The 114,322-nt window shown below is 64.3% G+C and carries 102 protein-coding genes, 3 tRNA genes and 1 rRNA gene (1 of these 106 cut by a window edge); 63 read left to right on the top strand and 43 right to left on the bottom strand.

Going from position 1 to position 114,322, the window contains the following annotated elements:
* Both recO and parC read left to right on the top strand, forming a co-directional pair.
* Nucleotides 1-394, top strand: the 3' portion of a protein-coding gene (gene recO, locus HLH29_RS00530; RefSeq protein ID WP_182964055.1) for a DNA repair protein RecO. The gene continues 356 nt to the left of window position 1, outside the view; only the last 394 of its 750 coding nucleotides appear in the window; the start codon falls outside the window, past its left edge; the stop codon is at nt 392-394.
* A 79-nt stretch (nt 395-473) separates the two neighbouring features.
* Nucleotides 474-2,693, top strand: a complete 2,220-nt coding sequence (gene parC, locus HLH29_RS00525) for a DNA topoisomerase IV subunit A (protein WP_182964053.1) — start codon at nt 474-476, stop codon at nt 2,691-2,693.
* Nucleotides 2,694-2,713: 20 nt separating this feature from the next.
* Here the strand turns inward: parC and HLH29_RS00520 are convergent, their stop codons facing one another.
* The 3 genes from HLH29_RS00520 to HLH29_RS00510 form a co-directional block, all read right to left on the bottom strand.
* Nucleotides 2,714-3,493, bottom strand: a complete 780-nt coding sequence (locus HLH29_RS00520; RefSeq protein ID WP_182964052.1) for an arginyltransferase — start codon at nt 3,491-3,493, stop codon at nt 2,714-2,716.
* 193 nt (nt 3,494-3,686) lie between these two features.
* Nucleotides 3,687-4,682, bottom strand: a complete 996-nt coding sequence (gene hemB, locus HLH29_RS00515) for a porphobilinogen synthase (protein WP_182964051.1) — start codon at nt 4,680-4,682, stop codon at nt 3,687-3,689.
* Between the two features lie 99 nt (nt 4,683-4,781).
* The gene (locus tag HLH29_RS00510) at nt 4,782-6,242 is read right to left on the bottom strand and encodes an APC family permease (RefSeq protein WP_182964050.1); all 1,461 of its coding nucleotides are present in this window, start codon (nt 6,240-6,242) and stop codon (nt 4,782-4,784) included.
* A gap of 223 nt (nt 6,243-6,465) precedes the next feature.
* On the opposite strand from HLH29_RS00510, the gene glyA reads away from it, so the two are divergent.
* Nucleotides 6,466-7,764: a serine hydroxymethyltransferase gene (glyA, locus tag HLH29_RS00505; protein ID WP_408871927.1), complete on the top strand. Its 1,299-nt coding sequence runs from the start codon at nt 6,466-6,468 to the stop codon at nt 7,762-7,764.
* Between the two features lie 138 nt (nt 7,765-7,902).
* Here glyA and HLH29_RS00500 read toward each other — a convergent pair whose 3' ends face one another.
* From HLH29_RS00500 to HLH29_RS00490, 3 genes are read right to left on the bottom strand one after another with little or no spacing between them, the layout of a single operon-like run.
* Nucleotides 7,903-9,234, bottom strand: a complete 1,332-nt coding sequence (locus tag HLH29_RS00500; RefSeq protein WP_408871926.1) for a c-type cytochrome — start codon at nt 9,232-9,234, stop codon at nt 7,903-7,905.
* Nucleotides 9,231-11,009 (bottom strand): GMC family oxidoreductase, encoded by a 1,779-nt coding sequence (locus HLH29_RS00495; RefSeq protein WP_182964049.1) that lies wholly within the window; start codon nt 11,007-11,009, stop codon nt 9,231-9,233. The genes HLH29_RS00500 and HLH29_RS00495 overlap by 4 nt, the downstream gene beginning before the upstream one ends.
* 13 nt (nt 11,010-11,022) lie before the next feature.
* Complete coding sequence (locus HLH29_RS00490) at nt 11,023-11,721, bottom strand: gluconate 2-dehydrogenase subunit 3 family protein (RefSeq protein ID WP_182964048.1); 699 nt, start codon at nt 11,719-11,721, stop codon at nt 11,023-11,025.
* 47 nt (nt 11,722-11,768) lie between these two features.
* Between HLH29_RS00490 and HLH29_RS00485 the strand changes: the two genes are divergently transcribed.
* Nucleotides 11,769-11,960 carry a hypothetical protein gene (locus HLH29_RS00485; protein WP_182964046.1) on the top strand — a complete coding sequence of 64 codons (192 nt, stop codon included), beginning with the start codon at nt 11,769-11,771 and terminating at the stop codon, nt 11,958-11,960.
* Nucleotides 11,961-12,038: 78 nt separating this feature from the next.
* Nucleotides 12,039-13,064: a substrate-binding domain-containing protein gene (locus HLH29_RS00480; RefSeq protein ID WP_182964045.1), complete on the top strand. Its 1,026-nt coding sequence runs from the start codon at nt 12,039-12,041 to the stop codon at nt 13,062-13,064.
* Between the two features lie 99 nt (nt 13,065-13,163).
* On the opposite strand, the gene HLH29_RS00475 is transcribed toward HLH29_RS00480, so the two are convergent.
* Nucleotides 13,164-14,768, bottom strand: coding sequence for a carbohydrate porin (locus tag HLH29_RS00475; protein ID WP_246373535.1), 1,605 nt, complete (start codon nt 14,766-14,768; stop codon nt 13,164-13,166).
* 414 nt (nt 14,769-15,182) lie between these two features.
* On the opposite strand from HLH29_RS00475, the gene HLH29_RS00470 reads away from it, so the two are divergent.
* The 5 genes from HLH29_RS00470 (at nt 15,183) to HLH29_RS00450 (ending at nt 20,765) form a co-directional block, all read left to right on the top strand.
* Nucleotides 15,183-15,698, top strand: coding sequence for a GlcG/HbpS family heme-binding protein (locus tag HLH29_RS00470; RefSeq protein WP_246373533.1), 516 nt, complete (start codon nt 15,183-15,185; stop codon nt 15,696-15,698).
* Between the two features lie 113 nt (nt 15,699-15,811).
* Nucleotides 15,812-16,486, top strand: coding sequence for a sugar dehydrogenase complex small subunit (locus HLH29_RS00465; protein ID WP_182964044.1), 675 nt, complete (start codon nt 15,812-15,814; stop codon nt 16,484-16,486).
* 3 nt (nt 16,487-16,489) lie between these two features.
* Nucleotides 16,490-18,148: a GMC oxidoreductase gene (locus HLH29_RS00460; protein WP_182964043.1), complete on the top strand. Its 1,659-nt coding sequence runs from the start codon at nt 16,490-16,492 to the stop codon at nt 18,146-18,148.
* Nucleotides 18,145-19,572, top strand: a complete 1,428-nt coding sequence (locus tag HLH29_RS00455) for a c-type cytochrome (RefSeq protein ID WP_182964042.1) — start codon at nt 18,145-18,147, stop codon at nt 19,570-19,572. Before HLH29_RS00460 ends, HLH29_RS00455 begins: the two co-directional genes overlap by 4 nt.
* Nucleotides 19,573-19,613: 41 nt before the next feature.
* Complete coding sequence (locus HLH29_RS00450) at nt 19,614-20,765, top strand: YncE family protein (RefSeq protein ID WP_182964041.1); 1,152 nt, start codon at nt 19,614-19,616, stop codon at nt 20,763-20,765.
* A 45-nt stretch (nt 20,766-20,810) separates the two neighbouring features.
* Here the strand turns inward: HLH29_RS00450 and HLH29_RS00445 are convergent, their stop codons facing one another.
* Nucleotides 20,811-21,875 (bottom strand): M14 family metallopeptidase, encoded by a 1,065-nt coding sequence (locus tag HLH29_RS00445; protein WP_182964040.1) that lies wholly within the window; start codon nt 21,873-21,875, stop codon nt 20,811-20,813.
* A 148-nt stretch (nt 21,876-22,023) separates the two neighbouring features.
* Complete coding sequence (locus HLH29_RS00440) at nt 22,024-23,220, bottom strand: DEAD/DEAH box helicase (protein ID WP_182964039.1); 1,197 nt, start codon at nt 23,218-23,220, stop codon at nt 22,024-22,026.
* 104 nt (nt 23,221-23,324) lie between these two features.
* Between HLH29_RS00440 and HLH29_RS00435 the strand changes: the two genes are divergently transcribed.
* From HLH29_RS00435 to HLH29_RS00425, 3 genes are all read left to right on the top strand, one after another.
* Complete coding sequence (locus HLH29_RS00435) at nt 23,325-24,299, top strand: mitochondrial fission ELM1 family protein (RefSeq protein WP_246373531.1); 975 nt, start codon at nt 23,325-23,327, stop codon at nt 24,297-24,299.
* Nucleotides 24,300-24,356: 57 nt separating this feature from the next.
* A complete protein-coding gene (locus HLH29_RS00430) occupies nt 24,357-26,261 on the top strand; it encodes a hypothetical protein (RefSeq protein WP_182964038.1) in 1,905 nt (634 codons plus the stop codon).
* Between the two features lie 68 nt (nt 26,262-26,329).
* Nucleotides 26,330-26,404, top strand: a tRNA-Val gene (locus tag HLH29_RS00425).
* 112 nt (nt 26,405-26,516) lie between these two features.
* On the opposite strand, the gene HLH29_RS00420 is transcribed toward HLH29_RS00425, so the two are convergent.
* The gene (locus tag HLH29_RS00420; RefSeq protein ID WP_182964037.1) at nt 26,517-26,681 is read right to left on the bottom strand and encodes a hypothetical protein; all 165 of its coding nucleotides are present in this window, start codon (nt 26,679-26,681) and stop codon (nt 26,517-26,519) included.
* A gap of 12 nt (nt 26,682-26,693) precedes the next feature.
* Here HLH29_RS00420 and HLH29_RS00415 point away from each other — a divergent pair, with 12 nt between their 5' ends.
* Nucleotides 26,694-27,050: a YidB family protein gene (locus HLH29_RS00415; protein WP_182964036.1), complete on the top strand. Its 357-nt coding sequence runs from the start codon at nt 26,694-26,696 to the stop codon at nt 27,048-27,050.
* A gap of 55 nt (nt 27,051-27,105) precedes the next feature.
* On the opposite strand, the gene HLH29_RS00410 is transcribed toward HLH29_RS00415, so the two are convergent.
* Nucleotides 27,106-27,924 (bottom strand): N-formylglutamate amidohydrolase, encoded by an 819-nt coding sequence (locus HLH29_RS00410; RefSeq protein ID WP_338030141.1) that lies wholly within the window; start codon nt 27,922-27,924, stop codon nt 27,106-27,108.
* A gap of 249 nt (nt 27,925-28,173) precedes the next feature.
* Here HLH29_RS00410 and HLH29_RS00405 point away from each other — a divergent pair.
* Nucleotides 28,174-28,248 (top strand) — tRNA-Val (locus HLH29_RS00405).
* A gap of 99 nt (nt 28,249-28,347) precedes the next feature.
* On the opposite strand, the gene ruvX is transcribed toward HLH29_RS00405, so the two are convergent.
* A complete protein-coding gene (ruvX, locus tag HLH29_RS00400; protein ID WP_182964035.1) occupies nt 28,348-28,827 on the bottom strand; it encodes a Holliday junction resolvase RuvX in 480 nt (159 codons plus the stop codon).
* A 76-nt stretch (nt 28,828-28,903) separates the two neighbouring features.
* On the opposite strand from ruvX, the gene gatC reads away from it, so the two are divergent.
* The 13 genes from gatC (at nt 28,904) to HLH29_RS00335 (ending at nt 42,513) form a co-directional block, all read left to right on the top strand.
* The gene (gene gatC / locus HLH29_RS00395; protein WP_182964034.1) at nt 28,904-29,191 is read left to right on the top strand and encodes an Asp-tRNA(Asn)/Glu-tRNA(Gln) amidotransferase subunit GatC; all 288 of its coding nucleotides are present in this window, start codon (nt 28,904-28,906) and stop codon (nt 29,189-29,191) included.
* A complete protein-coding gene (gene gatA, locus HLH29_RS00390; protein ID WP_182964207.1) occupies nt 29,191-30,675 on the top strand; it encodes an Asp-tRNA(Asn)/Glu-tRNA(Gln) amidotransferase subunit GatA in 1,485 nt (494 codons plus the stop codon). Before gatC ends, gatA begins: the two co-directional genes overlap by 1 nt.
* A complete protein-coding gene (gatB, locus tag HLH29_RS00385; protein WP_182964033.1) occupies nt 30,675-32,123 on the top strand; it encodes an Asp-tRNA(Asn)/Glu-tRNA(Gln) amidotransferase subunit GatB in 1,449 nt (482 codons plus the stop codon). Before gatA ends, gatB begins: the two co-directional genes overlap by 1 nt.
* A gap of 95 nt (nt 32,124-32,218) precedes the next feature.
* Nucleotides 32,219-32,311 (top strand) — tRNA-Ser (locus HLH29_RS00380).
* 137 nt (nt 32,312-32,448) lie between these two features.
* Complete coding sequence (locus HLH29_RS00375; RefSeq protein WP_182964032.1) at nt 32,449-33,660, top strand: tyrosine-type recombinase/integrase; 1,212 nt, start codon at nt 32,449-32,451, stop codon at nt 33,658-33,660.
* Nucleotides 33,626-34,573, top strand: coding sequence for a hypothetical protein (locus tag HLH29_RS00370; RefSeq protein ID WP_246373529.1), 948 nt, complete (start codon nt 33,626-33,628; stop codon nt 34,571-34,573). The genes HLH29_RS00375 and HLH29_RS00370 overlap by 35 nt, the downstream gene beginning before the upstream one ends.
* 100 nt (nt 34,574-34,673) lie before the next feature.
* Nucleotides 34,674-34,880 (top strand): helix-turn-helix transcriptional regulator, encoded by a 207-nt coding sequence (locus tag HLH29_RS00365; RefSeq protein WP_182964031.1) that lies wholly within the window; start codon nt 34,674-34,676, stop codon nt 34,878-34,880.
* Between the two features lie 116 nt (nt 34,881-34,996).
* The gene (locus HLH29_RS00360) at nt 34,997-35,506 is read left to right on the top strand and encodes a hypothetical protein (RefSeq protein WP_182964030.1); all 510 of its coding nucleotides are present in this window, start codon (nt 34,997-34,999) and stop codon (nt 35,504-35,506) included.
* A gap of 207 nt (nt 35,507-35,713) precedes the next feature.
* Entirely contained in the window at nt 35,714-36,079 is a 366-nt protein-coding gene (locus HLH29_RS19515; RefSeq protein ID WP_246373527.1) for a hypothetical protein, read from the top strand.
* Nucleotides 36,076-37,965 (top strand): type IV secretion system DNA-binding domain-containing protein, encoded by a 1,890-nt coding sequence (locus HLH29_RS00350; RefSeq protein WP_182964028.1) that lies wholly within the window; start codon nt 36,076-36,078, stop codon nt 37,963-37,965. The genes HLH29_RS19515 and HLH29_RS00350 overlap by 4 nt, the downstream gene beginning before the upstream one ends.
* Nucleotides 37,965-40,724 carry a MobF family relaxase gene (gene mobF, locus HLH29_RS00345; protein WP_182964027.1) on the top strand — a complete coding sequence of 920 codons (2,760 nt, stop codon included), beginning with the start codon at nt 37,965-37,967 and terminating at the stop codon, nt 40,722-40,724. Before HLH29_RS00350 ends, mobF begins: the two co-directional genes overlap by 1 nt.
* 275 nt (nt 40,725-40,999) lie before the next feature.
* The gene (locus tag HLH29_RS00340; RefSeq protein ID WP_182964026.1) at nt 41,000-41,578 is read left to right on the top strand and encodes a DUF6932 family protein; all 579 of its coding nucleotides are present in this window, start codon (nt 41,000-41,002) and stop codon (nt 41,576-41,578) included.
* Nucleotides 41,572-42,513, top strand: a complete 942-nt coding sequence (locus tag HLH29_RS00335; protein ID WP_182964025.1) for a hypothetical protein — start codon at nt 41,572-41,574, stop codon at nt 42,511-42,513. Before HLH29_RS00340 ends, HLH29_RS00335 begins: the two co-directional genes overlap by 7 nt.
* 184 nt (nt 42,514-42,697) lie before the next feature.
* Here HLH29_RS00335 and HLH29_RS00330 read toward each other — a convergent pair whose 3' ends face one another.
* Genes HLH29_RS00330 through HLH29_RS00320 form a run of 3 tightly spaced genes read right to left on the bottom strand, consistent with a single transcriptional unit; the run spans nt 42,698 to nt 50,847 of the window.
* Nucleotides 42,698-44,764: a 3'-5' exonuclease gene (locus HLH29_RS00330; protein WP_182964024.1), complete on the bottom strand. Its 2,067-nt coding sequence runs from the start codon at nt 44,762-44,764 to the stop codon at nt 42,698-42,700.
* On the bottom strand, nt 44,761-47,781 hold the full coding sequence (locus tag HLH29_RS00325) for a site-specific DNA-methyltransferase (RefSeq protein ID WP_220791309.1): 3,021 nt from the start codon (nt 47,779-47,781) through the stop codon (nt 44,761-44,763). Before HLH29_RS00325 ends, HLH29_RS00330 begins: the two co-directional genes overlap by 4 nt.
* Nucleotides 47,782-47,793: 12 nt before the next feature.
* Entirely contained in the window at nt 47,794-50,847 is a 3,054-nt protein-coding gene (locus HLH29_RS00320; protein WP_182964023.1) for a BPTD_3080 family restriction endonuclease, read from the bottom strand.
* A gap of 247 nt (nt 50,848-51,094) precedes the next feature.
* Here HLH29_RS00320 and HLH29_RS00315 point away from each other — a divergent pair, with 247 nt between their 5' ends.
* From HLH29_RS00315 to HLH29_RS00300, 4 genes are all read left to right on the top strand, one after another.
* Nucleotides 51,095-51,904, top strand: a complete 810-nt coding sequence (locus HLH29_RS00315; protein WP_246373525.1) for a type IV toxin-antitoxin system AbiEi family antitoxin — start codon at nt 51,095-51,097, stop codon at nt 51,902-51,904.
* Between the two features lie 5 nt (nt 51,905-51,909).
* On the top strand, nt 51,910-52,827 hold the full coding sequence (locus HLH29_RS00310) for a nucleotidyl transferase AbiEii/AbiGii toxin family protein (protein ID WP_220791308.1): 918 nt from the start codon (nt 51,910-51,912) through the stop codon (nt 52,825-52,827).
* A 1,288-nt stretch (nt 52,828-54,115) separates the two neighbouring features.
* Nucleotides 54,116-54,967 carry a hypothetical protein gene (locus HLH29_RS00305; protein ID WP_246373523.1) on the top strand — a complete coding sequence of 284 codons (852 nt, stop codon included), beginning with the start codon at nt 54,116-54,118 and terminating at the stop codon, nt 54,965-54,967.
* A 219-nt stretch (nt 54,968-55,186) separates the two neighbouring features.
* Entirely contained in the window at nt 55,187-56,479 is a 1,293-nt protein-coding gene (locus HLH29_RS00300; protein ID WP_182964021.1) for an O-antigen ligase family protein, read from the top strand.
* Nucleotides 56,480-56,514: 35 nt separating this feature from the next.
* Here HLH29_RS00300 and HLH29_RS00295 read toward each other — a convergent pair whose 3' ends face one another.
* The gene (locus tag HLH29_RS00295) at nt 56,515-56,919 is read right to left on the bottom strand and encodes a cytidine deaminase (protein ID WP_220791307.1); all 405 of its coding nucleotides are present in this window, start codon (nt 56,917-56,919) and stop codon (nt 56,515-56,517) included.
* A 118-nt stretch (nt 56,920-57,037) separates the two neighbouring features.
* Here HLH29_RS00295 and lysA point away from each other — a divergent pair, with 118 nt between their 5' ends.
* Both lysA and HLH29_RS00285 read left to right on the top strand, forming a co-directional pair.
* Nucleotides 57,038-58,396 (top strand): diaminopimelate decarboxylase, encoded by a 1,359-nt coding sequence (gene lysA, locus HLH29_RS00290; protein ID WP_182964019.1) that lies wholly within the window; start codon nt 57,038-57,040, stop codon nt 58,394-58,396.
* Nucleotides 58,397-58,403: 7 nt separating this feature from the next.
* Nucleotides 58,404-61,244 carry a DUF4175 domain-containing protein gene (locus HLH29_RS00285; protein WP_182964018.1) on the top strand — a complete coding sequence of 947 codons (2,841 nt, stop codon included), beginning with the start codon at nt 58,404-58,406 and terminating at the stop codon, nt 61,242-61,244.
* A gap of 248 nt (nt 61,245-61,492) precedes the next feature.
* Here the strand turns inward: HLH29_RS00285 and HLH29_RS00280 are convergent, their stop codons facing one another.
* Nucleotides 61,493-61,633, bottom strand: a complete 141-nt coding sequence (locus HLH29_RS00280; protein WP_182964017.1) for a hypothetical protein — start codon at nt 61,631-61,633, stop codon at nt 61,493-61,495.
* A gap of 8 nt (nt 61,634-61,641) precedes the next feature.
* Nucleotides 61,642-63,072, bottom strand: coding sequence for an argininosuccinate lyase (gene argH, locus HLH29_RS00275; protein WP_182964016.1), 1,431 nt, complete (start codon nt 63,070-63,072; stop codon nt 61,642-61,644).
* Between the two features lie 3 nt (nt 63,073-63,075).
* Between argH and HLH29_RS00270 the strand changes: the two genes are divergently transcribed.
* From HLH29_RS00270 to HLH29_RS00225, 10 genes are all read left to right on the top strand, one after another.
* Nucleotides 63,076-63,666 carry a TlpA family protein disulfide reductase gene (locus HLH29_RS00270; RefSeq protein ID WP_182964015.1) on the top strand — a complete coding sequence of 197 codons (591 nt, stop codon included), beginning with the start codon at nt 63,076-63,078 and terminating at the stop codon, nt 63,664-63,666.
* 74 nt (nt 63,667-63,740) lie between these two features.
* Complete coding sequence (locus HLH29_RS00265; RefSeq protein WP_182964014.1) at nt 63,741-64,517, top strand: N-formylglutamate amidohydrolase; 777 nt, start codon at nt 63,741-63,743, stop codon at nt 64,515-64,517.
* A gap of 7 nt (nt 64,518-64,524) precedes the next feature.
* The gene (locus tag HLH29_RS00260; protein ID WP_182964013.1) at nt 64,525-65,433 is read left to right on the top strand and encodes a shikimate dehydrogenase; all 909 of its coding nucleotides are present in this window, start codon (nt 64,525-64,527) and stop codon (nt 65,431-65,433) included.
* Nucleotides 65,434-65,435: 2 nt separating this feature from the next.
* The gene (gene coaE / locus HLH29_RS00255; RefSeq protein ID WP_182964012.1) at nt 65,436-66,062 is read left to right on the top strand and encodes a dephospho-CoA kinase; all 627 of its coding nucleotides are present in this window, start codon (nt 65,436-65,438) and stop codon (nt 66,060-66,062) included.
* Complete coding sequence (gene dnaQ, locus HLH29_RS00250; protein WP_182964011.1) at nt 66,059-66,742, top strand: DNA polymerase III subunit epsilon; 684 nt, start codon at nt 66,059-66,061, stop codon at nt 66,740-66,742. The genes coaE and dnaQ overlap by 4 nt, the downstream gene beginning before the upstream one ends.
* Nucleotides 66,743-66,850: 108 nt before the next feature.
* Nucleotides 66,851-69,172: an adenylate/guanylate cyclase domain-containing protein gene (locus HLH29_RS00245; protein ID WP_182964010.1), complete on the top strand. Its 2,322-nt coding sequence runs from the start codon at nt 66,851-66,853 to the stop codon at nt 69,170-69,172.
* On the top strand, nt 69,169-70,038 hold the full coding sequence (locus HLH29_RS00240; RefSeq protein WP_182964009.1) for an MlaE family ABC transporter permease: 870 nt from the start codon (nt 69,169-69,171) through the stop codon (nt 70,036-70,038). Before HLH29_RS00245 ends, HLH29_RS00240 begins: the two co-directional genes overlap by 4 nt.
* Before the next feature lie 3 nt (nt 70,039-70,041).
* Nucleotides 70,042-70,737 carry an ABC transporter ATP-binding protein gene (locus HLH29_RS00235; protein ID WP_182964008.1) on the top strand — a complete coding sequence of 232 codons (696 nt, stop codon included), beginning with the start codon at nt 70,042-70,044 and terminating at the stop codon, nt 70,735-70,737.
* Nucleotides 70,737-71,693, top strand: coding sequence for an MlaD family protein (locus HLH29_RS00230; protein WP_182964007.1), 957 nt, complete (start codon nt 70,737-70,739; stop codon nt 71,691-71,693). Before HLH29_RS00235 ends, HLH29_RS00230 begins: the two co-directional genes overlap by 1 nt.
* Entirely contained in the window at nt 71,690-72,538 is an 849-nt protein-coding gene (locus tag HLH29_RS00225) for a hypothetical protein (RefSeq protein WP_246373521.1), read from the top strand. The genes HLH29_RS00230 and HLH29_RS00225 overlap by 4 nt, the downstream gene beginning before the upstream one ends.
* Before the next feature lie 81 nt (nt 72,539-72,619).
* On the opposite strand, the gene HLH29_RS00220 is transcribed toward HLH29_RS00225, so the two are convergent.
* Genes HLH29_RS00220 through queE form a run of 4 tightly spaced genes read right to left on the bottom strand, consistent with a single transcriptional unit; the run spans nt 72,620 to nt 76,003 of the window.
* Nucleotides 72,620-74,116 carry a SulP family inorganic anion transporter gene (locus tag HLH29_RS00220; protein WP_408871925.1) on the bottom strand — a complete coding sequence of 499 codons (1,497 nt, stop codon included), beginning with the start codon at nt 74,114-74,116 and terminating at the stop codon, nt 72,620-72,622.
* Nucleotides 74,109-74,636 carry a 6-pyruvoyl trahydropterin synthase family protein gene (locus tag HLH29_RS00215; protein WP_182964006.1) on the bottom strand — a complete coding sequence of 176 codons (528 nt, stop codon included), beginning with the start codon at nt 74,634-74,636 and terminating at the stop codon, nt 74,109-74,111. The genes HLH29_RS00220 and HLH29_RS00215 overlap by 8 nt, the downstream gene beginning before the upstream one ends.
* A complete protein-coding gene (gene queC, locus HLH29_RS00210; RefSeq protein ID WP_182964005.1) occupies nt 74,629-75,366 on the bottom strand; it encodes a 7-cyano-7-deazaguanine synthase QueC in 738 nt (245 codons plus the stop codon). Before queC ends, HLH29_RS00215 begins: the two co-directional genes overlap by 8 nt.
* 1 nt (nt 75,367) lies before the next feature.
* Nucleotides 75,368-76,003, bottom strand: a complete 636-nt coding sequence (gene queE, locus HLH29_RS00205) for a 7-carboxy-7-deazaguanine synthase (RefSeq protein ID WP_182964004.1) — start codon at nt 76,001-76,003, stop codon at nt 75,368-75,370.
* A 187-nt stretch (nt 76,004-76,190) separates the two neighbouring features.
* On the opposite strand from queE, the gene HLH29_RS00200 reads away from it, so the two are divergent.
* Complete coding sequence (locus HLH29_RS00200) at nt 76,191-76,679, top strand: OsmC family protein (RefSeq protein WP_182964003.1); 489 nt, start codon at nt 76,191-76,193, stop codon at nt 76,677-76,679.
* 19 nt (nt 76,680-76,698) lie between these two features.
* Here HLH29_RS00200 and bioB read toward each other — a convergent pair whose 3' ends face one another.
* Nucleotides 76,699-77,709: a biotin synthase BioB gene (gene bioB, locus HLH29_RS00195; RefSeq protein ID WP_182964002.1), complete on the bottom strand. Its 1,011-nt coding sequence runs from the start codon at nt 77,707-77,709 to the stop codon at nt 76,699-76,701.
* A 474-nt stretch (nt 77,710-78,183) separates the two neighbouring features.
* On the opposite strand from bioB, the gene HLH29_RS19795 reads away from it, so the two are divergent.
* The gene (locus HLH29_RS19795) at nt 78,184-78,750 is read left to right on the top strand and encodes a TetR/AcrR family transcriptional regulator (protein ID WP_182964001.1); all 567 of its coding nucleotides are present in this window, start codon (nt 78,184-78,186) and stop codon (nt 78,748-78,750) included.
* Nucleotides 78,751-78,917: 167 nt separating this feature from the next.
* On the opposite strand, the gene HLH29_RS00185 is transcribed toward HLH29_RS19795, so the two are convergent.
* The 4 genes from HLH29_RS00185 to ybaK are packed head-to-tail and all read right to left on the bottom strand — an operon-like array spanning nt 78,918 to nt 81,375.
* Nucleotides 78,918-79,334, bottom strand: coding sequence for a ketosteroid isomerase-related protein (locus HLH29_RS00185; protein ID WP_182964000.1), 417 nt, complete (start codon nt 79,332-79,334; stop codon nt 78,918-78,920).
* Nucleotides 79,335-79,342: 8 nt separating this feature from the next.
* Complete coding sequence (locus HLH29_RS00180; RefSeq protein WP_182963999.1) at nt 79,343-80,221, bottom strand: carbon-nitrogen hydrolase family protein; 879 nt, start codon at nt 80,219-80,221, stop codon at nt 79,343-79,345.
* A complete protein-coding gene (locus tag HLH29_RS00175; protein WP_182963998.1) occupies nt 80,218-80,856 on the bottom strand; it encodes a GNAT family N-acetyltransferase in 639 nt (212 codons plus the stop codon). Before HLH29_RS00175 ends, HLH29_RS00180 begins: the two co-directional genes overlap by 4 nt.
* A gap of 15 nt (nt 80,857-80,871) precedes the next feature.
* The gene (ybaK, locus tag HLH29_RS00170) at nt 80,872-81,375 is read right to left on the bottom strand and encodes a Cys-tRNA(Pro) deacylase (protein ID WP_182963997.1); all 504 of its coding nucleotides are present in this window, start codon (nt 81,373-81,375) and stop codon (nt 80,872-80,874) included.
* A 69-nt stretch (nt 81,376-81,444) separates the two neighbouring features.
* On the opposite strand from ybaK, the gene HLH29_RS00165 reads away from it, so the two are divergent.
* Complete coding sequence (locus HLH29_RS00165) at nt 81,445-82,200, top strand: hypothetical protein (protein WP_182963996.1); 756 nt, start codon at nt 81,445-81,447, stop codon at nt 82,198-82,200.
* Nucleotides 82,201-82,674: 474 nt separating this feature from the next.
* Nucleotides 82,675-83,142 carry a hypothetical protein gene (locus tag HLH29_RS00160; protein ID WP_220791306.1) on the top strand — a complete coding sequence of 156 codons (468 nt, stop codon included), beginning with the start codon at nt 82,675-82,677 and terminating at the stop codon, nt 83,140-83,142.
* 35 nt (nt 83,143-83,177) lie between these two features.
* Here HLH29_RS00160 and sucD read toward each other — a convergent pair whose 3' ends face one another.
* Entirely contained in the window at nt 83,178-84,059 is an 882-nt protein-coding gene (gene sucD / locus HLH29_RS00155) for a succinate--CoA ligase subunit alpha (RefSeq protein WP_182963994.1), read from the bottom strand.
* Nucleotides 84,059-85,261: an ADP-forming succinate--CoA ligase subunit beta gene (gene sucC / locus HLH29_RS00150; protein ID WP_182963993.1), complete on the bottom strand. Its 1,203-nt coding sequence runs from the start codon at nt 85,259-85,261 to the stop codon at nt 84,059-84,061. The genes sucD and sucC overlap by 1 nt, the downstream gene beginning before the upstream one ends.
* A 214-nt stretch (nt 85,262-85,475) precedes the next feature.
* On the opposite strand from sucC, the gene HLH29_RS00145 reads away from it, so the two are divergent.
* The 11 genes from HLH29_RS00145 (at nt 85,476) to mltG (ending at nt 96,187) form a co-directional block, all read left to right on the top strand.
* Nucleotides 85,476-86,300: an acyl-ACP desaturase gene (locus HLH29_RS00145; protein ID WP_182963992.1), complete on the top strand. Its 825-nt coding sequence runs from the start codon at nt 85,476-85,478 to the stop codon at nt 86,298-86,300.
* A 28-nt stretch (nt 86,301-86,328) separates the two neighbouring features.
* Nucleotides 86,329-86,949, top strand: coding sequence for a Dabb family protein (locus HLH29_RS00140; RefSeq protein ID WP_246373519.1), 621 nt, complete (start codon nt 86,329-86,331; stop codon nt 86,947-86,949).
* Between the two features lie 45 nt (nt 86,950-86,994).
* A complete protein-coding gene (locus HLH29_RS00135; RefSeq protein WP_182963991.1) occupies nt 86,995-89,112 on the top strand; it encodes a M13 family metallopeptidase in 2,118 nt (705 codons plus the stop codon).
* Nucleotides 89,113-89,232: 120 nt separating this feature from the next.
* On the top strand, nt 89,233-89,991 hold the full coding sequence (locus tag HLH29_RS00130) for a glycine betaine ABC transporter substrate-binding protein (protein WP_182963990.1): 759 nt from the start codon (nt 89,233-89,235) through the stop codon (nt 89,989-89,991).
* A gap of 4 nt (nt 89,992-89,995) precedes the next feature.
* Nucleotides 89,996-90,880, top strand: coding sequence for a hypothetical protein (locus tag HLH29_RS00125; RefSeq protein ID WP_182963989.1), 885 nt, complete (start codon nt 89,996-89,998; stop codon nt 90,878-90,880).
* On the top strand, nt 90,877-91,407 hold the full coding sequence (locus HLH29_RS00120) for an ElyC/SanA/YdcF family protein (RefSeq protein WP_182963988.1): 531 nt from the start codon (nt 90,877-90,879) through the stop codon (nt 91,405-91,407). The genes HLH29_RS00125 and HLH29_RS00120 overlap by 4 nt, the downstream gene beginning before the upstream one ends.
* Nucleotides 91,408-91,475: 68 nt before the next feature.
* Entirely contained in the window at nt 91,476-92,447 is a 972-nt protein-coding gene (gene fabD / locus HLH29_RS00115; protein ID WP_182963987.1) for an ACP S-malonyltransferase, read from the top strand.
* Nucleotides 92,448-92,490: 43 nt separating this feature from the next.
* A complete protein-coding gene (fabG, locus tag HLH29_RS00110) occupies nt 92,491-93,240 on the top strand; it encodes a 3-oxoacyl-[acyl-carrier-protein] reductase (RefSeq protein ID WP_182963986.1) in 750 nt (249 codons plus the stop codon).
* Nucleotides 93,241-93,516: 276 nt separating this feature from the next.
* On the top strand, nt 93,517-93,756 hold the full coding sequence (locus HLH29_RS00105; protein ID WP_012227163.1) for an acyl carrier protein: 240 nt from the start codon (nt 93,517-93,519) through the stop codon (nt 93,754-93,756).
* Nucleotides 93,757-93,804: 48 nt separating this feature from the next.
* Nucleotides 93,805-95,091, top strand: coding sequence for a beta-ketoacyl-ACP synthase II (fabF, locus tag HLH29_RS00100; protein ID WP_182963985.1), 1,287 nt, complete (start codon nt 93,805-93,807; stop codon nt 95,089-95,091).
* A gap of 103 nt (nt 95,092-95,194) precedes the next feature.
* On the top strand, nt 95,195-96,187 hold the full coding sequence (gene mltG, locus HLH29_RS00095; protein ID WP_182963984.1) for an endolytic transglycosylase MltG: 993 nt from the start codon (nt 95,195-95,197) through the stop codon (nt 96,185-96,187).
* 2 nt (nt 96,188-96,189) lie between these two features.
* Here mltG and HLH29_RS00090 read toward each other — a convergent pair whose 3' ends face one another.
* The 3 genes from HLH29_RS00090 to HLH29_RS00080 all read right to left on the bottom strand — a co-directional run bounded on the left by HLH29_RS00090 (nt 96,190) and on the right by HLH29_RS00080 (nt 98,438).
* A complete protein-coding gene (locus HLH29_RS00090) occupies nt 96,190-97,014 on the bottom strand; it encodes a lipid-binding SYLF domain-containing protein (protein ID WP_182963983.1) in 825 nt (274 codons plus the stop codon).
* Between the two features lie 93 nt (nt 97,015-97,107).
* Nucleotides 97,108-97,899, bottom strand: a complete 792-nt coding sequence (locus HLH29_RS00085) for an inositol monophosphatase family protein (RefSeq protein WP_182963982.1) — start codon at nt 97,897-97,899, stop codon at nt 97,108-97,110.
* A 41-nt stretch (nt 97,900-97,940) separates the two neighbouring features.
* A complete protein-coding gene (locus HLH29_RS00080; protein WP_182963981.1) occupies nt 97,941-98,438 on the bottom strand; it encodes an MmcB family DNA repair protein in 498 nt (165 codons plus the stop codon).
* A 120-nt stretch (nt 98,439-98,558) separates the two neighbouring features.
* Between HLH29_RS00080 and HLH29_RS00075 the strand changes: the two genes are divergently transcribed.
* Nucleotides 98,559-99,470, top strand: a complete 912-nt coding sequence (locus tag HLH29_RS00075; protein WP_182963980.1) for a glucosamine inositolphosphorylceramide transferase family protein — start codon at nt 98,559-98,561, stop codon at nt 99,468-99,470.
* A 6-nt stretch (nt 99,471-99,476) separates the two neighbouring features.
* Here the strand turns inward: HLH29_RS00075 and HLH29_RS00070 are convergent, their stop codons facing one another.
* The 6 genes from HLH29_RS00070 to HLH29_RS00045 form a co-directional block, all read right to left on the bottom strand.
* Nucleotides 99,477-100,562, bottom strand: a complete 1,086-nt coding sequence (locus tag HLH29_RS00070; protein ID WP_182963979.1) for a glycosyltransferase family 4 protein — start codon at nt 100,560-100,562, stop codon at nt 99,477-99,479.
* A 159-nt stretch (nt 100,563-100,721) separates the two neighbouring features.
* Nucleotides 100,722-101,432: an NTP transferase domain-containing protein gene (locus tag HLH29_RS00065; protein ID WP_182964199.1), complete on the bottom strand. Its 711-nt coding sequence runs from the start codon at nt 101,430-101,432 to the stop codon at nt 100,722-100,724.
* A gap of 74 nt (nt 101,433-101,506) precedes the next feature.
* Nucleotides 101,507-102,289, bottom strand: a complete 783-nt coding sequence (locus HLH29_RS00060) for a sterol desaturase family protein (protein WP_182963978.1) — start codon at nt 102,287-102,289, stop codon at nt 101,507-101,509.
* The gene (locus tag HLH29_RS00055; RefSeq protein ID WP_182963977.1) at nt 102,286-103,395 is read right to left on the bottom strand and encodes an LptF/LptG family permease; all 1,110 of its coding nucleotides are present in this window, start codon (nt 103,393-103,395) and stop codon (nt 102,286-102,288) included. The genes HLH29_RS00060 and HLH29_RS00055 overlap by 4 nt, the downstream gene beginning before the upstream one ends.
* Nucleotides 103,392-104,588: an LptF/LptG family permease gene (locus HLH29_RS00050; protein WP_182963976.1), complete on the bottom strand. Its 1,197-nt coding sequence runs from the start codon at nt 104,586-104,588 to the stop codon at nt 103,392-103,394. The genes HLH29_RS00055 and HLH29_RS00050 overlap by 4 nt, the downstream gene beginning before the upstream one ends.
* 25 nt (nt 104,589-104,613) lie before the next feature.
* A complete protein-coding gene (locus HLH29_RS00045; RefSeq protein ID WP_246373515.1) occupies nt 104,614-105,510 on the bottom strand; it encodes a metallophosphoesterase family protein in 897 nt (298 codons plus the stop codon).
* Between the two features lie 120 nt (nt 105,511-105,630).
* On the opposite strand from HLH29_RS00045, the gene HLH29_RS00040 reads away from it, so the two are divergent.
* Together HLH29_RS00040 and HLH29_RS00035 are read left to right on the top strand one after the other, a co-directional pair.
* The gene (locus HLH29_RS00040) at nt 105,631-106,602 is read left to right on the top strand and encodes a diacylglycerol kinase family protein (protein ID WP_182963974.1); all 972 of its coding nucleotides are present in this window, start codon (nt 105,631-105,633) and stop codon (nt 106,600-106,602) included.
* A 5-nt stretch (nt 106,603-106,607) separates the two neighbouring features.
* On the top strand, nt 106,608-107,567 hold the full coding sequence (locus HLH29_RS00035) for a hypothetical protein (protein ID WP_182963973.1): 960 nt from the start codon (nt 106,608-106,610) through the stop codon (nt 107,565-107,567).
* A 54-nt stretch (nt 107,568-107,621) separates the two neighbouring features.
* On the opposite strand, the gene spt is transcribed toward HLH29_RS00035, so the two are convergent.
* The 5 genes from spt to HLH29_RS19955 form a co-directional block, all read right to left on the bottom strand.
* On the bottom strand, nt 107,622-108,818 hold the full coding sequence (gene spt, locus HLH29_RS00030; protein ID WP_182963972.1) for a serine palmitoyltransferase: 1,197 nt from the start codon (nt 108,816-108,818) through the stop codon (nt 107,622-107,624).
* Nucleotides 108,819-108,822: 4 nt separating this feature from the next.
* Nucleotides 108,823-109,074 carry an acyl carrier protein gene (locus tag HLH29_RS00025; RefSeq protein WP_182950899.1) on the bottom strand — a complete coding sequence of 84 codons (252 nt, stop codon included), beginning with the start codon at nt 109,072-109,074 and terminating at the stop codon, nt 108,823-108,825.
* Between the two features lie 190 nt (nt 109,075-109,264).
* The gene (locus HLH29_RS00020) at nt 109,265-111,001 is read right to left on the bottom strand and encodes a fatty acyl-AMP ligase (protein ID WP_182963971.1); all 1,737 of its coding nucleotides are present in this window, start codon (nt 110,999-111,001) and stop codon (nt 109,265-109,267) included.
* 66 nt (nt 111,002-111,067) lie between these two features.
* Nucleotides 111,068-112,201 (bottom strand): sensor domain-containing protein, encoded by a 1,134-nt coding sequence (locus HLH29_RS00015; protein ID WP_182963970.1) that lies wholly within the window; start codon nt 112,199-112,201, stop codon nt 111,068-111,070.
* A 5-nt stretch (nt 112,202-112,206) separates the two neighbouring features.
* On the bottom strand, nt 112,207-113,604 hold the full coding sequence (locus HLH29_RS19955) for a polysaccharide biosynthesis protein (protein ID WP_182963969.1): 1,398 nt from the start codon (nt 113,602-113,604) through the stop codon (nt 112,207-112,209).
* Nucleotides 113,605-114,225: 621 nt separating this feature from the next.
* Between HLH29_RS19955 and HLH29_RS00005 the strand changes: the two genes are divergently transcribed.
* Nucleotides 114,226-114,322: ribosomal RNA gene (locus tag HLH29_RS00005) — 16S ribosomal RNA — on the top strand; the annotation flags it as partial.

Genomic DNA, 114,322 nt, shown 5'->3' with positions numbered 1-114,322 from the left:
TGCCCTGATCAGCCTGGACCCGGAGATGGCGGCGTGGAACGGCATGGCCGCCCTGCTGCGGTGGGAGGCCTGCCTGCTGGGCGATCTGGGCTATGGGCTCGATCTGTCGGCCTGCGCGGTGACGGGGGCGACGGACGGGCTGGCCTGGGTGTCGCCCCGCACCGGGCGGGCCGTCAGCGACGCAGGGGCCGGTACGTGGCGGCCACGGCTGCTGCGCCTGCCGCCTCTGTTTCTGGACGAGGCCGATCCCGGCACCAGCGCCGACTGGCAGGATGGGTTGCGGCTGACGGGGCATTTCCTGGCGCGCGATGCCTTCGGCCAGCATCACCGGCCGCTGCCCGCCGCGCGGTTGCGGCTGGCGGACATGATCGGGGCGATGGCGGCGCTGGGCTGAGCGCCCATTTGCCGTCCATCCGCCCGATGGACAAATCCTGCGTTTTCTCTATCTGTTCCTCCGGACAGGAGGAGTGCGCATGTCAGTGGAAACCAGTGGCCATATCGAGGAAACCCCCCTCGCGGAAGCGTTGAGCGAGCGCTACCTGGCCTATGCGATGTCCACCATCATGTCGCGGTCGCTGCCCGACGTGCGCGACGGGCTGAAGCCGGTGCATCGGCGGATGATCTACGCGATGCGGCAATTGCGGCTGGACCCGACTGCCGGGTTCAAGAAATGCGCCCGCGTGGTCGGCGATGTGATCGGTAAATACCATCCGCATGGCGATGCCTCGGTCTATGAGGCGCTGGTGCGGCTGGCGCAGGATTTTGCCGTGCGGTACCCGCTGGTCGAAGGGCAGGGGAATTTCGGTTCGATCGACGGCGATAACGCGGCGGCCATGCGGTACACCGAGGCCCGGATGACCGAGGTCGCCCGCGCGCTGTTGCAGGGAATCGACGAGGATTCGGTCGATTTCCGCCCGACCTATGATGGCGAGGAAGAGGAACCGGTCGTCATGCCGGCGGCCTTTCCGAACCTGCTGGCCAATGGCGCGGCGGGAATCGCGGTGGGCATGGCCACCAATATTCCGCCCCATAATGTCGGCGAGATCTGTGACGCGGCGATGCTGCTGGTCCGCAAGCCCGACTCCAGCGTGGCCGACCTGATGGAGTTGATGCCGGGCCCCGATTTCCCGACCGGCGGTGTGATCGTCGAGGATCGGGCGACGCTGTTGCAGGCCTATGAGACCGGGCGCGGCAGCATCCGCATCCGTGCCCGCTGGGGGGTGGAGCAGGGGCGGTTCGGCACCTGGCAGATCGTGGTGACGGAAATTCCGTACCAGGTGCAGAAATCGCGCCTGATCGAGCTGATCGCCGATCTGATGGAACAGAAGAAGCTGCCGCTTCTGGGCGATATCCGCGACGAGAGCACCACCGACATCCGCCTGGTGCTGGAGCCGAAATCGCGCGGCGTCGAGCCCGAAGTGCTGATGGAGACGCTGTTCCGTGCCACGCCGCTGGAAAGCCGGTTCGGCCTGAACATGAACGTGCTGGGGGCCGACCGGGTGCCGGGCGTGCGCGATCTGCGCGAGGTGCTGCAGGCGTGGCTGGACCATCGGCACGAGGTGTTGCAGCGGCGCAGCCGCCACCGGTTGCAGGCGGTGGACCGCCGGCTGGAGATCCTGGACGGTTTCCTGGCGGTCTATCTGAACCTCGATGAGGTGATTCGCATCATTCGCGAGGAGGATGACGCCAAGGCCGGGCTGATGGCGACGTTCTCGCTGACCGAATTGCAGGCGGATTCGATCCTGAACATGCGGTTGCGCAGCCTGCGCCGGCTGGAAGAGATCGAGATCCGCAAGGAACATGCCGACCTGACCGCCGAGCGTGCGGGCCTGAATGCCCTGCTGGAGAGCGAGACCCTGCGCTGGAAGACGATTGCCGGGGAAATCAAGGAGATCCGCAAGGCGTTCGGCAGTGGCAAGCTGGGCGCGCGGCGCACCGAGCTGGCGGCCCCGCCGCGCGCCATCGACGTGTCGGTGGTCGAAGCCGTGGAGCGCGAGCCGCTGACCCTGATCATGTCGGCCAACGGGTGGGTCAAGACCGTCAAGGGTCATGCGGTCGATCCGGCGGCGCAGAAATTCAAGGAGGGGGACAAGTTCCGCCTGGCGGTGGAATGCCAGTCCACCGACCGGCTGTGTTTCTTCGCCACCGATGGCCGGGCCTTTACGGTGCGGGCTGCCGACCTGCCGCGTGGGCGGGGCGACGGCCAGCCGATCCGCCTGCTGGCCGATCTGTCGAACGATGAGGACGTGATCGCGGTGTTCCCGGTGCGCGAGGGCGGGCGGCATCTGCTGGCGTCCAGCGCCGGGCGCGGCCTTGTGGTCCGCGACGAGGACATGGTGGCGGAAAAGCGCACCGGGCGGCAGGTGCTGAACCTGAAGGACGACGAGAGCGCGCGCATCTGCCTGCCGGTCGACGGCGACCATGTGGTGGTGCTGGGCCAGAATCACCGCATGCTGGTCTTCCCGGTGGCGCAATTGCCGGAAATGGCGCGCGGCCTGGGCGTGGCGCTGCAGAAATACAAGGATGGCGGGCTGCTGGATGCGTGCATCCTGTCATCGACCGATGGCGTGGCGTGGCCCGATCCGGCACGGGTGCGCGCCTTTGCCGATTTCCGCGATTATCTGGGCAAGCGGGCCGATGTCGGGCGCGCGGCGCCCGCCTGGGCGACGCGTAAACCTCGTCCGAAGGCATAAGGCCGGGGGTAGGCGTCCCGCTATTCCGGCAGGCCGATCGGGAAGCGGGTCGTGCTGCCGCCATTGGCGGGCAGGTTGGCGGGGTCGAGCGCCGTCCAGCTGCCGTGATGCAGGATTTCCGCCGGGCGGAAGCGGGATTTATAGGCCATCTTGGCGCTGTCGCGAATCCAGTAGCCCAGATAGAGATAGGGCAGGCCCAGGCGCCCGGCATACGTGATCAGGTGCATGATGGCGTATGATCCCAGTGAATGCTCTTCCATGCCGGGGTCGTAGAAGCTGTAGACCGCCGACAGCCCGTCATCCAGCCGGTCGATCAGGCTGACGCAGACGAGCTGGTCTTCCGGGGTGCGGAATTCGACCATCGCCGTATCGACGGGCGTGTCCTCGATCATCGCGCGGTAATCGTAGAAATTCATCGCCGCCATGTCGCCTTCCGCATGGCGGGCGAACTGGTAGCGCTGGAACAGCACGAACTGCTCGGTCGTAGCGTGGGCCGGGACTTCGAACCCTTCGATCGTCGCGTTGCGGCGCAGGGTGCGGCGTTGCGTCCGGTCGGGGCTGAACGTGGCGACCGGGACCCGGATGGGTACGCAGGCATTGCACGACGGACAGACCGGGGCATAGGCGATGGTGTGGCTGCGCCGGAACCCGGCGCGCGACAGGCGGTTGTGCAGCCGTTCGGCGTCCGGGCCGCCGATATCGGTCACGACCTTGCGTTCCATGCGACCGGAAACATAGGGGCATGGCATGGGAGCGGTCGTGTAGAAAAGCTGCGGGCGACGCGGCGATGTATAGGTCATACGCCTCCTCGACTGGCTTCAGCGCCCCATACGGGCCGGGGATGACAACGCGCCCCGTACATAACCTGAAGCGTCGCGAGGCAGCGGTCCGACCGATGGTAACGGCAAAGGAACCGGCTTGCATCACAAACCGCCATGAGAATGACGATTTGTGACGTGCGCATGACGGGGGGCTGCTGGCGGCTCCGGCGGATCAGCCGTCGCGCAGGCGGCGGGCGGCCTCGACCGCGAAATAGGTCAGCACGCCGCTGGCACCCGCGCGGCGGAAGGCCAGCAGGCTTTCCAGCATCGTGCGCTCCGGGTCCAGCCAACCATTTTCCATGGCGGCGGTCAGCATCGCATATTCGCCCGACACCTGATAGGCGAAGGTGGGCACGGCGAAGCGGTCGTGGACGCGGCGGATGACGTCCAGATAGGGCATGCCCGGCTTGACCATCACCATGTCCGCGCCTTCGGCCAGGTCCAGCGCCACTTCGCGCAGGGCCTCGTCGCTGTTGGCCGGGTCCATCTGGTAGGTCTTCTTGTCGCCTTTCAGCAGGCCGCCCGAGCCCAGGGCGTCGCGGAACGGGCCGTAGAAGGCGCTGGCATATTTGGCGGCGTAGGACATGATCCGTGTGCCGACCAGGCCCTGGGCGTCCAGGTCGCGCCGGATGGCGCCGATGCGGCCGTCCATCATGTCGGAGGGGGCGATGATGTCGATTCCCGCCGCCGCCTGGTTGACGGCCTGCCGCGACAGCACATCGACGGATTCGTCATTGACCACGTAGCCGTCGCGGATCAGCCCGTCATGGCCGTGGTCGGTATAGGGGTCCAGCGCCACGTCACCGATCAGGCCCATTTCGGGGAATTCGCGCTTCAGCAGGCGGGCGGCGCGGCACATCAGATTGTCCGGATTGACGGCCTCGGACCCTTTTTCGTCGCGCTGGCTGGTGGGGGTGATGGGGAACAGGGCGAGGGCCGGAATGTCCAGCTTCGCCGCCGGTTCGACATGGGCGGCCAGCCGGTCCAGCGTCACGCGGCGCACGCCGGGCATCGATGCCACGTCGGTCTGGCTGTCGGTGCCTTCCATGACGAAGATCGGCCAGATCAGGTTGTCGACCGTCAGTTTCGTCTCGGCGACCAGGCGGCGGGTAAACGGGTCCTGGCGGTTGCGGCGCAGGCGGGTGGTGGGAAACTGGCCGAGCGTCATGATGCGGTCTCCGGAAATGACCGGCATATTATGGAACGCGTTCACCAGCGTGGCCAGACGCGCGGGGCGGGAGCCGATATGCCCCGCGCCCGCCGCCGGTCAGCTATTCTGGGCCAGGTGGCTGTTGCGCCGGCTGTAGCCGAAATAGATCGCCATGCCGATGACCAGCCAGACCGCCAGCCGGATCCAGGTCAGCCCGTCCAGCGACAGCATGACCGCCATACAGCAGACGATGCCGAGGATGGGGATGGTCGGGCCGCCGGGCACACGGAAGCGGCGTTCCATGTCCGGGGCGCTGCGGCGCAGGAACATGACGCCGATACAGACGATGACGAAGGCCAGCAGGGTGCCGATCGAGGTCATGTGGGCGAGCTGGTCGATGGGCAGGAACGCTGCCAGCGCGCCGGTCAGGACCATGAACAGCAGGTTGGAATACCACGGCGTGCGCCATGTGGGGTGGATGGAGGCGAACAGGCGCGGCAGCAGCCCGTCACGCGACATGGCGTAGAAGACGCGGCTCTGGCCCAGCAGCAGGACCAGCAGGACCGAGGTGAAGCCGCAGATGATGCCGAACTTCACCGCCAGCTTCAGCCAGGCGAAGGGGGTCTGGTCGATCGCGGTGGCGACTGGTGCCGCGTCACCCAGCATGTCCTTGTAGTTCACCAGTCCTGTCAGCACGAGCGAGAACAGGACATAGGCGACTGTGCAGATCAGCAGGCTGCCCAGGATGCCGATCGGCATGTCGCGCCCGGGATTGCGGGCTTCCTGCGCCGCCGTGGAGACGGCGTCGAAGCCTACATAGGCAAAGAAGATGGTGCCGGCCGCGCGCATGATGCCCGAGAGGCCGAAATGGCCGAAGGTGCCGGTATTGTCCGGAATGAAGGGGACGTAGTTCGCGGTCTTGATATAGGGCACGCCGAAGGCGACGACGGCGATGATGATCGCCAGCTTCACCACCACGATGACGGCATTGACCCGCGCCGATTCGGACACGCCCCGGATCAGGAGCGCCGAGACGACGCAGATGATGAAGGCCGCCGGCAGGTTCATCAGCCCCGCCACGTGGCTGCCGTCGGGTAGCGCGACCGTCTCGAAGGGGGAAGCGAGCAGCCTGGGTGGAAGCGAAATCCCCCAACTGCCCAACAACGACGCGACGTAGCGTGACCAGCTGACCGACACGGCGGCGGCGCCGACGGCATATTCCAGCACCAGGTCCCAGCCGATGATCCAGGCCACGACCTCGCCCAGCGCCATGTAGGCATAGCTGTAGGCGCTGCCGGCGATGGGGATCATGCTGGCCAGTTCGCTGTAGCACAGCCCGGCGAAGCCGCAGGCGATGGCGGCGACGATATAGGACAGCACCACGGCGGGGCCCGCATTCTCCGACGCGGCGATGCCGGTGAGCGAGAACAGGCCGGCACCGATGGTGCAGCCGATTCCCAGCGCGATCAGGCTGGCCGGGCCGAGGACCCGCCGCAGGCCCTGCGTATCGGACGGAATTTCGATTCGTTTGCGGCGTAGCAGGCTCGAGCTGGAACGAGTGACGGGCGGCTGCGCCATGCAGGGCGTCTCCTGATAAGGGAATGTCGGACGGGAACAAACCGGGTCGCGGCGCGACCGGCAGGCGGATATCGGCTATTCGGCGTGTGGCCTCTCCGGCGTGGAGACGCTAGAATGCGCGAAATTGCAATGACGCGCGGATCAAGGACGTGCGGACAGGGGCCACTGGAACTCTTCTGGGGGACGGGCTGAAGCGTTGCATGAAAGTTTGGAGATTATAACGATGCCGGACCAGATGAGCCAGAGCGGGTTGCAGTCCTATTTCCGCGCCCCCCTTTCCGAACGCGATCCGGCGGTGGCCGGGATGATCACGGGCGAGCTGGAGCGGCAGCGTGACGGGATCGAGCTGATCGCCAGCGAGAACATGGTCTCGCTGGCCGTTCTGGAGGCCCAGGGCAGCGTCCTGACCAACAAATATGCCGAGGGTTATCCGGGCCGCCGCTATTATGGCGGCTGTGTCGAGGTGGACAAGGTCGAGTCCCTGGCGATCGAGCGGGTGAAGACGCTGTTCGGGGCCGGGTTCGCCAATGTGCAGCCGCATTCCGGCGCCAATGCCAATCAGGCGGCCTTCATGGCACTGGTCAGCCCCGGCGACACCATCCTGGGCATGAGCCTGGCGGCCGGTGGCCATCTGACGCACGGGGCGGCGCCGAACTATTCCGGCAAGTGGTTCAATGCTGTGCAGTACGGCGTCCGGCAGGAGGATGGGCTGCTCGATTACGAGGGGATGGAGCGCCTGGCCCGCGCCGAGCGGCCGAAGCTGATCGTGGCGGGTGGCTCGGCCTATCCGCGCGTGATCGACTTCGCGCGCTTCCGCGCCATCGCGGACGAGGTCGGGGCCTTCCTGATGGTCGACATGGCCCATTTCGCGGGGCTGGTGGCGGCTGGCCTGTATCCTTCGCCGGTGCCGCATGCCCATATCGTGACCAGCACCACGCACAAGACACTGCGCGGTCCGCGCGGCGGGCTGATCCTGACCAACGATGCCGACCTGGCGAAGAAGATCAATTCGGCGGTGTTCCCCGGCCTGCAGGGTGGACCGCTGATGCATGTCATCGCGGCCAAGGCGGTGGCGTTCGGCGAGGCCCTGCAGCCGGAATTCCGCACCTATCAGGAAGCGGTGGCGGCGAATGCCAACGTGCTGGCCGAGACGCTGCTGGCGCGCGGCTTCGACATCGTGACCGGCGGCACCGACAGCCATCTGCTGCTGGTCGATCTGCGCCCCAAGAAGGTGACCGGCCGCGCCGCCGAGCGCGCCCTGGAGCGCGCCGGGATCACGGCGAACAAGAACGCGGTGCCGTTCGACCCGGAGAAGCCGGCGGTGACGTCTGGCATTCGTCTCGGCAGCCCGGCCGCCACCGCACGCGGATTCGGTGTCGAGGAATTCCGCGCGATCGGCGTGATGATCGACGAGGTTCTGACCGCCGTGGCCGAGAAGGGCGATGAAGGATGCGCCGCGACCGAGCAGGCGGTGCATGAGCGGGTGAAGGCACTCTGTGCCCGCTTCCCCATCTATCGCTGAATTTCGCCTGATTTAGAAAAAAAGAACGGGCGCCGGAGAGGATCCGGCGCCCGTTTTTTTTTGGGGGAGCGTTTGCCGCCGCCTTTTGGTGCCCGGAGAGTATGTCGGGCACCTTGGTCGAGAAGCGTTTCCGCTGGTTCAGTTCAGCGGAACGGGCTTTTCCTCCAGGACCCGGGGTGGGGCGGATTTCTGCAGGCTCGTGACCGTCGCGGCATCGACGGGGGAGGCATTGTTGCCCCAGGCGCCACGGATGAACGTCACCACATCCGCAATCTGCTGCGCGCTGAGCATCTGGCTGTAGGACGGCATGACGAATGCCGATGGCGCCTTGCTCATGCCCGGAAGGGTCGCGCCGCTTTGCACGATATGAACCAGGGAGTCCGGCTGGTCGCTCATGACGACGGGATTGCCGGCGAGCGGAGGGAAGGCCGGTGCGTAGCCGTGGCCGTCCGTGCGGTGGCAGGCGGCGCAATGATCGACATACACCTTGGCGCCACGGGCCGAGGCATCGCCGTGCTGCAAGGCCGCCGCTGCTGCGGAGTCGTAATGCCATGCCGGCGCGTTCGGGCTGTTGGGCTGGAGAGAGCGGAGATATTGCGCCATGGCGCGCAGGTCTTCCGGGCTGAGATGCTGCGTGCCGTGATAGACGGCATCGGTCATGCCGCCGAAGGCTTCACCTTTCTGGTTCCGCCCTGTCGACAGGAACGCAACGATGTCATCCTCGGACCAGGCCGCCAGGCCGCTGCGCTGATCCTGGCGCAGGCTGGTCGGCACGAAACCGTCGATCGGCGCGCCGCCTGACAGGAAGACCGTTCCCGTGCTGGCGGACAGGGCTTTCTCCTGCAAGGCGATACCGCGCGGGGAATGGCAGGCGCCGCAATGGCCGGGGCCTTCCACCAGATAGGCGCCACGGGCGATGGCGGGGGTGGGGAAGGTGCGATTGACGTCTTTCTGCGCCGAGGCGACGGAGGGCGCGAAGACCGCGCGCCAGAACATCATCGGCCAGCGCATCGACATCGGCCAGGGAATGCCGTTGGCAGGGGCAGCCTGGGCGACCGGCTGAACGCCTTTCATGAAATAGACGTAGAGCGCGTGAATGTCGCTGTCGCTCATGCGGGCATAGGACGGGAACGGCATGGCGGGGTAGAGGCTCGCCCCGTCGCGACGGACACCTTCACGCACGGCGCGGGCGAACTCGGCCTCGGAATAGGCGCCGATGCCATGCGCCGGGTCGGGCGAGATATTGGAGGAATAGATCGATCCAATGGGGAGCTTGAATTCCATCCTGCCCGCGAAGGGGCGGCCGCCCTTGATGGTGTGGCAGGCGCTGCAATCGGAGGCTTCCGCGACATATCGCCCCTTGGCGACCAGATCCTCAGCAGAGTCCGCGCGCGCCTGCGGCATGTGGGCAAGCACGAGAAGGGCAGCGGCGCCAAGAGCGGTCGTGAACGAGAATGTGCAGTGTTTCATGCTTGCACCATGGGGCCGGGGTTTTTCAGATAGGTCGTGCGGATGTGATAGGCTGCCCAATAGGCGAGCGCGGCCACCATGCCGGTCGGATTGTATCCCATGCCCTGCGGGAACGCGCTGGCGCCGATGACGAAGACGTTCGAGACGTCCCAGCTTTGCAGGTAGCGGTTGATGGCGCTCGTCTTCGGGTCGGCCCCCATGACGGCGCCGCCGCCCAGATGGGTCGTCTGATAGCGGCGGGTATCGAAGACGTCGTTGGCGTGGAGTTGGCCCAGCGCGTACCGTGTCGCCCCCATTTCCTTCATGATGGGCTCGATCTTGCTCACCACATACTGGTTCATCCGGATATCGTTGTCTTTCCAGGTGAACGTCATTCTGAGCAGGGGCTGCCCGTAGGCGTTCTTGTATGTCGGGTCGAGGTCCAGATAGATGTCCCGATACGCCATGTTGCTGCCGTGGGCGTCGATCGTGAGCGAATGGCGGTAGGTCTCCACCATGGCGTCCTTGTAGCCTTCGCCCCAGGTCGGGGCTTTTCCGCCCGGCCCGCCGATGGCGGCGGCGATCGGCTTGACGCCGGCCTGATTGACCCACACGGGCGAGCCCCCCACGAAGCCGAGGGGGCCGTGATCGAAATTCATGCTGTTGAAATCATCGATGGCGACACCCGCGCCACCGGCACCGACGAACAGGTTGGTGTACTGCTTGGAGGGAAGCCAGGCGCGGGAGGTCGTGATCGTCTGGTAAACGAAATTCCGTCCGATCGTTCCCGTGTTCTTGACCGGGTCATACGGCTCGCCGATTCCGGAAAGCAGCATGAGATGAACGTTGTGGAACTGAAAGGCGCTGATGATGACGAGGTCGGCCTGCAATTGGACCTGCTGGTTGGTGCGCAGATCCAGATAGGTGACGCCCGTCGCCTTCTTGCCGTCGCTGTCGAGATCGACTTTCAGGACATGGGCTTTGGTGATCAGCGTGAATTTCGGATCCTGGCGCAGGGCGGGCAGGATGTTCACGTTGGGGGAGGCCTTGGAGTACATGTAGCAATCGTAGCCGCTGCAATATCCGCAGAAATTGCACGGCCCCATCTGCACGCCATAGGGGTTCGTATATTGGGCCGAGGCATTGGCCGCCGGCAGGGAATAGGGGTGATAGCCCACATTGGCGGCCGCCTTCTTGAAGAGGCTGGCGGAGTAGACGTCTCTCATCGCCGGCAGGGGAAAGGCGTCGGAGCGATCCGGGGCGAAGGGATTGCCGGTGCCGGCGACCTTGCCCTTGATGGTGTAGGGCTCGCCCGACGTGCCGAAGACTTTCTCCGCCTTGTCGAAGAAGGGCTCCAGTTCCTCATAGGTCACGTCGTAATCCTGAAGGTTCATGCCTTCGGGAATGAAGCTCTTGCCGTATCTGGCCACGACGTTGGTGCGGAGCGCCAGATCGTCCGGCGCGACGCGGAAATGGACGCCCGACCAGTGAAGCCCGGCACCGCCGACGCCTTCGCCGGGCAGGAAGGCCGCAAGGCGCCGATAGGGCACCGCGGTCTGGTCGATCGTGTTGCGAATGGTGACCGTCGACTGGGACAGGTTCTGGAAAAGCCGGTGGCGGATGGCGCCGCGGAGTTCGTCGATGGAGGTGGGGTAATCGCCTTCCACGGCCGTCGCACGGTCTTCTCCCCGTTCCAGAATGGTGACCGAGAGGCCGGCCTCGGTCAGTTCCTTGGCAAGAATCGATCCCGCCCAGCCTGCACCGATCACGATGGCGTCGGTCTTCTTCGTGGTCATGATATGAAAATCCTTAGGCTGTTTCGCCGGAGATCGAGACGGGGCCGAACGGATAGGCGGCCCCTTCCTGGTTGACCCAGTCCATGAAATCGGCGCGGGCTCCGGGGAAGCCGAGCAGCGTCCAGCCGGCGAGACCTTTGTTGCCGCCGTAGAGAGGATCGGAAAAAACGCCTTCGAGCGTGTTCTGACGCAGTTGCTCGAAGAGCAGGTGTGCCGGAACGGCACCCAGTGCCATGTCGCTGTGCTCGAACTCTTTCAGGACGGCCGTCTGCTCGGTCGCCTCGAGATCGGCAAAGCTGAGACCGTCATGGTGCGCACGGGTATAGGCGTCGGCGGCTGCGATACCCTGCCGGTAGACGTCGCGCGGTGGGAGGGAAAGCTGGTAGCCGAGATTGGCCGGCGCGGTCACGAAGGGCCCGGACATGTACCATAATTCGCCACGCCCATAGGCGGTATCCATCTGGCGGTCGATGAACTCCGGGGCGCCGAGGCCGCGCGCGCCGGGTCCGTGGGCGTCGGTGGGGTAGATCCGCTCGCAGGCCGCGTTCAGGAAGCGCCATTCCTCCTGGTTGAAAAAGCGCGGTGCATAGGGGCTTGCATTGCCTGCGACGAGCGCATCGGCCCAGACCTTATGGTCGCTGTAAAGCCAGAATGACGCCGACCCCAGAAGACCGCCTATAAAGCGGCGTCGGGTCGATGAGGGCATTTTCATTGTAAACTCCAATATAATAAAAATACGCATGGTGGGGATGGGGGCGCTTGACAGAAGCCGCGCTGTACAGGTCGCAAGGATTGCAAAATTTTTATGCGTCGATCGATATTTTTCTCCTTTCCATTGTTCTGCTTTTTGTTTTTCTCTTCCTGTGGGTTCGTTCTGATGGTGATCAACAGTTTCGGTATCTCCTGGGGGAGGTGCGTGCCCCTTTGCGGATGACCGGAGCTATGGGATGATCGCCGGACGAAGAAGTGACTGTCTGAAATGCATTGCCTGAATGCTCATGGCCTGTCGCAATCAGAGGAGAGAGGCTGGTGAGCACACGTGGCAATCAGAAAAAGGTGAACCTGCAAGCCGTTGCCGATGAAGCCGGAGTCTCGCGGGCGACCGCTTCGCTGGTGCTGCGGGAAAGCCCCCTTGTGTCGGCTGAAACGCGAAAGCGCGTGATCGCGGCCATCCATACGCTTGGCTACATCTACAATCGCGGCGCGGCCAATCTCAGACGGCAGAAAACCGGTACGATCGGTGTGGTGCTCAGCAATATCGGCAGCCCGTTCTTCAGCAAGCTGCTGCTTGGCATCGATGAGGTTCTCGTCGATGCCAGCATCGTGGCGCTTCTGGTCAATAGCGCCGATAATCCCGAACGACAGATGCGCCAGATCTGGCGCCTGCGGGAACATAGTGTGGATGGCCTGATCATCTGCCCCGCGGCAGGAAGTGACGAAACGCTCCTTTCCGGAATCGAAAAAACGGGGCTGCCTTACGTGCAGGTCTTGCGCCATGTGTCCCAGACGGCCGGCGATTATGTAGGGCCCGATTATGCTGGCGGTACCGACCTCGCGGTTACGCATCTGGTTCGGCATGGGCGGAAGAGAATCGTCTTTCTGGGCGGCTATCCCGTAAACTCGGCGGCCTGCGAGCGCCTTGATGGATTCCAGCGGGCTCTCAGGCGCCATCGCCTGGAAAGCGACCTGATCATACCGACGGATCTCGACAATCTCTCCGATTTCGGTGCGCTGGAAAGTATGATGGCGTCCTCCTCCCCTCCGGATGCCGCGATCTGCTACAACGACATGGTCGCGCTGTCCTTCATGGGGAAGCTGCTCTCGGAGGGCGCGTTGCCCGGTCGCGATTTCGCTGTGATCGGGGCCGACAACCTGCCGCAGGCCGCGACGTCGTTTCCCGCCCTGACGACGATCGTGACGGATCCCGCAGGCGTGGGGCGCAATGCGGCGCGGCTGCTTCTGGACCGGATCGCGGAGCCGCGTGTTTCCAACATGCGGATTCTCGTATCCGGCCAGTTGATGGTTCGAGAAAGCTGCGGCGGGCCTCTGCCGTAAGGTCGGGCGCCGGTATGATTCCTCCTGGCGGGGAAGCGCCGTGCCGAAACGATCAGATACAGACGGAATCATCATGCGCGAACGTCCGCTTGGACCGATCTAAAAAAAGGAGACATAAGATTTGAAGCCCAGCATCGCGGCATTGCGCAATCCCTTCTGGCCGTTCGGGTTCATATAATACTGAAAGTCAGGGGTAAAGGTTACGCCGCGCATGACGCTGATGGAATAATCAAGTTCCAGCACCTGGGCATTCGTCTGCGCGCCCGTGGCATGGTTGGGCATGCCGGTATATTTCCCGGCCTCCACCATGGCAATGGAGGTATCTCTCGTGCCTGGTGCGATGCTGACATAGGAGAATGCGGCGCCCAATACGTCCAGAGGGCGGCCGGCGATCAGGCCCTGACTCATGAACGCGCCATACACTTCGAAATCGCGAACTGACGTGTGAGGAGAATTGTAGATGTACCCGCCCATGAAGGTCAGGCCGCTGGTTTCGGGACGGTGGGCATAGGACATGAGCTTCTGGTCAAACATGAAATATGTCTGCCATGAGGATTTCCGCATGAGCTGTTTGCCGCCATAGACATAGTAGGATTGCCCGGCGGTGTTGTAGAAATTGTCAGCCCTCTGAACATCGTCGAAAACGAAACCGAGTTTGTAATGGCCGGGGAGATCGTGGTTGGTGCCGAATTTCGGTTCCCACTGTGTTTCGACGGGGATTTCGTAGCCTACGATATTCGCGCCATTCCATTTGAAGCCGGTGCGGTGCTGATAGTTCATGTAAATGCCGTTTTCCGCGAAATAGACGGCTGTCTGAATGTACAGGTCCTTGCGTGGGCGGCCCTTCATGCGAAAGGCCCATGTGGCTGCCGGATAGCTGCCGTAATATGTGCTGTCTGCCGCGGCTTTGGGGCGTCCGCAGAACGAATTGTTCTGGAAGCTGCAGAAAAGCGGGCTGGAGGCGAAATCCGACATCTGGGACATGCGGCCGCCGGCGATCAGCAGCCTTCCATGGAAGACGCTCTGTTCCCCGTAGAGAGAGACCAGATGCACGGCCACGTTGCCGCCGCCACCGTAAATTTCCGAGCTATGGGCCAGCCAGTCGCCGAACATCCGGTTGGCGGTGGTTCCGTAGCGGCCGACGGTGGTCATGTGTGTCATGAACCCCTTGATTCCGGCGAGCTGTTCCCAATCCACGTTCAGGTTGGCTGAATATTGGCCGGCATTGCTCGATCCCTGACGGTAGTTCCCATAATGGGGGCCGCGCGTGGGGGCCTGGAGCGCGCCTGCATATTCGTTGGTATTGTCGAAATGAAAGCCGATGCCGCGCCGCCGGAGCCAGGACGTGACGCCGAAAAGATCGGGAAACAGGGCGGGCGGCCCCCTGGTGATGGCTGCCGGCTGCCCGCCCTGAGGTGAAATGGGAGGGGACGGGTACGTCGTCAGAATGCCCGGCGGAATGGATGCCTGAGGGGGCGCATTCTGTTGGACCGAGTTAAGTGGAGATGAGGCATTCTGGCGCGGACCGAGAATCTGGTTCTGGTCGGATGCACTGGGGGCAGCTTGCACACTCTGCGCGAGAGATGGGTTGGTGTTGATAGATAACTTTAAAATAAAAACTGTAATGAACACAAAATTCCTGCGTTTCATTGGAATAAAATAGAAGACATGCAGAGGGTTTTGTTTGTATACAGAGCCTGCCATCTGGGATCCGGTGACTTTATTTGTATTGTATGCTTTATATTCTATCCGAATTTTGTGGGGGCTCGGATAAAATACTCAATATCGTTAAGAGAGCGAGATGCCATATAATCATCATACTTCACAGGGCATCCCTGATCACGAAAACCGTGATCGAGGACGTGAGGCGGGAAAACCGTGAAAATCATTTTAGACCGATATAAAAACCCGGCGCGTGGCTTCATAAAAAAAAGGACATATTCTCATAAGGATGGCTGATTTCGTAGCGCTTTCCAGCATAGTATGAAGGGCTCTGCGAAGGCGATGATAGTTCCATGTTCACAATATAGTGATTTAGATCGATCTAGTGGAACTGCAGTGGCGCGTGGCAGAGGGGCGCTCAGGACATTACGAAACACGACCCGAAAGGCGTGCCGGATGCTGCGACTCAAGAGTGCATCGACCAAGACCGATTTCCGCTTTTCGTGCCGGCTGGCGTGCGGGTTTGTCATGGGCCTGAGCCTCCTGTCGGGCACGGCCTTCGCCGAGGCCCGGTCTTCCGGCGTGATCGCGCTTTCTCAGGCACGCGCCATGGCACAGGCGGCAGAAAGCAAAGCGGTGTCGAATGGCACGGCCATTGTGGTGAACGTGGTCGATGCAGGTGGACGCACGATCCTTGTCGAACGCATGGCAGACGCACAGATCGCGAGCCTGGATCTGGCGGAACGCAAGGCGATCAGCGCGGTCTTTTACAAACGCCCTTCCGCAGCATTCGAAACGGCTTTGACCGGCGGGAAAATGGCTGTGCTGGCATTGCCGCATGCCATGCCGGCTGCTGGCGGAATCCCGATTTTTCATGATGGACATCTGATCGGCGCAATCGGGGTGAGCGGGGGAAACAACGCTCAGGACGAACAGGCGGCGGAAGCCGGCCTGGCAGCGATGAAAGAGTGAGCGGGCATAGCGATGGTTTGCCACAGGGCGGGAATCATGGATCGCCCGTCATTCCGTTGCGGAGCCGTTTTGTCCTCTGCCGCCCCGATGTGTGTTCTGGAGAAAAGTGAGGCATGAACAGAAATAGTGACGTGAACGGCGACAGGCCCGCCCGGAAAGCCGGAGTGAGTCGCCGCTCGCTCATGCTGGGAACGGTCGTGACCGGCTTTTCGGCAGCTTTCGGCGAGTTCGGCCTCTCTGGCGGTGTCGCGCGCGCCGCGACGGTCGATGATGCGACGTTCCTGTCGGTATCCCGCGTCATCACCGGGCATTCGGAACTGCATCCGGTCATCGCACGCCGCCTGTTCGCTGCAATGCAGAAGACGTTTCCGGATTATGCCTCAAAGATACAGGCTCTTTCCGGTCTGGTCGCACAGGGCGGCACGCCCCGGGAAATCCTGGACCGCGCCGGCGACCTGAAGGACGACCTGCTGGCCCTGAACGCCGCCTGGTATACCGGTTCGGTGCAGGACAAGACGAATGCGCCGACGGTCGCGTATTACGATGCGCTGATGTACCAGCCGACGCGCGACGGCCTGCCGGTTCCCACCTATTGTTTCGATCGGCCGGGCTGGTGGACCGAAACGCCGCCGCCGCTGGGTATTGCCGTTCATGCGCCGCTGCCGGCAACGCCGCCTGCTCCGGTGCCGCAGGGTATCGAAAGCAAGGCGCCCCCGCAGACGGCGCCGTTGGGGACCATTCCCCCTTCATCTCCCCCTCACTCTCCGTTGCCGCACAGGGAGCTATAAATCGTGGCCACACCAGAATTTTCCCAGTCGGGCGACGTGTCGGCTGACGTCGTTGTCGTCGGCTCAGGGGTCGTGGGCGGCATGATCGCGAACGAACTGGCAGCGGCGGGCCGTTCGGTTGTCATTCTCGAAGCAGGCCTGCGCCTCAAGCGCGAGGCGTATGTCGAGAACTGGCGGAACATGTCGTTCCATAACCGCCTTCATTCCGATTTCCAGGGGCTTTATCCGCAGTCTCCGCTCGCCCAGGCGCCGCTGTATTTTCCCCCGAACGATTATGTCGGACTGTCCGGCCCCAATGGTTCGGCGTTCAAGCAGGGGTATCTTCGGACGGTCGGCGGCACGACGTGGCATTGGGCGGCCTCCTGCTGGCGGCATCTGCCCGTCGATTTCGAGATGAAGTCGCGTTATGGCGTCGGCCGGGATTGGGCGATTTCCTATAACGAACTCGAGCCCTATTATTGCCGGGCGGAAGAAGAGATGGGCGTTTCGGGCCCGCACGACGTCTCTCTTCAGTCCCCTCCGGAGCGGAGCCGCCCTTATCCCCGCGACATGATTCCCTTCGGCTATGGCGATCGCCGGGTGGCGGAGATCGTGAATCCGCACGGTTTTCATCTTGTGCCGATTCCGCAGGGGCGCAGCATGGAGCCTTTCGGGGACCGTCCGGCCTGCTGTGGCAATAACAACTGCCAGCCGATCTGCCCGATCGGCGCCATGTATAACGGCATCCAGCACATCGATCGGGCGGAAGCCAACGGGGCCGTGACGGTTGCCGAAGCTGTCGTCTATAAAATGGATACGGACGAGAACAACCGGATCACGGCCGTTTACTGGTATGATGCGCACCGTCAGTCGCACAAGGCGACCGGCAAGGCGTTCGTGCTGGCGTGCAACGGCATCGAAACGCCGAGGCTGCTGCTGCTGGCCGCCAATGCCCGCAACCCGAACGGGATCGCCAATTCGTCCGACCAGGTTGGTCGGAACATGATGGATCATTCCGGCGTTCATGCGTCCTTCCTGGCCAACGAGCCGCTCTGGTTCGGGCGCGGGCCGGCGCAGAGCAGCTGTATCGTCGGGCCTCGGGACGGCGGTTTCCGCAGCGAGTATTCCGCGAACAAGATGATCCTGAACAATATCAGCCGTGTCGCGCCGGCGACCCAGCAGGCGCTGGCACTCGGGCTGGTTGGCCAGGAACTGGATGATGAAATCCGCCGTCGCGCGGCGTGCGGGGTCGATCTGTCGATCAGCCTCGAGCCGTTGCCGGACCCCAATAACCGGCTGACCCTGAGCAAGACCCGACAGGATCCGCTCGGCCTGGCGTGCCCGGACATTCATTATGATGTCGGCGATTATGTGCGCAAGGGACTCGAATCCGTCAACGAGCAGGTCAAGCAGATCGCGGGCCTTCTGGGCGGCACCGAGCTGCGCATCACGACTGACTATAATGCGAACAATCACATCATGGGCGGCACGATCATGGGAAAGAATCCCAAGGATTCGGTCGTCGACGGTGATTGCCGGGCCCATGACCACGCCAATCTCTGGTTGCCTGGCGGTGGCGCGATGCCGTCGGCCAGCGTGGTGAACACGACGCTGAGCATGGCGGCCCTCGGCCTGAAGGCGGCCGATTCCATAAAAGCTGATTTCGAAAAGGGACGGGCATGAGAAAGAGTTCCAGAAAGGTGCTGGAACTGGCCGGTCATGTTGGGCTGGCCGCCGCAGCGCTGGTATTGTCCTGCACCGTCGTTCGTGCGCAGGCGCCGGAAGCGAATGAGGCTGTTGCCCAGCGCGGGCATTATCTTGCCGTAGCGGCGGATTGCGCCGCCTGTCACACGGCGCCCGGTGGCGGAAAGCCGTTTGCCGGTGGGTATGGAATCGCCTCTCCACTGGGCTCGATCTATTCCACCAACATCACGCCTTCGAAGACATATGGCATCGGTACCTATACCGAGGCGCAGTTTGCCCGTGCGTTGCGTGAAGGCATTCGTGGAGACGGCGCGCATCTTTATCCCGCGATGCCTTATACGTCGTACACGAAGCTGACCGACGACGATATTCACGCACTCTACGTCTATTTCATGCATGACGTGAAGCCGGTCGAGGCGAAGGGGCCGGAGACGGCGCTGCCGTTCCCGTACAACATCCGCGCCAGCATGGCGTTCTGGAACCTGCTTTTCCTGGACGATACGCGCTTCAAGCCGGAGCCGGGCAAATCGGCCGAAGTCAATCGCGGACATTATCTGTCTTACGCGCTGGCGCATTGCGATACCTGCCACACGCCACGTAATGCGATGATGGCGGAGATCGGCAGCAAGGCGCTGGGCGGTGCATCGCTGGCATCGTGGGATGCGCCCAATATCACGTCGGACCCGAAAAGCGGTGTCGGTTCCTGGAGCGATGACGATCTTGCCCGCTATCTGAAGACCGGAGACGTTCCTGGCAAGGCCCAGGCCGGCGGCCCGATGGCGGAAGCGGTGGAGCATAGTTTCCAATATCTGAGCGATGGCGATATTCGGGCGATCGTCGCCTATATCAGGCAGGTTCCTGCCATTTCGGACAGCAGGGACACTGCGCCGCGCGATGCGTACGGCAAGGCATCCGACCGCGAGGACGCCTATCGCGGTGTTGCGGAAAGCGGGATGAGCCGTGGGGAGCGCCTGTTTAGCGGCGAATGCGCGGCCTGCCATCGCCCGACGGGCAAGGGGAGCCCGGACGGGTATTATCCGCAGCTCTTCCACAATACGGCCGTCGGCGCACCGATCGCCGATAACCTGATTTCGACGATCCTGATGGGCGTCAGGCGTGAAGTGGGTGGCCATACGGTGTACATGCCGGGATTTGGCGAGGGATCGTACGTCGACGCGCTGTCCGATCAGGATATTGCGGATATCAGCAACTATGTGGAGCAGACGTTCGGCAATCCGGCTGTGAAGGTCACGGCGGATGAGGTGAAGCTGACCCGCTCGGGTGGTCCCAAGCCGCTGATTGCGAAGCTCGGGGCATTTGCCGTGCCGGGCATGATCGTCGGGGTGCTGGTTCTGGCCGGTGCTGTCGTGCTGGTGATGCGGCGGGGCCGGAAGAAACATTGAAGCGTGGCCCGGTTTCAGGGGCGGATGGGGTGATATCGAAGATGCGCAACAAACTGACGGTTGCCTTTGCGGCATTGCTGGCCATGTCCTCGCCGGTCTGCGCGCAGACTGTCGTTTCGGCCAATGACGGGCACTCCATTCTTCGGAATGGGGTGCAGGTTCTGCCGACGCCGCTGGTTCCGGACACGGTATCCGTTCTGGCAAGGGCCGCAAACGGCGTGTGGGGTGTGCGGACGAGCCTCACTGTTCCGGTCAGCGTGATCGGGCCGCCCACGGCCCTTGAATTCACGCATGACGGCAAGACCGTTCTGGTGTCCTCGGCGTCGAAGCCGGGCGTGAAGACGAACAAGATCGTCCCCGATGATCGCATCAGTGTCGTGGACCTGTCCGGAGCGAAGCCCCGGCTGGTCCAGCAGGTGGCCTCCGCCGCCGGGGCGACCACGATGCGGTTTACCCCGGATGGCCAGCATCTGCTGGTCGCCAATGGCAAGTCGGGCGTGCTGACATGGTTTCGCTTCGACGGCCACAAGCTCGGCGAGCGCAAGATCATCACGCTGCCGGTTGCAGGCTTTCCTGCCGGCGTTGCGATTCTGCCGGATGGAAAGCGGGCGCTTGTAAGCCTGTGGCAGGCGGACCGTGTGTATGTGCTGCATATCGAGGGCGACGATGTGTCCGTCGATCCGGCGCCACTGAACATCGCACCCGGCCCATGGAACATCCGGATGACGAAGGACGGGCATTATGCAGTGATGGGCATGCTCGGGCATGGTGAAGGTCTGCCGGGCGCCCTCGCGGTGCTGGACCTTGCGGCATCGCCGATCAAGGAGATTCAGCGCGTTACGGTGCCCAATGCGCCCGAGGGGCTCGATATCTCTCCTGACGGTCAGTATGTCGCCGTGGTGTCGCAGAATGGATCGGCGGTGCCGCCGACCTCGCCGTGCTATAATCCCCGTGGTGTGGTGACGGTCCTTTCGCTGAAGAATGGGGAGTTGCATACGCTCGCCCAGGCGCCGGGAACATTGTGGCCGCAGGGACTGGTCTTTGCGCCCGATGGGAAGGAGATTCTCGTTCAGGGTGTCATGGATCGCAGCCTGCTGACTCTGGGCTGGAATGGCGAGACGCTGGAACGGATTGGCGAAGCCCCCCTGCCGGGTGGTGGTGCGGATCTGGAAAGATCCCCGGCGGCAGAGTGACGATTGGGCTGTTTCTGGCCGTCAGATGGGTCGCAAGCTGAACGATCACACGGGTTGCCGGCCGATTCTTTCGGTGGCCTGCGGCCGTTCGGACAATGTTCGGGCCAACCGGACGGCGGTTTGGCCGCGGCCGGGGCGCAGGTTGGGCATGACCAGCATGCAGTCGGGGTAGGGAGTACGGATCTCGTCCGGGCCGTCCTGGGCCAGAAGGGTGCCCCGGCGGCGGATCACCTCGCCCCCCTGGAAGGGCCTGACGAAGCGGAAGCAAGGTGTCTGGGCCGTCACGATGTCGGTCACGACGAGTTGGTGGCAGGGGGTGGCCGGCGGTTCGGCCTCGGCGGTCAGCAATCCGCAATGCCGCAGCAGCGCGCGCACCGCGCTGTCCGTCGTCTCGACCGTGTGGGCCGCCCAGTGGGCGCCGGCTTCCAGCAGGCAGGCGGCGTACGGGCTGGCGGGGTCGGAAAAACGTTCATAGTCGATCAGGCGCGGGCCGGCCTGGTGGCCATGGTCCGAGACCACCAGGGACGGGTCGCCGATCATTGTCGACAGGCGGCGGCCGCTTTCGGTTGCGCCGGCCAGGATCAGTGGTGCGCCGGGCCAGAGCATCGAATGCAGGTCCATCAGGATATCGGCGGTTTCGATCACCGGCTGGATCGCGCGCGCGCGGTCCAGTTCCACCGAATGGCGCGGGCTGGAGAGGATCTGCCGGTTCCAGACCCGGTTCATGTCCTCCTCGACGAAGCGCGAGGCGACCGGGTTGTCGGGCGTGAAGCGGGCGAAGGCTTCCAGGTTCGCGAAGACCAGGGACAGGCGGCCGCATGCCGGCCGGACCTGCTCGCGTAGCAACCGGTCCAGCACGATGGCGCCCGCGAACTCGTTGCCGTGGACCAGCGCCGTCAGCACGACATGGGGGCCGGGGCGGGTGGCCTCGTGATGCACCACGCCGGGAATGCCGCAATGATCGGTCAGCCATGGCGACAGGTCGGGTGGAGCGATTTCCTGCGCGAAAGTGGGCAGGGCCTGGGGTGGCGGCGGCAGGGTCTCGAGAAATTTCGGGCGCGCACGCACACGTGGCGAAGAGCCCGGGCGGGAGCCTGTGCCGCAGCTCATCGCATCAGCCTCCGCGCGGCGCCGACCCGCATCGCGCGTCCGGGGGGAGGGTGCCGGACAGGCCATCGTCATGCACCATGGGAGCGGTCGGACAGGTCATGGACACGATTTTATAGCGTCGCGCCGGACCTGCAATGCCGTGGGGCGCTCAGGAGGGGTCGATAGCCGTGATCCTGGCGCTGGTCTGCCGTTCAATTTCGCGCAGCAACTGCCGTTCCTCCGGCGCGCACAGCGACAGGGCGGTGCCGCGCCGCCCGGCGCGGGCCGTGCGGCCGATCCGGTGGATATAGGTCTCGGGCTGCTCGGGAATATCGAAATTCACCACCAGCGTCACATCTTCGATATCGATGCCGCGTGCCATCACGTCGGTCGCGACCAGCACCTGCAGCGTGCCGCGCCGGAAGGTGGCGAGCGTGCGGTCGCGCCGGGCCTGGCTATGGTCGCCATGCAGGGCGGCCGCCGACAGGCCGGCGGATTCCAGCGCGCGGGCCACGCTGTCGCTGGCCTGTTTGGTGCGGGTGAACACCATGACCCTGTCCGGCGTGTCGCGCTTCAGCAGCGCGATCAGCGTGGCATTCTTGCGTGCGGCCGCGACGAAGGCGACCTGCTGCCGGATGCGGGGCGGGGGGGATGTGGCCTCCGGCGGGGCGACGTGCAGCGGCCGGTGCAGCAGTCGGCGGGCCAGGGTGGCGACGGCGGGCGGCATGGTTGCGGAAAACAGCAGGGTCTGGTGCCGGGTCGGCAGGCGTTCGGCGATGGTCTGGATATCCTCGACGAAGCCCAGTTCCAGCATTCTGTCCGCTTCGTCCAGGACCAGGCACGTGGTTTCGTCCAGGGCGATCGTGCCGTCGGCCAGGTGATCCAGCAGGCGGCCTGGGGTGGCGACCAGGATGTCGGCGCCTCCGCGCAGGGCGCGGGTCTGGCGGTCCTTGGGCACGCCGCCGATCGCCAGCCCGATCATCAGCTGGCAGCCATGGGCGCAGGTGCGGATGGCATTCGCGGTCTGGCTGGCCAGTTCGCGGGTGGGCGAGAGGATCAGCGTTCGTACCGCGCCCGGTACCCCTTCCTGCGGTGCCTTTTGGTCGGCCGTCGCGGGGCGGGGGGCAGCGAGCAGCCTCTGGACCAGCGGCAGGGCGAATGCGGCGGTCTTGCCGCTGCCGGTGCGGGACAGGGCCTCTACGTCCTTTCCGGCCAGGATCGGCGGGATCGCCAGGGCCTGGATCGGCGAGGGGGTGGCGTAGCCGGCGCGGGCGACATTGGCCAGGATACGCGGCTGCAGGCCCAGCTGCGCGAAAGAGGGGGCGTCAGGGCTGGGCGTGTCGGCAGGGGGTGGAACGTTGGTCATCGTATGAGGGGATACCGTGTGTGGCGGCCCGGGGGAAGAAAGCGAATTTCCGGCAGCCGGGCGGTGGCATTGACGGTCGGCGGGGATGGACGGCAGATGGCGCGATGAGCATGCGCGATACCCCATCTGTTCTGCCTCATGGAGATCGCGCGGTGGCGGTCGTGGCGGAAGATCTGGCTGGGATGCGGTCGCAGGCTTTCGGGCTGGCGGCGCGTGCGGGGATGGACCCGTTCTTCTGCCCGGTGCGGGCACGGGGGCTGTGGGGCCAGGTGCCCGCCGCCTGGTGGCCGGCGCCGTTGCGTGCCATCGATCCGCTTCCGCTCGATGCCGGGGCGGCGGGGCTGGTCTTCAGCGTCGGCGGAACCGGAGGGGCGGTGGGCGCTGCGTTGCGGGACAGTGCGCGGCGGGTGGTGCAGATCCAGAATCCGCGCATGCGGCTGGATCGCTTCGATCTGGTGGTTGCCAATCGGCATGATGAAATCAGCGGCCCCAATGTGTTGCTGTCGCGTACCGCGCTGCATGGCGTCTCGCCCGAGCGGCTGGCGGCGGCGCGGGCGGAATGGCAGCCGCGTCTGGCGCATCTGCCGCGCCCGCTGGTGGCCGTGCTGTTGGGGGGATCGAACGGGCGGTTCCGGCTGGACGAAGCGGTGGCGGCGCGTCTGGCCGGGCAACTGGCGGAGATGATGCGCACGGATGGGGTCGGGGTGGCGGTGACGCCGTCTCGGCGGACGGGTGACGGTGTGTGCCGGATTGTCCGTGAGGCGCTGTCGCCTCTGGGCGGGTGGGTGTGGGACATGCAGGGTGACAATCCCTATCTGGGGTTGCTGGCCTGTGCCGATGCCGTGGTGGTGACGCAGGACAGTGTCTCGATGGTGTCCGAGGCCGTGGCAGGCACGGCGCCGGTGATGGTTGTTGATCTGCCGGGACGTTCGCGGCGGATCGGGCTATTCCTGCGCGAACTGGCTGCTGCCGGGCGCATTCGCCGCTTCGCGGGGCGGATGGAGGACTGGCCGGTGACGCCGCTGGACGACACGATCGAGGTGGCGGAGAGCATGTGTCGCCGGCTGGGGCTGCACTGACACTTTCTGCCAAACGGCATGATTTCTGGGCGCGGGATTATGCGGTATGGAATCCCTATGCTGGACATCCATACCTATGACGCCCAGGCGGGCGGCAATGTTCTCTACAAGGCGCTGGCCCATCCGCTGGCGGCTGAGGCGCTGGCGGGGCTGGCGGCTTCGGTCCGTGCCGCCGGGCCGGTGGCGGTCTATGACCCCGAGGGCATGTTCGCCATGGTGTTGGCGCTGTGCCCCGGCGGTGCGGGCGGCGTATCCGGACTGGGTGCGATCGAAGGTGTGTATGTCCATGATACGCAGCATGTCGGCCAGCCCACGGCGGCCGGTCCGGCGCGGGCGCTGGTGGATCTGCCGCGTGCATCGGTGGGGGCGGTGCTGGCCGTGAGTTTCGACGGTGCGCGCGTGCGCGACCGGATCGCGCATCTGCTGCCTGACGGCGCGCGGGTCTTCGTGCTGGATGGCGTGCGGTTGCCCGATACGCTGCTGACCGTGCCGGGGCGGTATCTCGACCGGCTGAATTTCGCGACCAACCATGCCTTCTTCCGCGACGCGGAAGGATTGTCGACCCGTCTGGTCACGGCGAATTACTGGGCGCGCTATGGCGCGTCGGCGGTGTGGCTGTGGCTGCGGCTGTTCGGCGCCGGGGGTGAGGTGCTGGCCAGTTGGGAAGAGCGTGTGCCCGACGGCGAGAGTGCCATCGTGATCGACAGCCGCGAGGTGCGTGAGCGTTTTGGCCTGCCGCCCTTTGTCGGGCAGCTGTTTGTGCATGCGATCGGCGTGGCCGGGCATGATGTGGTGAAATATGCGCTGGATACCTATGGCACTGGCGATAATCGGAGCCTGTCGGTCACGCATGATGCCAATGCCTGGCCGTCGGACCGGTATGCCAACCTGCCGGCGCCGGATGAGGGCGAGGAGGTCGTGCTGTGGGTACAGAACAGTCACGCCGTGCCGATCCCGCCCGGTGCGATGTCGCTCAATCGCATGGGGGATGAGCGGCAGGTGCCGATTCCGCGTGGGATTGGCCCCTATGAGACCGTGGCGATCCCTGTTGCCGGCTGCCTGCCCGAGTTGCGCTGGCCGGCGCAGATCGAGTTGCGGTCGGGGCGGTATCTGGTGCGTCCGCGCTATGAGGTGACGCATGCCGCGCGGACGCGCATTGCCCATCTGAACGTGGAGCGTGCGGACCTGCGCCCCGATCCGGGAATCGCGGACCTGCCGGCCAGCCTGGGGCGGGGCTATCTGCTGCCGTTCCCGATTCTGGACCCCGAGCGCTTTCGTACCGTCGTCCAGCCGTCGCCGATGGCCGAATCGCAGGTGACATTACCGCTGCGTCTGGATTGTTTCGACGCCCAAGGACGGCTGACCGGTCGGAAATTCCTGGGCTGCCTGCCGCGCGACCATGATCTGGCGCAGGATGTGGCGGAACTGGGCGTGTCCGAGGGGCATGGCGAACTGGTCTATGATTTCCGCGATGGGGGGGAGGCCGATGGCTGGCTGCATGCGCTGATCCGATTTACGGCGCGGCAGGGCGGGCATGCGGCCGAGACCAGTTTCGGGGCCCATATCTTCAATACCGTGATGACCTATCGGGGCGAGCCGCAATCCTATTCCGGACCGCCGCCGGGGCTGACCACGCGGCTGTTCCTGAAGGGCGGGAACGGGCTGGGCGAGGCGTTCTGCTGCCTGATCTATCCGGCGTCGGCCGCCTGGCGCCCGTGGTCGCAGACCATGCTCAGCCTGCATGACGGGCAGGGGCGGATGGTGGCGAAGGTGGACCTGGAAATCGCCTGTTCGGGATCGACGATGGTCTGGCCGCATCGGCTGTTCGGCGCGGCGGCCATCGAGCGCGCCGGCATGGGCGGATATGTCATGATCCGCGACGTCACGTGCCGGCTGTTCGGCTATCACGGTGTCATGCGGGCCGATGGCGCCTTCTCGCTGGACCATATGTTCGGCTTTTGAAGAATGTGTGACGGGGTATCTTGCAGCCCGGAGGGAGATCGATTAAGAGGTCCCCACCGGGCACGGATGGGTGCGTAGCTCAGCGGTAGAGCATCGCCTTCACACGGCGGGGGTCACAGGTTCAATCCCTGTCGCACCCACCATCCGACCGGGAAAATCCCGTTTAAATCCCGTCTTTTTTGTCGGATGCCGTTGGGCCGTTGCAGCGCAACCGGTCTCGGTTCGCGCGTGTTCGGTCGCGATTTTCCTTGACACTTAAAAGTGATTTGAGCCATCAGAATCACGTTGCAGCATTTCGTTTGAACGGCTGCTTCTTGGACGTTTCCTCCCTAAACTTGGCGGTGCTTCGGCACCGTCTTTTTTTTGTCCGAGCACCTTGGCCGATCCCTCGCGATCGGCGCTTACTGAAGCAATCAGCATTGAAGGTGGATCATGGCGGGATTCTTTGACGGACTGGTGAACAAGCTGACGGAGCTGGCGGACAGCACGGGCCTGACCGACACGGTACATCAGCATCTGGCCGACCTGACCTCGCCCAGCGGCATTTCGACCTTGCTCGCCCAGGCCGAGCAGGCAGGGCTGGGGGACAAGGTCCGGTCGTGGATCGGCAATGGTCAGAACCTGCCGGTTTCTCCGGACGAGCTGCGTTCGATTCTCTCGAACCAGCAGGTGCAGGCTCTGGTCGACAAGACGGGGCTGCCGGCGGCGACGATCCTGCCGGCACTGGCGCAGTTTCTGCCGGCGGCGGTGGACCATCAGACGCCGGGCGGTGCATCTCCGGCAGCCTGATAAAGGAGCGCCTGAAAAGTCGTTCTGCCGGGCATGCGGACGCGCATTTGCCGTGTCAGCATGCCCGGATTCCGGAGGGGCGGGCCAGGTTGGTGGCAATGTCGGCCAGCGCGCGCAGCAGGGCGGTCATGACGGTGCGGATATCGCCGAATCCGGCGTTCGGCGTCAGCTTGTTCTCATCCATATAGAGTGCGCGGCTGATTTCGATCTGCAACGCGTGCCGTCCCGTGGCCGGCCTGCCGTAATGGCGGGTGACATATCCCCCGGCATAGGGGGCGTTGCGGTTGGTCCTGAACCCATAGGATCGCAGACAGGCCTCGGCCGCCTCGGTGATGTCAGGCGCGCAGGACGATCCCCACGCATCTCCCAGCACGAAATCGGGCATGTCGTAGGCCCGCAATCCGGCACCGGGCATTGAATGGCAATCGATCAGCACGCAGACCCCGTGTGCTGCGATCTGGGATTCGATCAGTGCCGACAGGGCGTTGTGATAGGGGCGCCAGAAGCGGGCGATTCGGTCCGTGGCCTCGCGGAGCGGCAGGCGGGTGCGGTAGATCGGGGTGCCTGATGCCGAAATGCGGGGAATGACGCCCAGGCCGGCACGCACCCTTGGGGTGATGCTCGTAAGGTCTGCGGGCGGGGACTCGGTGAACATCGTGGGGTCGAGTTCGTCCGAATCGCGATTCGCGTCGCAATAGATGCGCGGAAAGGTGGCGTGGAGCATATGCGCGCCCACTACCGGTGCACCGGTCAGCAGGGCATCGACGCAAAAATCCTCGCTACGGCGCAGGGCCGGGCGGTCCAGCCGCGACAGTGCGAGGAATTCCTGCGGGTATTCATGTCCCGAATGGGGCGAGGCGACGACCAGCGGCACGTCGGCAACCGTGGGCGGCACCACCCTGAATGGGAGAGGTGTGGCCGTGGGTGGGTCCGATCCAGGATTTGACCCGGGGGCCACCCGCGATTCCATTTGCATCACGTAGGGTTATCCGGCGCGAAGGGAAGGATATTATCCTTGTTTTTTAGCGTATTGCTGGAAACGGTCACCGGCTCGTCATTTTTTCCGTACGGATGGGTTGCGCAATGCCGGTTGCCCGGCTAGAAGCCTGTTCACCGAACGGATGGGCGCATAGCTCAGCGGTAGAGCACTACCTTGACATGGTAGGGGTCACAGGTTCAATCCCTGTTGCGCCCACCATCCTTCGGGCTCCCTTTCTTGCAATCGCTAAAGACGATTTGAAAAAACGATCCGCCGGGCGAGCGTGCCGTGAAGCGGCCCGCCAGGCAGGCCGATTGTTCAGACGGTTTCCGGCCGTGTGGCCGAGGCGTCCAGCGCTGCCTGGAGCATGTAGGCAGCGGCCAGCTTGTCCACCAGTTCGGCACGGCGTTGTCGGGTGAGGTCGGCATCCTGGATCAGCATGCGGTTGACGGCGCTGGAGGACAGGCGTTCGTCCCACATCGCGGCGGGCAGGCCGACCAGTTCCGACAGGTTCAGCATCCAGTCATGGGCCGCCTGTGCGGCCGGACCGAAGCTGCCATCCATCGATAGCGGCAGGCCGCAGACCAGACCCCCGACCTCCTCGCGTGCTGCGATCCGGCCGATTTCGGCGGCGATGGCGGACAGTTTGCCGCGTTTCAGCGCGCCGTAGGACGAGGCCAGCATCAATAGCGGGTCCGACAGGGCGAGGCCGATCGTCTTCTGGCCGGGATCGATGCCCAGCAGGCGTTGGCCGCGACCCAGATGGGTACGGATCTGGTGCATGTTGAACAGGGGCATGGTCTGGGTCTATGGTCCGCGCGGTATCCTGACCGGCAGGATATTCCCCCCAGATGATAATGGAAAGTTGTGCTTCATGTCGCTTGACCCCGCGACGGTCCGACGTATCGCCAGATTGGCACGGATCGGTATCGACGAATCCGACCTGCCCGCCCTTCAGCGGGAACTGAACGGCATTCTCGGCTGGATCGAGCAATTGAACGAAGTCGATATCGACAATGTCGAACCGATGGTCGGCACCGGGCATGCCGCGCTGCGCATGCGCGAGGATGTGGTGACCGATGGCGACGCGCGCGAGGCCGTGCTGTCGAATGCCCCCGATACGGCGGGGCCGTACTATACCGTGCCGAAGGTGGTGGAATGATGCTGACCGAACTCACGATCGCCGCGGCCCAGGGGGGGCTGCGTCGCCGCGAATTCTCCGCCGAGGAACTGGTGGGCGCCCATGTTGCCGCCATCGACCGGCTGAATGGCCGGCTGAATGCCTTTATCACCGTGACGTCGGAGCAGGCGCTGGACGCCGCACGGCGTGCCGATGCGATTCTGGCCGGTGGCGGGGATGTGCCGGCGCTGACCGGGATTCCGCTGGGGATCAAGGATCTGTTCTGCACCGACGGCGTGCGGACCACGGCTGCCAGCCGGATGCTGGAAGATTTCGTCCCGCCCTATGAAAGCACGGTGACGGCGAACCTGCTGGCCGACGGCGCGGTTTTTGTCGGCAAGACCAATCTGGACGAGTTCGCCATGGGCTCGGCCAACATCACCTCGGCCTTCGGTTCGGTGGAAAATCCGTGGAAGCGGGCTGGGGATGCGGAGACCGTGCTGGTTCCCGGCGGGTCGTCCGGCGGATCGGCGGCGGCGGTGGCCGCGCGGCTGGCCATGGGCGCGACCGGTACCGACACGGGCGGGTCGATCCGCCAGCCTGCCTCCTATTGCGGTATCGCGGGGATCAAGCCGACCTATGGGCGGTGCAGCCGCTGGGGGACGATTGCCTTCGCCAGCTCGCTGGATCAGGCCGGGCCGATGGCGCGCACGGTCGAGGATTGTGCCATCCTGCTGCAATCGATGGCGGGCTTCGACACGCGCGACAGCACCAGCGTGGATATCGCGGTGCCGGATTACCGCGCCGCCTGCGGCCGGTCGCTGAAGGGCATGAAGGTGGGTATTCCCGCCGAATACCGGGTAGCCGGCATGCCCGCTGAAATCGAGGCGGCGTGGGAGCAGGGTATTGCCTGGCTGCGCGACGCGGGATGCGAGATTGTCGAGGTTTCGCTGCCCTACACGAAATATGGTCTGGCGACCTATTATATCGTCGCGCCTGCGGAATGTTCGTCGAACCTCGCGCGCTATGACGGCGTGCGCTTCGGCCGCCGGGTTCCCGGTGCGTCGCTGGACGAGCTGTATGAAGCGACCCGGCGGGAAGGGTTCGGGGCCGAGGTTCGGCGCCGTATCCTGATGGGGACCTATGTGCTGTCGGCCGGCTATTACGACGCTTATTACCTGCGGGCGCAGAAGGTGCGGAACCTGATCCGCAAGGATTTCGAGAACGCGTTCCAGACGGTAGACGTGCTGCTGACGCCGACCGCGCCGTCGCCCGCCTTCGCGCAGGGCGAGAAGATGGATGATCCGGTGCAGATGTATCTGAACGACGTGTTTACCGTGCCGGCCAGCATGGCCGGCGTGCCTGCCATGTCGGTTCCCGCCGGGCTGAGCCAGTCGGGCCTGCCGTTGGGCCTGCAGGTGATCGGCCGTTCGTTCGACGAGGAATCGGTTTTCGCGGCGGCCAGTGCCCTGGAGCGGGCGGCGGGCTTCACGCATCGTCCGGCCGTGCGCGCGGAGGTGGTGTGATGACCTATCTGATCGAAGGGCGCGACGGCCCGTGGGAACTGGTGGTGGGGCTGGAAGTCCATGCCCAGGTCATCAGCCAGTCCAAGCTGTTCTCCGGTGCCTCGGCTTCCTATGGTGGTGAGCCGAACACGCATGTCAGCCTGGTCGATGCCGGGTTTCCGGGCATGCTGCCGGTCATCAACCGTGAATGCGTGGCGCAGGCCGTGCGTACCGGTCTGGGGCTGAAGGCGCGGGTGAATCTGGAAAGCCGGTTCGACCGCAAGAATTATTTCTACGCGGATCTGCCGACGGGCTACCAGATCAGCCAGTTCACGCATCCGATTATCGGCGAGGGCGCGATTGAGATCGAACTGGCCGATGGTTCGACCCGCATGATCGGCATCACCCGCCTGCATCTGGAACAGGATGCCGGCAAGTCGATGCATGATCAGGACCCGGCGCGCTCGTTCATCGACCTGAACCGGGCGGGTGTGGCGCTGATGGAAATCGTCAGTGAGCCGGATATCCGCACGCCGGAGGAAGCCGGAGCCTATCTGCGCAAGCTGCGCATGATCCTGCGCTATCTGGGCACCTGTGACGGCAATATGGAAGAAGGCTCGATGCGTGCCGACGTGAACGTGTCGGTCCGCAAGGCCGGCGAGCCGTTCCGTACGCGCTGCGAGATCAAGAACGTCAATTCGATCCGCTATGTCATGCAGGCGATCGAGGTCGAGGCCGTGCGGCAGGTGGAGATCTGGGAAGGCGGTGGCTCGGTCGATCAGGAAACGCGCCTGTTCGACCCGGCGCGTTCCGAGACCCGGTCGTTGCGCAGCAAGGAAGATGCGCATGATTACCGCTATTTCCCCGATCCGGACCTGCTGCCGCTGGTGATCGAGGAGGCGTGGGTGCAGGATCTGGCCGCGCATCTGCCGGAACTGCCGGATGCGAAGTGCCAGCGTTTCCAGGACGAGTATGGCATCCCGCGCTATGATGCCGGCGTGCTGGTGGCCGAACAGGCGACCGCCGATTTCTATGAGACGGTGGCGCGCGGCCGCGATCCGCGCCTGGCGGCGAACTGGGTGATCGGCGATTTCTTCGCGGCGCTCAACCGTACCGGCCGCACGATCCAGGACAGCCCGATCAGCGCTGACGCGCTGGGCGGCATGCTGGACCTGATCACCGACGGCACGATCAATGGCAAGATCGCCAAGGACGTGTTCGAGGAAATGCTGGAGAGCGGCGAATCGGCGGCGGAGATCGTCGAGCGCAAGGGGCTGCGGCAGGTGACCGACACCGGTGCGATCGACGCCGCCGTGCAGGCGGTGCTGGACAAGAACCCTGACAAGCTTGCGGAGTATCGCAGCGGCAAGGACAAGCTGTTCGGCTTCTTCGTCGGTCAGGTCATGAAGGCGATGGCTGGCAAGGGCAATCCGGCGCTGGTGAACGAAGCCCTGAAGAAAGTGCTGTAATCGCTGGAGAGGTAGCGGTTTGGGGTTTGACGGCGCTGCGGTGACGGTCTACAAGCAGCGCTGCAAACGCCGTGTTAACAAACACGCTCCTCGGCGGAGGGGTGGCCGAGTGGCTGAAGGCGGCGGTTTGCTAAACCGTTGTACGGTGTCAAGCCGTACCGTGGGTTCGAATCCCATCCCCTCCGCCAATTCCCCTTTTTATTCAATGTTATAGCCTGCCAAAAATGGCGGAATTCTGCGGGATTCACGCCATTTCGTGTTGCATGCCGATGCACGGAATTGCATCCTATCCCACATCTCGCGTGGTAAGAAGTGTGGGATAAAAATGGGGCGTCTTTCCGCAACAACCGTGAAGGCCATCAGGGAGCCGGGTCGCTATGGCGACGGCGACGGGCTCTATCTCGTCATCAGCCCACGGGGTGGCAAATCCTGGGTCTGCCGGGTCCAGAAAAACGGCAAGCGGCGTGACATCGGCCTCGGCAGCGCCAAGAAGGTGTCCTTGGCTGTGGCTCGCGAGCGGGCCGCCAAGGCGCGGATGCAGGTCGAGGTCGGCCTCGATCCCGTGGCCGAGCGCCGCAAGGAGGCGGGCATCCCGTCCTTCCGTGAGGCCGCCCTTGAGGTCTATGGCCAGAACAAAGCGACCTGGAAGAACAAGAAGCACCGAGCCCAATGGCTGAAGACCCTTGAGACCTATGCGTTCCCGCTGATCGGTGACGTCTCGATCGCTGACCTCGACGGCCATCATGTTCGCGAAGCGATCGCCCCGATCTGGCTCAACAAGCCCGAGACCGCCCGCCGGGTTCGGCAGCGGATCAGCAGCGTCACGGACTGGGCGATCGGCAAAGGCTATCGCGCGCTTCCCCTGCCGCTGGCGGCAATGGACAAATCCCTTCCCAAGACGAAGAGCAAGGCCGTCCATCACACAGCGTTGCCCTACGCCGAGGTGCCGGCTTTCCTCACTTATCTCCGATCCGGCGATTCGATCGGGCGCCTCGCTCTGACGGCTCTTATCCTGACTGCCGCACGCTCGGGGGAGATCAGGAGCGCCTCATGGGATGAAATCGACTTCGAGAACAAGCTCTGGACGATCCCCGCCGAGCGAATGAAAGCCGGTCGGGAGCATGTCATCCCTCTCTCGTCGCAGGCGTGTCACGTCTTCAAGCTTGCCCAGGGCTATCGCGAGGCGCGAAGCCAACTTGTGTTTCCTGGCCAGCGCGGGGGCAAGCCGTTGTCCGATATGACACTGACCAAGATTTGCCGTGATGCGCGAATCGCAGCGGTTCCTCATGGCTTTCGTTCATCGTTCCGCGATTGGGTCGCCGAGGAAACCGAGTTCGACGGCGATATCGCCGAGATGGCGCTTGCCCATACGATCGGCAACAAGGTCGAGGCCGCCTATCGGCGTGGTAATCTTCTGGAAAAACGGCGTATTTTGATGGAAGCTTGGGGAGCTTATTGCTGCCCAGAGAAATGCCGAGACGAGGGGAATGAAAGCAGTCCGATTGAGCTTGCTCGCGGCCCAGAGGCTGAACCCTGATAATCTGGAAGGAGGCTATCAGTTAGTCGAGCAGGCGATTGTCGATCTGAAGAAAAAATCTGATAGGGCGTTCAGCTTCTTCATCGCGTTATTAGTTGTATCTTTCATTATGAGCTTGACCTCTGGCATTCTTTTATTTTCATTTATTTTTCAGAATCCAAATTCTCCTGCCTATATCACGTATCTCATTTTCTTTTTGACCAGTTTTTTCGTCATGGTATTTTCGGCGACTAGCATCAGATGGTTTCAGACTAGAAAATTTTTGTTCGTCAAAACGCCCTACGATGTCGTGCTGCCGGCAGAATTGGAGTTGCTTATGTCGGACCTGCGCAGCGGGCGGCTTTCCGCCTATACGAGCGCTGGCTATGGCAACACGGTCCTGAGTGCCGTGCAGGCGCCCGATGGTGTCCTGCTGGATGGACGGATTTCGCCCGAGACCTTTTCCAACCGCTACTCCCCATTGCTCCTCTCCCGCCAGGCAAAATTCTGGGGGCTGTTCTGGCTCTCCTTCCGCAGGTCGTTCACCCGTCCGATCTATGTGGTGCCCGATACCGTGCCGGATGGTGACGAGGCGCCGTGCCTCAACACCGATCCGCGCTTCCGTTGGCTGGTCGGAGGCACGATGCAGGAGTTCATGGCCTATCTCGACGCCTTTCTCCGCGAGAATATCTCTCCAGACGATCAGCCGTGGTATCGGACGGCGTTTACCGTTGCCCGGCGTGAAATGCGAAAAGGCGCTCAACACGGGGCTCTGGCTGCCGCGATCAAGGTCATCAAGCAGGAACTCGTGGTTTCGCTGGGCAGCGACCTGGGTCCGCAAGGTGGCGATTCGACCTCATCGCTCAAGGCGCTTTTGAGCGGCAGGCAGGGGCGAAAAGATATCAAGGGATATTTCGACCCCAGAGGCTCCTGATCGGTCCTTATTGCATCGGATAACGTTGGCTAACGGGCTTTTTTCACCGATTTGAAGCGGTTTAGCGTCCACGGCACGCCATCAAACAGGATGCCGTCCGATGGACCAGAATGCCGCCTTCACCCTACTGCTGACGATTGACGATGTGATGCGCGTGACCGGTTATAAGAGTCGGTCGAGCATTTATCGCCTGGTGCGCCAGAAGCGCTGCCCGCCGCCCGTGGTGATCGGTGGTGGGCGCGTCCGCTGGCGCGCAGGCGAGATCGAACATTGGCTCCAGGGCCTCCCGATCCAGACTTACATCTGACCGCAGGCGCGGTGCGGCCCCAGCCATTTGGGGGCGGTCCACGCCGCGCCTGCTCCCGGACCTCCCCCGACAATCCCGTTTCGTCGTGTTTCGCGTGATTCACGAAAGGATACCCCATGCCCATCGTCCGCGCCATGCTGGACTGGCTTCGCCTTGGCAACCGGGTCACGCTGCGTTTTCGCGTACCTCCCCGGATTGCTCGCGAAGCCCTCCCGCTGATCGAGAAACTACTCGCTGATACCCCGGACGGCGAGACCTACCGCTTCGCCATCGGCTTCTGGCGTCATGCCGAACGACCGCCGCTTACGGTCTACCGGGGGGATAGTTCGACCTGTCGGATCGACGGCCCATTGCAGGCGGCGGCGCGCACCTACTTTCCTCTCGGCGGCCTGATCGAGACGCCATATGTGACAGCCCACCTTACGCCCTTCGAGGCCCAGGCGCTGGACATGCGCATCCGGGATGCGATCGAGCATGTGATCCGCGCCTGGACCGCCGAGCACGAGCTTGACGATTTGCCTCCCGTCGATCCCCTTTTCGACCGCCAGACAGCGGATCGCGAGGCTCTGGCCCTGATCGCCCATTGGGCTGCCCAGCATCGCCGGGAGGGCGCGGACCATGCGTGATCCATGCCGGTTTTTCCACGTGAGCAGCCGCCCCGATGCTACGCATCGGGCCACAGAAAGAAGAACACACCTCACGCACTGGCCTGCGGCGGTTTCCAGCCGTTTTCCGAGGGTGCGGTCCGGGTGCGTCTGCCTTCGCGGTGCGAGGCATGGCGGATTCCCGCCCTTTTGCGCGCGTGCGGATCGGGTGCGGCAGGAGGGGCGGCCATGAGGCACGTCCAGCATTCCGTCCGCCTGCCGATCGCGCTGGATCGGACACTCCGGCAGCTTGCTACCCGGCGCGAGATGACCGCGTATGCCCTGTTGCAGGACTGCGTCCGCACTGGCCTCGCGGCCATGACGCAGGAGAGCGCAACGGGACCAATCCCCGCCGAACTGGCCGAGGAACTGGGACAGGTCGGCGCACGGATCGTCCATGTCGAGCGCCTGACTGAGCGCGCGCTGTACGTATCCTGCGCCGCCTATGTCTTCGCCCGTGCCGCAGCACCCACCCGCATCGACGAGACCCGTCTTACCGACGATATCAATGCAGCCTTTCAGCGCCAGCTCGCCCTAGCGGGAGACACCCCATGACCAGTGATCTCGACCAGCAGGCGCATGCCGGCGCCCTGCGCGCCATCCGCCGCGCCCAGAGCGGCGCACGCTTCCGCGCCGCCGTTCTCGTGACCAGCCTCGGCCTTCTGGTCGGCGGCGGCCTGGCGGCGGTCGCCACCACATCGCCCGAGGAATTGACCGTGGCCGGACAGTTCCTCCTTACCGAGGCCCAACGTCCCATTCTGGCCATAAGCCATAGGGACGTGCCGATCACCGTCATTCTCGATGGCCGACGCTATGAGACCGGCGCTTACGAGCTGCTGGGCAGCGAGGACGTCCAGCGTCGCGTCCTTGCCCTGATCGAACGCACCGCCCTGGGTGGTCTGGCCGGCATGGGGCTGGGGATCGGTGCCTTTGCCCTGACCGCCGGTCGGCGGCGGCGTAAACGCGCGCAGGAATTGGCCGACCGCACCATCGCCGGCAGTCGGGTCGTCTCTGAAACCGCCCTGGCGGCGGCCACGGAGGATGCGGACGATCCCGCGCCCCTGCGGCTCGGCAGTGTCACCCTGCCGCGCGCGATCGAGACCCGCCATCTGGCGATGATCGGCACCACGGGCGCAGGCAAGACCACCGCCCTGCGCCAGCTTCTCGACGTGATCGAAGCCCGTGGCGAGGCAGCACTCGTTTATGACACCTCGGGGGATTTCGTCGCCCAGTATTACAATCCTGTCCGGGGCGACATCCTGCTCAATCCTTTCGATGCGCGGGGCGTCTACTGGAACCCGTTCGACGAAATCCGCCATCCCGCCGACGCCGCGCGGATCGCCCGCTATCTGATCAGCGAGACAGGAGACCGGGACCGCGATGTCTGGCTGGAAACGGCCCGTATCCTCGTGGCCAACATCCTGCGTGAACTCTGGGAAGAAAAACGCGGCACACCGGCGCGGCTACTCGATACGCTGCAATATATGTCCAGTGCGGACATGGAGCGATGGCTGGCCCATACCTCCTCGGCGCGGACGTTCGCCCAGGACGCCGAGCGCGCCACGGCCAGCGTGCTGTTCATGCTCGCCAGGGCGGCCAACCTGCTCATGTTCCTGCGCGCCGAACCGGCACAAGGCGGCGAAGGCTTTTCCTTCGCCCGCTTCTTCGCCGGGTTCGACAACCACACGGGCCGTCACCCGTGGATTTTCGTGCCACGCAAGGAGGACCATTTCGAGGCCATCAAACCCCTAATGGCGCTGTGGCTGGAATGCGCGGCCTCGGCGACGCTTGGCTTGCCGCCCTCCGATCGCCGCCGGATGTGGTTCCTGCTCGACGAGTTCCCGGACCTGCCGCGCGTGGACAACATGACCCGCCTGCTGCCGCAGGGGCGCAAGTTCGGCGCGGCCGTGATCCTGACCTTCCAGACCATCGACCAGATGCGCAGCCGGTACGGGGAAAAGGACGCCGAAACGGTGCTGGGAAGCTGCAACACCAAGCTCTTCCTTCAGCTCGCCGATGTCGAAAGCCGGGAGTGGGCGTCGAAGACGATCGGTCAGGCCGAGGTCGAAATCCAGACCCTTTCGGCCAATCTCGATCCCAAGACGCGCAAGCCACAGATCACGGTCGGCACACGACGCGAGGTCCGCCCGGCCGTGATGGAAAGTGCTTTGCGTCTGCCGCCCGGCTGGGCCTATCTCCTGTTGCCCGACGGATTGCCGGTGGCTCCGATCACGCTTACCAACGCGCATATCATCGCGCGGGGTGCGGCCGGAACGCCGGCATTCGAGCCGATCGGCCTGGATCAGACATTGTGGAAACAGACGCGGCCGGACGAGCCGAAGGCCGGAAAGGAGAAGAAGGAGGACAAGCCCACCGGTGAGGCTCCGGCATCGAACCGCCCCGCCCGACGTAACCCGGCCTCCAAACCCGGCCCGGTCTGATGGTCGCCACCCTGTCAGCCCTGACCAACGCAGCCCAGGCGGCGAGCTACTACGAAGCCGACGATTATTACGCCGAGGGTGGCCTCGCCCCCTCCGAATGGCAGGGCAAAGGGGCGGAGGCGCTGAAGTTGCAGGATGCGGTCGAACACGACCAGTTCTCCCGGCTTCTGGAAGGTCGGGTCGCGGATCAGCAGCTTGGCGCGACGCGGGAGGGCGAGATCGCGCACCGGCCGGGCTGGGATTTGACCTTCAGCGCCCCGAAATCGGTGTCGATCCTGGCCGAGGTGGCAGGGGACCGCCGCCTGGTCGAGGCGCATGAGCGCGCGGTCAGGACCGCCCTGGGACTGGCCGAAACCCATTTCGCCGCGACGCGCATCCGCGAGGATGGAGAGGTCCGGCGTGAGACGACGGGGAATCTGGTCATCGCCACTTTCCGCCACGGCACCAGCCGCGCGCTCGATCCTCAGCTTCACAGCCATAACATCATTCTCAACATGACCCAGGATGACGGCGGGCAATGGCGAAGCCTGGAACCCCGCGCCTTCTATCAATTGCAAAAGCAGTTGGGCGCGATCTACCGCCAGGAACTGGCGGGCGAGGTCCAGCGTCTGGGCTATGCGATCGTCAGGGGCAAGGACTCCGGCTTCGAGATCGCGGGACTCGACGCGGCGACCTTGGAGGCGTTCAGCCAGCGATCCCAGGCGATCGAGGCGCATCTCAGCGAGCGCGGGACCAGCCGGGAAGAGGCGAGCGCCGCCGAGAAGCAGATGGCGGCACTCGATACCAGACAGGCCAAGGAGGCTGTGCCCCATGCCGATCTGGTCCGGGAGTGGCGCGCGGTGGCGGGCTCCGCCGGCTGGAATGAGCAGGCCCGGCGCGAGATAGTCGCACGGGCCGAGGCGCGTGCCCGGACGCAGGACGCCGCCCAGGACGTGGAAAGCCCTTTCGTCCGTGAATGTGCTGCCGATCGGGCGGTCGCGCGTGGCGCGTCGATGCTCGGCGAACGGCAATCGGTCTTCGCCACAGCCGCGCTGCACGAGGCGGCGGGGCGTTTCGCCTTCGGCGAGGTCGGTCATGCCGAGATCGGTGCCGCCATCCTGCGGGCGCAGAAGTCCGGCGCGCTGGAAGCCCGCTCGTTCGTCGATCACCGGGGCGCGGCCTTCGAGGGTCTAACCACGGCCGCCAATATCGCCGATGAGGCCACCTTGCTGCGCCTTGAAGAGAACGGGCGGAACCAGGCCGAGCCGATCCTGGCGTCCGTGGCGGCCGCGCGTGCCGTGGCCCAGACAGAACGGCGGGCGGAATCGCAGGGTCACGCATGGAACGAGGAGCAGCGCGCGGCGACGACGCAGATTCTCGCCAGTCGCAACCGGATCGTTGCCTTGCAGGGCGCGGCCGGCACCGCCAAGACCTCGACCGTGCTGGCGACTGTCGCGGAGGAAGCCCAAGCGCAGGGTCTTCGCGTCACGGCATTGGCTCCGACCGCCTCGGCGGCCCAGGTGCTGGGCGACGCGCTCGGCAGTCGCGCCGACACACTCGCGCGTCATCTTCTGGCACCCGGCAAACCGACCGCCGCCGATCAACTCTGGATCGTGGACGAGGCGTCGCTGGTGTCGGCTCGCGATACCGCGAAGCTGCTGGCTCTGGCGGAAACCCATCGAGCGCGCGTGTTGTTGGTCGGCGATACGGCGCAACTTGGGTCGATCGAGGCCGGAGCGGCCTTCGGGCAGCTTCAACAGGCGGGCATGGAAACCGCCCATCTCACCAAGATTCTGCGCCAGACCAACGAGCAGGCGCGCGCAGCGGTGGATGCCAGCCTTACAGGCGATGCGAAGAAAGCCCTGGCGGCCCTTGATTCGGGTGGAGGGCATATCGTCGAGCATGAGGGGCGAGAGGCACGGTTCGAGCAGATGGCGCGGGATTTCGCAGCGCTGGACGGGAAAGCCCGCAAGCGCGCCCTGGTCATCGAGCCGTCGCGGGACGGGCGCGACATCCTGACCGGAAAAATCCGCGAAAAGCTGGCCGGGGCGGGTGCGCTGCGTGGGCCAGCGGTCGAAATGTCGCGTCTCGTGACCAGAGACATGACCCGCACCGAGGCGAAGGAGGCGAGTAGTTACGCGATCGGCGATGTCGTCCGCTTTACGAAGGATTATGCCGACAAGGGCGTGTCCCGGCGGGATGCCTATACCGTGGCCGGCATCGACACGGAAAAGGCGGCCGTGACCCTGGCGGCGAGCGACGGGCGACGCGTAGACTGGCGCCTGCGGCAATGGGGCGCCACGCAATCCCAGGTGTTCACCGCCGAGCCGATCGAACTCCGTGCCGGTGATTGCGTGCAGTTCACCCGTAACGATCGGGCAGCGGGGCGGGTCAACGGCCAGCAAGGAGAAGTTGTCACCGTCGATCCTGCAACGCGAACGGTCACGCTCCGTATGGCCAATCGCCGGATCGAGCATCTGACGCCGAATGATCCACGCGACCGTCATATCGCCCATGCTTGGGTCGCCACGGCTTTCGCGGCGCAGGGGCGCACCGCCGATCGTGTTCTGGTCCATGCTGACAGCACGGCCAGCCAGCTTGTGGATCAGAAGAGTTTCTATGTGGCTCTCTCGCGCGCCAAGGAAGGCGTTGCCCTCTATACCAACGACCGCGCCAAGCTCGTCGCAGCTATTCATGAGCGGTCAGGTATGAAGCAAACTGCCCTTTTTCATGCCGCCTTACCAACGCAGGCGATAGGGAAGACTATGGGACTGGATTAGAATGGCTGTATGGGGAAGTTGTTCCAGTCTGAATTTCCGGCGTGGCAGGGATTACTGATATAAAAATTCGGGGATAGATTTCGAAGACGGCCGTAGGCGCGCATATCCTCAAATTACATGAGTGACGCGGGCAAACATGATATGCAGCCGCAGTTGTACCGTCCCAACTCTGCAACTCTGCCACACGGTGCCTCTTGGCATTCTTGCGCGAACCGTGGATAAATCAGCGAATAGACGAAGGGAGATATTTGCGGGATGCGAAAGGCTGCTGCTGGATGATCCCACCTTTCAACGAAGGAGGTGTTCTACCCCCTTTTATTGGGGAGGATGCTACCGGCGAACGTCAATTGCCCCGCTCGCCGTACCCTTCAACAATGCTATCCCTTGTCGATCGATTCGCATCCTCCAGGGAACGTGTTGTCATCCTGCGCGGTCTTATGGATTTGCGGGCGAGTTTGCGGGCTGCCGGATTGACTGAGGGCCTTCAGTGGATCGACGGTAGTTTTGTTGAAGATTGCGAGACAGCAAGGAGGCGTCCCCCAGGAGACGTCGACGTAGTCAACTTGGTTCGTCGTCCTGCTACACTGACCGATGACACTGATTGGGCTGGTTTCCTGAACGACAATTCAGATTTGATCAATACTAGTTTGATAAAGTCTAGATTTCACTGCGATGCATACTTTGTCGATTTAGACATAGACCCGATATGCGTTGCGCAGCAAGTCGCATACTGGTTCGGCTTATTTTCTCATCAACGGGATACCTTTCGATGGAAAGGGCTGGTCCAGTTGGAGTTAATGGAGGACGATGGAGCCGCCAAAGCGGCCTTGGAAGCTAAGGAGCGCACATGGTGACGAAGCTTCACCTCGATGCCCTACGTAGCGATATCGCAAGTGTGCAGGCGATGTTGGCGCGCTCCCGCGGCCGCGACCCGATGGGCGAGATGAGCCTGCGCGCTCGTCTCCAGGGTCTGGAAGCGCAACTAAGTGCATTCGAGCAGGAAAGGGGGACCAAGGCCAATGTGGCGTTGGTTTTTGATGGGAACCCCGTGCGGGGATCGTCGGCTATAGACGCTAATTTCGCTGGTCAGGCACTGCAAGACTACCAAGATCTAATAACCCGCCAGATGGCATCAGTTTCCAATGTCGATCTTGGTGTACGTGGCCAGATTCCGATGCCGATCAAACAGCAGTCCCGCATGAACATTACGGCACTCGTCCATGGTTCTTTCGGCTTTATGCTGGAAGAGAACGATGATGGTCAGCAGGCACTTCTGGAAACGCCGACCCGCGCAGCAGTGCGGTTAGTAACAAATCTTCTCAAAGGTGCCGCAGCGGCAGACGAACGTTGGTTTGAAGATCAGCTTCCAGAGATCGACGTGCGGCTCTTCGCCAGCCTGCGGAATTTTATCTCCACCCTTCATAAGGCGGGCTCGACCCTTAAGCTGTCGGAGAAAGAGCGTGATCTGCGTTTAACGCCTGAAGACGTCGAACGCGCATATGAGCGTACGTCGCAAGTCGAGGTCGAAGAAGTTGAGAATAGTATTGTGGGAGAATTGCTTGGAATTGTGCCGATAGCTCGGCGCTTCGAATTTAGGACTTCTAATGGTGAGATAATCAGTGGGAGGGTGGCAGGAAGCCTAAGCGCCGATTACTTGGAACGTTTGGAACGGGAGGAGCTCATAGGTGGCAAGGGGTGGCGAGCTTTGATCCGCACTAAGACTGTATCGCGTCCGGATGGCAGGCATAGCTCGATCAGCCACATCCTCGTTGACTTATTTCCAACATAATAGCCTCTACGAAGATAGTTCAATTGACGAGAGAAAAACTCATTCGGACGTCCAACTCCTAGTCCGAACGCTGTCGCGTCGATGCCAACGCTATCAGTGTATGGCAACTTGACACTGACTGGCCGTCCCGGATCGAATTATCTCAGCGAAACACGCTGAAATCACAACAAGTAAGGATCAGTACCTATCTGCCCTCGATTCCAAAATCACACAAAAACTCTGACCCCGGTACAAGCCCCGATATCCAGAGCGAATCTCGCGCCCGCGTGCAGGCCACATAAAGAAGGTGGCGCTCAGTGGCGTAAACTTCTTCGAGTTCACCTTCATCTGCGACCTGCTCGACCCGCTCCTGGAGTGGGATAACCTCGTCGTCACATGCCATGACCACAACAACCCGGAATTCCAGTCCTTTTGCCAGATGCATAGGCAAGATGGAAACGGAACCGGGCGTGAGGACGAGTGTGTCGTCCAACACTATAGCCGTTATGCTGGCTGCACGAACGGCAGCCTTCGCCCGGTTGATCTCGGATCGGGAGCGAACAAGAACAGCGATCTCCTCCGGCAGGCAGCCTTCTTTCATGCGCTCGGCAATCCAGCGTCCCGCCTCGGCCTCTTCTGTCTTAGCATCATCAAACAATTCAACAATCGGCGTTGGCCCATCGAACAGAGAGACCGTCTCGGCCCGTTCGTCCGCAATACCGTCAGCATCCGAGACGGATCGGGAGAGGAGCCGGTCTGCGTGCGTCCGGATCTGATGCGAGGTGCGATAGTTGATCTTCAAGGTGAACGACCGGCCGCGAACATCAATCCCCATTGCCTTCCATGAAAAAGGCTGCTGGAAAATCCGCTGGCCAAGATCGCCTGCAAAGAACAGACCGTTTTCTTTTCCAATAGCAAGGGCGGAAAGGAAACGCGCTTCGGCGATATCCAGGTCCTGCGCCTCATCCACGATGACAAAACCATAAGGAGGCGCCAGTCGTCCTTCCTGCAATGCGTCGGTCAGAGCCAGAAACACATCTGCCATGGTCATCAGACCGTCTTGGGCAAGTGACTTCCGTAACGCTTCAAAGTACGTCCAGAGAGATGCGCGCTGCTTTTCACCCAGGCGGGCCTTGCGTCCCAGGCGTGATGCTGTGCGATAGGTTTCCCAATCACGGATCTGGCGCGCATCTGCGACGTCACTCCATTCCCCGAACAGAAAGGATAGCGAAAACCGCCTGTCCGCTGCATCATTCGCGATTTGTGTCAGCCGCTCCTGAATATCGGCTGAAGATGCAATGAGCGGCTTTTTCCCCGTCAGGGTCGTATAAAGCCCCAACCCCGTTTGCATCAGACAACTTACGTCAATCCGGGAGGCGAGCGAACTGTCGTCCGAAACTAACAGTGACATCCGTGTCGCCAGCGCACGTGCCAACGGACCGGAAAAGGTTGTGAGCAGGGCGCGTTCGTTCGGATGAACCCGTGCCAGATGCACAGCGCGATGTAGAGCAACGATCGTCTTTCCGGTTCCGGCGGAACCCATCACTCGCGCAGGCCCAGAGAATGACCGCTCCACCAGTACCTGCTGTGCAGGGTGAAGAAAAATGGCCCATTTGTCCCATGGGTAATCCAACGCGCGGCGCAGTTCCTCCACTCCATGCAGCACGCGGAAACGACGCTGAGCATCGGGATGAGCGAAGCCCTGAACCTCTTTTTCGATCCGTGCCGGAGCTGGCTTTTCCCCTACTGCCAATGCCATCAATGCCTCTGCCGCCTCGCCGGGTAAGTGAGGGAGCAGATCGAGCAGCGCATCTTCGTCGGTGACGGCCAGAACATCTGCCAGCCAATCCGCTGGCACTCCGAAGGAAAGTAGTTCCGCCTCTGTGCGTCCTGCGAACAGTCGCTTCTCTCGAAGCACCGGAACTGGCAATTCTTCAACCCGTTCGCGGATTTCCACCATCTGCATCGCGCCGGTCGCGGGATGAACCTCAATCCGCCGTCTCTCGGCCCAACGATAGGCGTCGTCGTGATGGTCTACCCAGACAAGCATCAAACTGCTCGCCATGCGATGCACGATCAGGCGGATATCCCTGTTTACCCGGACAGACCAGAAATGCGGGTCTTTCGCGTGGTCAATACGATGGAAGCTCAGTCCCTTGCCGGTCGGGTTCAGTTGTAGATCCAGCGCCGTGATCTTCGCCGCTTTCTGCTCCTGCCCCGAAAGCCGCGTGAGGCTCGCGGTGAACGTGTCGGCAATGCGGAACTCGGTCATGAGATATCAAACACCTTCATCACCTCATCGCCAAACTGGTTGATGACCTTCACGGCTATTCGTCCGGTCTCGGGTTTCGGGAACGGACGAGAGACCTCGCTGTTCAGACTAGTCCAGGCTTCTTCGTCAATTTCCGCTTTCAGTGTCGTCTTCAGCGCCTTGTAAGGATCGTTTGCGCCGAGGAAGTAAGCATGACGCACGAAGAAGCTTTCCTCGTTATAATCCGTGTCGATCATCCAAAGGGCAATATCCTCTGGCCCACCCGACACAACCTCACCCGTCGAAGGCTTGAACACATCCACGCCATGGATGCGGACACGGATTTCTCCATCTTCCGTTCGTTCAATGCCAATATCAGGCTCACCAAACACGACAAACAGGTTACCGCTTGATTTCAGGTCCGTCTGCATATGCAGGTCCGGGTTCATCCGCGCGCGCAAGACTTTCAGCCGCCCAAGGTTGTTGAACTCGGACGCATTGGCTTCGTACGCAAATGCACAGGAGATCAGCACATCAAACCCGGCATCTCCGGCCTCACGGGCTGCTGCGGTCAGGTCAGGCTTTGTTACCGTGCCAAATTCCGGACCGATCAATATACCTGCGCGCCGCTCGGTTTCGCCCTCCATGAAGCGGCCTTCAGCACACAGCATCTTGCCCGGCCAGACATCAAGCGACGTAAAGGTGATCCGCTCACGCTTGTCGCCCTGCTGTACACCGGCTTCGCGCAGGGTGGTCAGGATCATGGTGACGAAATCACGCACGGATGGATCGCGCGAGGGCGCCGTCGGCTTGCCGGGATCGAAGAACTGATCGTCCGTGCCAACCGCCAGCATCCGGTGAGGCGAGAGGGACTCAACAGTGAACGGTCCGCTTACACGCACCTTCGAGCGGTCTTCATAGGGCTTGTCGTAGAGATACTCGGTGTCGGCCTTGGCCGCGATGGAGGCGTCGATCTCCTTCTGACGGGCAATGCGCTGCTCCCACCATGCTTCGTGCATTTTCCGTGCAGATTCGGGCCAGTCTGCGTCCGCCTCGCGAGGGACTTCCCACTCCTCCCAATGCTGGCCAAGTGTTTTATTAAGCTTTGCCCGTAGAGGCTCCAGTCGCGACTGGAAATCCTCCCAGATCACGTCGATTTCGGTATTGTTGGCGATGGATTTCAGAGTGATATGCGGTACGCGCTCATAGACAAAACCGTGCTTGATGTTGCCGTGCGTCAGATGTGACTTCGGAACGGACCGTGTGATTTCCGCCTCCTTGCGCTGCCCTCTCGAACTGTCGGCAAGAAGATAATAAGGATAGCGCGCGCCCATCAGACGTGAGCGGGCAAGCGCAAGCGCTACGCGTGACGTGTCGACAGTAATCCAGCGCCGCCCCCACTGCTCGGCGACATAAGCCGTAGTGCCGGAACCGCAAGTGGGGTCTAATACAAGGTCACCGGGATCGGTAGCCATTAGAAGGCAGCGTTCAACGACTTTTCTTGATGTTTCGACAACATAAATTTTATCAGCAGATGGGGCTGTGTTGGCCCAAATATTGTGCAAAGGCGAAACTGGATAATCGTCGAAATAGAGCCGATACCGTATTGTTCGCCCGTCTGAGTAAGGCTCCAGCCGATCGGCCATTTCTAATCGGTTCATCCCGGTTATCGGGGTTTTCCACGATCTTCCTTTTGGAGGAGTATAAATGTTCCCTTTGAACTTGAAGTCATACAAACCCGTAGCAAACATGCCGGCCGGATACATGGCCGATAACTGATATACCTTCGCGTTAGGTGGAAGATTTTTAGTCCCATCAATTTCCTCCCGCTTTAGGGAAAAAGATTCTCCAGACGGAAGGCTGTAGCGATTCCAATGCGAATCCCCTTTTATATCAGTTACATCAAATAAACGTCTAAATTTCAGGCTATTTATATTTTTCGCATAGAAAATTATATAGTCGAATATACCCTCTATATACCTTCCTCCGAGTGTCATATTCTTTTTTCTAAAGCAAATTTGTTCTACAAAATTGGTCTCACCGAAAACCTCATCGAGAAGTGCCCTGATACGATGGGGATTCTCACTGCCGATCTGAACGAAAATACTTCCGCTTTCAGTCAATAAATCTCGCGCGGTGGTCAGTCGATCGCGCAGATAGGTAAGATAGGAGTGAATTCCATCTCGCCATGTATCGCGAAATGCCTTCACCTGTTCTGGCTCGCGCGTCACCTGATCCAGTTTGCCGTCCTTCACGTCACGCGAGGTCGTGCTCCACTGGAAATTTGAATTGAACTTGATCCCGTAAGGTGGATCGAAATAGATACACTGAACCTTGCCACGAAGTCCTTCGCGCTCGGTAAGGCTAGCCATCACCTGTAGGCTATCACCAAGGATCATACGGTTCGACCAGTGCTGGTCGTGACGGTAGAATTCTGTTTTTGCCTGACTGTCCGGCAGGCCGTTAAAATCCCCGAACAGATCAGGGGCATCATCCTCAACGCGTGCTCGGCTTTGCCGTTTGAGATCTTCGATCAGAGCCTGCGGATGGACTTTCTCCTGAATATACAGGGGTGGCGCGGACACACTGAGAGCTGCTCGGTCCTGTTCATCTTTCCCGCGCCAGACAAGTTGCGGGTCGAGGTCGGGGTTGCGGGGATAGAGCAGCGTTTTCGGCTTGCGATCCTCCGCCTCCATGATGGATTCAAACTCGGCTGTCGGGATGTTCCGCCGTGTGGCTTCATCGTGACGATAGCTGCTTATGGCATGCGTTTTTGTTTTTGCTCCTTTTGTCGAGGGCTTTGCCTTTGCTTGAGGCGTCGCAGCCGTATTTGGGTCAACGACAGAGGCTCCGGCAAGGCGCACGGAGCCTCCCCGTCCCCGTCCGTTCGCAATCGTCCCGTCAGCAAGTAGTGCGTCTTTGACGCCTCTATAGTCACTCTCGTCCCAGCCCAGTCTTTCGCGAAGAGTACCGTTACCGGCTGATCCACCTTCAGCACGAAGGGCTTCAAGGAATTCGTTTTTCCGTGTGTCGGTCATCGTCTTGCTCTCTTACGCCGCTTCTGTCGTCTTTGTTGTTTTGGGGGCGGCGCGCAGGCGATCCACCAGTTCATTGAATTTGTCTTCAATCTCGAAAACGTCTTTGAATTCCTCAAAAGCCCAGCGTCCACAGGTTCCAAGATGGTTGACGCCGGGAATCCACAGCGTGCGCATTGTCTCGGCCTTGGCCTTCGCGTCCTCCTTTCGATATCCCTTGATTTCGACCACCAGATTGAGTGGAACTGCCGCTCCGTCATCAATGCGAACGATGAAGTCCGGTCTGTAGTGGCGGGAAACATGGCCATCATTGTAAGGCACTTCGAAACCAAGTCCCTGGTTCTTTACATAGGCCAGAACATGCGGGTTCTTCTCCACCACACGGCAGAACTCGGCTTCCCAATCGCTGTCGCAAACGACCACGTTGATATGACTTTTCTCTGGATCGGTTTTCCACGTCGTCTTTGTCGTAACGAAACTCACATCGGCAGATGAGCCGATCGGCGCGAAAGGATCGGGCACGACGATGACGGGCTTTTCGCCAATATTGGCGTAGGTGATGGCGTTCTTGATTTTCTCCGCTGCCCGTTCCGCGATATCTGGTCGAAGCAAAAGTGCGGGATAGGTCCCACCTTTGCAGACGAGGTGATTGTCCATCCATTCCCGGACAATCCGGCGAATTGGGCCAAAGAGATGCAACGGCGGATCTTCTCCGGCATCGCGGTAGGTTCGGGTGATGAGGTAAGTCGCGAGCTTGAAGATAATGGTGGACGCGCGTGCGTCTTTCATGTCCGCGAGTGTGAGGTTGTTGCTCTCGCCGATAATGCCCGCATTCTCGGTGTTTGTCGGGCCGACGAGGTCTGGTGTCAGTTCCAGCGTGGAGTCCGGAGTGAACCGCGCTGTGACCCTCTTGTCAGGCAATTCAGTGCGGTAAGCCGCGACGCGGGGAAAGATGATTTCCAGAGCATCCCGGCCTGGACGCACAGCATGAACATGCGTGGTCGGTTTTGGGATGGCTGGGACTGAAACGACGGGCTTTGCTGTAAAGTCGAACGGGATGCCGAGGATGTCGGCGTATTCGGGATTCAGCAAGCCCTCTGCGTTCAGTTCATAGGACTGGCGGCGCAGGGCGCGACCGACGACCTGCTCGCAAAGGAGCTGCGTGCCAAAGGCGCGGACGCCCAGAATATGCGTAACGGTATTCGCATCCCATCCTTCGGTAAGCATGGAGACGGAGACAACACACCGGATCTGTGCCCCCAGTTTGCCGGACTTGCCAACGGTGTTCATGACTTCGCGCAACAGAGTCGCATCATCAATCTGGGCTGCGGCCTGCGAGTTGCCTTCACGTTCGGCAATGTCGCGGCGGAAGCGTTCGATCTCGTCGGACGCAGCAGCACGGAAGCCGGAATCGAGAGCTTCCCCGGATTCAAGCTGGGCGCTGTCGATCAGGATGGTGCGCGGGCGGGAATAACGCTGATGATTTTCGTCGTAATTGGCAAAGAGCGGGAAACTTCCTGTGTTTACGACTGTTTCGTTACCGTCTTCGTCAGTCTCGCTCCATCCGGAGATGTATTTATAGACGAGTTCGGAAGTCGTCGTGTTGTTGCAGACGACGATGAAGACCGGGGGCACGTCAATGCCCTGCTGCTCCCAGATCTCAAAAACCTGACGGTAATGTCCATAAAGCGCATCCAGAGCATCATAGAGAAGATGAGGCAATTTCTCCGGATCAGCCACCGCGCTGCTGCCACGCCCTTTCTTGGGCATATCCTTGCCAATATTATCCCACAGATTGCGCAGAAGTGGCATCCGACTGCCAGGCACGTTGTCGGAAATCGGAACGCGAGGCAGTTTGACGATCCCGCATTCAATGGCGTCCATCAGCGAGAAATCACTCATCGTCCAAGGGAAAAGCGTGCCTTCAGCGTAACCTGAACCTCGGAGGAAGAATGGCGTTGCGGAGAGATCGAAGATCGTTGCGATGCCAAGCTTACGCTGCACGATTTCAAGGCCGGAGAGCCAAAGTCGGGCAGCCTTGTTGTTCTCATCGGCTTCTGTCTTGTCGTCGCCTTTGAGTGCTTCTTCCTCATCCGTTGTCGGCTTCTCGCGATAGCAGTGATGTGCTTCATCATTGAGCACGACGACACGTTTGAGACCCATCAGTTCGGGTATGACGCGCTGAAGCATCTGGCCTTCCGTTTCCAGCGTTTGGACAGGCTCCTCCCGCCAGCCTTCAAGAACCGTCCGTGTACCTTTCGCAATATCCAGCCGTTCGCGTAGCTTGAAGGCGTGATAGTTGGTAATAACGATCCGGGCTTTCATCACGTCCGGCATCATGTCGAGTGGAACAATTTCGCGCGAACGGTAATAGCTGTCCGGATCATTAGGGAGCAGGACACGGAGCCGGTCCTTGATTGTGATGCCGGGGGTCACGATCAGGAAGCCTGATGAAAACAGTTTGCTCCCTGGATGACGGACTGCGTTCACGGTTTGCCACGCGATCAGTAGAGCCATGACGGTCGTCTTGCCGGCACCAGTAGCAAGCTTGAGCGCAAGGCGGGACAGTCCGGGATTGGCACCCTCGTTGGCCTGTTTGAGGTGCGTGATGAAACGCACGCCTCGATTGCCCAGCTTGGGCGCGACCTCGGTCAACCAGATTGCCGTTTCGACTGCCTCGATCTGGCAGAAGAAGGGCTTGATTTCACTGAAATTATGGTGCCGCCAATGACGAAGCAGCCGTGCGGTTTCAGGCGTCACGCCCCACTGGTCCGGGTTGGGAAGCTGCCGCCATGCATCGACGGCCGCACGCACCTCGTTGATGAGGCGGCTATGATTGTATTCCTGCTCTTCGGAGGAAAGCCCCTCAGTGTCGGTATAGATCAGGCTGGTCTGAGCTGCTGTCGTCTTGGTTTTCTTGGGTTTGGGGACCGGAGTGACGAACTCCGCCGCTCGCCGGGATTTTACAAGGGCCCCTGTTGGCTGCCCGTGTTCGTCCAGTGCCCAGTGACGCGCCGGATACCCATAAGGGGAGTTGACGACGGGGCGGAGGAAGAAGTCGTGTTGCATCAACGGAAGGGTCCAGACGAGGAAAAGGAAGCCATTCCACCATAACGAATAATTGCTGGGGAGGCGAGCCACCGACGGGCCGTCGCGCTCAAAGGACGAGGCTGAATCCCACTTCGCTCATCAAGGGGCGAACATATGACGTATGTTGCTGCGGAACGCGATGCATGGCAGGAGGGTTTATAATATCATTAAAACGCTAAGTTAAACTTAGTAAATTGCGATTATTTCAAACTGGACGGCGGTTTGATTGTATGAAAAAATGCAAAGTATGGCTATGCGTTTGTCGGGAAAACTAAACCACCTACAGCAGGAACTCCCTGACGGTCTCCTTGTCGACGCCGCATGGATGGAGGCCCACGGCTATTCGTCGGCGTTGAGGAGCCAGTATGTACGCTCCGGCTGGCTCGAAAGCCCAGCCCGTCGTGTCTATCGCCGCTCGCGCACGCCGCTCACTTGGCAGCAGGTAGCCGTCTCTCTTCAGACCGTACTGGATCTTTCGCTGACGGTCGGCGGGCGCACTGCGCTCGAACAGCAGGGTTATGCTCATTATCTGTCAACGTCGGTTCGTGAGGTTCACCTTTACGGACCGAAACCCCCACCGACCTGGCTGCCAAGCCTGCCGCTCGATGTGGCCTTCCATTGGCACAACAGCCTGCGACTGTTTCCAGGCCACACCGATGCATCGCCTATATCAAGTCCGGCCATGGTCAATACCGGTGGTCTGACCATGCCCATTCGCTATTCCAGCAAAGAGCGCGCCGTTCTCGAACTGCTCGATGAACTACCCGAGCATGAGAGCTTCCATCAAGCTGATGCCTTGATGGAAGGAATGAGCGATTTAAGCCCGCGCCGACTGCAAATGCTGCTTGAGGCTTGCACCAGCGTGAAGGTGAAGCGGCTCTTCCTGTTCTTCGCGGACCGCCATCGCCATGCATGGCGACCTCGGCTCGATATATCTCGCATTAATCTTGGTGCGGGTAAGCGCGTCCTTGCCAAAGGCGGAAAACTCGATCCGCATTATAACATCACCGTGCCAACCGACCTGGGAGGTTCGTGAAGCTCATGGCTTTCCTCGACACATATCAGCAGCAGGTGGCTCTCTTGATGCGGGTTGTTCCTTTCGTCGCGGAGGAACGGATTTTCGCGCTAAAGGGTGGCACTGCGATCAACCTGTTCGTGCGCGACATGCCACGCCTTTCCGTGGACATCGACCTGACTTATCTGCCGGTTGAGGGGCGGCCCGCATCGCTGTCTGCGATTGACGCCGCAATGCTCAGGATCAAGGAGCGGATCGAACAGGGCATACCCGGTGTGAGGGTCAATGCCTTACGTTCGGCCGATGAGAACACCATGACGAAGCTGGTCGTTCGGGTCGGCGGTGTACAGATCAAGATAGAGGTAACGCCGGTGCTACGAGGCACCGTCTATGATCCGACTGTGACAAGCGTGGTGCCTGCTGTCGAAGATGCCTTCGGGTTTGCCGAGATGCAAGTCGTATCTTTCGCCGACCTTTATGCGGGCAAGATCGTAGCTGCATTCGACCGCCAGCATCCCCGCGACCTTTTCGACGTGCGCGGCCTGCTGGCAAACGAGGGAGTCGACGATGCGTTGCGTCGAGCCTTTCTGGTTTATCTCATCAGCCATAACCGCCCGATGGCTGAAGTTCTTGCCCCGACCCGCAAACCGCTGCGCGAGGAATTCGAGCGGGGCTTTGTCGGAATGACGGAAGAGCCCGTCACTCTCACGGAACTGGAAAACGCGCGGGAAGCGATTATCGCCGAGATGGTTGCCGCCATGCCGGACGAGCACCGGCGCTTCCTCGTCAGCTTCAAGCGAGGCGAACCGGATTGGGAACTACTCGGGATACCGGAGGCGCAGCATCTGCCTGCCGTCATGTGGAAACAGCGCAATCTTGCCAAGCTGTCCGATACCAAACGGATTGAACTGGCCGACGCATTGGAGTGGGTGCTCTTTTCATGAGCACGAATCGCCCGTCAGAATCCGCGTTGCCTGACAATGAAGATGCGGTAGAAGCGGGTGGCCCTGTGCCTTCTGGACCTCCCAGAATGACGCAAGCGACGATATTATGTGGGTTTTTGTGTGGGATAAGTTTTATCTCCCATGAGATAAAACTTAATAAATCAATATGTTGATTTGTTTTTGCGGCGGACATCCCCTCCGCCAACACTTCCAAAAATATGATTTATCAGGCTCCTGGGCGAGAGGCGCCGTGCGCCTCTGCGTCGAGACGCGTTACGGGATTTCCCGTCCGGCGACGATGTCATGCACGGCCTGTTCCATCATGATCATTGTGCGGATTTGAGGCAGCGATGCCTCCCGAGGCATTCCCCTCCTGTTCGAGAGCGAGGCGGGCGCGGTCGAAGATATCCTGCTCCACTTCTGGCCAGTAGATCCTGTCGAACGCGAAGCCCGGCACGATTGTCTTCTGCAGATCTCTGTCGGCGCACCGGGTCCGAGGGGAATTCCGGCAGGGGCCACTCCCGCATCAGGTGCATTGCGTTGGTGAGCGTCTTCGGGTCTCTGTCTGATGCCTGCTATGATGGAATGCCGAACTGCCTGCCTGACGTTCTGCTGCGCCGGACTGTTGTTCTATTGCGGCATCGCTTGTCACGGGCGAAAGGATAGAGAAAAGGACATGAAAATGTCTTCATATATCGGAACATAATCTGGAAGCTGGGCATGGGACATGCGCCGGAACCGGTGAGAGCGGGCTCTGTTCAGGCGGTTACATGGACAAGGTCCGAGCCTGTCTCTGCCGTGAGGCGATGCCTCCATCCAATATTGGTGCCGATTCGACAAGGGAGAGCCATGCCAGTTCAGGTATCGACCTGATAAAGCGTTGCAATGCTTGGAATTCAGGGTGTTGCATCGACGTCATGACAGGATGCGGTTCGGCCGCTCTTGCCTCCCGGGCGCTAACGTTTCGACGGGTTCATCGTCTCAGACGGGAGAAGCGTTGCCTTTCTGCTTGCTGCGACTGGCCAGGTGTCCGGTGGGCTCGGTCGTTGGTGTCTATTTTCACAATATTGTGAGATTGGCGGCGGAATATGAGCGTGCGGCCTGGGCTGCGGGACAGGTTGCGAGAGGCTGTATTCTTTATCTGGAATGGTCTGGACGATTTTCCTGCGATGGTGGTCCGTCATGTCCGCTGGCCGAATCCGGCTGGTGCCGTGCCGATACGGATCGTTTCCCTGAAACCGGGATTATTTCATATCGTTCATCGTCTCCGCCTTCCGGGGATGAAACAATGAACAGCGATGAGGCAGCGGCTATCAGCCGGGATGAGACTGCGACTGTTGCTTTCGAAATGGGAGATATCGAACTATCGCCCTCCGAAACGGCACCAGCCGGGGGCGGGGAGACGCTGTCCGAGCCGGTCTTTCCCGATTTGCCGGACAGCGTGCTGGCGCGCATTGTCGGGGACATGCACCGGAACGGTTTTGGTGTGGCTTACGACAGTATCGACCCCGCGCGTCTGGCGGCCCTGCAGGATTTCGTTGCCGGGAAGATTGCCGGTGTGGGCGGCGAATATGTGGCTCTCACGGGCCGGGGCGCCGTCAGCGGCACCATGCTGGAGGCGTTGTCCCTGTCGCCGGAATTCAACCGTGCCTGCCGGACGATCTACCGGATGGGAACAGGCCGAGTGGGTCCGGATGTGCCGTTCTACCAGGTTCTGCGCGGTCTCTCGGGCAAAACCGGTGAGAAGCACGCCTATTTCTTCCATTACGATTCGTACGTCATTACCGCATTGGTGCCGATCCTGATGCCGTCGGTGGGCAAGGCGGGCGACCTGATCATGTTTCCCAACCTGCGCGGTATCAGAAAGACCTATCTGGCCAATCTGCTCGACAAGGTCCTGTTGGATAACCGCCTGACGCAGATCGTCCTGAGACGGGGTGTCACATCCGGCCGTCTGCGGTTCACCCGGGTTCGCATGAAGCCGGGGAATGTCTATTTCTTCTGGGGATACCGGTCGGTGCATGCGAACGAACCCTGCGATCGCGACCAGATCCGTGCCACCGCCTTGTTCCATTATGCCAATCCTCATGCCGATAGTGGGGTACGCCGCCTGACCAGTCGCGAGGCGCCGGTCGATTGAGAACGGCCGGCAGGGCTGCGCCCGGCGTGTGTTTTTGAGCATCGGAGCGGCGCGGCCTGCCGGCCATGAACACCGAAGCGCAGGAAACGCGCGCTGGATCGCCGCCCAGGTGCATTTTCGGTCAGGCTCTGAAACAATTCGTGCCGGAGAGTCTGATCGCCAGGAATGCGCCCACGCCTGTATGGGGAAGCCTGGACTGGCAAGCGGCGTTATATGTGGATGATGGTTGAAAAGGTAAGCGGGCGCTGGGGCGTGCGCGATGGTGTGATACGGGGGATCGCTCTGGCGATGACCATGACGCTGCCGTTCTTTCAGTTACGGGGGCGGGCGATCAGCGACGGATTCATGTCCTGTATCGCGGTGTTGTTTCTTCTGCACTGCCTGCGCGCCCGCGATCGTGGCTGGTGGCGCGGATGGCCGGTGTTTGCCCTGGCATTCTGGGTGCTGGCCATCCTGTCGTCGGTGATGCATGGCACCGGCCATGCGGTTGCCGAGGCGGTCGTGCTGGGGCGGTTCTTCCTGTTCTGCATGGCGCTGGAACGCTGGGTGCTGCGCGATGGTGACGCGCGACGCTGGCTGGGCGTATCGGTGACGCTGGCGGCCCTGTGGCTGGTCGTGGAATGCTGGCAGCAATATCTGCTGGGGACCAATCTGTGGGGCTATCCGCGCTGGGTGGATGGCGCGCTGACCGGGCCGTTCTACAAGCCCCGCGCGGGGGCGGCCCTGCTGATGGTCGTCTTTCCGGGGCTGATGGTGTTCGCCACGCGCTGGCTGGAAGCGCCGGTCTGGCGCGCGCGGCTGGCGGGGATCGGCCTGATCATGTTCCTGACGCTGACGATGATCCTGATCGGCCAGCGCATGCCCGCGCTGCTATTCGGCCTTGGGCTGGCCGTCATGGCCGTGCTGATCCGCCGGCTGCGCTGGCCGGTCCTGGCTGCCGGGCTGGTCGGGGCCGGGGGGCTAGCATTGCTGCCCGTGCTGTCGCCGCCTGCCTATGCCAAGCTCGTGGTGCATTTCATGGACCAGATGCGGCATTTTTCCGACAGTCCCTATGGGCAGATCTATATCCGCGCCGGGGTCATGCTGGCCCGGCATCCATGGCTGGGATTGGGCGTGGATGGGTTCAGGGGGGCGTGCGCCGACCCGGCCTATGTCCGTGACCTTGTGCTGTTCGGCCATACGTTTCCGACCCGCGATGTTGCGCTGGGGTGCAACATCCATCCGCACAATATCTATCTGGAGGTTGCCACGACGGCGGGGTGGGCTGGGCTGGCCTGTTTCCTGGCGATGGTGGCGTGCTGGCTGTGGCGGATGATCCGTGTCCTGTCGCCAGCACAGGCGCCGCAGCAGGCGATGCTGTGCGTGGCATGCTGCGTGATGCTGTGGCCGCTGGCCTCGAGCAGCGCGTTGTTTACCGTACGGACGGCGGGCTGGATCTTCCTGATGGTCGGCTGGGGGCTGGCGGCCTCGGCCGATATCGCAGGGGAGAGAAGGGCCGATCGTCGGCTCTGATCGGGCAGGCGCCGACCTGGCGGGCTTTGGCCGGTTCAGGCGGCGTCGAGATCCTCGGGGCCGAAGGCGTCGGGGAGCAGGTCGGCCAGCGTGCGGACCAGCAGGATGTCGCCTTCCGGCCCGACCATGCGGATTCTCAGGTCCGGGGTGCCGAATTCGCGGATTTTCTGGCGGCAGCCGCCGCAGGGCGCGCAGGCGCGGTCGCCCCCGCCGCAGATGACCAGGTCGGTGATGCGGCGGCCGCCGGCCGCCACCATGGCCGAGATGGCTCCGCCTTCGGCGCAGATGCCTTGGGGGTAGGCGGCGTTCTCGGTATTGCAGCCGACGAAGAGGCGCCCGTCGGCGTCGTGCAGCGCGGCGCCGACCAGAAAGCGCGAATAGGGGGCGTAGGCGTTGTTGCGAACGGCGATCGCGGCGTCGATCAGCTTGTCGTCGGACATGGCGGCCTCCCCGGGTTTGTCCAGCCTCATGAATGCTCTATCGGATCGTATGGCGAAAGAACAGCATCGGGGGCCTGTGGCGCTTGGAACCGGGGCGCCGTCCCGGTATTCTCGGTGCATGCTGGATTGCCCCTCTTCGCCTGCCGAGCAGGACCCGACCGTCGCCGACCTTCTGGCCGCGCGACCGCATCTGTTGATGCACGCCCTTGACGGCCTGGTGCTGGAGGACGTGCCGCTGAACGCGATCGCCGATGCGATCGGCACGCCGACCTGGGTCATGGGGGCGGGCACCCTGCGGGCGCGCTATCGCCTGCTGGAGAATGCGATGCGCGGTGCGGGGCTGGCGCCGTCGATCCATTTCGCGGTGAAGGCGAACGATCATCTGGCCGTGCTGCGCATTCTGGCGGCGGAGGGGGCCGGGGCCGACGTGGTCAGTGGCGGCGAACTGCGCCGGGCCCGCGCGGCCGGGGTGCCGGCGGCGCGGATCGTCTTTTCGGGTGTCGGCAAGACGCGCGAGGAAATGGCGCTGGCCCTGGTCGAGGGGATTGGCCACATCGCGGTCGAGAGTGCCGAGGAGCTGGACATTCTCTCCGACGTCGCCGCGTCGTCGGGCCGGGTGGCGCCGATCACGCTGCGGGTGAATCCGGACGTGGATGCCGGCACGCATGAAAAGATCACCACCGGCCTGTCGACCAACAAGTTCGGCATCGCCTATGCCCGTGCCGCCGCGCTGTACGAACGGGCGGCGGGGTTGCCGGGGCTGAAGCCGCTGGGATTCTCGGTGCATATCGGCAGCCAGATCGTCGCGATGGCGCCCTATCGGGCCGCGTTTGCCCGGGTGGCGGAGCTGGTGCGCACGGTGCGGGCGCGCGGCCTGCCGGTCAGCCTGGTGGATTGTGGCGGGGGCCTGGGCATCTGTTATCGCGATGAGGCCGAAGGGGCGCCGGAAGCATTGGCCGGCGCGATCCGCGCCGAGCTCGGCGATCTGGACGTGCGGCTGGCCATCGAGCCGGGGCGCTGGCTGGCGGGGCCGGCCGGGCTGCTGCTGTCGCGGGTGATCCTGCGCAAGGCGGGCGAGGACGGGTTGCCGTCCTTCCTGATCCTGGATGCGGCGATGAACGATCTGATGCGGCCCAGCCTCTATGAGGCCTGGCATGGCATTCTGCCGGTTTCGGCCCGCGATGCGACGCGGCCCGTGGAGGCAGTGAATGTGGTCGGGCCGGTTTGCGAAAGTGCGGATTCCTTTGCGGATGGCCGGGTTCTGCCGCGTCTGGAAGAAGGGGCGCGGGTCGCGCTGCTGGATACCGGGGCGTATGGCGCGGTCATGAGCTCCACCTATAACGGCCGGCCATTGGCGGCGCAGGTGCTGGTCGATGGCGGGCGGTGGTCGGTGATTCGCGAACGCCAGCCGGTCGAGAGCCTGTGGGCGGCGGACCGGATTCCCGACTGGGTGACGCCCGTTCCGGCGGGCGGCTGAGCCCGGCATGGCAGGCGGGTCCACATCCCTGCGGGGCGACGGGGGGCCGGCGGCTTCCATCGTGCCATTTGCGGTCCGTCTGGCGGCGGCGCGGCATCGGGCGCGGCTCGTCCTGTGGATCGAGGCGATCCGGCCTGTCCTGCTGCCGGTGCTGGGGGTGTTGGTTGCCTATGTGATCGCGGGCCTGCTGGGGGTGCCGCAGGCTCTGTCCGATCTGTCGCGCGGGGCGATTCTGGTCATGCTGGCCGGTGCCTGTGTGGGGTGGATCGTCTGGCGGGGGCGGCGGGTGACGGGCCCGACGCCGGACGACATCGACCGGCGGATCGAGCGTGCGTCCGGCCTTGCCCATCGTCCGCTGCAGACGCTGGCCGACCATCCGGCGGTTGGCGGGGCGGAGCAGGCGGGATTGTGGGCTGCGCATCTGTGGCGCACGGGGCTGGCCATCGGGCGGCTGCGCGCCGGGTGGCCGCGCCTGTGGGCAGGGGCGCATGATCCGTGGCGTCTGGGTATCGTTCTTCCGGTCGCGCTGCTGGCGGCGTTGGGCTGGGCTGGGCCGGAGGTGCCGGGACGGCTGGCGGCTGCCTTCTGGCCGGGGCTGGACGATCCGGGTGCGGCGCGGCCGCATATTCAGGCCTGGATCACGCCGCCGGCCTATGCGCCCGGCGCGCCGGTATTTCTGGATGAGCGCACCGGTCGGGCGACGGTGCCGCAGGGATCGGTGCTGAGTGTCAGCGTGACGGATCTGCGGGGGCGGCCGAACTTGCGTGTGGCCGCGATGGCGTCGGGGCCGGCGGTGGCGGATGACCGGTTCCGTGCGCTGGGGCCGGGAAGCTGGTCGGCGGAGGTCAGGCTGCTGGGCAGCGCGACGCTGGCCCTGCGCGGGCGGGGGCGGACCTTCAGCGACTGGACTGTCACGGTTCTGCCCGATGCGGCGCCGACGATTGCGTGGGGTGCGCGGCCCGGCGCCCCGCCGGGCGAATGGCGCACGCGGCTGCCTTATGCCGCGAAGCAGGCCTATGGCATCGCATCGTTGCACGCCGAGCTGCGGTTGGCGCAACAGGGCAAGGGAGCTGCGGCCACGCGGGTATTGAGCGTGCCGATCCCGCTTGATGGCCAGCCGCGTGATGCGACCGGCGTTGCCACCCCCGATCTGTCGGCCGATCCGTGGGCCGGCGAGGAGGTTGTGGGCCGGCTGGTGGCGACCAGCACCAGCGGGCAGCTGGGTACGAGCCCGGAGGCGCGGTTCCGTCTCGGCGTGCGCAAGTTCACGAGCCCGGTGGCAAAGGCGGTGCTGGACATCAGGCGCCGGCTGGCGCTGGGGCGGGAGGAACCGGCCGATGGTGCCGCCGATCTGGCGGCGCTGGGCGAGATGCCTGATCCGTTCCAGGCCGATGAGGGCATGTTGCTGAACCTGGCATCGGCCGCCGACATGCTGGAAAGCACCGATGTGGAGCCGCAGGCGGCGCTTGATCAGGTAGTGGCGCGGCTTTGGTATCTGGCGCTGGAGATCGAGGATATCCGGCATGGCGGGCGGGCCGGTGCGCAGGCGGCGCTGGATGTGCGCGCGGCGCAGGATGCCGTGACCGCGCAGTTGAACCGCATGCGGGCACTGGGCGCGCAGGGCCAGTCGCCCGCCGAGCAGAGTGAATTGCAGCGGCGGATGGAGGCGTTGCGTCAGGCGATTTCCCGCCGGATGCAGGCGCTGGCCCAGCAGGCGCTGCAATCGCATACCGCCATCCCGGATCTGCCCGGGATGACCCAGGATGGGGACCGGGCGCTGTCGAAGATGATGCAGCAGATGCAGGATGCGGCGAAGAACGGCCGGTCTGCCGATGCGATGCAGATGATGCAGCGTATGGAAGACATGCTGGAACATATGCGCACGGCCTCGCCGCAGGATCTGGCGAATCTGGCCGCCCAGATGATGGCGCGCCAGCGGGCCGCCGAGCAGCAGGAGGCGTTGCGGGACCTGATTGGCCGCCAGTCCGGGTTGCTGGATCACAGCCAGGCACGCCTGGACCGCGAGCAGCGCGCCCGCGAGAAGGCCGAAGCCGAGCGGCGCGCGCGGCAGGAGGAAGAGGCGCCGGATTCGGATGGTGATCTGGCGACGATGCCGGCGGCCGAATTGATGCGGCGCCTTGGCCTGCGGCCGTTGCCGGGCATGCAGGACGAGCAGTCGGGGCATGGCGGCCAGCCGGGTGGTCCGCCCCCGCCGGAGGGGAGCGCTTCAGAGGAGGGGGCGAATGGCCCGTCGTCGGCTGGTCCGGAACAGCATGGCGGGGACGCACCGGGTGACGAGACGGCGCGACGGGACGACCGGGCCGTGCAGCACGCGCTGGGGCGGGCGCTGGACGAGCTGGGGCGTGAATTCAAGGGGCTGACGGGGAAGGATGCGCCGTCCGGTTTCGCCGATGCGGGGCAGTCGATCAAGAACGCGCGCACGGCCCTGGCCGGTGGCGACGATGCGGCGGCCGCAGCGGCACAGCGCAAGGCTCTGGCCGATCTGCAGAAGGGCGACCAGCAGATGCGTCAGGCCATGAAGGGATCGGGCGGCGGTGGGATGGCCAGCTTCCTGCCGGGCTTCTCGAACGGTTCGGGTGGCGGCAAGCCGGGCGAGGGCGACGAATCCGGGGAGAGCGCGCAGGAAGACCAGAAGGGTGATCGCGATCCGCTGGGCCGGCGGACGGGTGAGGGCAAGGAAGGCATGGATGCCGACACCCATGTGCCCGACGCCGTATCGCGCGAGCGGGCCCGCGAGATCGAGCAGGAACTACGCCGCCGCGATTCCGACCGCACCCGCCCGCGCGAGGAACTGGAATATCTGGACCGCCTGCTGAAACCGTTCTGAAACGCCGCTCAAGCCTTACGGCGGCGAATCGAAGCGGAGCGGCCCCAAGCCGCGAACGCCAGATCGCCCCCATGTGGGCGCGCAGTTTGTGGTCGGAAACGTGGGCTGGTGAGCGAGAGTGCCGCGCAAGCGGCACGGCCGGCGTGTGTCCGCGAGCACCGGAGCGGAGCGGCCTTGATGGCCGTGAGCACCGGCGCAACAGCGGACGCGCGCCGGATCGCCACCAGCGCGCGTTTACGGCCACAAACTCAGTCGGGCATGGGGTAGGTGCGGGGATACGTCAAATGCGAGGCCGGGCCGGGTGCAGAGGGCGAGCCCTTCTTGCCACAGGCCGTGAGGCCCGTCAGCAGCAGGGCGAGGCCCAGCATGGTGCCGACGGGACGTACCATGCGCCGGATCATGGCGTATCGCCTAAGGCGGCCAGCCAGCGTTCGGCCTGGGCGCGGACATTATCGGGAGCGGTGCCGCCCTCGCTGGTGCGCGAGGCGAGCGAGGCCTCGACGGTGAGGACCGAGAAAATGTCCTGCGTGATGCCGGGCTCTTCGGCCTGCATGTCGGCCAGGGAGAGGTCCGAGAGGTCCACGCCGCGGCTTTCGGCCAGTGCCACCAGGCGGCCAGTGACGTGGTGGGCAGTGCGGAAGGGGAGCTTGAGCACTCGCACCAGCCAGTCCGCGAGGTCGGTGGCGGTGGAGAAGCCGGAGCCGGCATAGGCGCGCATGCGCTCGGTATTGGGCTTGAGGTCGCGGATCATGCCGTCGCAGGCGGCCAGCGACAGGGCGGCGGCGTCGGTGGCGGCGAAGACGGGTTCCTTGTCTTCCTGCATGTCCTTGGCGTAGGCCAGCGGCAGGCCCTTCATCACCGTCAGCAGCCCGACCAGCGCGCCCGTGATGCGGCCGATCTTGGCGCGCACCAGTTCCGCCGCGTCGGGGTTGCGCTTCTGCGGCATGATCGACGAGCCGGTGGTGAAGGCGTCGGACAGGCGGATGAAGGCGAACGGCGCCGAGCACCAGATCACGATTTCCTCGGACAGGCGTGACAGGTGCATGGCCATGATCGACAGGGCCGAGAGATATTCCAGTGCGAAATCGCGGTCCGACACGGCATCGAGCGAGTTGGCGGTCGGCCGGTCGAAGCCCAGAGCGCCTGCCGTCATACGCCGGTCGATCGGGAAGGAGGTGCCGGCCAGGGCGGCGGAGCCCAGCGGGCATTCGTTCAGGCGGCAGCGGGTGTCGGCCAGGCGGCCGCGATCACGGGCCAGCATCTCCACATAAGCCATCAGATGATGGCCGAAGGTGACCGGCTGGGCGGTCTGCAGATGGGTGAAGCCGGGCATGGGGTCGGCCGCGTGCTCGCGGGCGCGGCGGGAGAGTGCGCGCATGAGGGAGGCGATCTGTTCGTCCAGCCCGTCGATGGCGTCACGGACCCAGAGGCGGAAATCGGTGGCCACCTGGTCGTTGCGCGAGCGGGCGGTGTGCAGGCGCTTGCCGGCCTCGCCGATCCGGTCGGACAGGCGGGCTTCGATATTCATGTGGATGTCTTCCAGCCGGGGGCTGAAATCGAACTGGCCGGCTGCGATCTCCTCGCCGATTCCAGTCAGGCCGCGACGGATTTCGGCCTCGTCCTCAGCACGGATGATACCGGTCCTGGCCAGCATTGCGGCGTGGGCCAGCGAGCCTGCGATATCCTGCCGCCACAGGGCCTTGTCGAAGCCGATCGAGGCGTTGATGTCCTGCATGATGGCCGAGGGACCACCCGCGAACCGACCACCCCACTGGACATTCGCCCGTGCGGAGTCATTGTCGGTCGCATGTTCTTCGTTCACAGACATCCCATGCCCCAGATCCTGTCGAAAACCGTCGGTCGGCGAGCGTTACTCGCGGATGGCGGCACCCTACTGGCCGCATGGCTCGGGTGCAATTCCATCCTTGCGCCGCCGGCGCGGGCGGAAGGGCCGGAGCCTGTCGACCTGCCGCCGCATCGGACGACCGCGCCGCGCGCGCTGCCGGACCTGACCTTTCTGGATGAAGCCGGAGCCACGCGGCATCTGGCCGACTGGCATGGCCGGATCGTGGTCCTGAATCTGTGGGCCACCTGGTGCCAGCCCTGCGTCGCGGAGATGCCGGCGCTGGCCGCGCTGGCGCGGCAGGTGGCGCCGGAGGGGGATATCGCGGTGCTGCCGGTCTCGATCGATCATGGGGGGGCGGAGACTGTGCGGCGATTCTATCGCGTGCGTGGTATCGCCGACCTGCCGGTGCTGTGTGATCCGCACATGCAGATTCCGCCCGCGCTGCGGGAGGACGGGGTGCCGGTGACGCTGGTGATCGACCGGGTGGGGCGTGAGGTTCTGCGCATTGTCGGGCCCGTGCGCTGGGACCCGGCATCGGCGCCGGCGCGCCTGCGTGGGCTGGCGGCCGGCGGGTGAGGCGACGCCTTTCGTGATGACGGGGCGCGGGGTAGAACCGGCCGGGGCTGGATGAGCAGGTGAGGGACGAGACGATGCGACAGGACGAACCGCTGCTGGGCGCGGACGATCCGCAGCCGATGCGGGTGCATGGCCGGACGGGCCAGTCGCCCTTCGTTCTGGTCAGCGATCATGCCGGGCGCGCGGTGCCGGTCCGGCTGGGCGATCTGGGTGTGCCGGCGGCTGAATGGGACCGGCATATCGCCTGGGATATCGGCATGGCCGGGATGGGGCGCCTGCTGGCCGAGCGGTTGGAGACGATCCTGATCGAGCAGGCCTATTCGCGCCTGGTGATCGACTGCAATCGCGCGCCGGGGCACCCGAGCTCGATCGTGCGGATCAGCGACGGGACGCCGGTGCCGGGCAATGCGGAGCTGGATGCGGCGGCGGTGACGGAGCGGGTTGAGCGGATTTTCCGGCCCTATCATGAGCGGATCACCGAGGAACTGGATTCACGGCAGGAAGCGGGGCAGCCGACGGTGCTGGTGTCGCTGCACAGTTTCACGCCCGAGATGGATGGCATCGCGCGGCCCTGGCATGCGGGCATCCTGCATAATCATGGACCGCGTTTCGGCCTGATCCTGAAGGATCTGCTGGAGCTGGAGCCCGGTCTGGTGGTCGGCGACAACGAGCCCTATGCGCTGACCGATACCAGCGACCATACGGTGCCGTTCCATGCCGAGGCGCGTGGCCTGCCGCACGTGGAACTGGAGATCCGGCAGGATCTGGTGGCCGATGCGGCGGGACAGCGGGAATGGGCTGACCGGCTGGCGCGGCTGCTGCCGCTGGCCTGGGCGCGATACACAGCGTGAGTGCGGTATGAGTGACGTGACGGATGCTTCTTCTTCGGCGCGGGTTGAGCCCGGTCGGCTGACGATTCGCGGGACGACCGGGCTGGCCGGGGTGATCGGCTGGCCGGTGGCCCATTCGCGCTCGCCGCTGCTGCATAATTTCTGGCTGGCCCGGTATGGCATCGATGGTGCCTATGTGCCGCTGCCGGTGCGGCCGGGTGCGTTCGAGGTTGCGGTGCATGGTCTGCGTGCCGCCGGGTTCCGGGGGGCGAACGTGACCATTCCGCACAAGGAGGCGGCGTTTGCGATCGCCGACCGGCTGCATCGCTCGGCCGTGCGTTCCGGGTCGGTCAATACGCTGGTCTTTGCGCAGGATGGGACGATCGAAGCCCATTCGACCGATGGCGACGGATTCGTTGCCAGCCTGGAGGCGAAGGGCGTGGATGTGACGCGCGGGCCGGTGCTGCTGCTGGGGGCCGGGGGGGCCGCTCGGGCGGTTGCCGCCAGCCTGCTGGATCGTGGCGTGGCGGTCTCGGTCGCCAACCGTACGACCGCTCGGGCGGTGGCGCTGGCCGAGGCGCTGTCGGCGGAGGGGCCGGCGCCGATTTCGGTGATCGACTGGGCGGGCTGGACGGACCATCTGCCGGATCACGCGCTGCTGGTGAACACCACGTCGCTGGGCATGCATGGCGGGCCGGGTGATGTGTTTACGCCAGACCTGACGCGTGCGCCGGATGACATGGTGGTGTCGGACATTGTTTATGTGCCGCGCATGACGCCGCTGCTGACGGCCGCGGTGGCGCGGGGGCTGCGGGTTGTGGACGGTACCGGCATGCTGCTGCATCAGGCGCGGCTGGGTTTCAAATGCTGGTTCGGTGTCGATCCGGAGGTCGATGCCGATATCCAGGCACTGTTCGACGCCGACCTCGCGCGGTGACGATGCGTATCCTTGGCCTGACCGGCGGGATCGGGATGGGCAAGTCGACGGTGGCGCGGATGCTGCGGCGGGCCGGCTTTCCGGTGTTCGATGCCGATGCGGCGGTTCATGCGTTGCAGGCGCCGGGCGGCAGGGCGCTGCCGGCGATCGGGCGGCTGGTGCCCGGATCGGTGCGGGATGGGGTGCTGGATCGCGCGGTGCTGCGGCGCGCAGCCGTCGCCGATCGGGCGGTCCTGAAGGGCCTGGAGCGCATCATTCATCCCATGGTGCGGCAGGAGCGCGACCGTTTTCTGGCGCGGGCGCGGCGGGCGGGCCATTCCTGGGTGGTGCTGGATGTGCCGTTGCTGTTCGAAACCGGGGGCGACCGGTTGTGCGACCGGGTGGCCGTGGTTTCGGCGCCGCCGGAGGTGCAGGCCTATCGGGTGGCCAGGCGGCGGGGCATGGCGCGGGCCGAAGTGGCGGCGGTGATTGCGCGCCAGATGCCCGATCGGGAGAAGCGGCGCCGGGCGGACGATGTGATCCGCACCGGCCTGTCGCGGAATGATACCATGCGCCGGGTGCGGCGGCTGGTCGCGCGGTTGCGCGCGGAAGATGGAATGCGGTTGCGCGCGGAAGGAAAAACGCCATGAAGCGATCGATCCTGTTCGATACCGAAACCACCGGTCTGGACCCGAAGAAAGGGGACCGGGTGATCGAGATCGCTGCCCTGGAACTGATCGACGATCTTCCGACCGGGGAGCATTTCCGGGTGCTGATCCATCCGGAGCGGGACATTCCGGAGGAGGCGACGAAGGTTCACGGCTTTACGCTGGCGGATCTGGAAGGCAAGCCGCGGTTTCATGAAATCGCAGACGAATTCCTGACTTTTATCGGCCCGGACGAGATGATCGCGCATAATGCGCGCTTCGATTTCGGCTTCCTGAACGCGGAGCTGGAGCGTGCCGGCCGGCCGGTGCTGTCGCTGGACCGGATGGTCGATACGCTGGATATCGCGCGCGAACGCTATCCCGGCCTGCCCAACAGCCTGGACGCGCTGTGCCGGCGTTTCTCGATCGATCTGTCGGCGCGCACCACGCATAACGCGCTGCTCGATTGCCGCCTGCTGGCCGAGGTCTATCTGGAACTGATGGGTGGCCGGCAGCGCGGGTTGGGCCTGATGGTCGAGGATGGTGGGGGAGGCGGCCCGGCCGCGTACAGCTACGAGCGCGTGACCGGTCGCACGCCCCGGCCGATCGTGCCGTCACCTGAGGAACTGGCGGCGCACAGCCGTTTTTTGGAAAAGCTCAAGGAGCCGATCTGGTTCGCGTGACCGTGGATGGCAGACACGCATCTGGCGGGTTGGTTTTTGTGTTGACGGTACCCTATCCTTGTGAGGCAGCCGTTGTGCGCTCTGGGCCAACAGACCGGGAAAAGATCATTGAACGCTGACGAAATCGTGGACCCCGCCGATGCCCGTTCGGACCAGGTCAGGCGGTTTCTGCTGCATGTCGGCGTTCCCATCTTCGGCGTCGTGCTGGTGGTTGCGGTCATCGGCGGGATTGGCCTGCATTCGTACCGGTCGATCCGATCCGGGGCGCTGGCGCTGACCCATGACCTGCTGGTCAGCGAGCAGAATTATATCGCGCAGGAAGTGGGCGATTATCTGGGCCCGGCCACGGCGGGGACGGTGATCGCGCGCGACATGCTGGAGCATGGGTCGCAGACGGCGATCATCAAGATCTTCAATTCCTATGGCGGCAGCATGCTGCGGCACGTGGCGCAGGTTCATTCCTTCTATCTGGCCGATTCCGAGGGACATTTCGACCTGATCGAGCGCGACCCCAAGGGCAAGGGGCTGGAGACGACGCAACTGACCGGCGAGGAGGCGGGGGCGCAGTTCGTCCATCAGTTCTACGACGAGAAGGGCGGAGTGTTGCGCAACGAGAGCAATCCGACCGGTGATTACGACCCGCGGACCCGCGACTGGTTCAGGGGGGCGACCGAATCCGGCAAGCTGTACTGGTCGACGCCCTATCTGATCACCCAGACGGGCCAGATGATCATTACGGCCTCGATCGCCTATCAGGGGCAGGATGGCCGCCGGTTCGTCTTTGCCGTCAACCTGTCGATGAACGAGCTGACGAATTTTCTGGATTCCCTGCAGATCGGCAAGAGCGGCCATGCGCTGATCCTCGACCAGGACGGGCATCTTCTGGCCGGCCGGCACATGCTGGACGTGGCGAAGAAGGCGAACTGGGACCCGGCGAAGATGGTGCTCGACCCCCGGACCTACCCGGTGCTGGCGCAGGCGTTCGATGTCTATCGTGTGCAGGGCTATGGTCCGCATTCGATCCGCAACCGCAAGCGCAATTTCGTCACCATGGCGGCGCCCCTGCCGTCGACGGCGAAGAAATGGGTGTTGATCCTGGTTGCGCCGGAAAGCGATTTTGCGAATTTCGCGATGGTGGACGGCCGGCAGAACTTGATGTTCTCGCTGCTGATCGTCGCCCTTGCGGTTGTGCTGGGGGCGTTGCTGTTCCGCCAGGGGCGGCGGACCGATCGTGTGTCGGCGGAGCTGGAGGGACTGCGCGCGGTCTCGGGGCGTGAGAGCCAGATGCTCCGCACGGTGGCCAGCTATCCGGCGTTGTTCGACCCGACCGACGAGGCGCTGATCCTGACGCGCGGTCTGGCGGAGATGGCGTCGGCCCGGCGGGCATCGGTGTGGCGCCTGATGCATGACGGGGCCACGCTGCTGTGCGTCGATTCCTATGATTCGCGCCATGATGCTCATTCGGGCGGTTTCGAACTGTCGCGCAACGATCTTCAGGCCTTCTTTGATCTGGTGGCGCATGGCGATGCGATCACGGTGCCCGATGCAGGGTCCGATGAGCGGACGGTCAGTTTTCATCGGCTGTTCATGCGGACCTTCGGCAGCCGCAGCCTGTTCCTGGCGCCGATCCTGGGGGCGTCGGGGCCGGTTGGGATGATCATGCTGGAGGATGCGCCGCGTGCCGGGCTGGTGTCGCATTTCGTGGCCATGATCGCGGGCGTCGTGGCGGCACGTTTCTCCGCCCAGCACTACAGTGCCGTGGCGGCAGCAGCCGAAGAACTGGCCGGGCCGCCGGCCGAGGAAGCCGAGCATTCGCTGGGCGACGGATTCCTGATCCCGCCGGGCAGCACCCAGCATGATGGGCAGGGTGGCGTGGTGGAAGGGCTGTTTCCGGCCGTGGCGGTGATGGTGATTACCTTTGCCGACATCATCACCTCCTCGCGGGCCGATCCGGCGCGGATCATCGCGCTGGTCGAGGCGCTGGCGGTGCAGCTTCAGACCGTGGCGCGGGATTATGGCCTGTATTCGATCAAGATGCTGGGGCACCGGCTGGTCTGCGTGGCGGGCTGTTCGCATACCCCTGACCCGGGTGCGGCCGAACGGATGGCGAATGCGGCGCTGGTGATGCGCGAGGCGTCGCTGTCGATCCTGTCGCGCGCGGATCTGGACCCGGTCTTTCGCATGGGGATCGATGTCGGACCGGTTTTCGGCGGCCTGCTGGGTGAGGACCCGAAGGTTTTCAACCTGTGGGGCGATGCCATCGGCATGGCCGAGATGATGGCCCAGGGCGCACCCGATGTCGGCACCATCCAGGTGTCGGAGGAGGTCTATCAGATCCTGCGCGGGCGGTTCCTGTTCCGTGAACGGGGGCGTTTCTTCGTGCCGCATGCGGGCATGACGCGCACATACGTGCTGGCGGGGCGGCGATGACGGCCGCGCCGGTACCATCCGACGCGCCGGGGGACAGCCCGCCGGACAGTCGGCCGGGTTGGCTGATGTCGATCCTGGAGCGCGTTCGTCCGGTGCTGGCGCGGGTCGGCCGTCTGACGCGCCATCAGGTGCGGTTCGTGCTGGCGCTGGTGGGCGCGGCCTGGGGGGTGGTGCGCGAGAGCGTGCGCCCCAATTCCTGGCGGCGGACCGTGCGCGAGGAATTCCGCCAGTGCCTGCGCCAGGTGGTAGGCGGCGGGCTGTTGAGCACGATGGTCACCGCCACGCTGGCGGGTCTGATGGTGGTGTCGCAGGCGGTCTACTGGCTTGGTTTTGCCGGCATGGCGCAGATGACCGGCTCGATCCTGGTGTCGGTGCTGGTGCGCGAGATCTCGCCGGTGCTGGTCGGAATCATCCTGCTGGGGCGCAGCGGGATGCTGGTCCTGACGGAGATCGGCATCCTGACGCTGGGGGGGCAGATCCGTGCGTTGCAGGCGCAGGGCATGGACCCGTTCCTGCTGCTGGTCCTGCCGCGTACCTTCGCGTTCATGGTCGGCGGCTTTACGCTGGGTATCCTGTTCGCCACCATATCGCTGCTGATGGGCTTCATCATTACCCACTCGGCGGGTGTGATCACGACCTCGGTGTGGACGTTCTTCGCCAATGTGCTGATGGCGATGTCGTCGTGGGATTTCCTGGTCATTCCGCTGAAATTCATCCTGGTCGGCTTCTTCGTCGGGTTGGGGGCCTGCATGACCGGGCTGCTGGTGGATGCGGACGACACGATCGCGACGCTGATGCCGCGCGGGTTCGCGCGGGGGATCATGACGGTGCTGGTCGTCAATATCCTGTTCAGCATGGGGGGCTGAGCCATGGCGCAAGATGGACCGATCCTGGACATTCGCGCCGCACAGCCTTCATTCGACGAAAGCGGCATGGCCCCGGTGCCGGTCGACCTGCGGCTGATGCCCGGCGATTGCGCCGTCATCGAATGCCGGGATTTCGCGCGGGCTACGTTGTTTGCCGACCTGTGCAGCGGCATGATCGCCCTGGCATCGGGCAGCGTGCGGTTCATGGGGCTGGACTGGATGGAACTGGGGGACCGGCAGCTTTATGCCCTGCGTGGACGAATCGGGCGGATCACCCGGCGCGGGTCATGGCTGGACCTGTTCGGCACGCACCAGAACATCATCCTCCAGCAACTGCATCATACCACCCGTCCGACCGGCGATGTGGTGGCGGATGCGATGAAGCTGGGCATGGTTTTCGGCTTTCCGGGCCTGCCCGTGACCGGCCCGGGGCGCCTGTCCGTGTCCGATCTGGCGCGGGCGGCCTGTGTGCGGGCTTTTCTGGGCCGGCCTGACCTGCTGGTGCTGGAAGACATTTCCGACATGTTGCCGCCGGATGCGTCGGTGGCGTTTCTGGAGGCGATCACGGCGGCCCGTGACCGGGGGGCTGCCGTGATGTGGTTCGTGCGCCATGCCGCGACCTGGGCCGATTACCGGCCGGCGGTGAATGTTCATCTGCGCCTTCTCGATGAAGGCCTTTTCCCGGTGCGGGGGGGCTGATGGCCAAGGATCAAGTGAAGGGCCTGACACGGCAACTGGTGCGCGTGCGGTATGCCGACGAATGGGTCGGGCTGCTGGTGCTGCTGGCGCTGCTGATCTGTTCGGCCGCCGTGATCGAGGCGGGCATCCTGCATAACTGGCTGACACCGGCCGGCCGGTTGCAGATCGTCCTGCCCGATGGCGGCGTCAGCGGCCTGTCGCCGGGCGACGATGTGGAGGTAGTGGGCATTCGCGCCGGCACGATCCGGCGCATCCGCATCAACCCGACGGGCGGTATGTATGCGATTGCGGATATCGATCCGGATATCGAGCCTTTCATCCGCCGCGACAGTACCGCCACCATCCGGCGGCGGTTCGTGGTGGCCGGGGCGAACTATATCGACATCACGCGTGGCACCGGGCAGCCGATGGACTGGCATTATGCGGTGCTGACAGCGCACCCCGCACCCAATCCGGCCGACATGGTTACCCAGACCTTTGCCGATATCCGCGCGCGCGTCCTGCCGGTGCTGGACAGTGCGCAGCACATGATGTCGATGCTGGATGCCACGATCACCGACCTGCATGCCGGCAAGGGTACTGCCGGGCAACTGATGACCAACGACAAGCTGGTGCGCGAGGCCGAGACGCTGGTCGCATCCCTGAACGATGCCGTCACCCGGTTGACGCCGATCGAGCGGCAATTGTCGGGGGTCATGACGAAGGCCGATGCCAGCATGGCCAATGTCCGTGCCATGTCCGCCGACCTGCGCAAGGCGAGCCCGAGCATGCCCGCGATCACCCGCAACCTGCAGGAGACATCGGCCGAACTGCCGGTGTTGCTGACGCAGGCGCAGACGACTGCCGCCAGCCTGCAGAAGCTGACGGACCAACTGCGCGGCCTGTGGCTGTTGGGTGGCGGCGGGGCGAAGGCGCCGCCCTCGAACCGCCTGCCGGCCGGGAGGATCGCGCCATGATGGGTGGATGCGGGCGGGCTGCCCTGCTGCTGGCGCTGGCCATGCCGGTGCTGGCCGGGTGCGGAGGCGGCAAGGCGGCGCCGGCCGGCGATGCGGTGTTGGATCAGGCGATGGATGTGGGGCATCAGTCGGCCGGGCTGGAGCGGCTGACGGTCGCGGAAGCGCAGTACCGGCTGGCGGGCACGCGCGCGCTGGCGCGGGACGATGCCGGGGCAATCGGCGATGCGGGGTATAATCTGGCGGTGGTGCAACTGGCGCAGGGTCGCCCGGCTGATGCGCTGTCCACCATTGCGGCCACGCGTGCTGCATTGGCGGTGCGGGGGCGTCAGGGGGCTGATGCCGGGCTGGACCTGACGCAGGCGGCCGCCCTGCATCGCCTGTCGCGGGATGACGAGGCGGCGCCGCTGGCCGCCGGTGCGACGGCGAGCCCCGATCCGGCGATTGCCGAACAGGCCAGCCTGTTGACCGGATTGATCGCGGACGCGAGGGGCGACAGGGCGACGCTGGCGCAGGCGGTGGCGCATCTGGCGCATCCGCACCCCGTGCCGGCCAAATGGCAGGCGGACGAGGATGAATTGCAGGCCCGGCTGAGGCTGGCCCAGGACCCGGTAGTGGCGCGGGAACTGGCTGTTCATGCTGCCGATCTGCGGCGCCAGCTTGTGGATTATCGCGGCATGGCGCGGGCGCTGACCCTGGCCGCCCGCGCGGCGGGGCAGGCAGGTGATTCCGGTGGGGCTGCGGCTCTGTCGCTTCAGGCCGCGCAGAGCCAGCACGCGCAATCGGCCAGCGCGCCGGTTGTCGCCGGGGCGCCGGACCCGTTTGCGGAGCCGGCGCCGCCGATCTGAGGCGTGTGGTGCCTCACGGAACCGGGCTGGAAATGTGGGCTGGTGAGCGGGTGCGGCCAGCCCGCATTCACAGCCTACTTCTCAGGTCTGGGGCGCGACGCTGAGATCTGAATGGCGATCGATCAATGTGGCGCTGGCGCTGTTGAGGCCCAGAAGTTCGACGGTCAGGCCATGGCTTTCCATGCGTGCGACGATGTCGCGCAGGGTGCCGACGGCCGTGATGTCCCAGAAATGGGCGTGGCGCAGGTCGATGCGGATGTGGCGGGCGGTGTCGCGCGTGTCGAACCTCTCAGCGAACAGGTCGGCCGAGGCGAAGAAGATCTGGCCCGTCACGCTGTAGGTGCGGGTGTCGCTGGCGGCGTCGTAGCGCGTTTCGACCGTGACCAGACGTGAGACGCTGGCGGCGAAAAACAGGCCGCTGAGCAGCACGCCCACCAGCACGCCCGCCGCCAGATTGTGAGTTGCCACCACCACCGCCACGGTTGCCAGCATGACCAGGCTGGCCCCGCGCGGGTGGGTGCGCAGGTCGCGCAGCGACGACCAGGAGAAGGTGCTGGCTGAGACCATGATCATGATCGCCACCAGGGCGGCGACCGGCACCCGGGCCACCCACGGCCGCAGCGCCACCATCAGCAGCAGCAGGAACGCCCCGGCGACGAAGGTCGAGAGCCGCCCGCGCCCGCCATAGCGCAGATTGCCCACCGTCTGGCCGATCATGCCGCAGCCGGCGATGCCGCCGAACAGGCCGACGGCGACATTGGCCAGCCCGAGCCCGACGCATTCGGTGCGCTTGCTGCTGTGGGTTTCGGTCATGTCGTCCACCACGCTGGCGGTCATCATCGATTCCAGCAGGCCGACCATCGCCATGGCGGCGGCAAAGGGCAGGATGGTTTCCAGCGTGGACAGGGACAGTGGCACAAGCGGCCAGACCAGATGCGGCAGGCTGTCGGGCAGGCGGCCCAGATCGGCCACCGTATGCAGGGGCATCGGCCAGATCGTGGCGACGGTCGTGAGTGCCAGGATGCAGATCAGGGGCGAGGGGATGGCGCTGAAGAGCCTTGGCACGCCGTAGATGATGGCCAGGCCCAGCGCGATCATGGCGTAGGTGTGCCATGTCACATGGAGCATGTGCGGCAGTTGCGCCGAGAAGATCAGGATGGCCAGCGCGTTGACGAAGCCGGTGCGGACCGGGCGGGAAACGTAGCGCATCAGCAGGTGCAGCCGCGCCGCGCCGGCCAGCATCTGCAACAGACCGGCCAGCAGGGTGGCGGCCAGCAGATATTGCACGCCGTGCGCGTGCACCAGCGCCGCCGCCACCAGCGCGACCGAGCCGGCGGCGCCGGAGATCATGGCCGGGCGGCCGCCGGCGATGGCGATGACGACGCTGATGACGAACGATGCGTAAAGCCCGACCTCCGGGTCGACCCCGGCGGCGAAGGAGAAGGCGATGACTTCGGGGATCAGGGCGAAGGTGCCGACCATGCCGGCCAGGATTTCGCGCACCGGATTGGCCAGCCATTCGGCGCGGTAGCGGGCGAAACCGGTGAGGGGTGATGCGGCCATCGGTGCTTCAGACATCGGCAATACTGTCGTCGGCGCGCCGCCACCAGCAGTTGGTCGCGGGGCGCGGGGTTGGGAGCGCCTCCAGCGGGTCGCCCTCGTAGCGGACGGTGTTGGTCGGGGTTTCCTGCAAGGTGATCTCCGCGCAGCGCAGCAGGCCGCCATCGTCGTCCAGCAGCGCGTTCAGCTTGGCCATCATCAGGCAGGCCATCAGTTCGGTGGTCGGGTCGCCGGGGGTGACGACGATGCGGCGGGCACGTTCGGGCTCGTGCGCGCGGAACCAGGCCAGCAGCGGGTCGTCCTCGGCCAGTTGCAGGGCATGGTCCAGCCGTTCGTCCACGAAGCGGTGCCAGCGCGACTTGGCGCGCTGGAAGGACACGACCATGTTGCCGGACCCGTCCAGCGGGCGGGGCGCGGTGGGGCGCAGGCGCACGGTGACGAATTCGTTGTGGCCGTGCGGCAGGGCGCAGCTTTCGCTGGCGCCGTGGATCAGCCGGTGGCCCATCGAGAAGCGGCGGGTGAAGACCAGATCAAGCATCGGCGCGACCCGCCATGTAGCGCTCCCACCCGGCGCGGCGCAGGTCGCAGGCGGGGCAGGTGCCGCAGCCATGGCCCCATGGGTGCATCGTCTCGCGCGTGCCCAGATAGCAGCTATGGCTTTCGCGGTTGATCAGCGCGACCAGATCGGGGCCGCCCAGGCTTTCGGCCAGGCGCCAGGTATCGGCCTTGTCGATCCACATCAGCGGCGTATGCAGGACCAGCCGGCTGGCCATGCCGAGATTCAGCGCCACCTGCATGGCCTTGATCGTGTCGTCGCGGCAGTCGGGGTAGCCGGAATAATCGGTCTCGCACATGCCGCCGATGATGTGGCGTGCGCCGCGGCGGGCGGCCAGGGCGGCGGCGAAGGTCAGGAAGATGAGGTTGCGGCCGGGCACGAAGGTGCTGGGCAGGCCGTTCTCGTTCATCGTGATGGCGGCGTCGCGGGTCAGCGCGGTGTCGGAGACCGCGCCCAGCGCGTCGAGCGCCAGCGTATGGTCCTCGCCCAGCCGGGCCGCCCAGGCGGGATCGTGCGCGGCCATGCCCGCGCGCAGCGTGTCGCGGCATTCCAGTTCCACCGCGTGGCGCTGGCCGTAGGCGAAGCCCAGTGTTTCGACCCGGCCGAAGCGCGACAGCGCCCAGGCCAGGCAGGTCGCGGAATCCTGGCCGCCGGAGAACAGCACGATCGCGCTTTCCTGTTTCGGGTCGGCGGGGGTCAGCGTTGCGGCCATATCAGGGAATCCCGATCAGCTTGTGGGTCTGCAGGGACAGGCGCCAGCGTGGGTGGGTGCGGCAATAGGCGACGGCCTGCTGGGTATTGCGGGCCTGGTCGGGGCCGTCCATCGGCTGGAGCCAGAATTGCTGGAAGTCCAGATCGGCCACCGCTTCGGGCAGCAGGCCGGGCTGGGGGTAGACCAGTTTCAGTTCGTGGCCGCTGCGTTGGACCAGCGCGGCACCTTCCTTGGGGCTGACACAGATCCAGTCGATGCCCTCGGGGGCGGCCAGGGTGCCGTTGGTCTCGATGGCGATTTCGAAGCCGCGTGCGTGTACCGCCGCGATCAGCTTTGCATCGAGTTGGAGCAGCGGCTCGCCGCCCGTGAAGACGACGAAGGCGTGGTCGCGGTCCGGTGCGGCCCAGATCGCTGCGATGGCGTCGGCCAGGGAGGCGGCGTCGGCGAAACGGCCGCCGCCTTCGCCGTCGGTGCCGACGAAATCGGTGTCGCAGAAACGACAGGTCGCGCCCGCGCGATCGGCCTCCCGCCCCGACCAGAGATTGCATCCGGCGAAACGGCAGAACACGGCGGCGCGGCCGGCATACGCGCCCTCACCCTGGAGGGTCGCGAACATCTCCTTGATCATATAGGCCATGGGGGTGATTTCGGACAGGCGGTGCCCGGACGCAAGCGTTAAATCATGGTACCGCGCTGGTCGTGCGATGTGCGCAGGGGGTGGCAGGTGGTTCGTCCTGCGTCGGGCCGGAATGGCTGCGTGTGACGACAGGGGGTGCATGATAGGGATGCGGACGGTTTTCGAGGGGCATGAAGGGACACGTCATATGGCGGACAAGACGCATCGCTACGCGGTCACGGTGCGCTGGACCGGCAATACCGGTGCTGGAACGCAGAATTATCGTGGATATGAACGTGCCCACGACATCGTCGCGGAGGGCAAGCCTGTCATTGCGGGATCGTCCGATCCTGCTTTTCGGGGCGATGCCGGCCGGTGGAATCCGGAGGAGTTGCTGGTCGCGTCGCTGTCCGCCTGCCACAAGCTGTGGTTTCTGGGCCTATGCGCGCAGGCCGGTATCGTGGTGACGGCGTATGAAGACGATGCCGAAGGCTGCATGGTCGAAGAGGCGGACGGGGGCGGGCAATTCACCTCCGTCACGTTGCACCCTCGGGTGACGGTTTCGGCCGGGTCGGATGTGGAGCAGGCCAGGGCGCTGCATGAGAAGGCCCATGGCCTGTGCTTTATCGCCCGATCCGTGAATTTTCCGGTGCGCAATGCGCCCGTGATCGTCAGGGAGCCGCCGGTCGATCGGTGATCGCCGGCGGCCCGGCCTGTCAGGCCTGGACGAGGCTGGTGTGCATGCCCAGGCGGGCCAGCAGCCGGGCATCGCGGCTGGCTTCGGGGTTGGGGGTGGTCAGCAGCTTTTCGCCGTAGAAGATCGAGTTGGCGCCGGCCAGGAAGCACAGGGTCTGGGCTTCGTCCGTCATGTCCTCGCGCCCGGCGGCCAGGCGGACGCGGCTGGCGGGCATGGCGATGCGGGCGGCGGCGATGATGCGCACGAAATCGATCGGGTCGACCGCCTCCGCCTCGGCCAGCGGGGTGCCGGCCACGCGCACCAGCAGGTTGATCGGCACGCTCTCGGGGTGTTTGGGCAGGCTGGCCAGGCTGGCGATCAGGCCGGCGCGGTCGCTTTCGTCCTCGCCCATGCCGACGATGCCGCCGCAGCAGACATTGATCCCGGCGTCACGGACATTGGACAGCGTGTCCAGCCGGTCCTGATAGGTGCGGGTGGAGATGATGTTGCCGTAATGCTCGGGCGAGGTGTCGAGATTATGGTTGTAGTAGTCCAGCCCGGCATCGCGCAGGCGCTGGGCCTGACGGGCGTCGAGCATGCCCAGGGTGACGCAGCTTTCCAGGCCCAGGGCCTTCACGCCCTCGACCATGGCGCAGACAGTCTCGAGATCATGATCCTTGGGCGAGCGCCAGGCGGCGCCCATGCAGAAACGCGCGGCCCCGGCATCGCGCGCGGCGCGGGCTTCCTTCAGCACGGCTTCCACCGCCATCAGGCGGCTGGCCTTGACGCCGCCATCCTCGTGCATCGCGCTCTGCGGGCAATAGGCGCAATCTTCCGGGCAGCCGCCGGTCTTGATCGAGAGCAGGGTGGAGATCTGCACCTCCGTGGGGTCGAAGCGGGCGCGATGCACGCTCTGGGCCCGGAACAGCAGTTCGGGGAAGGGCAGGGCGATCAGCGCCGCGATTTCGTCGCGCGTCCAGTCGGTGCGGACCGGCGGAAGGGACGGATCGGCGAAAGCGGGCGATGCGGCCGGCATGAGACCATCGGGCATCGGGCGGGTTCCTGGACTGTTGGCGATAGGAGGCTGTTTCAAAAGCCCCGCTGGTGAGCGGGCGGTGGTTTTCAGGCATCGAAGCGGAGCGGCCTTGATGGCCGCGCGCCCCGAAGCGCAGGAAATCGCCGTCAGGCCGCCGCCAGCGGGGCTTTTGAAACAGCCTCGAAGGGACAACGCTGTGCCACAGAAGCGGGGGGTATGTCACCCATGTCGGTTTGTCGGGGCTTGTTTCGATCGTCCAGGGGGGGGCAGGCAGGGTTTTGCGGCATGAAATTGTTGATCGTTGAATGAATGGGGCGGCCCTTGGCCATGCCCCGTTTTCCTGGGCTAACGAATAGAAAGCTCGCTCCGGCGGTGCTAGGGTGGACGGCTCGACACTGAACGAAGGACGATCTGGTGCCGTTCCATCATACTCCGCTCAGTCGACGCAGGGGACGCCCGGCGAAGGGAACGCCCGCGGCGCGCGACGCCATGCTTGGCGCGGCTCTGCATGGGTTCTCGCGGAAGGGTTATGACGGAACGGGGCTGCGGGAGATCGCGGAGGAGGCGGGCGTCGATCCCGCGCTGATTTCCCATCATTTCGGCTCGAAATTCGCCCTGTGGAAAGCGGTGGTGGACGAGATTGCGCTGCGCCTGGCTGCGGCGCGCCGGTCGATCGAGGAATTGCATGGCGCATCGGGGCCCACCGAAGAACGGGTGCGCGAAGGGCTGACGCGTTTCATCACGGCCAATTGCGATATTCCCGAACTGGCGAAATTTCTCTCCGACGAGATGAGCCTGCCTGGGGAGCGGCAGGAATATATCGTGCGTGAAATCTGGGAACCATACCAGGACGCGATGCTGCCCTTGTTGCAGGAGGCCCGGGCGGACGGGCTGCTTCGCCATGACGGATCGCCCGAACTGACCCTGATGATGGTCATGGGGGCTGTGATGCTGCCGTTGCTGATGATGCGCCGGCGGGGGCTTTCGAAGGGGGACGAGGCGGAATTGTCGCGCCGGCTGATCTCGGACGTATTGCCGATGGTACTGGCGGCCTGAGAGCCCGACCGAAAATGCGGTCTGGCGGCGATCCGCCGCGCGTTTCCTTGCGCTTCGGTGCTCGGAAACACATGACGGCCATGCCGCTTCGCGGCACTCTACGCTCACCAGCCCGCATTTTCGGTCAGGCTCCGAGGGCGCGGGTTGCGCCGCCAGGCCGGGGACGATCAGGGTGCCGCGTTGATCTGCTTCGTCCATAGCGGAAGATTGTAATAGTTGGTGACGCGTGCGATCTTGCCGCCCCGGATTCGGAAGAAGGCACCGACTGGCAGGGCATAGGTCTGGCCTGTTGCCGGGGGCAGGCCCTGTTCGGTCTTCAGATAGGTGCCATGGACGATGAATTCCGCTGCGGCGCGCGTCCCGTCCGGTGTCGTCATGATCACGAGATCCTTCGACTCCTCGCGATAGAAGCCTTCCATGCGCCGCAGGAAGGTCTCGAATTGCGGGCGGCCGGTCTCCTGCCCGCCCTGGTTGATGTCATGGACGACATCCTCGGTCAGCAGGTCGAGGACGGCCGGGATATCCTCGCGATTGAAGGCGTCGTAATAGGCGCGGATCAGCGCCTGGGTCTGTTCGGCTGACATGGGTTTCCCTAAGCCGAGAAGGGGATGCGGCGGGCGACGGGGACCGTGACAGGCCAGTCGCGGCAGTTGCGCACGGCGCCGTTTTCGCGCACCGCATCCAGTGTGGCCGGGTCGAGTGTCGTGAAGATCCACCCGCCCTGGTCCAGCTTGCCTTCCGCCATGATGCCGTCGGCCGGGAAACCGCGATCGACCGGGCCGTAGACCCCGGCGCAGCCATGGTTCTCGTCCAGCGTGGCTAGCCAGGGCGCGTCGCCCACGGTCGGTGAGACCGCGACGAAGCACTGGTTTTCCAGCGCGCGGGCCTGCGCCGAAATCCGCACCCGGTTGAAGCCATGCATGGAATCGGTGCAGGTTGGCACCAGGATCAGCCAGGCCTCGGCCTCGATCTGGGCGCGTGCCAACATCGGAAATTCCGAATCATAGCAGACCGAGGTGCCGATCAGGCCCCACGGGGTTTCGAACACGCCGGGCGGATTGCCCGCGCGCACGCCCCAGGATTCGTTCTCGAACCGGGTCATGACGTGTTTGTCCTGGAACGCGACCTGGCCGTCCGGGGCGATCAGGGGGGCGCGGTTGCGCACGCCTGCGGCCTCCGGCCGGGGGAGGGTGCCGGGCATCAGCCAGACCCTATGGCGCTGTGCCGTCTCGCGCATGATGTTCAGGATGGCGTCGCTGTAACGGCAGACGGCCGCCAGTTCCGCCGCCGGATCGGGCCGGTCGGTCAGTGCGGCGGCGGCTTCCATGCAGGAATATTCCGGCATCAGCAGCAGGTCCGCGTGCGGCGCGGCTTCTGCCACCAGGGCGTCCAGATGGCGGGCGTAATCCTCGATCGTGTGATTGCGTGCCACTTCCCAGGCCAGCACGCCCAGTCGGATTGGTTTGTTCATGCATCATGCTCCTGCGTCTCGAGGCTGGCGGGGATCGGTGCGCCGCGAAGCGATTTGATGAAGAAATCGAGCGTGTGGGGCGTTTCTTCGGCGTGGCCCGGCTCTTTCCAGTCCAGTTGGCACGTCACGCCGGGCAGGGGGCGGAAGCCGCGTCGGGCCCAGAAGGCGTGCAGCGTGGTGGCGCCAGGCGGGCGGGCCGGATGATCGTCCGGACGGCGCACCGAGCAGAAGGTCGCGAAATTGGCCAGGCTCGTCGTGAGAGCATGGCGTTCGCGCTCTTCGAAGAAGCGTACGCCCAGCCCCTGGCCGCGATAGGCATCGAGAAGCACGGACTCGCCGAAATAGAAGAAATCGTCCGTGCTCAGGCCGCGTGTTTCCAAAGGCGCGCGAATGGCCTCCTGTTCGTCCCGCATCGGCAGGCAGGTGGAGGCGCCGACCACGCTGTCGCCGTCGCGGGCGATGATGACGGCTGCTCCTTCGCTGCGGACATAGAATTGGAGGTATTTTTCCTCGTAGGCCACGTCTCCGTCATACAGATAGGGCCAGTCGCGGAAGACGCCGATGCGCAGGCGGGCGAGATCCGGAAGAACCGGAATGATGCGCTCGCCTGTTAATGTTTCGATCGTCACGCGCATTCTGGCTGATCCTTTTCAGTTGCTTTCCCAGCCGGGCTGCGGCGAGGAAATCGGCGCCAGGGTGGCGTCGAGCGCACTGCGCGCATCGTCCGGTGCGATCTTTACAACCAGGCCCCGCGCGCCGGCATTGACGTAGATATAGTCCTTGCTGGACGCGGCGGCGTCGATTACCACCGGCACCTGCGTTTTCTGGCCGAACGGGCTGATGCCGCCGACCTGGAAACCGGTCAATTCCTCGGCCTCGGCCGCCGGGATCATGCGGGCATTGCGGCCGCCGAACAGGGCTGCGACCTGCTTGAGATTGACCTTGCCGGCGGCGGGAGCGATCAGGCACACGGGTTTTTCGCGGTCGACCCGCACCATCAGGGTCTTGAAGACGAATGACGGATCTTCGCCGATGGCGGAGGCGGCCTGCATGCCGATCAGGGTGCCGGCGGGATCATATTCGTAGCGATGGACGCTGAATCGGACGCCGCGCTCCGTGAGGAAGGAGGTGCCCGCCGTCTTGTCCTGCTGCATGCGGGCGCTCCCTCGCGCACATTAAATCACCGGATGTTGAATATAAGGCCGCCGGCGGAGCGTCAAGGGATGGGCGAACGGGTCGGGGAAGGCAATTCGCAGGGCCACAAGACGGGTGATTCGTTTCAGGTGCGTGCCGATGGAAAGGCGTTGCCTCTCGTTGGTCTCTTTACACTTCACAGGCCGGTCAGCGAAGATATCCTTAGGGATCAGGCCATTGCCCAGGATGGGAAAAGTCTGATATTTCGTATCCTGGGAGGCGATTCTATGAGTAGTGATCCGAAACACATTATTATCCCGATCTTTTACAACCATCGGGGCGCCATGATTTTCCGTGATCGGCCGCTCAGGATAAAGCCCACCCCCTCCACGATGCAGAGCATCCTGGGATTGGTTAATAAGAATTCTCTCCCAAAAGAAAAAACGATCTATCAGGATTATTTTTACTACGGGTTTGAATTCAATCCGAAGAAGATGCGTCTGGTGAACGCTCTCATGGGCGGTATTTTTGATTATTTCCATTCCATCGGGGTGACTTTTAATTACCCTGGCGTCGATCAGAGCTCGATCGCCGAGGACTGGGTCGGGAGGACGCGTTATCATGTCGTAGCCGTCATGGCCGATGTGCGTAACCCGTATCTCTGTGCCTATGGCTATCTCGATCCGTCAACCAATGCCTTTATCGAGGACGACAACGAGACGAATCCGCGCTCCAAGATGAAGTCGCCTGCCGTATCCGTGGCGACAGTGAAGAATATGATCCGCAAGGGTGAGCTTGGTGAGGCGCATATTCGTCTGGCACAGATGCAGCTATCCGCTCCGTGACGGAATAGATAATCTTTACTGGCTTCCATTCTCTTTAGCCGTGTGTCCCCTCAATGCAGAGATGGGGTGCGGATTGGCGGATCTGGCTGCTCCGCAGATTTAGGCGGCTTTGGCGGCGGTAAGGCTCGCCCTTTCAGGTGAAATACAGGTTCTCGGACGGGGGGGCGTGTAAGGGTCCAGACCGGAAGGCGTCTTTGCGTTTTATGGGGCCGGTTGGGAATTGCAGGGCGGCAGTTGCGAAACGCGTTGGATTGCCGCCAGTGCGTTTCCTGGCCGGCTCGGAAAATGGCCGGCAGCGCGCACCATGATCGCGATGACGATGTACTGTTCTGGTCCCGGCGTCGGATCGAATACGGAAAATATGACTGGCTTTGCTGGCCGGATGGTTCGGTGTCTGAATATCCGATGTTCCCTGCGTGAAGAATGTCCGTAGGGCTGACGATGATTGGTGGGACAACGAAGCTTTTCGGCCTGATGGGGCATCCGGTCGCGCATGCCCGCACATCTCAGGCGATGAATGCCCTCTTCGAACGCAACGGGCTTGATGCGGTCATGGTGCCGTTCGACGTTCCGGGGGGTGGATCTGGCGCGCTGTCTGGCGGGGCCGTCAATGTCATGCGCCGTGTCGGCGAGGATGCGTTCGCGGGGGACATGCCGGATGGCGAGGGCTTTGTCGCCGGACTGGCCGCTGCCGGGCATTCGGTGGCCGGGCGACGGATCTGCATCGTGGGGGCGGCCGGGGCGGCCAGCGCGATTGCGGTGGCGCTGGTCGAATGGCAGCCCGCGAAACTGACCCTGATCAACCGTTCGCGGGAACGGCTTATGGCGCTTCACGAGCGGCTGAGATTGCGGTTTCCGGATCTGGAGATCGTGATCGGGGAGCATGTCGGGGGGCATGATCTGGTCGTCAATGCGACATCGCTCGGTCTGCGGGAGGCCTGATCGGTCCGCCCCGAGGGGCGGACCGGGGGGATGTGTCAGGCGCGGCCCGTCAGCACGTCCAGCAGGGTCTGACCCAGCAGGGCCGGGCTGGCGGAGACGTGGATGCCGGCGTCGCGCAGGGCCTCGATCTTGGCGGCTGCCGTCTCGTGCCCGCCGGTGATGACCGCGCCGGCATGGCCCATGCGGCGCCCCGGCGGGGCGGTAGCCCCGGCGATGAAGCCCACGACCGGCTTGCGGGTCCCGCTGTCGCGAATCAGCGTGGCGCCGTCGATTTCCGACGTGCCGCCGATTTCGCCGATCATGATGATCGAATCGGTGTCGGGGTCCGCGATGAAGCGTTCCAGCACGTCGATGAAATCCATCCCCTTGACCGGGTCGCCGCCGATGCCGACGCAGGTGCTCTGCCCCAGCCCGACCGCTGTGGTCTGGGCCACGGCCTCGTAGGTCAGGGTGCCGGAGCGCGAGACGATGCCCACCTTGCCGGGGCGGTGGATCGCGCCGGGCATGATGCCGATCTTGCACTCGCCGGGGGTGATGATGCCGGGGCAGTTGGGGCCGATCAGCAGGCTGTCGGACCGGTGCAGCACCTGCTGCACACGCACCATGTCCAGCACCGGAATGCCTTCGGTGATGCAGACGATCAGGGGCACGCCGGCGGCGATTGCTTCCAGGATCGCATCGGCGGCACCGGCGGGCGGCACGTAGATGACGCTGGCATCGACCCGCGTGGCCGCGCAGGCCTGGGCCACCGTATCGAAGACCGGCAGGCCGAGATGGGTCTCGCCGCCCCGGCCGGGGGTGACGCCGCCGACCAGTCTGGTGCCGTAGGCCAGGGCCTGTTCGGAATGGAAGGTGCCCTGGGCGCCGGTGAAGCCCTGGGTGATGACGCGGGTATCGCTATGGACCAGGATGGACATCAGGCGACTCCTTCCGCGCGCACGGCTGCGATGATCTTGCGCGCCGCGTCGCCCAGATCGTTGGCCGGGATGATCTTCAGGCCGGAGTGGGACAGGATCTCCTGCCCGCGTTCGACATTGGTGCCGGCCAGACGGACCACCAGCGGCACGCGCAGGCCCGTCTCGTGCGAGGCGGCGACGATGGCTTCGGCGATGATGTCGCAGCGCATGATGCCGCCGAAGATGTTCACCAGGATGCCGCGCACCTTCTGGTCGGACAGCACGATGCGGAACGCCGCCGCCACCCGCTCGCGCGAGGCGCCGCCGCCGACATCGAGGAAATTGGCCGGTTCCTCGCCCTCCATCTTGATGATGTCCATGGTCGCCATGGCCAGGCCGGCGCCGTTGACCATGCAGCCGATGGTGCCGTCCAGCCCGACATAGGCCAGACCGTGGCGCGCGGCCTCGCGCTCGCGGGGGTCTTCCTCGTTCTCGTCGCGCAGTTCCTCCAGTTCCGGGTGGCGGAACAGCGCGTTGTCGTCGAAGCTCATCTTGGCGTCGAGCGCCACCAGGTCGCCCGAGCCGGTGACGACCAGCGGATTGATCTCGACGATCGCGGCGTCCAGCGACACGAAGGCCTCGTAGGCCGCGCGCAGGACGGTGGTGAAGGCGCGGATCGAGCGGCCATGCAGGTCCAGCCGGGCCGCGAGGGTGCGGGCCTGGTAGTCGGACAGGCCGATGGCGGGGTCGATCGATTCCTTCAGGATGCGTTCGGGCGTGGCGGCGGCGACGTCCTCGATCGCCATGCCGCCATCCTGCGACGCGACGATGACGATGCGGCCGGTGGCGCGATCGACCAGCAGGGAGAGATAGAGTTCACGCGCGATCTCGCAGCCGGCCTCGATATAGAGGCGGCGGACGACGCGGCCGGCCGGACCGGTCTGGCGGGTGACGAGGGTGCTGTCCAGCATCGCGACGGCGGCCTGCTGCGCATCGTCGGGGGTGCGGGCCAGGCGGACGCCGCCCTTGCCGCCGGGGTCGTCGGCGAAATGGCCGGCACCACGGCCGCCGGCGTGGATCTGCGCCTTGACGACCACGATCGGGCCGCCGATCGCGCGGGCAGCCACTAGGGCCTCATCGGGTGAACGGACGACCCGCCCGTCCAGCACGGGCATGCCGAATCCCTTCAAGAGGGCTTTCGCCTGATATTCGTGTATGTTCATACGGTTATAATCCGCGTTTGTTGTCATTGCGCCAGGGGGAAGCCGGGCGGTGCGCCGGTCGCGTATGCGCCAGCTATGGTCTGCATGGCATAATTGGACGGTTTATGCCATCTCCCAAGCTGAAAAGGACTTGTTCAGGCTTCGTATATGCCCTTCTGCACGGAAGGGCGGGAGAGAGGGAAACGGGGCAGGATGGCATGAAAGACGGAGCACGATGAAACACTGGCGCATTGAGCAGATGGATTGGGACAGTTTCGATCCGGCCCGTGTCGACCCCGACATCGTCCAGCTGGTCAAGGCGGCGTCGGTCGTCGAACGGAACGGCGTGGATTATGCGCTCTATCTGAACAATGTGTTCTTCGATGACCCGGCCTTCCGCGAGGCGGCGGACAATTGGGCGATCGAGGAAGTGCAGCATGGCGACGCCCTGGGGCGGTGGGCGATGCTGGCCGATCCGTCATGGGATTATCCGCAGGCGTTCGAACGCTACCGGACATCGTACAAGCTGGAACTGGAGGTCGATCGGTCCATTCGCGGGTCGCGCACCGGGGAGCTGATTGCGCGCTGCATGGTGGAGACCGGGACGTCGTCCTTCTACACCGCGCTGGCCGATGCCACGGAGGAGCCGCTGCTGAAGGCGATCTGTCGGCAGATCGCAGCGGACGAATATAGGCATTTCAAGCTGTTCTACGATCACATGAACCGTTACCTGAAGCGCGAGAAGCTGGGTGTGTGGCAGCGTATGCGTATCGCGCTGGGCCGGGTGACGGAGAGCGAGGACGACGAACTGGCTTCGGCCTACCACACGACCAACGAGCCGGCCGGCGTGCCCTATGACCATGGCCGGTGCATTGCGGCTTATATGGCGCGGGCAATGCGCTATTATCAGCCCAGGCACACCGTGCGCGTCACCGGCATGGTCCTGAAGACCATCGGGATCACGCCGCATGGCTGGGTGCATGAACTGGTCGCGCGGGGCGTGTATCATCTGATTCGCATACGGCAGAAGAAATTCGCGCGTCAGGCGGCCTTGGCCTGACGGGGGCGGGAATCTGGAGGGAGTGACGATGTTGGTGCGCAAAATGATCGCGGCCGCGAGCCTCGGCCTGACCGTGGCGGCGTTATGCCCGGCGGAGGCTGTGCTGGCCCAACCTTATTCCCTGCCAATCGCGACGTCGCCCGCAGCGCCGCCGCCCCCCGATGCCGCCGCCGTCGCGGTACAGCAGGACCTGGCCCAGGTGGGGGTTGCGGCCTTTACCGCGCCCGCCTTTCGGCCGGCGCTGATCCGGCATGTGGTGCTGTTCCGCTTCCTCAAGGACGTGACGCCGTTTCAGAGGGCCGAGATCGCCCGGCGTTTCCTGGAGCTGGCGGCCGATTCCCGTCGTCCCGACGGTCGCCCGGTGGTCGAATCGATCGAGACCGGTTTCCAGAACAGTGGCGAGGGCGTGGATGAGGGGTACCAGATGGGGTTCCTGGTCAGTTTCCGCTCGGAAGGGGACCGGAATTACTATGTCGGCCGGCCGGTCGTGACCCAGCCGGGCTTCTTCGATCCCGCGCATGATGCCTTCAAGGCGTTCGCGGCGCCGTATCTGGCCGGAATCATGACGTTCGATTATCGCGTGGCGGCGCTGGCGCGTCCGCCGGAGCCTGTGAAAACCGCTGGATCGCGGGCTGGGCACCGCAAATAAACCGTCATACTGTACCCCGTTCGTAACAGAATGAAGGGAAACGGGATGTCGGATTCCAGGCGATATGGGCGGAGCGGTTCGGCGCGGCGCGCATGGTTGTGCGGCGTCGCGCTGCTGACGGCGGCGAGTTGGAGCGGCGGGGCGCGGGCGGCTGAACCGGCCGTGGCGGCGAAGGTCGCCGACGGGGCCGACGCGCCGTCCTACGGGGCCTGGGGCTTCGACGTGGCCGGACGGGATCTGTCGATCGCGCCGGGCAACAATTTCTTCGGCTACGCCAACGGCCAGGCGGTGCACGACATCGTCATCCCGCCCGACATGACGGCCTATGGGCCGTTCAACATGCTGCACGAACTGTCGCGCAAGCGTGTGCAGGGCATTCTGAACGACCTGTCGGCCCATCCGGTGGCCGAGCCCGCGACGGTCGACCAGAAGCTGGGCACCTTCTACGCGACCTTCATGGACGAGAAGGGGATCGAAGCCCTGGGGATTCGGCCGCTGGCGTCGGATCTGGATGCCGTGCGCGCGGTGAGCGACCGGACCGCCTTCGCCGCTCTGCTGGGGCACGCCCAGACGGGATTCCAGTATTCGCTGTTCGGGCTGGGTATCCAGCCGGACGCCAAGGACCCGACCGTCTACGCGCTGATGCTGGACCAGGCGGGCCTGGGGCTGCCGGATCGGGATTATTATCTGAAGCCTGAACTGGCGGCGAAGAAGACCGCCTATCAGACTTATGTCCAGCAGGCCCTGACCCTGATCGGCTGGCCGGATGCCGCGCGGCAGGCCCAGGCCATCGTGGCATTCGAAACGCGGCTGGCGCAGGTCCACTGGGCGCGGCAGGACCTGCGCGATCCCGACAAGATCTATAACCCGATCACGGTCGTCGACCTGGCCAAGCGTGCGCCGGGCTTCGACTGGGCGGCCTATCTGACCGGTGCCGAACTGCCCGAGACGATCGTGAAATCGGGCACGCTGATCGTCGGCGAGCCCGATGCCATCATCGGCGAGGCCCGCATTGCGTCGGAAACCCCCCTGGATACGCTGCGGGCCTGGCTGGCCTTCCACCTGGTGGACAATGCAGCGCACTCTCTGCCCAAGGCCTTCGTCCAGGCATCGTTCGACTTCAACGACAAGACGCTGGGCGGCCAGCCGCAATTGCCCGACCGGTGGAAACGCGGCGTGACCGCCACCGGCAATGCGATGGGCATGGCACTGGGCCAGAGCTATGTCGCGCGCTATTTCCCGCCGGAATACCGGCGGATGATGGAGTCGCTGACCACCGAGCTGAAGGCGGCCTTCCGTGTGCGGCTGCAGCATAATGCGTGGATGGGCCCGGAGACGCGCGCGGCAGCCCTACAGAAGCTGGATCATTTCACCATCCAGATCGGTTATCCCAAGCGCTGGCGGGATTATGCGACGCTCGTCGTCAAGCAGGGGGATGCCTATGGCAATGCCGGGCGCGCCGTGGGCTTCGAATGGCGCTACTGGCTGGGGCATCTGGGCCACCCGGTCGATCGGGATGAGTGGGACATGACCCCGCAGACGGTCAATGCCTACAACAACCCGCTGTTCAACGAGGTCGTGTTCCCGGCCGCGATCCTGCAGCCGCCCTTCTTCAACCCCAAGGCGGACCCGGCGATCAATTATGGTGCGATCGGCGGCGTGATCGGCCATGAGATGACGCATTCCTTCGACGATGAGGGACGCAAGTTCGATTATCTGGGCCGCTTGAAGGAATGGTGGACCAAGGATGACGAGGCCCGTTTCAACAAGCTGGCCGATCGCTTCGGCAAACAGTACGACGCGTTCGAGGTGCTGCCGGGCGTGCATGTGAACGGCAAGCTGACGATGGGCGAGAACATTGCCGATCTTGGCGGGCTGACCCTGGCGCTGGATGCCTATCATGCCTCGCTGCACGGCAAGCCGGCCCCGGTGATCGGCGGCCTGACCGGGGACCAGCGCGTGTTCCTGGGCTGGGCGCAGGTCTGGCGGCAGAAGCTGCGTGACGACATCGCGCGCCAGCGGGTGATGACGGACCCGCATTCGCCGCCGCAGGCGCGGGTCAATATCCCCATGCACAATATCGATGCGTGGTACAAGGCCTGGAACGTCAAGCCGGGCGACACGCTGTATCTGAAGCCCGAGGACCGGGTGAAGATCTGGTAACGGCGGGAAGCCTCGCACGCCGGGAGCAGGGGGCATGCAGGGACGGTTTTTTGCCGTTCCGCCCCTTGCGCAAACGGGTGCCACCTGCTGGAAACCACCTCGTGATCGGGGAGAGGTGTGATGACGACGGTGACGCTTGGCCATCCGGAAACCATCCTGCATGCGGCAGCCGCGGCGGCGGTGGTGCGTGTGCTGGAAGCCTATGACCTGGAGGTCGAATATGTCACCGGCGGCCAGGACGAACTGACGGCCGCGATGAAGGCCGGCGGGATCGACCTGTTCGTGTCCGCATGGCTGCCCGATGTCGATGCCCGGTGGCTGGACCGGTCGCTGGGCATGGATGTGCTCGGAGAATTGTACAAGCCCGTCTTCGGCTGGTTCATGCCCGAAGGGTGCGCGCCGGATGTGGCCTCGATTGCCGATCTGGGACGCGATGACGGGGCGGTCAACCGCAATATCGTGGCGCCGGAATCGGCTCTCGAACGGGTACGGCTCGGCGTGGGGGCCTATGGGCTGACGGAGCGCGGCTTTACCATCGAGGCCCGTCCCGATGAGGACGCCTATCAGCATGCGGCGAAGGCGATCGAAGCCGGCGAGGCGTCGATCCTACCGCTGTGGCAGCCGCATTTCCTGCATCATGGCGGCCGGCTGCGGCCGCTGGAAGACCCCAGGAACGTGCTGGCCGGCGAGCAGGCCGCGCGGATGCTGGTGCGCCGGGAGGCGCGTGCGGAACTGGATTCCGACCTGCTGGACGAGCTGGACGAGCTGATGCTGGGCCACAAGGTGGTGAGCGCGCTGGAATATGCCGTGCGTTGCGACGGCATGAGTGCCGACGAGGCTGCCGAGGCCTGGCAGCGCGGAAAGCTTCTGCCCCGCTAGGTCCATGGAGCATGCCGATTATCTGACCGTTGGAACGGCCGGCGACCTGAGCGAAGCCGATTACTGGCTGTTCGGGGCCATGCGGCCGCGTTCATGCCCGTTGCGCGTGCTGGTTGCCGGGGACGACGCCGCCGTTGCGGCCCGGCTGGCCGAGGCCTTCAGTGCTGGAGGACGGCCCGGTGCGGTTGCCTTTCTCGCGCCCGGTGCGCAGCCCGTGCATTCTGTTCACGACTATATCGATTGCGACCTGAGCGCGGATGCGGCCCCGCGGGCGCGGCTGGGAGCCCTGGCCGACCTGCTGGCGCCCGGCGGCGGGATGCGGATCGTGGTCGCCGCGTCGGATGGGCGTGGCGACGGCTACGATGTCGCGGGACTGTTCGACCTGCTGGCGGCGGCCGGATTGGCGCCTGTCTGCCTGATGGCGCCGCTGGAATACGACCCCGCGCTGCTTGATGCGGAGCCAGCGCTTTGTACCGATCTTGATTTCCAGCCTGATCGCGCCCGGGCCTGCCTGGCCGAATCGCGGGCGGGGGAGCGGGCGTTCCATGTGGCTTATGTCCGCCGGGCGGGAGATCGGGTGTGGCGGGCCGATCCGATGGATCGGGATTCGGTGCCGGTTCTGCATGGCGGGGACGGGTTCGCCCTTTCACGGCTTATGCGGCCGGATAACCGCCTGCCGGTTCGTCTGGGTGACCGTGTGGTGCTGGTGCCGGTGCCGTCGCAATCGCGCGGGCTGCTGCCGCTGATCGATGGCAGGCGCACGGTTGGGGACCTGATGGCGATTCTGGACAATCGGGGCGTGGAAGCCGATCAGTTCCGGCAGGTCTGGCGGACGATGTTTGCCACGTTCGCGGGGCTGAGCCGGCTTCTGCTTCAGGCGCCACCGTGACCGGGCGGCCGGATGCGCCGCTGGCCATCGTGATCTTCGGGGCGGCGGTGCGTCCCGATGGCACGCCCACGCCGACATTGCGTCGCCGGGTGGCGGCCGCGGCCGCCTTCGGGCGGATGTGCGCGGAACCGCTGTTCGTGCCGACCGGCGGCAGCCTGGATGGGCGCCCGGCCGAAGCGCCTGTGATGGCGGACCTGCTGCGTCGGGCGGGTATTCCCGACACGGCGATCATGATCGAGGCGACGGCGCGCGATACGCTGGATTCGGTGCTGGCCTGTTCCGCGCTGCTGCGGGCGCGTGGCTATCGCGGCCCCGTTGCGGTTGCCAGCAGCGCCTACCACCTGCCGCGTTGCCTGGTGCTGATGCGGTTGGCCGGCTGGCGGGTGATGCGGGTGCCGCCGCCGTCCGTGCCGGCCGCCCGGCGCCTGGCGCGCCGGTGGTTCTGGCGCCTGCGTGAGGTCCCGGCCCTGCCGTGGGATGTCCTGCTGCTGCTGTGCCGTCGCCGGGATGGCGTGCCCCGCGATTGACAGGCGCCGTATCCTGTCGGCATCTCGCGGACCGGAACGCGAGATTTCTTTTGGATAATGAGGACAGCATGACCGTTCACGCCTTCATCTTCCCCGGTCAGGGTAGCCAGTCCGTTGGGATGGGGGCCGAACTGGCCGCTGCCTTTGCCCCGGCGCGCGAAGTGTTCGAAGAAGTCGATGATGCGCTGGAGCAGAAGCTCTCGACCCTGATGTTCGAAGGGCCGATGGAGGAGCTGACCCGCACCGAAAATACGCAGCCTGCCCTGATGGCGGTGTCGCTGGCGGTGCTGCGGGTGCTGGAGAAGGAAGGCGGGCTGGAACTGAAGCGCGCGGCCGCGCTGGTGGCCGGTCATTCGCTGGGTGAGTATTCGGCGCTGGCGGCGGCGGGGTCACTGGGGATTGCCCAGACGGCGCGCCTGCTGCGCCTGCGCGGCACGGCGATGCAGAAGGCGGTGCCGGCGGGTGAAGGCGGCATGGCCGCGCTGATCGGCGTGGACCTTGAGCAGGCGCGCGCAATCTGCGCCGAGGCCGCGATCCTGCGCGTCGAGGGCGAGCCGGATCGGAGCGAGATCATCGAGGTCGCCAATGATAATGGCGGCGGGCAGATCGTCATTTCGGGCCGGGCGACGGCTATCGAGCGCGCGATCGCGGTCGCCAAGGCGCGTGGGGTGAAGCGGGCGGTGGTGCTGCCGGTGTCGGCGCCGTTCCACTGCTCGCTGATGGCGCCGGCCGCCGATGCGATGGGTGAGGCGCTGGAACGGGCCGAAATCGCCGCGCCGGTAGTGCCGCTGGTGGCCAATGTCTCGGCGGCGAAGGTGACCGACCCGCAGGCGATTCGCGACCTGCTGGTGCGCCAGGTGACCGGCACCGTGCGCTGGCGCGAGAGTGTCGAGGCGATGGCGGCGATGGGCGTCGACAGTTTTGTGGAACTGGGAGCCGGCAAGGTGCTGTCGGGGCTGGTCCGGCGCATCGCGCCCGAAGCGGCGACACGCTCGGTCGGCACCCCGGCGGATATCGAGGCGTTCCTCGCCTCTCTCTGATGGCGGGGCGGCGATAAGTGGTTTTTCAGGCAAGGACGGGCTGATGTTCAGGTTGGATGGCAAGACCGCGCTGGTGACGGGCGCATCGGGGGGGATCGGCGCCGCGATTGCGCGGACCCTGCATGCCCAGGGGGCGCGGGTGGTGCTTTCCGGCACGCGTGAGGCCGTGCTGGCCGCGGTGGCGGCCGAGATCGCGCCGGATGGCGAGCGGGTCCATGTGTGCCCCGCCGACCTGTCCGACCCGGCCGCGGCCGATGCGCTGGTCTCGGCCGCCGAGGTCGCGGCAGGCGCGCCGCTGGACATCCTGGTCAACAATGCCGGCCTGACGCGTGACGGGCTGGCGATTCGCATGAAGGACGAGGACTGGAACCGCGTCCTTGAGGTGGATCTGGCGGCGCCCTTCCGCCTGTGCCGCGCCGTGCTGAAGGGCATGCTGCGCCGCCGGGCCGGGCGAATCGTCAGCATCGCCTCGATCGTCGGTGTGACCGGCAATGCCGGCCAGGCGAATTATGCGGCGGCCAAGGCGGGCATGATCGGCATGACCAAGTCCCTGGCGCAGGAAGCCGGGTCGCGCGGCGTGACCGTCAATGTCGTGGCGCCGGGCTTCGTCCAGACCGCGATGACCGATGTGCTCTCGGAAGGGCAGCGCGAGAAGCTGCTGGGCGGCATTCCGCTGGGCCGCATGGGGAAGCCCGAGGATATCGCAGCATCCGTCGCCTATCTGGCGTCGGACGAGGCCGGCTGGATCACGGGCACGACGCTGAACGTCAATGGCGGGATGGCGATGCCCTGATCGCCGGGGGAGCACGCTGATTCCGCTGGACGCAGGCAGGGATATGGCGGACAACAATCCGATTTTGCGGGGCCGGTTTCGGGGTTTTGCAGCGGATTGTGACGGAAAGAAGATCCGCCGCCTTGGCTATTGCCGGGGAACCGTGCTAATCCGCCGCTGCTTCGTCCGGAAGCGGGCTGGGCATGTTCCGGCGGTTCCGCTTCGCGGGACGTCAGACAGGACGAATGAATTTCGAACCGCCCGTATCTCATTGGGGCAGACAGGAAGCGAAGACAGATGAGCGAAATCGCTGACAAGGTTAAGAAGATTGTGGTCGAGCACCTCGGTGTCGAGGAAAGCAAGGTCACGCCGGAGGCCTCCTTCATCGACGATCTGGGCGCGGACAGCCTGGACACGGTCGAACTGGTGATGGCCTTCGAAGAGGCTTTCAGCGTCGAGATCCCGGAAGATGCGGCTGAGAAGATCGCCACCGTGAAGGACGCGATCGACTACATCGAGAAGCAGAAGGCCGCCTGAGGCTGCTATTACCGAACGTCGGATTTTGTGATCAGGGAGCGGTGCGGGTTGATACAATCTGCCGGAGGAGCGTCGGGACATCGACGCGTTGTTGTTACCGGTATGGGCATTGTCAGCCCGCTCGGGCTCGGGCTCGAACATAACTGGTCGCGCCTGATCGCCGGCGAAAGCGGGATCGGCCGCATCGCCTCGTTCGATCCATCGGACCTGCCGGCGCATGTCGCCGGCGAGGTGCCGGCGGGGCCGACCGAGGCGGGCGGTCTGACCCTGTCCGACTGGGTCCCGGTCAAGGACCAGAAGAAGATGGATCGCTTCATCCATCTGGGCCTTGTCGCGGCAACCGAGGCGGTCGAGGATTCCGGGTGGAAGCCCGAATCCGAGGAAGATCGGTGCCGGACCGGCGTGATGATCGGTTCGGGCATCGGTGGCCTGCAGACGATTTATGATGCGTCGATCACGGTGCATGAGGGACGGGCCCGCCGCCTGTCGCCCTTCTTTATTCCATCGGCGCTGATCAACCTGGTCTCCGGCCATGTTTCGATCAAATACGGCTTCAAGGGCCCCAACCATTCGGTCGTGACCGCGTGTGCCACCGGTGTGCATGCGATCGGCGATGCGTCGCGTCTGATCATGCTCGGCGATGCCGACGTGATGGTCGCGGGCGGTGCCGAAGCGGCTGTCTGCCCGTTGGGAATCGCCGGCTTCAGTTCGGCGCGTGCGCTGTCCACCGCGTTCAATGACACGCCGGAAAAGGCCTCGCGCCCCTGGGACCGCGATCGCGACGGATTCGTCATGGGCGAAGGTGCGGGCATCGTGGTGCTGGAAGAATATGAGCACGCGAAGGCGCGCGGCGCCAAGATCTATGGCGAGATCATCGGATATGGCATGTCCGGCGACGCCTACCACATCACCGCGCCGGCCGAAGGGCATGAGGGTGCGTATCGCGCCATGCAGGCGGCTGTGCGCAGCGCCGGTATTTCGGTCTCCGACATCGGCTATGTGAACGCCCATGGGACGTCGACCATGGCGGACGATCTGGAATTGCAGGCGGTCGAGCGCCTGTTCGGCGACGCCGCGAGCCAGGTTGCGATGTCGTCGACCAAATCGGCCATCGGTCATCTGCTGGGTGCTGCCGGCGCCGTCGAGGCGATTTTCTCGATCCTGGCGATCCGTGACAATGTCGCGCCGCCGACGCTGAACCTGGACAATCCGTCCACCGAAAGCGTGATCGACCGGGTGGCGCACGAAGCCCAGCGCCGCGAGATCGACATTGCCCTGTCGAACAGCTTCGGATTCGGCGGCACCAACGCCAGCATCATCGTACGCGGCGTCTGACCTGCTCCCGGGCCGGTCTGGCCCGGACAGACGGATCGGGCTGCCGGCCTGATCCGCGTCCGGGGTTCTTGTCTTTGACATCGTGACGCGGAAGAAGAGCATCATGCTCAAGCGTCTTCTGATTTTCAGCCTGAGTCTGCTGCTGGTAATCTGCGCGGCAGGCGGGGGCATTGCCGCCTGGGGATGGTGGCAATATGGCGCGCCGGGACCGGCGCCCGAATCCCGCGCGGTGGTCATTCCCCGTGGCGGCCTGGCCAGCACGGCGGCAACCTTGCAGCATGAAGGCGTGATCGCGCCGGGCCGTGTCGGCAGCCTGCTGTTTCGCGTAGCCGTTCATCTTACGCGCTATGATGGTGTCCTGCATGCGGCGGAACTGGCGTTTCCGGCCCATGCTTCGCTTCGCGACGTGCTGTTCGTGTTGCGCCATGGCAAGCCGGTGGTGCATTGGCTGACGGTGGCCGAGGGCCTTTCCGCCCTTCAGGTGGCGGAACTGATCGACCGCGCGCCGGTGCTGGCTGGCCCGCTGCTTTCGCCGCCGGCCGAGGGTTCTGTCCTGCCGCAGACTTACGATTATGAATGGGGAACGCCGCGCGCTGTCCTGCTGGGGCGAATGCAGGCGGCGATGGAGGCGGCGCTGGATGCGGTCTGGCGTGATCGGGCGCCCGTGCCGGAAATTCCCGATCGGCGGACGTTGCTTGTCCTCGCCTCGATGGTGGAGCGTGAGACCGCGATTGCGGGCGAGCGCCCGTTGGTGGCCCGCGTCTTCATCAACCGGCTGCGCCTTGGTATGCGGCTGCAATCCGATCCGACCGTGGTTTATGGAATCAATCGGGGCGCCGGGCCGCTGGGCCATGCCCTGACGCGGGCTGAACTGGAAGCGCCGGATGCCTACAACACATACACGCTGCCGGGCCTGCCGGCCGGACCGATCTGTTCGTCCGGCCGGGCGTCACTGGATGCGGTGGCGCATCCTGCCGACAGCGATGCGCTGTATTTTGTTGCCGATGGCAGCGGGGGGCATGCGTTCGCCAGCAGTCTGGCGGAGCATAATCGCAATGTCGGAGCCTGGCGTGCGCGCCAGGCCCCGGGCAAGTGACCTCAGGGGGGTGAAAGAGGCTGGCTGCTGACGGGGCCGGATGCAGGGACGTTGACCTGTGACGGCTCGCCGCCTGCGCCGGGCTGGGCATAGGCCGGGGGCGGCATGGAAGGCGCGCCGGCAGTGGCCCTGGCCTGCACTTCGCTGAGTGCGGCGCGCAGGGGGTCGGCACCGGGATTGTTGACCCGCATTGAGACGACGATGTCCTCGGGGCCGACGATCTGGTTGTAATAGGCGCGATTCGCGCCGCTGTTGACCGTCAGTTTCGAACCGCCCAGCGCCGCGCCGGCAAACAGGCCCTTGGATTTCTGCAGCGCCATGATGTCGGTATTGCGCTCGCCCGCCGTGCCGCTTTCGATGCCGGACCCCATCGTCGCGAAGGACGCGGCGGCGTTGGCGCCGAACTGGAACTGGCTGTCCAGCAGTGCCTGCAGGCCGCGATCGGTCATGACGAAGAACATCATCTGGGAATCCTGCATGCCGAGCTGGATTCCGACATTGGCCGAGCTGAGCGTGTAGAAGGCGGGATCGGACCACGATCCGCGCGCATCGCGCGACAGCAGGGCGCAGCCGCCGCCCGCACCGCCGAAGCCGATCGACATGCGGAAAATGGACGGGCAGACCATCACCGCGCGGGCCTGCGTCATGTAGCGGGTGATCTTGCTGTTCGGGCCGGCGCCGTTGAACATCTCGCGCACCGTCAGGGTGGCGCGGTCCACCAGGGCCTGCTGCCGTTCGCCCGCAGCCAGGGCCGGCGCCGCCGGCAGTGCCAGCGCAATGGCCGCCAGGGCCAGGGTTGTGCGGGAAAGACCGTCTCGCAAAGGCATGCTCCGTATGTTCGGCTGGGCGTGTGGTGGGCCATCGACCCACGCCCACTCCTGCCGGATTTTTATGGCGTAACCATGGCTGGCGGCAGCCGATCAGTCCAGCGGTACTGCGAGTGCCGCCGCCAGATCGTCGGCGATTCCGGGTGCCGTCGCTAGCAGGGTGATGCCGCCATCCAGCCCGCCATCCCGCAGGAAGGGGGAGAAGCGGGCCCCGGCTTCCTCCAGCAGCACCAGCGCTGCCGCGACATCCCACAGGTTGATGACCATTTCCAGATAGCCGTCCTGCCGGCCACACGCGACATCGGCCAGGGCCAGCGCGCCGGAGCCGCCGGAGCGTGGCATGGCGCCAAGATCCAGGATCGCGGCCATCTTGGCCGCATAGACGCCGTCCGGGACCTTGTTGCTCCACCCCATCTCGACCATTGCGGACCTTGTATCCGTCACCGGCGAAGCCTGGATCGGCCGGCCGTTGAGGAAGGCGCCGTGGCCTCGCACGGCGGTATAGATCTCGTTCAGGGCCGGGGCGTGGATGATGCCGGCGACCGGCTGGTCGCCATCCATCAGGCCCAGCGAGACGCACCAGCGTGGACGGCCGCGCGCGTAGTTGGATGTGCCGTCGATGGGGTCGACCACCCAGCGTAACTGGCCGGTACGGGTGCGTCCTTCTTCTTCGCCCTGGAAGCCGTCCTCGGGGAACAGGGCGCCGATCCGTTCGGAAATCAGGGCCTCGACCGCGCCGTCGGCTTCGGTCAGCCAGTCCTGGGCGCTCTTCTGCTTGCCCGAGGGGCCGCCCGGCGGCGGGCGCATCGCCATGGCCAGATCGGCCGCGTCGCGGACGATGGAGCGTGCGGCCTCGAACCGGCGCAGGATGGCGGCATCGGACATCGGAAAACCTTTCAGGGTTGGTTGGATGGGGCGGAGCGCGATCATTCGGCCCGCCCTGCCATCCGCAGGGCAGCCGTGATGGCGGGGTCGTCCAGACGGGCCAGCCGTGCGGCTGCCTGGGTGGCGAACAGCCATGTCAGCTTCCGCCGCCGTGCGGACGGCAGGGCGGTCGTGGCCGATGGCCGCAGGATGGCGGTTTCGGCGATCACGTTCAGGCCGTCGGGGATGGTATCGGTATCGGCGACCATGATCCCGGTCGCCTCGGGCAGCAGGGAAAGAGGAAAAGTGCGATCGACGGCGAAGAAAAGCTGGTCGCACCAATCGTGATAGCAGGTCCATTTCCGGTCGGTCAGGAAGTCGCGGGGGCCGGATTTGATTTCGATGCAGACGAATCCGTTGTCGGGCCGCAGGGCCATGACATCCGCCCGGCGCCCGTCCGGCAGGATCAGTTCGTTCAGGGCCGCCCAGCCCATCTGGCCGCAGAGATGATTGACCGCGCGGCGGATGGCGATCTGGTTCTGGATGGGATCGATGGGCATCCCGCGCACCATGCCACGGGTGGGTCGGCGCGTCACGGTCGCGGAGGTTTGCGAACGCGGCCTGATGGGATAGACCGCTCGGCGGCCGTCATGGGGCGGCCTTGCAGCATGGGGAGCGGCATGGGCATCCTGCGCACCGATATCTGGCGGACGGGCATTCTGCCCTGTGCGCTGCCCGAAATCCTGGCGCGTGGCGGCGTTGACGGGTTACCGGTGACCTGGCTGCCGGATCTCGGGCCGTTCCGTTTTCTGGCCGATCCGTTCGGGGTGTGGCGGGATGATCGGCTGTATCTGTTTGCCGAGGTTTATGATTATCGCGACCGGATCGGCCGGATCGACGTCTTCGTCTTCGATCGGGCGATGCGCCTTCTGGATGCACGGTCGGCGCTGTCCGAGCCGTGGCATCTGTCCTATCCGGTGGTGATCGCGGAAGGGGATGAGATCTATCTGCTGCCCGAAGCCTATCGGTCCGGTCGGCTGACATTGTATCGCGCCGCCTCCTTTCCCGATCGCTGGGAGAAGGTCCCCGATTTCGCCTTTCCCGAAGCGGCGATCGATGCTTCGCCGGTGCGGATCGATGGTAGGTGGTGGATGTTCTACTGCCCCTCCAGCGGGTCGGCGGAAGACAAGCAGAGTCTGCTGCATGTCGCCTGGGCCGACACGCTGCGCGGCCCGTGGCATCTGCATCCCGGCAATCCGGTGCGGCGGGATCGTCGCAGTGCGCGGCCGGGGGGCACGCCGATCCTGGTTGATGGGCGGGTGGTGCTGCCGACCCAGGATTGCACGGGCACGTATGGCGGGGCGATCGTGCCTCTGACGATCACCGAACTGGGGACGACGCGCTTTGTCGCCCGGGCCGGCGCGCCCATCGTCGCGGCGGCGGACTGGAAGCCCTATACCGACGGCCTGCACACTTTGTCCGCCGCCGGGGATGTGACGCTGGTGGATGCGAAGCGGATCAGCCGCTCGCCGCGTCGGATCGCGATCGAACTGGATCGTCTGAGTCGGCGGAGGATCGGCAAGGGCCGATAGGAGGCCTCAGCCGCGCCGAGGGGGCGTGATCCGTGCCAGGATCGCATCGCCGGCGGCATCGAACCGTTCGGGGGCGAACAGGTCCAGCACGTGGGTTCGTGCGGCCTGGCCCATGGTGGCCAGGGCTTGGGGCTGGCGCAGCATCCTTGCCAGGGCCTCGGCCAGGGCGGTGGGATCGGCGGGGGGAACCAGCAGTCCGGACACGCCGTCCTGCACGGTGTAGCGGATCTCGCCGACCGCGGAGGCGACGGGGGCCAGGCCCGCCTGCATGGCCTGATGCACGCCGATGCACAGTCCTTCATGCAATGAGGGCTGGACGTAGCCGTGCTGGGTGGACAGGAAGCCGGCCACCGCGCTGGTGAAGCCTGCCAGGCGCAGCGTGGTCAGGCCGTGTTCCCGGATCTGGCTTTCGAGTTGGGGGCGTGCATCGCCTTCGCCGGCGATGGTGACCTGAAAAGGCGGCAGGGACAGGTCGTTCTTCAGCAGCGCGAGGGCGTGACACAGCACGTCATAGCCCTTGACCGGATGCAGCCGCCCCAGAGAGCCGATCCGTACGATTTCGCCGGCTTGCCAGGCGCGGGCGGGCGGGCAGGTGGGATCGGCGCGGAAAATTGGCCACAATGCGGCGCGGTTTGCCGGAATCCGCAGCCGGTGGCGCATGAAATCCAGCACGCAACTGGAATCGGCGACCCAGATCCGGCTCAGTCCCCGCAGGCTGCGCAGCAGGCGGGTGTTGGCGGGGCTCAGGCCGGCGGAATGCTGCCAACTGACGACGGGGAGGCGGCGCTTCAGCCCCACCATCTGTCCTATCACGGTGGCCCGGGTCAGGGACGTCCAGATCAGGTCGGGGTGCCAGTTTCCGATCTGGTGGTTCAGCCAGCGCAGGGCTGCCAGATGGTCGCGTTGTCCTTCGGGACAGATTTGGACCGGGAGGCCGGCTGCCTGCATCGCCGGCAGAGCGCGGCCGTCGCGGCGGAGCAGTGCGAAGATGGCGACCTCGTGCCCGGCGCGGCGCAGGACGCCGGTGATGTCGGGCACGGGGAAGGCAGCGCCGCCGCCCTCCAGCGAGTTGATGATGTAGGCGATGCGCATGGAGTTATGCGAACCGTGCGGTCTCTTTCTTCTTTTTCTGAAGAAAAAGAAGCAAAAAGACTTTTATCCGTTTGGTGTCCGACGATGCCCGCAGGATTTCCCTCAAGGAATCAAAAGTTTTTTGGTTCTTTTTTTTAAAAAAGAACAGGGATGCGTCCTTCATTCGGAGGGGGGCCGGAGCAGGGATTCCACCAGAATCAGGTCGGCGGGTTTATCGACATCCACGGCGGCACGGCCGTCGGGCAGGGCGACCAGTTTGACCGAGGCCTGGCTCAGGCTGCCGACCCTTGCGCACAGGGCCGCGCGGGTCAGGCCGCCAGTCACGTAGCGCAGCAGGGTGCCGATCCCCAGCAGACGCGCCATGCGCAGCGGCCGTTTGCGTTCCTGCTCGATCCGCTGCCACAACTGCACCACGCCGATCGACGCCGGCGTGCGGAACAGGAACAGGTTGCAGCCGGAAAAGGCGCCATCGGCCAGACGGATCATCGTGCGTTTCGTGCCTGGGACGTCGCGCGCGATATCGGCCTCCATGGCGACGGCGGCGGCCATGTCGCACTGTGCGTCGACGGAGTCGAGGAAGGCGTCGATCCATTCCGGGCGCAACAGCGCATGGTCGGCGGTGGTGACCAGCAGCGGGGTGCCGAGTGTGCGCAGGGCCTCCATCACGCTGGCGCTGGGGCCGGCGGCGGGCGGCAGGAAATCCACCGCATGGTCCAGTTCGAGGCTCGTCAGAATGCCGGGGGTTTCGATGCTGATGACGATGCGGCCGATGCGGGGGTTGGCGGCAAGGGCGTCGATCACCCGTGCGATCATCGGCCGGCCGGCCACGGGAAGGATCGCCTTGTGCGACACGTTGGCGGCGCTGGCCATCGGGTCCTCGGCGCCGGCACGGGTGCCGGCGAGGACCAGGACGGTCAGGGGGGCGGCCGGCGGGGTGTCGGACGTCACGCTGCGTTCCGCTGCGGTGTCGCCCCGTCCGGCCGGTCGCGCGGAGGCGCGCCGGTCTGTTCCATCACCCAGGGATAGCGGCCGGCTTCTTCCAGATCGTAGCCCAGGTTGAAGACATGCGCGCTGCGCGGCCGGGCGCGGGCATCGACGTAATAGGTGCCGAAGACGCGGTCGACGACGAAGCTGGTGATGCCGTAATTGCCGTCCTCGTCATGGAAGTGATGCAGGACATGGCGCTGCTTCATCTTCTGAATCCAGCGCATCCGCGGCTTGTAGTTCAGGTGCTGGATGCAGTGGAAGAATTCATAGATGCAGGTGATGACCAGCCCGGTGCCCATTGCCGCCGCGGCGCCGCCGACATTGCCGATCAGGTAGCCGATTGGCAATGTGATGATGGCGATGGTGGGGATGGTATTCAGCGGCGAGCCGAACAGCACATCCAGCAGATGCGGGTCCTGATGATGGTCGAAATGGATGCGCTTCCACAGCGTGGCCGTCCATTTCATCCGATAGAGGAAGCGGCCGTGCAGGATGAAGCGGTGGATCATGTACCACGCCAGCGGATAGACCGCGACGACGGCACCAGCGGCGACCAGGGCCGGTCCGATGCCGGGGAACTGCCGTGCCAGCACCACGAGGCTGATCACGGCCAGAACGATATAGAGCAGGATCGTCGGGTAAGTGAGGTAGGCGATCCACAACTGGCGGAGATTCATTTTCCCCAGGTCGAAGCTTCGGCCGGTGCGGAGATTCGTGTTATGTAAGGTCGTGCCGATCATCTCTCTTCAATCCTCAACACCAGGGCACAGACGGCGAGCGTGAAGATCACGATGCCGGGCAGGGTTGCCGCCGGGGCGGGCAGCGTGCCGGCGTTGCCCAGTGCCCGCAGCATGCCCTGGAAGACCACGAACAGCAGGCCGGCCCCCAGGCACCAGACCGGCAGCCAGCTGCGTGTTCCGCTTCGTGGTGGGATATAGACCACCGGCAAGGCCAATAACAGCATTACCGCGAAGCTGAGGGGGGTGAGCACCCGTGCCAGCAGTGCAGTGCGGAGGGCCGCCGGCGGCTGGGACGCGGGCATGCGGCCGCGCAGGATCGCGATGATGGTGGTGGCCGAAAGTGGAGGCGTGTCCATCGACAGCCTGATCATGTCGGCGGGGCGAATCCCGGCAGGCCAGCCATGCGCCAGCGCCGGTGCGGGGGACAGCGTGGCCGTACGGACGGTGGCGGCGCCGGTCGGTTCGAGGCTGCGTCCGCCATTGTCGGTCCATGTACCGTCCGCATAGCGAAGCGTGTCGAGATGAACGGTGCGGAGCAGGCGGCCGTTCGGCCCCCGCTGATACAGGTCGACATGGGTGACGGTCGTGCCGCCATGGGCGACATAGCCGATATCGGCCAGTGTCGTACCGGCGCGGAACCAGAAGCCGTGCCCGGTTTCGGGATGGGGATCGGTGCGGTTCCACCAGCTTGCCAGCGCCAGTTCCGAGCGCGGTGTGATCTGGTCGTCGACCAGGGCCCCGGCCACGCCCAGTGCGAGGATCGCGGGCAGCATCAGGCGGGTCAGGCCGGGGGTGGTCAGGCCGGCGGCACGCAGGATCGCGATCTCGCTGCCGGTTGTCATCTGTACCAGCAGGACCAGAGAGCCGATCAGCACTGCCAGCGGCAGGGTGCCGCCCACCAGCATGGGTGCGTGCAGCATCATAAAATAGGCGATGCCGCGCGCACCCTGGTGCCGTTCCAGGATCGGCGTCAACTGTTCCAGCAGCGCCAGGATCTCCATCAGCGCCAGCAGGATGGCCGCTGTCGTCAGGATTCGCCCGATCAGTTCGCGCGTCAGGTAGCCGATCAGCACGTTGCGCGTCGGCGAGGGGGGCGGCGTACTCATGACGAGGGGCTGGCCGACAGCCGGGTGAAGGGGCGCCGCCAGATCCGGCCGCTTCCCGCCGATCCGGTCCGATGCACGATCAGCCAGACGCAGGCGCCGCAGAACAGGAAGAATGGCCCCCATATGACGAGCCAGGGTGACATCGAGCGGCTGGCGACCAGGCTCAGCCCCAGTTGCAGCGCGTGATCGAAGCCGACCAGGCTGATGGCGGCGATGGCCAGCCCCAGATTGCGCCGCTGGCGCTTGGCCACGCCCGCAAGCGCACAGGCCAGGATCGGGATGAAGGGTATGGCCAGGGCGCGGGCGAGGCGGAAATGGAGTTCGGCCACCAGATGAGGCCGTCGGATTGCCGGATCGCCGGTATGCACGCCCCGCAACAGTTCAAACAGGGTCAGTTCCCGCTCGTCATTGCCGCGGCGGCGGAAGGCGTGGGCCTGCGAGACGGTCTGGAAGATACGCGTGGTGGTGTCGAACTGCACCAGGGTCGGTGCTGTGTCCTGCCGGTCGGTGACGATGATGCCATGCGCCAGGTCGAGCCGGACCGAGGTCCGGTCATCGGCGATCCGCAAGGTTCCGCTCTCGGCGGAAATGTCGCGTTCCAGCCCGCTGCTCCGGTCGCGGATGAAGACGTGGTGCAGGCGCGTGCCGGCCCCGTCGACCCGGTCTGCCGTCAGCATCAGCGTGTCGGCGGGGGTTGCGAACATCCCGCTTTGCAAATGGGGGGCCCAGCCCGCATGGGCGGCGAAATACATCGCCTGCCGGAAATCGTAGCGGGCATAAGGCTGGATGAAGCCATAGAGGCTGAACCCCACCAGGCCCATGACCGAGCCCACCATGACGAAGGGGCGCGCGATCCGCAGCAGCGAGATGCCGCTGGCCATCAGGGCGTCGATCTCATTGTTCTGGCTCATCCGCCGAACGACCGAAAAGACGCTGACGCAGATCGCTGCCGGCAGGGCCAGGCCCAGATAATGGGGGATGAGGTCGGCCAGGAGCCCGGCGAAGATCTTGAGCGTGCCGCCATCCGCTGCCAGCACGTTCAGAAGGACCAGCAGCCGTTCCAGCAGCAGCGCTGTCATCACCACGGCCAGCGAGATCAGGAAAGGCGGTGCCATCTGCCGCACCAGATAACGGTCGAGGGTTCCCGGCGTGATCCTTTGCAGCAAGGCGGAAGGGCGAGGCGCGCGCATCATGTCGGCCCACACATACAAGCATCGCCTAGGGGAGGCGATAGACATCGAAGCGCCAGGGCGGCAACTCCTGGACCGGTTGGCCCGGTGCGACCAGCCGGCGGCGGATTTCGGCGGCATAGCCGCGCCCGGTGCCGGCGATGCGGATATGGTGCCATGCGGCCATGCGCTCCTGGCCCCGGGCCAGCATCGAGGCCGAGGCAATCCCCAGCACCGGCACCGTCGCCGTGGGGCCGGGCAGGGAGGACAGGCCGGAGCGATGGCTGTGGCCGTGCAGGACCAGTTCGGCCCCCGCCCGGGCAATGGCGGTGGCGAACAGTCCGCCATCCAGCAGTGCCTTGCGGCGGGACACGATGCCGGGAACCGGTGGATGATGGATCATGACCACGCGGAAGGCGCCTTCGCGGCCGGTTTCATGCAGTATGTCGGTCAGGCGGGCGGCCTGCGCCGCCCCGATCCGCCCGGCGGCGGAAAACCAGGGGGTGGGGCAGGCGGAATTGACGCCGATCAGCGCGAGCGGGCCGATCCGTCGGACAAAGGGAAAATCATCCGGCCGGGTCGCCATCCAGGGTTTCCAGAGCCCCAGCGTGGTGCCCCAGGGCGCGCGCACCAGCATGTCGTGATTGCCGGGGATGATCGCCGTTTGCTGGGGCAGGCGTGCCGACACCCATGAAGCCGCGCGCCGGCATTCCACCGGGAGGCCCAGATTGGTGAGGTCCCCCGTCAGGGCCACGGCATCCGGTGTCATGGCGCGGATGTCGGTGACCAGGGATTCCAGAACGGTGTCGACATGCAGGAAACGGCGCTTTCGCCGCCAGGAGAGCTGGCTGGTCATGCGCTTGTTCAGCAGGGCCCATGCCGGAAACCGCAGCCCATCATGTGCAAGATGCAGATCGGACAGATGGGCCAGGGTAATGTCGTTCATGGTTTCCTCCGCACTGTCGTCGGCCTCCATGTCCCGCGGGGTTCACGATCTTGCAATAATGCCGGGAACGCGGCTTATGACCCTAAGAATGTCGGTGCCACAGAGAAAGGTCGATAGGGAGTGAGCGAGCGGTTCGCCCTGATCCACAACCCGCGCAGCCGCCGCAATGGCCGTGAAGACGGCTCGTTCCGTCGGCGTGCGTCCCAGGCGTTGGGGCCGCTGTTCTTCCATTCGGCGTCCAAGCCTGCCGTGGTCGAGATCGTGACCGAACTGGCCCGACGCGAAATCGGGGTGATTGCGATCGACGGGGGGGATGGCACCGTCAGCGATGTCATGTCCGCCATTCACCAATGCTATCCGGCGGACGCGTTGCCGGCACTTGCCGTACTGCCGTCGGGGAATACCAATCTGATCGCCGCCGATGTGGGGTTCGGTCTGCGTGGCAAGGCGGCGCTTGAACGGTTGAGCGTTCTGGCCGGCGAAGGCGCCCTGCGGCGTCGCATCCTGCGGCGCAACGTGCTGGCCGTTCGCTGGTCCGATCCGGCGCGTCCGGCCGTGCTGGGGATGTTCCATGGTGCCGCGGCCTTCACGCGCGGAATCCGTATCGCTCATCGGCCGGTCATCCTGAACCGCTTTTCGCATGATCTCGCGGTCGGGGTCGCGATCGCGTCCTCGCTGGGGCGGCTTGTTTTCCGCTCGACCCGCCGTAAATGGCTGGCCGGCGATCCCGTGACGCTTGCGGTCGGGGACGAGGTGCCGCGGACGGCGGACAGTTTCCTGTTCCTCGCCTCCACGCTGGCATGCCTGCCCGGAGGCATGTGGCCTTTTGCGTCGCGCGAGGGGCATGGCCTGTCTTATCTCAGCGTCGCAGCCTTTCCCGAACATCTGCTTTCCGCGACATGGTCGTTACTGCGCGGGCGGTCCGCCGCATGGCTGGATCACTCGCCATCCTACCGGCGTGGCCGTACCGATCGTCTGGCCCTGAAGCTGGAAGGCGACTTTGTGCTGGATGGCGAAATCCTGGATTCCGGTCCGGATGGGCAGACCTATCTGTCGGCGGGGCCGGCTTTCGATTTTATCCGGAATGCCTGATCCCCATGGATGACGTGCGATACGATCTTTTCGCCGCCGGGCGGGTCGCCCGTATCCTGACGGACGAGCTGGTTCGGCCGGTGGAACCGGCGGTGACGGCGTTTGTCGGCGAACTGGTCGGGGATGCGCCGGTACTGGGGGTGCTGTTCTATGGGTCTGGCCTGCGGCAGGTGGACCCGGAGGGCATTCTCGATTTCTACGTCGTGCTGGATCGGCAGGCGGACTGGCCGCGCAGCAGGGCGGCGCGCGAGGCGAATGCGCTGTTGCCGCCCAATGTGGAATATCATGAGCGCACCATCGATGGCCGATATGTCCGGGCCAAGGTCGCCATCCTGACCGTCGCGCAGTTCCGGGCGCTGACGGCGCGCGGCAATCTGGACACCACGATCTGGGCACGCTTCTGCCAGCCGGTGCGACTGGTCTGGGTGCGCGACGCGGCGGCGGCCGACGCGATCCTGGGCTGCCTGATCCGCGCCGTGGCTGTGGCCGCCTGGTGGGCGGCTCTGCTAGGCCCTGAGAGCGGAACGGCACAGGCCTATTGGGAAAGCCTATTCCGCCGGACTTATGCTGCGGAATTGCGGGTCGAAGGGGGGGATCGTCCCACCACGCTGCTGGCCGGTGATCTGGGGGCGCGCTTCGACGTGCTGCTGCCGGCCGCCTGGGCTGCGTCCGGCCTTTCGTTCGTGCGGGAGGGCGACATGCTGTGTCCGGCAGTATCGACCGACGCGCGCGCACGGGCGGGTCGCCAATGGCGGATTCGGGCCGATCTGGGGCGCCCGTTGAATGCGGCACGCCTGTTCAAGGCCGCCTTCACCTTCGCCGGCGGGGCGCGCTACATCGCCTGGAAGGTGCGCCGGCATAGTGGGTTCGACCTTGCGCTGACCCCGTTCGAGGCCAGGCATCCGCTGATCTGTCTGCCCCGGCTGCTCTGGCGGCTGAAGGGGGCTGGGATATTCCGGCGCTGAAGAGCGTCGGGGGGCTTCCCCGTCGCCTGAGGACGACGGGGCGGGGCTGGGCGTCTAGTGGCTGGCCCCCATTTCGCGGGCCACCGTGGCGAAGATTTCGATGGCCTGGTCGATCTGCGCCGCGTCATGCGTCGCCATCACCGAGGTGCGCAGCAGAGGGTGCTGGTCGGGGGTCGCGGGCGGCAAGCTGAGATTGACATACACGCCCAGATCCAGGAGCCGGTTCCAGAACTGTACCGCCTGGGCGACCTCGTCCAGAACCACCGATACGACGGGGCTGGCCTGCGGACCGGTACGCAGGCCGATCGCGTTCAGGCCGGCATGCAGGCGGCGGGCATTGTCCATCAGCCTGTGCCGCAGCTCAGGCCGCTGCTCCAACTCGCTCAACGCTGCCATGGTGGCGGCGATGACGTCCGGCGGAAGCGACGCGGTGAACATATAGGGCCGTGAGCATAGCCGGATCAGGTCCAGCCCGTCCTGGTCCGAAACGCAGTAGCCGCCGACCGTACCCAGGCTCTTGGAGAAGGTGCCGACGACGAAATCGACATCGTCCTCGACCCCGCAGGCTTCGGCGACGCCGCGCCCGTGTTCGCCCATGACACCCACGGAATGGGCCTCGTCCGCCAGCAGCCAGGCGCCGGTTTCGCGCTTCACTGCCGCGAACTCGGCCATCGGCACCACGTCGCCCATCATTGAGTAGATGCCTTCGACGACGATCAGCTTGGCGCCCGGTGTGCCGTCCAGGCGGCGCAGGCGCTTGTGCAAATCCTCGGGGTCGTTATGGCGGAAACGGATGACCTGCGCCTGGCTGAGCCGGCTGCCGTCATAGATGCTGGCGTGGCTGTCGGCATCCAGCAGCAGATAATCGTCCTTGCCGGCCAGGGCCGAGATCATGCCCAGATTCGCCTGGTAGCCCGTCGAGAATACCATGCAATGCCGACGGCGGAAGAAGGCGGCGATACGCTCTTCCAACTGGCGGTGCAGGCCCTGGGTGCCATTGGCGATGCGCGATCCGGTGGTGCCGACCCCATGGGTACGCAGTGTGCCGATCGCGGCATCGATCGCCGCTTCGCTCTGGCTGAGGCCCAGGTAATTGTTTGTGCCGAACAGCAGGGTCTCACGCCCTTCGATCACGCCCACGGTCGAGGACACGGGGTGGTCGATCACGACGGAAAACGGGTTGCGGCCTCCGCCATTGGTCACGGCCGCCAGCGAACGGGCCAGCGGCTCGTATTTGGTGAAGATCGACATGGAGTCAGTCGCCCTGCTTCAGCGACACGATGCAGTTGGCCAGGTCGTCGATGGTGCGAATGTCGGCAAGCCGGTCGAGCGGAACGGATACGTCGAGGGAATCCTCGATTTCCATTACGAAATTCATGACCGCGAGTGAATCGAAGGCCAAATCCTCGACGATCTTGCTGCTGCCGCTGATGTCGCGGGGAACCTTGGGATTCGCCAGCAGCGTCTGGATGATCAGGGCAGAGACGTCCGCGACCGTTTCACTCATTATAAATGCATCCTTATTGCGGGAGCCGTCCCCGTGTGACGTGCCCGAACCCCGCCTGCCATATCGGGGAGCAGGGCAGTCTGGCGGACTGCTTGCGCCCCCTCTCAACAGAGAGGATGTCCTTATATCGAAATCCGGTCGATTGGCCAGTATTGAAGCTGGGGCCTGTCGCGGGGCAGGCCCCAGCGGATCATGCGACCGATGCGGTCTCGCTGACCGAATCGAAAGCGCCCGACAGCAGCATGGCCTTGGCCCGTGCGCGGGTCAGCTTGCCCGACGAAGTCTGCGGCAGCGTATGGGGTGGGATCAGGATCACGGAGACATCGACCCCATGCTGGCGGCGGAACAGGCTGGCAGCTTCATTGCGCAGGGTTTCGCGGGCCTCGGGGGTGGCCGCGCGGCACTGGATCAGGGCCACGACCTTTTCGCCCTTCTCCTGATCGATCGAGAAGACGGCGACATCGCGGCTGCGCAGGGCGCCGATTTCGGTCTCGGCGGACCATTCCAGGTCCTGCGGCCAGATATTGCGGCCATTGATGATGATCAGATCCTTGGCGCGGCCGGTCACGACCACCTGCCCGTCGATCATGTAACCGAGATCGCCGGTATTCAGCCAGCCGCTGGCATCCAGAACGCGCTGGGTTTCCTGGGGCTGGTTGAAATAGCCGCGCATGAGGCTGGGGCCACGGACGAAAATGGTGCCGACCTTGCGGTCCGGCAGAGGCCGCCCCGCAGGGTCGCGAACCTCCAGTTCATGCTCGGGCAGAACCTTGCCGCATAGGGTGAATGTTCTCAGAGCATGCGAGGGGTCGTTTGAGGGGCGTGCCACACCTTGCGTCTCCAGGAAACGTAGATCGACCGTATCGGTCTGGATGCCGGTATGGAGCGGCACGAAGCTGATGGCCAGCGTGGCCTCGGCCATGCCGTAGCTGGCGGTAAACGCCCGCCCGTCGAATCCGGACGCCGCGAAGCGTTCGGCAAATTCCTCGAGGATATGGTGACGGATCATGTCGCCACCGATTCCCGCGACACGCCAGCACGACAGTTCGAGCGTGACCGTCGAGGCACGGCGCGCGCACAATTCGAAACCGAAGGAGGGGCTGTAGGAAATGGTGCCGCGATTGCGGCTGATCAGATCCAGCCAGACATGGGGACGACGGGCGAACTCGCGCGTTGGCAGCATATCGACGGTCAACTGGCAGGTGACCGGCGTGAGGAAGAAGCCGACGAGGCCCATATCATGATACAGCGGCAGCCACGACACGCACCGGTCGCCCGTTTCGCGGACCTTCAGGCCGTCGCGGGCGATTGCGCGGGCGTTTGCCATGCCTGATTGCTGGGTGACCGCGACCCCCATCGGAAAGCGGGTGCTGCCCGAGGAGAATTGGAGATAGGACAGATCGTCGGGGGAGACGGTCGGCAGCGCGACCGGGCCGACCGGCAGGGCCATCAGGTCGGCTGGACGCCCGCCGAAACGCAGATCGAAGCCTTCGACGATTTCGCCCGTCCAGCCGGCAATGATGTCGGGCACGATGACGGCGCCGGCGCCGGCGCTCTCGATCATACCGCGCAGGGTTGTCACATAGCCTTCGCGTCCGCCGAACGCGACTGGCAGCGGCAACGGTGCAGGTACCAGCCCTGCATATTGGCAGCCGAAAAAGATTCGGGCGAAATCGCCATCGCTTTCCGCGACGATTGCCACTCGCTCACCCGGGCGCAGCCCTAGTGTCAGCAGCCGTCGTGCGACATCCAGCGCCTGTTCGCGCAGTGTTCGGTAGGGGAGGGACTCCAGCAGTTGGCCACGGCCGGAATAGACGTTGAATCCCGCTTCCCCGAGGGCAGCGTAATCCAGAGCTTCCGGAAACGTGGCAAAATCGCCGAGGCGTCGCATCTGACCAGAATCTGTCGGAGTCGGAGAGAGTGTCATTTCAGGTAACGAATCTTCCACCTGGAGCATGTAATCAAGGCAGGTTCAAAGCGATGGCGAAGGCGCTCATGAATGCGCCTTTCGGAGGAATTCTACGATGGCATCCGCGCCAATTGGCGCTGTTGGCCCGATATCCGCCAGGCCGAAGGTCTCACGTATATACGATTTTTGCCGGTCAAGGAAATCCGGGTGCCCGGCGACGGCGCCATCCAGAGCCTGACCAAGGCTGGCCGCCGTGTCGATCACCGGCCCCAGGGACCAGAACAGATAGTCGGGATTGTCGTGCCATTTCGTCTCATGCGCGTCAAGAAACAGGCAGGGACGCGGGTTGATCAGAAATTCGGCCACCTGGCTGCTGACATCGCCCAGATAGAGGTCGGCACCCATGGTATAGGTCATGTCGACGCTTCTGGTGCTGCCCGGATCGATGAGCATGTGCGGTATTCCCTCATAGGCGCGCAGGATGCTCGCAGCTTTGTCGCGATGTGCGTCAAACAGCCGGTAATGCGGCGCGAAAACAAGATTGTATCCGTCCTGATTGGCAAAATAGTCCAGAACTTGAGTGCCCAGCTTATACCATGATGTCAGCTTGGGATTGAAATGCGGATTATAGAGAACTGTCGGGCGCCTGTTGCCAAACAATGGTGGGGCGTTGCTATGCATCAGGCGCACGAGATCGAATTTGGCATAGACCCCTGTGACGTAATGTCCAGGGCGCAGCGAGCCCTGGGTCAGAAGGCGATTTTCCAGCTTTCTTCCTGCCATCAGGATAAAATCAAAATGTCGGACATCCCGGGCAAAGCCCACCGCGCGGTCTCCGGCACCGTGTCGGGTCCAGATCAGGCGGGGGGCGCGCAGCCCGATCCTGCGCAGATAGAGGGATGTGCGCTCGGGAACGACAATCGCCTGAAATGTCTCGAAATAATTCTTGTTGAAAAGCAGGGTCGCCAGTTTGGTCAGGATGCTGGGCCCGCGACGGGTCAATTGCCGCCGTAACGGTCCGGGCAGGGTCAGCCGTTCATAAGCGACCTGCGAGTCCGGATAGAGGCTGGCCAGGCGCCGTATATAGGCTTCCTGCTCGTCTGTCAGGCAGGCGATATGGACCGCGATCTCCGGATATCGGCGCGCGATTTCCATAGCGACTGGCAGGGAGTGGGCGATTTGGTGGGGCTGGGCGATATAGGGAAAGACGATGCGCATTGGGATCAGGCCGGCCCTGGATTGGACGCGCTGGGGGAGGAGGTGTTGGGCGTCAGCGTTCGGCGTGCATGCGACGCCATGGCCAGTTGCATGAGGACCAGGACAATCGCTCCACCGACATTGGCTGGGCCTACGCCGTCCAGTCCATGGAAATGGATTAGAATCATCAGAACCGGCAGGAAGAAAATGACATCTACACAGCGTGCAATTACGACGGCGCCCGCGCGGCGGAATGTCATCAGCAATGGCTCCAGCGGCAGGCCGCAAATCGCCACGATCTCGGCACCGAGCATCCACAGCATGATGCTGACGGCTGCCTGATCCTGTGTGCCTATTACCAACCCCAGTAGTGGGCGCCCCAGCAGGAGCGCAAAGGCCATCAGCAGGCATCCGATACCTCCGGCTGCCAGACTGGACTGCCATGCCAGACGGTACATCCGTTCGGTCGCGCCCTCCCGCCATAGGGAGGCCATTTCGGGATAGAGGGTCTGCTGCATCATCGTTCCGGGCTTGGCGATGCCGGCGGCGATCTGGCTGGCAATACGATAATAGCCGGCGCTGACGGGGCCCAGCACGCTGCCGACGATCAGCGTCGTCACATGGCTGAAGACCAGGGACAGGGTGGCGTTGGCGTTGGTGATGAAGGCGAAGCGCCAGATCCCGGGAAAGTCGATGGCGATTCTGCCTTCCATCAGATCAGGGATGATATCTGCCATCCCTGTCCAGAAGCCTGCCATCAGTTCCCTCTTGTGCAGTTCGTGCCATGCCAGGCCGAACAGCAGCGTAAAGGACACGATCTCGGCCAGCATCCAGACCAGTGCCAGATGCTCGAAAGAGGGGCCGATCACCGGCAGGGCCAATGTTCCGAGCAGACGCACGATCGTTGCCGTGCTGCCTTGCAGGGCCAGCAGATCGAAGCGATTAAGGATACGCAGCACGCCCGTCGGCGTGGCGGCGGCCATGAACAGGGGGGGTAGGCTGTAGAATGTGCCGATAGGGTGCAGGATCGGCGGCCAGCCCAGGATCGGTCCCATCGTCAGGCTGGCGATGACAGCGATCCCACAGCCCGCGATGCCTCCGATCAGATCCAGGGTCAAACTGAAGCGCAGGACGCGATGGAAGCGCGGCAGGTCCCTGTCGCCCAAGGGGTGAAAGCCATACTGCAGCAGGGTCTGCCATGACTGAAAATCCACCAGATCGCCGATGGTGCGGGCGAACGCGTAAAGCATGACCACCAGGCCGAAGCCGTAACCGCCCAGCAGGTGGATGGCGAGGGAAGCATGCAGCAGACTGAGCGGAGCATTGAGGGCCCTTCCGCCAAGCAAAACCCCCAGATTGCGGAATGCGCGCCGAAGGCCGCGTCGTTCGTTGAGGGGCGATTGGTTCGGTGAGGCGGCGGACACGAGAAGATAGAGCCTGCTTTATCGGTGTGGATGAAGAAGGCCGCGTGGAAGCGGCCGGTGCCTGCTCAGATAGGGCGGCGGAGTAAGAGCATGAAAGGTGGCGGCGATGCAAAATCACTCTTTGCAGTGGCAGGACAGGTCCTACCGATCTGGAGGGGCTAAATCAGGAATGGCGGTTTTCCGGGATATTTCGTCGGGCTGAGCAACTTTTTTGTTTTTTTTTGAACTCCTGTGTTGACGGTGTTAGGGGTGGGGTGTAGATCGCTCTTCACCGCCGGGGCTGAGGTTCTTGACCTGGTGGGGATGACCTGCTAGTTTCTTTGGCCCTTCTGGGGTGTTTGAGATTAGAAGTTGTTCTTTGACAATAGAATATGGAATGGAAGGGATATGTTGGCGGCGTTCTGACGGCCTGCGAGAGTGGGTTGTAAGGGATTGGTTTTATCTGGGTTTAGCCTGGGTTTGATTGATGCCTGCTTGGACGCTGTGATGCATATTTCTTTGATTTATGCGTTTTTATAGCTTTCGAGTTTGATTGCTTGGGCCTTTGGTTTGAGTAGTTAAGGCTTGGATTGAGTTCGGGTTTGTTTGTTTTGGGTTTCTGCTTTTATGGAGATCTGAGATGAACCTGAGAGTTTGATCCTGGCTCAGAGCGAACGCTGGCGGCATGCTTAACACATGCAAGTCGCACGAACCTTTCGGGGTTAGTGGCGGACGGGTG

The organism is Gluconacetobacter tumulicola (genome assembly GCF_014174215.1).
Taxonomy (GTDB): Bacteria; Pseudomonadota; Alphaproteobacteria; order Acetobacterales; family Acetobacteraceae; genus Gluconacetobacter; species Gluconacetobacter tumulicola.
This window is presented reverse-complemented; position numbering and strand designations above follow the sequence as displayed.

Coding starts and splice junctions, on each gene's coding strand:
- bioB (WP_182964002.1), bottom strand. CDS start 77,709: ATGCCCGATGGTCTCATGCCGGCCGCATCGCCCGCTTTCGCCGATCCG.
- HLH29_RS00465 (WP_182964044.1), top strand. CDS start 15,812: ATGAACAGAAATAGTGACGTGAACGGCGACAGGCCCGCCCGGAAAGCC.
- fabG (WP_182963986.1), top strand. CDS start 92,491: ATGTTCAGGTTGGATGGCAAGACCGCGCTGGTGACGGGCGCATCGGGG.
- HLH29_RS00035 (WP_182963973.1), top strand. CDS start 106,608: ATGGATGACGTGCGATACGATCTTTTCGCCGCCGGGCGGGTCGCCCGT.
- HLH29_RS00295 (WP_220791307.1), bottom strand. CDS start 56,919: ATGTCCGACGACAAGCTGATCGACGCCGCGATCGCCGTTCGCAACAAC.
- HLH29_RS00185 (WP_182964000.1), bottom strand. CDS start 79,334: ATGTCAGCCGAACAGACCCAGGCGCTGATCCGCGCCTATTACGACGCC.
- HLH29_RS00070 (WP_182963979.1), bottom strand. CDS start 100,562: ATGCGCATCGCCTACATCATCAACTCGCTGGAGGGCGGCGGCGCTGCC.
- HLH29_RS00145 (WP_182963992.1), top strand. CDS start 85,476: ATGAAACACTGGCGCATTGAGCAGATGGATTGGGACAGTTTCGATCCG.
- HLH29_RS00350 (WP_182964028.1), top strand. CDS start 36,076: ATGACCAGTGATCTCGACCAGCAGGCGCATGCCGGCGCCCTGCGCGCC.
- HLH29_RS00225 (WP_246373521.1), top strand. CDS start 71,690: ATGATGGGTGGATGCGGGCGGGCTGCCCTGCTGCTGGCGCTGGCCATG.
- dnaQ (WP_182964011.1), top strand. CDS start 66,059: ATGAAGCGATCGATCCTGTTCGATACCGAAACCACCGGTCTGGACCCG.
- HLH29_RS00105 (WP_012227163.1), top strand. CDS start 93,517: ATGAGCGAAATCGCTGACAAGGTTAAGAAGATTGTGGTCGAGCACCTC.
- HLH29_RS00310 (WP_220791308.1), top strand. CDS start 51,910: ATGGCTTTCCTCGACACATATCAGCAGCAGGTGGCTCTCTTGATGCGG.
- HLH29_RS00175 (WP_182963998.1), bottom strand. CDS start 80,856: ATGCGCGTGACGATCGAAACATTAACAGGCGAGCGCATCATTCCGGTT.
- HLH29_RS00020 (WP_182963971.1), bottom strand. CDS start 111,001: ATGACACTCTCTCCGACTCCGACAGATTCTGGTCAGATGCGACGCCTC.
- HLH29_RS00055 (WP_182963977.1), bottom strand. CDS start 103,395: ATGAGTACGCCGCCCCCCTCGCCGACGCGCAACGTGCTGATCGGCTAC.
- parC (WP_182964053.1), top strand. CDS start 474: ATGTCAGTGGAAACCAGTGGCCATATCGAGGAAACCCCCCTCGCGGAA.
- mltG (WP_182963984.1), top strand. CDS start 95,195: ATGCTCAAGCGTCTTCTGATTTTCAGCCTGAGTCTGCTGCTGGTAATC.
- HLH29_RS19795 (WP_182964001.1), top strand. CDS start 78,184: ATGCTTGGCGCGGCTCTGCATGGGTTCTCGCGGAAGGGTTATGACGGA.
- HLH29_RS00340 (WP_182964026.1), top strand. CDS start 41,000: ATGATCCCACCTTTCAACGAAGGAGGTGTTCTACCCCCTTTTATTGGG.
- HLH29_RS00510 (WP_182964050.1), bottom strand. CDS start 6,242: ATGGCGCAGCCGCCCGTCACTCGTTCCAGCTCGAGCCTGCTACGCCGC.
- HLH29_RS00490 (WP_182964048.1), bottom strand. CDS start 11,721: ATGAAAATGCCCTCATCGACCCGACGCCGCTTTATAGGCGGTCTTCTG.
- HLH29_RS00335 (WP_182964025.1), top strand. CDS start 41,572: ATGGTGACGAAGCTTCACCTCGATGCCCTACGTAGCGATATCGCAAGT.
- HLH29_RS00260 (WP_182964013.1), top strand. CDS start 64,525: ATGAGTGACGTGACGGATGCTTCTTCTTCGGCGCGGGTTGAGCCCGGT.
- hemB (WP_182964051.1), bottom strand. CDS start 4,682: ATGACGCTCGGCCAGTTTCCCACCACCCGCCTGCGCCGCAACCGCCAG.
- HLH29_RS00300 (WP_182964021.1), top strand. CDS start 55,187: ATGATGGTTGAAAAGGTAAGCGGGCGCTGGGGCGTGCGCGATGGTGTG.
- HLH29_RS00160 (WP_220791306.1), top strand. CDS start 82,675: ATGGGGCATCCGGTCGCGCATGCCCGCACATCTCAGGCGATGAATGCC.
- HLH29_RS00270 (WP_182964015.1), top strand. CDS start 63,076: ATGCCCCAGATCCTGTCGAAAACCGTCGGTCGGCGAGCGTTACTCGCG.
- HLH29_RS00285 (WP_182964018.1), top strand. CDS start 58,404: ATGGCAGGCGGGTCCACATCCCTGCGGGGCGACGGGGGGCCGGCGGCT.
- HLH29_RS00240 (WP_182964009.1), top strand. CDS start 69,169: ATGACGGCCGCGCCGGTACCATCCGACGCGCCGGGGGACAGCCCGCCG.
- argH (WP_182964016.1), bottom strand. CDS start 63,072: ATGTCTGTGAACGAAGAACATGCGACCGACAATGACTCCGCACGGGCG.
- HLH29_RS00015 (WP_182963970.1), bottom strand. CDS start 112,201: ATGCGCATCGTCTTTCCCTATATCGCCCAGCCCCACCAAATCGCCCAC.
- HLH29_RS00165 (WP_182963996.1), top strand. CDS start 81,445: ATGGGCGAACGGGTCGGGGAAGGCAATTCGCAGGGCCACAAGACGGGT.
- HLH29_RS00305 (WP_246373523.1), top strand. CDS start 54,116: ATGAACAGCGATGAGGCAGCGGCTATCAGCCGGGATGAGACTGCGACT.
- fabD (WP_182963987.1), top strand. CDS start 91,476: ATGACCGTTCACGCCTTCATCTTCCCCGGTCAGGGTAGCCAGTCCGTT.
- HLH29_RS00360 (WP_182964030.1), top strand. CDS start 34,997: ATGCCCATCGTCCGCGCCATGCTGGACTGGCTTCGCCTTGGCAACCGG.
- HLH29_RS00235 (WP_182964008.1), top strand. CDS start 70,042: ATGGCGCAAGATGGACCGATCCTGGACATTCGCGCCGCACAGCCTTCA.
- HLH29_RS00330 (WP_182964024.1), bottom strand. CDS start 44,764: ATGACCGAGTTCCGCATTGCCGACACGTTCACCGCGAGCCTCACGCGG.
- HLH29_RS00495 (WP_182964049.1), bottom strand. CDS start 11,009: ATGACCACGAAGAAGACCGACGCCATCGTGATCGGTGCAGGCTGGGCG.
- queE (WP_182964004.1), bottom strand. CDS start 76,003: ATGGCCTATATGATCAAGGAGATGTTCGCGACCCTCCAGGGTGAGGGC.
- HLH29_RS00320 (WP_182964023.1), bottom strand. CDS start 50,847: ATGCAACACGACTTCTTCCTCCGCCCCGTCGTCAACTCCCCTTATGGG.
- HLH29_RS00075 (WP_182963980.1), top strand. CDS start 98,559: ATGGGCATCCTGCGCACCGATATCTGGCGGACGGGCATTCTGCCCTGT.
- HLH29_RS00060 (WP_182963978.1), bottom strand. CDS start 102,289: ATGATCGGCACGACCTTACATAACACGAATCTCCGCACCGGCCGAAGC.
- HLH29_RS00500 (WP_408871926.1), bottom strand. CDS start 9,234: ATGAAACACTGCACATTCTCGTTCACGACCGCTCTTGGCGCCGCTGCC.
- mobF (WP_182964027.1), top strand. CDS start 37,965: ATGGTCGCCACCCTGTCAGCCCTGACCAACGCAGCCCAGGCGGCGAGC.
- HLH29_RS00325 (WP_220791309.1), bottom strand. CDS start 47,781: ATGACCGACACACGGAAAAACGAATTCCTTGAAGCCCTTCGTGCTGAA.
- HLH29_RS00445 (WP_182964040.1), bottom strand. CDS start 21,875: ATGAGCTGCGGCACAGGCTCCCGCCCGGGCTCTTCGCCACGTGTGCGT.
- HLH29_RS00065 (WP_182964199.1), bottom strand. CDS start 101,432: ATGGCCAGCGCCGCCAACGTGTCGCACAAGGCGATCCTTCCCGTGGCC.
- HLH29_RS00220 (WP_408871925.1), bottom strand. CDS start 74,116: ATGTCTGAAGCACCGATGGCCGCATCACCCCTCACCGGTTTCGCCCGC.
- spt (WP_182963972.1), bottom strand. CDS start 108,818: ATGTCGATCTTCACCAAATACGAGCCGCTGGCCCGTTCGCTGGCGGCC.
- coaE (WP_182964012.1), top strand. CDS start 65,436: ATGCGTATCCTTGGCCTGACCGGCGGGATCGGGATGGGCAAGTCGACG.
- HLH29_RS00130 (WP_182963990.1), top strand. CDS start 89,233: ATGACGACGGTGACGCTTGGCCATCCGGAAACCATCCTGCATGCGGCA.
- HLH29_RS00455 (WP_182964042.1), top strand. CDS start 18,145: ATGAGAAAGAGTTCCAGAAAGGTGCTGGAACTGGCCGGTCATGTTGGG.
- HLH29_RS00200 (WP_182964003.1), top strand. CDS start 76,191: ATGGCGGACAAGACGCATCGCTACGCGGTCACGGTGCGCTGGACCGGC.
- HLH29_RS00420 (WP_182964037.1), bottom strand. CDS start 26,681: ATGCTGATTGCTTCAGTAAGCGCCGATCGCGAGGGATCGGCCAAGGTG.
- HLH29_RS00050 (WP_182963976.1), bottom strand. CDS start 104,588: ATGATGCGCGCGCCTCGCCCTTCCGCCTTGCTGCAAAGGATCACGCCG.
- HLH29_RS00365 (WP_182964031.1), top strand. CDS start 34,674: ATGGACCAGAATGCCGCCTTCACCCTACTGCTGACGATTGACGATGTG.
- HLH29_RS00415 (WP_182964036.1), top strand. CDS start 26,694: ATGGCGGGATTCTTTGACGGACTGGTGAACAAGCTGACGGAGCTGGCG.
- HLH29_RS00435 (WP_246373531.1), top strand. CDS start 23,325: ATGAGCATGCGCGATACCCCATCTGTTCTGCCTCATGGAGATCGCGCG.
- HLH29_RS00215 (WP_182964006.1), bottom strand. CDS start 74,636: ATGCTTGATCTGGTCTTCACCCGCCGCTTCTCGATGGGCCACCGGCTG.
- gatB (WP_182964033.1), top strand. CDS start 30,675: ATGACCTATCTGATCGAAGGGCGCGACGGCCCGTGGGAACTGGTGGTG.
- HLH29_RS00025 (WP_182950899.1), bottom strand. CDS start 109,074: ATGAGTGAAACGGTCGCGGACGTCTCTGCCCTGATCATCCAGACGCTG.
- HLH29_RS00045 (WP_246373515.1), bottom strand. CDS start 105,510: ATGAACGACATTACCCTGGCCCATCTGTCCGATCTGCATCTTGCACAT.
- HLH29_RS00085 (WP_182963982.1), bottom strand. CDS start 97,899: ATGTCCGATGCCGCCATCCTGCGCCGGTTCGAGGCCGCACGCTCCATC.
- sucD (WP_182963994.1), bottom strand. CDS start 84,059: ATGTCCATCCTGGTCCATAGCGATACCCGCGTCATCACCCAGGGCTTC.
- HLH29_RS00375 (WP_182964032.1), top strand. CDS start 32,449: ATGGGGCGTCTTTCCGCAACAACCGTGAAGGCCATCAGGGAGCCGGGT.
- HLH29_RS00280 (WP_182964017.1), bottom strand. CDS start 61,633: ATGGTACGTCCCGTCGGCACCATGCTGGGCCTCGCCCTGCTGCTGACG.
- ybaK (WP_182963997.1), bottom strand. CDS start 81,375: ATGCAGCAGGACAAGACGGCGGGCACCTCCTTCCTCACGGAGCGCGGC.
- HLH29_RS00125 (WP_182963989.1), top strand. CDS start 89,996: ATGGAGCATGCCGATTATCTGACCGTTGGAACGGCCGGCGACCTGAGC.
- HLH29_RS00140 (WP_246373519.1), top strand. CDS start 86,329: ATGTTGGTGCGCAAAATGATCGCGGCCGCGAGCCTCGGCCTGACCGTG.
- HLH29_RS00520 (WP_182964052.1), bottom strand. CDS start 3,493: ATGACCTATACATCGCCGCGTCGCCCGCAGCTTTTCTACACGACCGCT.
- HLH29_RS00180 (WP_182963999.1), bottom strand. CDS start 80,221: ATGAACAAACCAATCCGACTGGGCGTGCTGGCCTGGGAAGTGGCACGC.
- gatC (WP_182964034.1), top strand. CDS start 28,904: ATGTCGCTTGACCCCGCGACGGTCCGACGTATCGCCAGATTGGCACGG.
- HLH29_RS00230 (WP_182964007.1), top strand. CDS start 70,737: ATGGCCAAGGATCAAGTGAAGGGCCTGACACGGCAACTGGTGCGCGTG.
- HLH29_RS00440 (WP_182964039.1), bottom strand. CDS start 23,220: ATGACCAACGTTCCACCCCCTGCCGACACGCCCAGCCCTGACGCCCCC.
- queC (WP_182964005.1), bottom strand. CDS start 75,366: ATGGCCGCAACGCTGACCCCCGCCGACCCGAAACAGGAAAGCGCGATC.
- HLH29_RS00265 (WP_182964014.1), top strand. CDS start 63,741: ATGCGACAGGACGAACCGCTGCTGGGCGCGGACGATCCGCAGCCGATG.
- ruvX (WP_182964035.1), bottom strand. CDS start 28,827: ATGCCCCTGTTCAACATGCACCAGATCCGTACCCATCTGGGTCGCGGC.
- HLH29_RS00430 (WP_182964038.1), top strand. CDS start 24,357: ATGCTGGACATCCATACCTATGACGCCCAGGCGGGCGGCAATGTTCTC.
- HLH29_RS00135 (WP_182963991.1), top strand. CDS start 86,995: ATGTCGGATTCCAGGCGATATGGGCGGAGCGGTTCGGCGCGGCGCGCA.
- HLH29_RS19515 (WP_246373527.1), top strand. CDS start 35,714: ATGAGGCACGTCCAGCATTCCGTCCGCCTGCCGATCGCGCTGGATCGG.
- HLH29_RS00080 (WP_182963981.1), bottom strand. CDS start 98,438: ATGCCCATCGATCCCATCCAGAACCAGATCGCCATCCGCCGCGCGGTC.
- HLH29_RS00475 (WP_246373535.1), bottom strand. CDS start 14,768: ATGGCAGGCTCTGTATACAAACAAAACCCTCTGCATGTCTTCTATTTT.
- glyA (WP_408871927.1), top strand. CDS start 6,466: ATGCCGGACCAGATGAGCCAGAGCGGGTTGCAGTCCTATTTCCGCGCC.
- HLH29_RS00090 (WP_182963983.1), bottom strand. CDS start 97,014: ATGCCTTTGCGAGACGGTCTTTCCCGCACAACCCTGGCCCTGGCGGCC.
- lysA (WP_182964019.1), top strand. CDS start 57,038: ATGCTGGATTGCCCCTCTTCGCCTGCCGAGCAGGACCCGACCGTCGCC.
- gatA (WP_182964207.1), top strand. CDS start 29,191: ATGCTGACCGAACTCACGATCGCCGCGGCCCAGGGGGGGCTGCGTCGC.
- HLH29_RS00470 (WP_246373533.1), top strand. CDS start 15,183: ATGCTGCGACTCAAGAGTGCATCGACCAAGACCGATTTCCGCTTTTCG.
- HLH29_RS00450 (WP_182964041.1), top strand. CDS start 19,614: ATGCGCAACAAACTGACGGTTGCCTTTGCGGCATTGCTGGCCATGTCC.
- sucC (WP_182963993.1), bottom strand. CDS start 85,261: ATGAACATACACGAATATCAGGCGAAAGCCCTCTTGAAGGGATTCGGC.